The 114,331-nt window shown below is 51.4% G+C and carries 113 protein-coding genes and 5 pseudogenes (2 of these 118 running past the window's edge); 76 read left to right on the forward strand and 42 right to left on the reverse strand.

All coding sequences use genetic code 11. From position 1 onward, the window contains the following. The 8 genes and pseudogenes from ESM_RS0104005 to ESM_RS1000000129015 form a co-directional block, all read left to right on the forward strand. Positions 1-2,536: the 3' portion of a S6 family peptidase gene (locus tag ESM_RS0104005; protein WP_001009466.1), read on the forward strand. It extends 998 nt beyond the left edge of the window; only the last 2,536 of its 3,534 coding nucleotides appear in the window; the start codon falls outside the window, past its left edge; its stop codon occupies positions 2,534-2,536. Positions 2,537-2,683: 147 nt separating this feature from the next. Further along, positions 2,684-3,292, forward strand: a complete 609-nt coding sequence (locus ESM_RS0104010; protein WP_000766697.1) for a glutathione S-transferase — start codon at positions 2,684-2,686, stop codon at positions 3,290-3,292. Positions 3,293-3,389: 97 nt separating this feature from the next. After that, positions 3,390-4,781 (forward strand): L-seryl-tRNA(Sec) selenium transferase, encoded by a 1,392-nt coding sequence (gene selA, locus ESM_RS0104015; protein WP_000206266.1) that lies wholly within the window; start codon positions 3,390-3,392, stop codon positions 4,779-4,781. After that, positions 4,778-6,622, forward strand: coding sequence for a selenocysteine-specific translation elongation factor (gene selB / locus ESM_RS0104020; protein ID WP_000582473.1), 1,845 nt, complete (start codon positions 4,778-4,780; stop codon positions 6,620-6,622). The genes selA and selB overlap by 4 nt, the downstream gene beginning before the upstream one ends. A 188-nt stretch (positions 6,623-6,810) precedes the next feature. Continuing rightward, entirely contained in the window at positions 6,811-7,962 is a 1,152-nt protein-coding gene (yiaY, locus tag ESM_RS0104025) for an L-threonine dehydrogenase (RefSeq protein ID WP_000741511.1), read from the forward strand. 165 nt (positions 7,963-8,127) lie between these two features. Next, positions 8,128-9,666: an aldehyde dehydrogenase AldB gene (gene aldB / locus ESM_RS0104030; RefSeq protein ID WP_001517481.1), complete on the forward strand. Its 1,539-nt coding sequence runs from the start codon at positions 8,128-8,130 to the stop codon at positions 9,664-9,666. Between the two features lie 361 nt (positions 9,667-10,027). Beyond that, a pseudogene (locus ESM_RS01000000124015) lies at positions 10,028-10,225 on the forward strand (type II toxin-antitoxin system HicB family antitoxin); the annotation flags it as partial. Further along, positions 10,206-10,298: pseudogene (locus ESM_RS1000000129015) on the forward strand (MipA/OmpV family protein); the annotation flags it as partial. The pseudogenes ESM_RS01000000124015 and ESM_RS1000000129015, both read left to right, overlap by 20 nt. 94 nt (positions 10,299-10,392) lie before the next feature. On the opposite strand, the gene rhaM reads toward ESM_RS1000000129015, so the two are convergent. From rhaM to rhaB, 4 genes are all read right to left on the reverse strand, one after another. After that, positions 10,393-10,707, reverse strand: a complete 315-nt coding sequence (gene rhaM / locus ESM_RS0104040) for an L-rhamnose mutarotase (protein ID WP_000619483.1) — start codon at positions 10,705-10,707, stop codon at positions 10,393-10,395. A gap of 9 nt (positions 10,708-10,716) precedes the next feature. After that, positions 10,717-11,541, reverse strand: a complete 825-nt coding sequence (gene rhaD / locus ESM_RS0104045; RefSeq protein WP_001179738.1) for a rhamnulose-1-phosphate aldolase — start codon at positions 11,539-11,541, stop codon at positions 10,717-10,719. A gap of 163 nt (positions 11,542-11,704) precedes the next feature. Continuing rightward, positions 11,705-12,964 carry an L-rhamnose isomerase gene (gene rhaA, locus ESM_RS0104050; RefSeq protein WP_001517483.1) on the reverse strand — a complete coding sequence of 420 codons (1,260 nt, stop codon included), beginning with the start codon at positions 12,962-12,964 and terminating at the stop codon, positions 11,705-11,707. Continuing rightward, positions 12,961-14,430, reverse strand: a complete 1,470-nt coding sequence (rhaB, locus tag ESM_RS0104055; protein ID WP_000144119.1) for a rhamnulokinase — start codon at positions 14,428-14,430, stop codon at positions 12,961-12,963. The genes rhaA and rhaB overlap by 4 nt, the downstream gene beginning before the upstream one ends. A gap of 287 nt (positions 14,431-14,717) precedes the next feature. Between rhaB and rhaS the strand changes: the two genes are divergently transcribed. Both rhaS and rhaR read left to right on the forward strand, forming a co-directional pair. Next, positions 14,718-15,554, forward strand: a complete 837-nt coding sequence (gene rhaS, locus ESM_RS0104060; RefSeq protein WP_000217387.1) for an HTH-type transcriptional activator RhaS — start codon at positions 14,718-14,720, stop codon at positions 15,552-15,554. Positions 15,555-15,626: 72 nt separating this feature from the next. Next, positions 15,627-16,475 (forward strand): HTH-type transcriptional activator RhaR, encoded by an 849-nt coding sequence (gene rhaR / locus ESM_RS0104065; RefSeq protein ID WP_000233588.1) that lies wholly within the window; start codon positions 15,627-15,629, stop codon positions 16,473-16,475. Here rhaR and rhaT read toward each other — a convergent pair. Then, positions 16,472-17,506, reverse strand: a complete 1,035-nt coding sequence (gene rhaT / locus ESM_RS0104070; RefSeq protein WP_000063529.1) for an L-rhamnose/proton symporter RhaT — start codon at positions 17,504-17,506, stop codon at positions 16,472-16,474. The genes rhaR and rhaT overlap by 4 nt on opposite strands. Positions 17,507-17,790: 284 nt before the next feature. On the opposite strand from rhaT, the gene sodA reads away from it, so the two are divergent. Both sodA and kdgT read left to right on the forward strand, forming a co-directional pair. Beyond that, positions 17,791-18,411, forward strand: coding sequence for a superoxide dismutase [Mn] (gene sodA, locus ESM_RS0104075; RefSeq protein WP_010350891.1), 621 nt, complete (start codon positions 17,791-17,793; stop codon positions 18,409-18,411). Between the two features lie 259 nt (positions 18,412-18,670). Next, positions 18,671-19,654: a 2-keto-3-deoxygluconate transporter gene (kdgT, locus tag ESM_RS0104080; protein ID WP_010376485.1), complete on the forward strand. Its 984-nt coding sequence runs from the start codon at positions 18,671-18,673 to the stop codon at positions 19,652-19,654. 57 nt (positions 19,655-19,711) lie between these two features. Here the strand turns inward: kdgT and ESM_RS0104085 are convergent, their stop codons facing one another. Then, positions 19,712-20,602 (reverse strand): dihydrodipicolinate synthase family protein, encoded by an 891-nt coding sequence (locus ESM_RS0104085; RefSeq protein ID WP_000139749.1) that lies wholly within the window; start codon positions 20,600-20,602, stop codon positions 19,712-19,714. Positions 20,603-20,754: 152 nt separating this feature from the next. On the opposite strand from ESM_RS0104085, the gene yiiM reads away from it, so the two are divergent. Then, a complete protein-coding gene (gene yiiM, locus ESM_RS0104090) occupies positions 20,755-21,429 on the forward strand; it encodes a 6-hydroxyaminopurine reductase (protein ID WP_001270231.1) in 675 nt (224 codons plus the stop codon). Positions 21,430-21,542: 113 nt separating this feature from the next. Here yiiM and cpxA read toward each other — a convergent pair whose 3' ends face one another. Both cpxA and cpxR read right to left on the reverse strand, forming a co-directional pair. Beyond that, on the reverse strand, positions 21,543-22,916 hold the full coding sequence (gene cpxA / locus ESM_RS0104095) for an envelope stress sensor histidine kinase CpxA (protein WP_000580428.1): 1,374 nt from the start codon (positions 22,914-22,916) through the stop codon (positions 21,543-21,545). Then, entirely contained in the window at positions 22,913-23,611 is a 699-nt protein-coding gene (gene cpxR, locus ESM_RS0104100) for an envelope stress response regulator transcription factor CpxR (protein ID WP_001033718.1), read from the reverse strand. The genes cpxA and cpxR overlap by 4 nt, the downstream gene beginning before the upstream one ends. 149 nt (positions 23,612-23,760) lie before the next feature. Between cpxR and cpxP the strand changes: the two are divergent. After that, positions 23,761-24,260, forward strand: a pseudogene (cpxP, locus tag ESM_RS01000000124030) (cell-envelope stress modulator CpxP). Between the two features lie 185 nt (positions 24,261-24,445). On the opposite strand, the gene ESM_RS0104110 reads toward cpxP, so the two are convergent. After that, positions 24,446-25,426: a phage integrase gene (locus ESM_RS0104110; protein WP_000023387.1), complete on the reverse strand. Its 981-nt coding sequence runs from the start codon at positions 25,424-25,426 to the stop codon at positions 24,446-24,448. A 69-nt stretch (positions 25,427-25,495) separates the two neighbouring features. Beyond that, positions 25,496-25,789 carry a helix-turn-helix domain-containing protein gene (locus ESM_RS0104115; protein WP_001192857.1) on the reverse strand — a complete coding sequence of 98 codons (294 nt, stop codon included), beginning with the start codon at positions 25,787-25,789 and terminating at the stop codon, positions 25,496-25,498. 152 nt (positions 25,790-25,941) lie between these two features. On the opposite strand from ESM_RS0104115, the gene ESM_RS0104120 reads away from it, so the two are divergent. The 13 genes and pseudogenes from ESM_RS0104120 to ESM_RS1000000128895 all read left to right on the forward strand — a co-directional run bounded on the left by ESM_RS0104120 (position 25,942) and on the right by ESM_RS1000000128895 (position 32,861). Continuing rightward, positions 25,942-26,214 (forward strand): Cox family DNA-binding protein, encoded by a 273-nt coding sequence (locus ESM_RS0104120; RefSeq protein WP_000405022.1) that lies wholly within the window; start codon positions 25,942-25,944, stop codon positions 26,212-26,214. Continuing rightward, on the forward strand, positions 26,190-26,387 hold the full coding sequence (locus ESM_RS1000000129020) for a hypothetical protein (protein ID WP_001333116.1): 198 nt from the start codon (positions 26,190-26,192) through the stop codon (positions 26,385-26,387). The genes ESM_RS0104120 and ESM_RS1000000129020 overlap by 25 nt, the downstream gene beginning before the upstream one ends. Then, positions 26,384-26,884 carry a hypothetical protein gene (locus ESM_RS0104130; protein ID WP_000217679.1) on the forward strand — a complete coding sequence of 167 codons (501 nt, stop codon included), beginning with the start codon at positions 26,384-26,386 and terminating at the stop codon, positions 26,882-26,884. The genes ESM_RS1000000129020 and ESM_RS0104130 overlap by 4 nt, the downstream gene beginning before the upstream one ends. 63 nt (positions 26,885-26,947) lie before the next feature. Then, on the forward strand, positions 26,948-27,172 hold the full coding sequence (locus tag ESM_RS0104135) for a DUF2732 family protein (protein WP_000557703.1): 225 nt from the start codon (positions 26,948-26,950) through the stop codon (positions 27,170-27,172). Further along, positions 27,172-27,475 (forward strand): annotated as a pseudogene (locus tag ESM_RS01000000124035) (DUF5405 family protein). The gene ESM_RS0104135 and the pseudogene ESM_RS01000000124035 overlap by 1 nt, the downstream one beginning before the upstream one ends. Further along, positions 27,475-27,699: a TraR/DksA C4-type zinc finger protein gene (locus ESM_RS0104145; RefSeq protein ID WP_001283062.1), complete on the forward strand. Its 225-nt coding sequence runs from the start codon at positions 27,475-27,477 to the stop codon at positions 27,697-27,699. Before ESM_RS01000000124035 ends, ESM_RS0104145 begins: the two are co-directional and overlap by 1 nt. Next, positions 27,696-27,971 (forward strand): DUF5405 family protein, encoded by a 276-nt coding sequence (locus ESM_RS0104150; protein WP_000027664.1) that lies wholly within the window; start codon positions 27,696-27,698, stop codon positions 27,969-27,971. The genes ESM_RS0104145 and ESM_RS0104150 overlap by 4 nt, the downstream gene beginning before the upstream one ends. Then, complete coding sequence (locus tag ESM_RS0104155; protein WP_000268581.1) at positions 27,961-30,246, forward strand: replication endonuclease; 2,286 nt, start codon at positions 27,961-27,963, stop codon at positions 30,244-30,246. Before ESM_RS0104150 ends, ESM_RS0104155 begins: the two co-directional genes overlap by 11 nt. Next, entirely contained in the window at positions 30,246-30,698 is a 453-nt protein-coding gene (locus ESM_RS0104160; protein WP_004099442.1) for a DUF3850 domain-containing protein, read from the forward strand. The genes ESM_RS0104155 and ESM_RS0104160 overlap by 1 nt, the downstream gene beginning before the upstream one ends. Then, positions 30,698-30,904, forward strand: a complete 207-nt coding sequence (locus ESM_RS1000000129025) for a hypothetical protein (protein WP_010376529.1) — start codon at positions 30,698-30,700, stop codon at positions 30,902-30,904. Before ESM_RS0104160 ends, ESM_RS1000000129025 begins: the two co-directional genes overlap by 1 nt. A 223-nt stretch (positions 30,905-31,127) precedes the next feature. Further along, entirely contained in the window at positions 31,128-31,859 is a 732-nt protein-coding gene (locus ESM_RS0104165; RefSeq protein ID WP_000379685.1) for a hypothetical protein, read from the forward strand. A 65-nt stretch (positions 31,860-31,924) separates the two neighbouring features. Beyond that, positions 31,925-32,437 carry a hypothetical protein gene (locus ESM_RS1000000128890; protein WP_202799032.1) on the forward strand — a complete coding sequence of 171 codons (513 nt, stop codon included), beginning with the start codon at positions 31,925-31,927 and terminating at the stop codon, positions 32,435-32,437. Continuing rightward, positions 32,409-32,861 carry a hypothetical protein gene (locus ESM_RS1000000128895; RefSeq protein WP_000340109.1) on the forward strand — a complete coding sequence of 151 codons (453 nt, stop codon included), beginning with the start codon at positions 32,409-32,411 and terminating at the stop codon, positions 32,859-32,861. Before ESM_RS1000000128890 ends, ESM_RS1000000128895 begins: the two co-directional genes overlap by 29 nt. A gap of 394 nt (positions 32,862-33,255) precedes the next feature. On the opposite strand, the gene ESM_RS0104180 is transcribed toward ESM_RS1000000128895, so the two are convergent. Together ESM_RS0104180 and ESM_RS0104185 are read right to left on the reverse strand one after the other, a co-directional pair. Then, entirely contained in the window at positions 33,256-34,290 is a 1,035-nt protein-coding gene (locus ESM_RS0104180) for a phage portal protein (RefSeq protein WP_000038199.1), read from the reverse strand. Next, positions 34,290-36,061 (reverse strand): annotated as a pseudogene (locus tag ESM_RS0104185) (terminase ATPase subunit family protein). The gene ESM_RS0104180 and the pseudogene ESM_RS0104185 overlap by 1 nt, the downstream one beginning before the upstream one ends. Positions 36,062-36,234: 173 nt before the next feature. Here ESM_RS0104185 and ESM_RS0104195 point away from each other — a divergent pair. The 30 genes from ESM_RS0104195 (at position 36,235) to cdh (ending at position 58,728) form a co-directional block, all read left to right on the forward strand. After that, on the forward strand, positions 36,235-37,089 hold the full coding sequence (locus tag ESM_RS0104195; protein WP_001085948.1) for a GPO family capsid scaffolding protein: 855 nt from the start codon (positions 36,235-36,237) through the stop codon (positions 37,087-37,089). Positions 37,090-37,147: 58 nt separating this feature from the next. Continuing rightward, the gene (locus tag ESM_RS0104200) at positions 37,148-38,221 is read left to right on the forward strand and encodes a phage major capsid protein, P2 family (protein ID WP_001248553.1); all 1,074 of its coding nucleotides are present in this window, start codon (positions 37,148-37,150) and stop codon (positions 38,219-38,221) included. A 3-nt stretch (positions 38,222-38,224) separates the two neighbouring features. Beyond that, a complete protein-coding gene (locus ESM_RS0104205) occupies positions 38,225-38,968 on the forward strand; it encodes a phage terminase small subunit (RefSeq protein ID WP_000203452.1) in 744 nt (247 codons plus the stop codon). Positions 38,969-39,067: 99 nt separating this feature from the next. Next, on the forward strand, positions 39,068-39,577 hold the full coding sequence (locus ESM_RS0104210; RefSeq protein WP_000988633.1) for a head completion/stabilization protein: 510 nt from the start codon (positions 39,068-39,070) through the stop codon (positions 39,575-39,577). Next, positions 39,577-39,780, forward strand: a complete 204-nt coding sequence (locus ESM_RS0104215; RefSeq protein WP_000846399.1) for a tail protein X — start codon at positions 39,577-39,579, stop codon at positions 39,778-39,780. The genes ESM_RS0104210 and ESM_RS0104215 overlap by 1 nt, the downstream gene beginning before the upstream one ends. A gap of 3 nt (positions 39,781-39,783) precedes the next feature. After that, entirely contained in the window at positions 39,784-40,065 is a 282-nt protein-coding gene (locus ESM_RS0104220; RefSeq protein ID WP_000123123.1) for a phage holin family protein, read from the forward strand. Then, positions 40,065-40,562: a glycoside hydrolase family 24 protein gene (locus tag ESM_RS0104225; RefSeq protein WP_001144114.1), complete on the forward strand. Its 498-nt coding sequence runs from the start codon at positions 40,065-40,067 to the stop codon at positions 40,560-40,562. Before ESM_RS0104220 ends, ESM_RS0104225 begins: the two co-directional genes overlap by 1 nt. 14 nt (positions 40,563-40,576) lie before the next feature. Next, positions 40,577-41,002 (forward strand): DNZ54_00345 family protein, encoded by a 426-nt coding sequence (locus ESM_RS0104230; RefSeq protein ID WP_000736579.1) that lies wholly within the window; start codon positions 40,577-40,579, stop codon positions 41,000-41,002. Then, positions 40,990-41,415 (forward strand): Rz-like lysis system protein LysB, encoded by a 426-nt coding sequence (lysB, locus tag ESM_RS0104235; protein WP_000040665.1) that lies wholly within the window; start codon positions 40,990-40,992, stop codon positions 41,413-41,415. The genes ESM_RS0104230 and lysB overlap by 13 nt, the downstream gene beginning before the upstream one ends. Next, complete coding sequence (lysC, locus tag ESM_RS1000000129030) at positions 41,297-41,560, forward strand: Rz1-like lysis system protein LysC (RefSeq protein ID WP_229456580.1); 264 nt, start codon at positions 41,297-41,299, stop codon at positions 41,558-41,560. Before lysB ends, lysC begins: the two co-directional genes overlap by 119 nt. Next, positions 41,523-41,990, forward strand: a complete 468-nt coding sequence (locus tag ESM_RS0104240) for a phage tail protein (protein ID WP_000917141.1) — start codon at positions 41,523-41,525, stop codon at positions 41,988-41,990. The genes lysC and ESM_RS0104240 overlap by 38 nt, the downstream gene beginning before the upstream one ends. Beyond that, a complete protein-coding gene (locus ESM_RS0104245) occupies positions 41,983-42,435 on the forward strand; it encodes a phage virion morphogenesis protein (protein ID WP_001001786.1) in 453 nt (150 codons plus the stop codon). Before ESM_RS0104240 ends, ESM_RS0104245 begins: the two co-directional genes overlap by 8 nt. Positions 42,436-42,501: 66 nt before the next feature. Then, positions 42,502-43,137, forward strand: coding sequence for a phage baseplate assembly protein V (locus ESM_RS0104250; protein ID WP_001093695.1), 636 nt, complete (start codon positions 42,502-42,504; stop codon positions 43,135-43,137). Continuing rightward, a complete protein-coding gene (locus tag ESM_RS0104255) occupies positions 43,134-43,481 on the forward strand; it encodes a GPW/gp25 family protein (RefSeq protein ID WP_000127164.1) in 348 nt (115 codons plus the stop codon). Before ESM_RS0104250 ends, ESM_RS0104255 begins: the two co-directional genes overlap by 4 nt. 4 nt (positions 43,482-43,485) lie before the next feature. Next, entirely contained in the window at positions 43,486-44,394 is a 909-nt protein-coding gene (locus ESM_RS0104260) for a baseplate assembly protein (RefSeq protein ID WP_001121469.1), read from the forward strand. After that, a complete protein-coding gene (locus tag ESM_RS0104265; protein WP_001285310.1) occupies positions 44,387-44,917 on the forward strand; it encodes a phage tail protein I in 531 nt (176 codons plus the stop codon). Before ESM_RS0104260 ends, ESM_RS0104265 begins: the two co-directional genes overlap by 8 nt. Before the next feature lie 10 nt (positions 44,918-44,927). Then, positions 44,928-47,018, forward strand: a complete 2,091-nt coding sequence (locus ESM_RS0104270) for a tail fiber protein (protein WP_000104725.1) — start codon at positions 44,928-44,930, stop codon at positions 47,016-47,018. Between the two features lie 3 nt (positions 47,019-47,021). Continuing rightward, positions 47,022-47,549, forward strand: a complete 528-nt coding sequence (locus tag ESM_RS0104275) for a tail fiber assembly protein (RefSeq protein ID WP_001164145.1) — start codon at positions 47,022-47,024, stop codon at positions 47,547-47,549. A gap of 133 nt (positions 47,550-47,682) precedes the next feature. Then, positions 47,683-48,873: a phage tail sheath protein gene (locus ESM_RS0104280; RefSeq protein ID WP_001286709.1), complete on the forward strand. Its 1,191-nt coding sequence runs from the start codon at positions 47,683-47,685 to the stop codon at positions 48,871-48,873. A 12-nt stretch (positions 48,874-48,885) separates the two neighbouring features. Beyond that, positions 48,886-49,404, forward strand: coding sequence for a phage major tail tube protein (locus ESM_RS0104285; RefSeq protein ID WP_001251417.1), 519 nt, complete (start codon positions 48,886-48,888; stop codon positions 49,402-49,404). Between the two features lie 56 nt (positions 49,405-49,460). Continuing rightward, positions 49,461-49,736: a phage tail assembly protein gene (locus ESM_RS0104290; RefSeq protein ID WP_001031312.1), complete on the forward strand. Its 276-nt coding sequence runs from the start codon at positions 49,461-49,463 to the stop codon at positions 49,734-49,736. Beyond that, positions 49,733-49,888 carry a GpE family phage tail protein gene (locus ESM_RS0104295; RefSeq protein ID WP_000143830.1) on the forward strand — a complete coding sequence of 52 codons (156 nt, stop codon included), beginning with the start codon at positions 49,733-49,735 and terminating at the stop codon, positions 49,886-49,888. The genes ESM_RS0104290 and ESM_RS0104295 overlap by 4 nt, the downstream gene beginning before the upstream one ends. Next, positions 49,881-52,328, forward strand: coding sequence for a phage tail tape measure protein (locus tag ESM_RS0104300; protein ID WP_000069921.1), 2,448 nt, complete (start codon positions 49,881-49,883; stop codon positions 52,326-52,328). The genes ESM_RS0104295 and ESM_RS0104300 overlap by 8 nt, the downstream gene beginning before the upstream one ends. A gap of 14 nt (positions 52,329-52,342) precedes the next feature. Further along, positions 52,343-52,822: a phage tail protein gene (locus ESM_RS0104305; RefSeq protein WP_000978912.1), complete on the forward strand. Its 480-nt coding sequence runs from the start codon at positions 52,343-52,345 to the stop codon at positions 52,820-52,822. After that, positions 52,822-53,985, forward strand: coding sequence for a phage late control D family protein (locus ESM_RS0104310; protein ID WP_000882966.1), 1,164 nt, complete (start codon positions 52,822-52,824; stop codon positions 53,983-53,985). Before ESM_RS0104305 ends, ESM_RS0104310 begins: the two co-directional genes overlap by 1 nt. A gap of 81 nt (positions 53,986-54,066) precedes the next feature. Then, positions 54,067-54,285: a prophage transcriptional regulator OgrK gene (ogrK, locus tag ESM_RS1000000126255; RefSeq protein ID WP_000468308.1), complete on the forward strand. Its 219-nt coding sequence runs from the start codon at positions 54,067-54,069 to the stop codon at positions 54,283-54,285. A 235-nt stretch (positions 54,286-54,520) separates the two neighbouring features. Beyond that, positions 54,521-55,423, forward strand: a complete 903-nt coding sequence (gene fieF, locus ESM_RS0104315; RefSeq protein ID WP_001076732.1) for a CDF family cation-efflux transporter FieF — start codon at positions 54,521-54,523, stop codon at positions 55,421-55,423. Positions 55,424-55,603: 180 nt separating this feature from the next. Further along, positions 55,604-56,566 carry a 6-phosphofructokinase gene (pfkA, locus tag ESM_RS0104320; RefSeq protein ID WP_001517511.1) on the forward strand — a complete coding sequence of 321 codons (963 nt, stop codon included), beginning with the start codon at positions 55,604-55,606 and terminating at the stop codon, positions 56,564-56,566. A 318-nt stretch (positions 56,567-56,884) separates the two neighbouring features. Then, positions 56,885-57,874 carry a sulfate/thiosulfate ABC transporter substrate-binding protein Sbp gene (gene sbp, locus ESM_RS0104325; RefSeq protein WP_001045669.1) on the forward strand — a complete coding sequence of 330 codons (990 nt, stop codon included), beginning with the start codon at positions 56,885-56,887 and terminating at the stop codon, positions 57,872-57,874. A 104-nt stretch (positions 57,875-57,978) separates the two neighbouring features. Further along, positions 57,979-58,728 (forward strand): CDP-diacylglycerol diphosphatase, encoded by a 750-nt coding sequence (gene cdh / locus ESM_RS0104330; protein ID WP_010376556.1) that lies wholly within the window; start codon positions 57,979-57,981, stop codon positions 58,726-58,728. Positions 58,729-58,770: 42 nt separating this feature from the next. Here the strand turns inward: cdh and tpiA are convergent, their stop codons facing one another. Next, positions 58,771-59,538 carry a triose-phosphate isomerase gene (gene tpiA, locus ESM_RS0104335; protein WP_001216325.1) on the reverse strand — a complete coding sequence of 256 codons (768 nt, stop codon included), beginning with the start codon at positions 59,536-59,538 and terminating at the stop codon, positions 58,771-58,773. A gap of 107 nt (positions 59,539-59,645) precedes the next feature. After that, a complete protein-coding gene (locus ESM_RS0104340) occupies positions 59,646-60,245 on the reverse strand; it encodes a YiiQ family protein (protein ID WP_000834907.1) in 600 nt (199 codons plus the stop codon). Between the two features lie 100 nt (positions 60,246-60,345). Here ESM_RS0104340 and ESM_RS0104345 point away from each other — a divergent pair, with 100 nt between their 5' ends. From ESM_RS0104345 to uspD, 3 genes are all read left to right on the forward strand, one after another. Continuing rightward, positions 60,346-60,786 carry a DUF805 domain-containing protein gene (locus ESM_RS0104345; RefSeq protein ID WP_000155271.1) on the forward strand — a complete coding sequence of 147 codons (441 nt, stop codon included), beginning with the start codon at positions 60,346-60,348 and terminating at the stop codon, positions 60,784-60,786. Positions 60,787-60,997: 211 nt separating this feature from the next. Then, positions 60,998-61,297, forward strand: a complete 300-nt coding sequence (locus ESM_RS0104350) for a DUF406 domain-containing protein (protein ID WP_000655993.1) — start codon at positions 60,998-61,000, stop codon at positions 61,295-61,297. Between the two features lie 11 nt (positions 61,298-61,308). Next, positions 61,309-61,737 (forward strand): universal stress protein UspD, encoded by a 429-nt coding sequence (uspD, locus tag ESM_RS0104355; RefSeq protein WP_000323548.1) that lies wholly within the window; start codon positions 61,309-61,311, stop codon positions 61,735-61,737. Positions 61,738-61,741: 4 nt separating this feature from the next. On the opposite strand, the gene fpr is transcribed toward uspD, so the two are convergent. The 4 genes from fpr to glpF all read right to left on the reverse strand — a co-directional run bounded on the left by fpr (position 61,742) and on the right by glpF (position 66,201). Continuing rightward, complete coding sequence (gene fpr / locus ESM_RS0104360; RefSeq protein WP_000796325.1) at positions 61,742-62,488, reverse strand: ferredoxin--NADP(+) reductase; 747 nt, start codon at positions 62,486-62,488, stop codon at positions 61,742-61,744. Between the two features lie 96 nt (positions 62,489-62,584). After that, positions 62,585-63,595, reverse strand: coding sequence for a class II fructose-bisphosphatase (gene glpX / locus ESM_RS0104365; protein ID WP_001250656.1), 1,011 nt, complete (start codon positions 63,593-63,595; stop codon positions 62,585-62,587). A 229-nt stretch (positions 63,596-63,824) separates the two neighbouring features. Continuing rightward, on the reverse strand, positions 63,825-65,333 hold the full coding sequence (gene glpK / locus ESM_RS0104370; protein WP_000136800.1) for a glycerol kinase GlpK: 1,509 nt from the start codon (positions 65,331-65,333) through the stop codon (positions 63,825-63,827). A gap of 22 nt (positions 65,334-65,355) precedes the next feature. Continuing rightward, entirely contained in the window at positions 65,356-66,201 is an 846-nt protein-coding gene (gene glpF / locus ESM_RS0104375; RefSeq protein WP_000084274.1) for a glycerol uptake facilitator protein GlpF, read from the reverse strand. A gap of 425 nt (positions 66,202-66,626) precedes the next feature. Between glpF and zapB the strand changes: the two genes are divergently transcribed. After that, a complete protein-coding gene (gene zapB / locus ESM_RS0104380; protein ID WP_077627654.1) occupies positions 66,627-66,872 on the forward strand; it encodes a septal ring assembly protein ZapB in 246 nt (81 codons plus the stop codon). A 38-nt stretch (positions 66,873-66,910) separates the two neighbouring features. Here zapB and ESM_RS1000000127630 read toward each other — a convergent pair whose 3' ends face one another. The 9 genes from ESM_RS1000000127630 to priA form a co-directional block, all read right to left on the reverse strand. Continuing rightward, entirely contained in the window at positions 66,911-67,537 is a 627-nt protein-coding gene (locus tag ESM_RS1000000127630; RefSeq protein ID WP_000232687.1) for a hypothetical protein, read from the reverse strand. A gap of 122 nt (positions 67,538-67,659) precedes the next feature. Then, positions 67,660-68,334: a hypothetical protein gene (locus ESM_RS0104390; protein WP_024257663.1), complete on the reverse strand. Its 675-nt coding sequence runs from the start codon at positions 68,332-68,334 to the stop codon at positions 67,660-67,662. A 59-nt stretch (positions 68,335-68,393) separates the two neighbouring features. Next, positions 68,394-68,879, reverse strand: a complete 486-nt coding sequence (gene rraA / locus ESM_RS0104395) for a ribonuclease E activity regulator RraA (RefSeq protein WP_000872908.1) — start codon at positions 68,877-68,879, stop codon at positions 68,394-68,396. Positions 68,880-68,971: 92 nt separating this feature from the next. Then, complete coding sequence (gene menA / locus ESM_RS0104400) at positions 68,972-69,898, reverse strand: 1,4-dihydroxy-2-naphthoate polyprenyltransferase (protein WP_010376573.1); 927 nt, start codon at positions 69,896-69,898, stop codon at positions 68,972-68,974. 66 nt (positions 69,899-69,964) lie between these two features. Then, on the reverse strand, positions 69,965-71,296 hold the full coding sequence (gene hslU, locus ESM_RS0104405) for an HslU--HslV peptidase ATPase subunit (RefSeq protein WP_001293343.1): 1,332 nt from the start codon (positions 71,294-71,296) through the stop codon (positions 69,965-69,967). Positions 71,297-71,305: 9 nt separating this feature from the next. Further along, on the reverse strand, positions 71,306-71,836 hold the full coding sequence (hslV, locus tag ESM_RS0104410; RefSeq protein WP_000208242.1) for an ATP-dependent protease subunit HslV: 531 nt from the start codon (positions 71,834-71,836) through the stop codon (positions 71,306-71,308). 92 nt (positions 71,837-71,928) lie between these two features. Beyond that, positions 71,929-72,888: a cell division protein FtsN gene (ftsN, locus tag ESM_RS0104415; RefSeq protein WP_000068823.1), complete on the reverse strand. Its 960-nt coding sequence runs from the start codon at positions 72,886-72,888 to the stop codon at positions 71,929-71,931. Positions 72,889-72,979: 91 nt separating this feature from the next. Beyond that, positions 72,980-73,972 carry a DNA-binding transcriptional regulator CytR gene (cytR, locus tag ESM_RS0104420; protein ID WP_194245949.1) on the reverse strand — a complete coding sequence of 331 codons (993 nt, stop codon included), beginning with the start codon at positions 73,970-73,972 and terminating at the stop codon, positions 72,980-72,982. A 191-nt stretch (positions 73,973-74,163) separates the two neighbouring features. Continuing rightward, positions 74,164-76,362 (reverse strand): primosomal protein N', encoded by a 2,199-nt coding sequence (gene priA, locus ESM_RS0104425; RefSeq protein WP_001517517.1) that lies wholly within the window; start codon positions 76,360-76,362, stop codon positions 74,164-74,166. Between the two features lie 203 nt (positions 76,363-76,565). On the opposite strand from priA, the gene rpmE reads away from it, so the two are divergent. Continuing rightward, complete coding sequence (gene rpmE / locus ESM_RS0104430; RefSeq protein ID WP_000710770.1) at positions 76,566-76,778, forward strand: 50S ribosomal protein L31; 213 nt, start codon at positions 76,566-76,568, stop codon at positions 76,776-76,778. 70 nt (positions 76,779-76,848) lie between these two features. Here rpmE and pgtA read toward each other — a convergent pair whose 3' ends face one another. The 4 genes from pgtA to ESM_RS0104450 form a co-directional block, all read right to left on the reverse strand. Beyond that, a complete protein-coding gene (pgtA, locus tag ESM_RS0104435) occupies positions 76,849-78,129 on the reverse strand; it encodes a two-component system response regulator PgtA (RefSeq protein WP_000132598.1) in 1,281 nt (426 codons plus the stop codon). Between the two features lie 2 nt (positions 78,130-78,131). Further along, positions 78,132-80,159, reverse strand: a complete 2,028-nt coding sequence (locus tag ESM_RS0104440) for an ATP-binding protein (protein ID WP_194314693.1) — start codon at positions 80,157-80,159, stop codon at positions 78,132-78,134. Continuing rightward, on the reverse strand, positions 80,096-81,328 hold the full coding sequence (locus ESM_RS0104445; RefSeq protein ID WP_010376577.1) for an ABC transporter substrate-binding protein: 1,233 nt from the start codon (positions 81,326-81,328) through the stop codon (positions 80,096-80,098). The genes ESM_RS0104440 and ESM_RS0104445 overlap by 64 nt, the downstream gene beginning before the upstream one ends. 157 nt (positions 81,329-81,485) lie before the next feature. Then, positions 81,486-81,752, reverse strand: a complete 267-nt coding sequence (locus ESM_RS0104450; RefSeq protein ID WP_000945736.1) for a hypothetical protein — start codon at positions 81,750-81,752, stop codon at positions 81,486-81,488. A 361-nt stretch (positions 81,753-82,113) separates the two neighbouring features. Here ESM_RS0104450 and pgtP point away from each other — a divergent pair, with 361 nt between their 5' ends. Then, a complete protein-coding gene (gene pgtP / locus ESM_RS0104455; protein ID WP_000949936.1) occupies positions 82,114-83,499 on the forward strand; it encodes a phosphoglycerate transporter PgtP in 1,386 nt (461 codons plus the stop codon). A 33-nt stretch (positions 83,500-83,532) separates the two neighbouring features. Here the strand turns inward: pgtP and ESM_RS0104460 are convergent, their stop codons facing one another. Together ESM_RS0104460 and metJ are read right to left on the reverse strand one after the other, a co-directional pair. Beyond that, positions 83,533-84,141 (reverse strand): YiiX family permuted papain-like enzyme, encoded by a 609-nt coding sequence (locus ESM_RS0104460; protein WP_000702320.1) that lies wholly within the window; start codon positions 84,139-84,141, stop codon positions 83,533-83,535. A gap of 209 nt (positions 84,142-84,350) precedes the next feature. After that, positions 84,351-84,668: a met regulon transcriptional regulator MetJ gene (metJ, locus tag ESM_RS0104465; protein WP_000852812.1), complete on the reverse strand. Its 318-nt coding sequence runs from the start codon at positions 84,666-84,668 to the stop codon at positions 84,351-84,353. 276 nt (positions 84,669-84,944) lie between these two features. Here metJ and metB point away from each other — a divergent pair, with 276 nt between their 5' ends. Beyond that, positions 84,945-86,105, forward strand: a complete 1,161-nt coding sequence (metB, locus tag ESM_RS0104470) for a cystathionine gamma-synthase (RefSeq protein ID WP_010376580.1) — start codon at positions 84,945-84,947, stop codon at positions 86,103-86,105. Positions 86,106-86,107: 2 nt separating this feature from the next. Then, positions 86,108-88,540: a bifunctional aspartate kinase/homoserine dehydrogenase II gene (gene metL, locus ESM_RS0104475; protein WP_000110800.1), complete on the forward strand. Its 2,433-nt coding sequence runs from the start codon at positions 86,108-86,110 to the stop codon at positions 88,538-88,540. A gap of 104 nt (positions 88,541-88,644) precedes the next feature. Here the strand turns inward: metL and ESM_RS1000000128695 are convergent, their stop codons facing one another. After that, complete coding sequence (locus ESM_RS1000000128695; protein WP_154663965.1) at positions 88,645-88,782, reverse strand: hypothetical protein; 138 nt, start codon at positions 88,780-88,782, stop codon at positions 88,645-88,647. Positions 88,783-88,890: 108 nt separating this feature from the next. On the opposite strand from ESM_RS1000000128695, the gene metF reads away from it, so the two are divergent. The 3 genes from metF to yijE all read left to right on the forward strand — a co-directional run bounded on the left by metF (position 88,891) and on the right by yijE (position 93,301). Next, positions 88,891-89,781, forward strand: a complete 891-nt coding sequence (metF, locus tag ESM_RS0104485) for a methylenetetrahydrofolate reductase (RefSeq protein ID WP_000007531.1) — start codon at positions 88,891-88,893, stop codon at positions 89,779-89,781. A 340-nt stretch (positions 89,782-90,121) separates the two neighbouring features. Continuing rightward, complete coding sequence (katG, locus tag ESM_RS0104490; protein ID WP_000107702.1) at positions 90,122-92,302, forward strand: catalase/peroxidase HPI; 2,181 nt, start codon at positions 90,122-90,124, stop codon at positions 92,300-92,302. Positions 92,303-92,395: 93 nt separating this feature from the next. Next, on the forward strand, positions 92,396-93,301 hold the full coding sequence (gene yijE, locus ESM_RS0104495; RefSeq protein WP_001271260.1) for a cystine transporter YijE: 906 nt from the start codon (positions 92,396-92,398) through the stop codon (positions 93,299-93,301). Positions 93,302-93,327: 26 nt separating this feature from the next. On the opposite strand, the gene ESM_RS0104500 is transcribed toward yijE, so the two are convergent. The 4 genes from ESM_RS0104500 to ptsP form a co-directional block, all read right to left on the reverse strand. Next, positions 93,328-93,945: a DUF1287 domain-containing protein gene (locus ESM_RS0104500; protein WP_000647904.1), complete on the reverse strand. Its 618-nt coding sequence runs from the start codon at positions 93,943-93,945 to the stop codon at positions 93,328-93,330. A 274-nt stretch (positions 93,946-94,219) separates the two neighbouring features. Beyond that, entirely contained in the window at positions 94,220-95,323 is a 1,104-nt protein-coding gene (gene gldA / locus ESM_RS0104505) for a bifunctional L-1,2-propanediol dehydrogenase/glycerol dehydrogenase (protein WP_000373979.1), read from the reverse strand. A gap of 10 nt (positions 95,324-95,333) precedes the next feature. Beyond that, a complete protein-coding gene (gene fsa, locus ESM_RS0104510) occupies positions 95,334-95,996 on the reverse strand; it encodes a fructose-6-phosphate aldolase (protein ID WP_000424828.1) in 663 nt (220 codons plus the stop codon). Between the two features lie 11 nt (positions 95,997-96,007). Then, positions 96,008-98,509, reverse strand: a complete 2,502-nt coding sequence (gene ptsP, locus ESM_RS0104515; protein WP_001185149.1) for a phosphoenolpyruvate--protein phosphotransferase — start codon at positions 98,507-98,509, stop codon at positions 96,008-96,010. A gap of 310 nt (positions 98,510-98,819) precedes the next feature. On the opposite strand from ptsP, the gene ESM_RS0104520 reads away from it, so the two are divergent. Genes ESM_RS0104520 through ESM_RS0104540 form a run of 5 tightly spaced genes read left to right on the forward strand, consistent with a single transcriptional unit; the run spans position 98,820 to position 103,769 of the window. Continuing rightward, entirely contained in the window at positions 98,820-99,899 is a 1,080-nt protein-coding gene (locus tag ESM_RS0104520) for a PTS fructose transporter subunit EIIC (RefSeq protein WP_001004461.1), read from the forward strand. A 14-nt stretch (positions 99,900-99,913) separates the two neighbouring features. Then, positions 99,914-100,234, forward strand: coding sequence for a PTS fructose-like transporter subunit IIB (locus ESM_RS0104525; RefSeq protein WP_000161265.1), 321 nt, complete (start codon positions 99,914-99,916; stop codon positions 100,232-100,234). 50 nt (positions 100,235-100,284) lie between these two features. Continuing rightward, positions 100,285-102,582 carry a formate C-acetyltransferase gene (locus ESM_RS0104530; RefSeq protein WP_000184814.1) on the forward strand — a complete coding sequence of 766 codons (2,298 nt, stop codon included), beginning with the start codon at positions 100,285-100,287 and terminating at the stop codon, positions 102,580-102,582. Further along, entirely contained in the window at positions 102,548-103,426 is an 879-nt protein-coding gene (locus ESM_RS0104535) for a [formate-C-acetyltransferase]-activating enzyme (RefSeq protein ID WP_000175534.1), read from the forward strand. The genes ESM_RS0104530 and ESM_RS0104535 overlap by 35 nt, the downstream gene beginning before the upstream one ends. Position 103,427: 1 nt before the next feature. Then, positions 103,428-103,769 (forward strand): PTS fructose-like transporter subunit IIB, encoded by a 342-nt coding sequence (locus tag ESM_RS0104540; protein WP_000323857.1) that lies wholly within the window; start codon positions 103,428-103,430, stop codon positions 103,767-103,769. Here the strand turns inward: ESM_RS0104540 and ESM_RS0104545 are convergent. The 4 genes from ESM_RS0104545 to argE all read right to left on the reverse strand — a co-directional run bounded on the left by ESM_RS0104545 (position 103,756) and on the right by argE (position 111,013). After that, on the reverse strand, positions 103,756-104,607 hold the full coding sequence (locus tag ESM_RS0104545; protein ID WP_000274587.1) for an AraC family transcriptional regulator: 852 nt from the start codon (positions 104,605-104,607) through the stop codon (positions 103,756-103,758). The two genes, ESM_RS0104540 and ESM_RS0104545, sit on opposite strands and share 14 nt — an antisense overlap. Positions 104,608-104,821: 214 nt before the next feature. After that, complete coding sequence (locus ESM_RS0104550) at positions 104,822-106,555, reverse strand: phosphoethanolamine transferase CptA (protein ID WP_000556325.1); 1,734 nt, start codon at positions 106,553-106,555, stop codon at positions 104,822-104,824. 180 nt (positions 106,556-106,735) lie between these two features. Next, positions 106,736-109,387 (reverse strand): phosphoenolpyruvate carboxylase, encoded by a 2,652-nt coding sequence (ppc, locus tag ESM_RS0104555; RefSeq protein WP_001005558.1) that lies wholly within the window; start codon positions 109,385-109,387, stop codon positions 106,736-106,738. Between the two features lie 474 nt (positions 109,388-109,861). Further along, complete coding sequence (gene argE / locus ESM_RS0104565; protein ID WP_010376593.1) at positions 109,862-111,013, reverse strand: acetylornithine deacetylase; 1,152 nt, start codon at positions 111,011-111,013, stop codon at positions 109,862-109,864. Between the two features lie 153 nt (positions 111,014-111,166). On the opposite strand from argE, the gene argC reads away from it, so the two are divergent. The 3 genes in view from argC to argH are tightly spaced (at most 59 nt apart) and all read left to right on the forward strand, a layout consistent with a single transcriptional unit that may run on beyond the window. Further along, positions 111,167-112,171: an N-acetyl-gamma-glutamyl-phosphate reductase gene (argC, locus tag ESM_RS0104570; protein ID WP_000935354.1), complete on the forward strand. Its 1,005-nt coding sequence runs from the start codon at positions 111,167-111,169 to the stop codon at positions 112,169-112,171. Between the two features lie 7 nt (positions 112,172-112,178). Next, entirely contained in the window at positions 112,179-112,955 is a 777-nt protein-coding gene (argB, locus tag ESM_RS0104575) for an acetylglutamate kinase (protein ID WP_001362445.1), read from the forward strand. A gap of 59 nt (positions 112,956-113,014) precedes the next feature. Continuing rightward, a protein-coding gene (gene argH, locus ESM_RS0104580) for an argininosuccinate lyase (protein WP_001240113.1) crosses the window boundary here: on the forward strand, positions 113,015-114,331 show its 5' portion. Its footprint extends 57 nt past the window's final position; the window shows 1,317 of its 1,374 coding nt (coding positions 1-1,317); its start codon is at positions 113,015-113,017; its stop codon lies beyond the right edge, outside the window.

The raw sequence follows: 114,331 nt of genomic DNA on the forward strand, positions 1-114,331 counted from the left end.
GCTGACCCAAGGAGCGGATACCTGGGAGATGCATGGTCGTGACACTGGAAGTAGTGCAGTTTCATTTAATCATGGAAAGGATTTGTCCTTCGAAAACACCGGCACAGTGATGTTGAAAGATACGGTTAATCAGGGGGCTGGCACGCTCACATTTAACGGTGATTACACAGTAAAACCGGAGTCTAATCAGACTTGGATAGGGGGCGGCATTATTGTCAATGACGATCATACCGTGGACTGGCAAGTTAACGGTGTTGCGGGTGATAGTTTACATAAGTTAGGTACCGGGACGTTGAACATTTCAGGTACTGGCATTAATCAGGGCTCGCTCAGTGTGGGGGATGGCACAGTAATACTGGCCCAACGGCCTGATAGTGATGGGCAGATTCAGGCATTCCAGTCCGCCAGCATAGTCAGTGGCCGGCCTACTCTGGTATTGAGCGACAGCCATCAGATGAACCCGGATAATATCAAATGGGGGTATCGTGGCGGTAAACTCGATATTAACGGTAATGATTTAACCTTTCATGCTCTAAATGCAGCAGATGAAGGGGCGGTATTAACCAATAGCGGCTCGCTTTCCACTGTTAATCTGGATTTTAATTCGACGAATACCACGACGCCGGTAACGACGATGTTCCACGGATATTTCACTGGCAATGTAAATGTTAAAAATAACGCAACATCTAATGTGAATAATACCTTCGTGGTTGATGGCGGTATTAAGACACCGACAGGCAGCATGACGCAGCAGGGCGGACGTCTCTTTTTTCAGGGGCATCCGGTTATCCATGCTGTGAGCACTCAGACAGTCGCCAACAAATTAAAGGCGCTGGGCGATGATTCCGTGCTCACACAACCAGTTTCTTTCACACAAAGCGACTGGCAAACACGGCAATTTAATCTGAAGTCGCTGGATCTCAACAATGCTGCATTTTACCTTGCTCGCAATGCTGAATTGACCACGACAATCAATGCCAATAACTCCACTGTTACTTTGGGCAGTGAAGACCTTTATATAGATACCAATGATGGTAATGGCGTAAAAACAACACCTGTGGAAGGTCAATCAATTGCGACCACATCAGAAGATCAAAGCAGCTTTATAGGGAACGTTTATCTCAGAGGTAGATCCACGCTGAATATTGGTTATGGCACCAACATCATTGGCGATATTAATGCATGGTCTGATCTCAACATCAACTTTGGATCGGGCACAAAACAAAGTTCGGCTACTGGTATTTCTTATACTGGTAATATCTACGCACCGGAAGCGAATGTCAGTATGAATAATACGTCGTGGGCATTGAGAGGAGAATCATGGCTTGGCAAAACAACCATTTCAAACAGCCAGCTTACGGTGTCTACGGATGGTAAAACAAGTAGCAATATTACTGTTGTAGATAAATTAACTGCAGATAACAACACTCTGTACGTTACACCGACCCGGCCGCTTAGTGAAATGTCATTCAATAATATTCCACTGATTACAGCAAAACGTGGGGTCAATAATACCTCGGCGTTTAAAACGGTGACTCAACAGGTTGGCTTTCACTCAATGACGCCAAAGATTGAGGTGGTTAATGTCGATGGCACCACACAGTGGCGTCTGAAAGGATTCGATGTTCAGAGTGATAGTTCTGCTCTTAACGAGGGGCAGCGTTTAACGAACACTGGCGTTAAAAACTTTCTGACTGAGGTTAATAACCTTAACCGTCGTATGGGTGACCTGCGCGATACAAAAGGTGAAACAGGCGCATGGGCACGATTAATGAACTCTTCTGGCTCAGGTCATGGTGGCTTATCCGATAGCCATGTTCATCTGCAGGTTGGTGCCGACAGAAAGCATCATTTTGAGGGGGGAGACCTCTTTACAGGCGTCATGATGACCTTTACCGATAGTAAAGCCAGCGCGGAAAGTTATCAGGGGAAAACCCGTTCCGTAGGTGGTGGACTGTACGCATCGACATTGTTTGATTCAGGCGTGTATGTTGACGTAATCGGTAAATATGTCCATCACAGCAACGACTATTTGCTGCAAACGATGGGATTAAAGGCAGACGATACTGCTCACTCATGGTATTTAGGCGCAGAAACCGGCTGGCGCTATCAGTGGAAGCCTGATGTCTTTATTGAACCGCAGGTTGAACTGGTCTACGGCACGTTGTCAGGCAATACCTTTAACTGGCAATACAACGGTATGGATATCAGCATGAAGCGTAAAACGGCAAACCCCCTGATTGGCCGTACTGGTGTGGAATTCGGAAAAACGCTGGATGGTCACGACTGGCAGGTTACAGCGAAGGCAGGTTTAAGTTATCAGTTTGACCTGCGGAATTCTGGCACCACTACTTACCGTGATTTTGCTGGTGAGTCCACCGTGTACAACGGTAAAGATGGTCGTATGTTAGCCAACATTGGGATTGATACACGCATTAAAGACAATACCCGTATCGGCCTGACCGTTGAGAAATCAGCATTTGGTAAGTACAACGTCGATAATGCTATCAATGCGAATATCCGCTATTCATTCTGATATTTAAAAAGATCGTTTCATTTACAAGGCCCGGTATGTGTACGTATCGGGCCATCTTGTGTTTGTCATCACGCTCATATCAATAACATCTGCCCTTTTTTTTAACCCTGGGTCATACTCATATTTTGTTAACAAAAAGGAAACATAATGAAACTCATCGGTAGCTACACCAGCCCGTTTGTACGCAAACTTTCTATTCTGTTGTTAGAAAAGGGCATTACTTTCGAATTTATCAATGAACTGCCCTATAACGTAGACAACGGCGTGGCGAAATTTAACCCGTTAGGGAAAGTGCCGGTGCTGGTGACCGAAGAGGGCGAATGCTGGTTTGATTCGCCAATCATTGCCGAATATATCGAATTAATGAACGTTGCTCCGGTGATGCTGCCGCGCGATCCGCTAGAGTCGTTGCGAGTGCGTAAGATTGAGGCGTTGGCAGATGGCATTATGGATGCCGGGCTGGCTTCGGTGCGTGAGCAGGCGCGCCCGGCGGCGCAGCAGTCTGAAGATGAGCTGTTACGCCAGCGGGAGAAAATCAACCGCAGTCTGGATGTGCTGGAAGGATATCTGGTCGATGGCACGCTCAAAACCGATACGGTAAATCTGGCGACTATCGCTATTGCCTGTGCCGTCGGGTATCTCAATTTCCGCCGCGTTGCGCCGGGCTGGTGTGTGGACCGCCCACACTTAGTCAAACTGGTCGAGAATCTCTTTAGCCGCGAAAGCTTCGCTCGCACCGAACCGCCAAAGGCTTGATGCGCGATATGTCCTCCAGACACTTCTCACGTTACAATCTGCGGTTATGTTAAACGCCCTTCTCCGTGTGAGAGGGCCTTGATGAGCCTGGTTTCCTATGACAACCGAAACGCGTTCCCTCTATAGTCAGCTTCCCGCTATTGATCGCTTATTGCGTGATAGTTCCTTCCTTTCTTTACGTGATACTTATGGCCACACTCGCGTGGTGGAGTTGCTGCGTCAGATGCTTGACGAAGCGCGAGAAGTAATTCGCGACAGTCAGACGCTACCCGCGTGGTGTGAGAACTGGGCGCAAGAAGTCAATGCCCGACTGGCGAAAGAGGCGCAGAGCGCGCTGCGTCCGGTGATCAACCTGACGGGAACGGTGCTGCATACTAATCTTGGTCGGGCATTGCAGGCGGAAGCGGCGGTGGAAGCTGTTGCGCAAGTTATGCGTTCACCGGTGACGCTGGAATATGATCTGGATGACGCCGGACGTGGGCATCGCGATCGCGCGCTGGCACAGTTGTTGTGCCGCCTTACTGGCGCGGAAGATGCCTGCATCGTCAATAACAATGCGGCGGCGGTGCTGTTAATGCTGGCAGCAACTGCCAGCGGCAAAGAGGTGGTGGTTTCTCGCGGTGAACTGGTGGAGATTGGTGGCTCGTTTCGTATCCCTGACGTAATGCGTCAGGCAGGCTGTACCCTGCATGAAGTAGGAACCACCAACCGTACCCACGCTAATGATTATCGTCAGGCGGTGAATGAAAATACCGCGCTGTTGATGAAGGTGCATACCAGTAACTACAGCATTCAGGGGTTCACCAAAGCGGTAGACGAAGCGGAGTTGGTGGTGCTCGGCAGAGAGCTGGATGTTCCAGTAGTGACTGATTTAGGCAGCGGTTCGCTGGTCGATCTTAGCCAGTACGGTTTGCCGAAAGAGCCGATGCCGCAGGAGTTGATTGCCGCGGGCGTCAGCCTCGTGAGCTTCTCCGGCGACAAGCTGTTAGGCGGGCCACAGGCAGGGATTATCGTCGGTAAAAAAGAGATGATCGCCCGGCTGCAAAGTCACCCGCTGAAGCGTGCATTACGCGCAGATAAAATGACCCTCGCGGCGCTGGAAGCCACGCTGCGTCTTTATTTACACCCTGAGGCTCTGACAGAAAAATTACCGACCCTGCGTCTGCTTACCCGCAGCGCAGAGGTCATTCAAATCCAGGCGCAACGTTTACAGGCTCCCCTTGCCGCACATTACGGCGCGGAGTTTGCGGTACAAGTTATGCCATGCTTGTCGCAGATCGGCAGTGGTTCGCTGCCTGTTGATCGCCTGCCGAGCGCGGCATTAACGTTTACACCTCATGATGGACGCGGTAGCCACCTTGAGGCATTAGCCGCCCGCTGGCGTGAATTGCCGGTGCCAGTGATTGGCCGCATTTACGACGGGCGTCTGTGGCTGGATTTACGCTGCCTTGAAGATGAGCAACGGTTTTTGGAGATGTTGTTGAAATGATTATTGCGACTGCCGGACACGTTGACCACGGCAAAACGACATTATTACAGGCGATTACTGGCGTAAATGCCGACCGTCTGCCGGAAGAAAAAAAGCGTGGCATGACCATCGATCTCGGCTATGCCTACTGGCCGCAGCCGGATGGACGCGTTCCTGGATTTATTGATGTTCCCGGCCATGAAAAGTTTCTTTCCAACATGCTGGCGGGCGTTGGTGGTATCGATCATGCGCTGTTAGTGGTGGCGTGCGATGACGGCGTGATGGCACAGACCCGTGAGCATCTGGCGATTTTGCAGCTTACCGGTAACCCGATGCTGACGGTCGCGCTGACCAAAGCCGATCGCGTGGACGAAGCGCGCGTTGATGAGGTTGAACGCCAGGTAAAGGAGGTGCTGCGGGAATACGGTTTTGCTGAGGCAAAACTGTTTGTCACCGCAGCGACTGAAGGAAGGGGAATTGATGCTCTGCGCGAACATCTGCTTCAGTTGCCGGAACGTGAACACGCCAGTCAGCACAGTTTCCGTCTCGCTATCGACCGTGCTTTTACCGTAAAAGGTGCCGGGCTGGTGGTGACGGGTACGGCGTTAAGTGGGGAAGTGAATGTTGGCGATTCATTATGGTTGACGGGGGTAAATAAACCGATGCGCGTGCGTGCTCTCCATGCGCAAAATCAACCAACAGAAACCGCCCATGCCGGGCAGCGTATTGCGCTTAATATCGCCGGTGATGCGGAGAAAGAACAGATTAATCGAGGCGACTGGCTGCTGGCAGATGTGCCGCCAGATCCGTTCACGCGGGTGATTGTCGAGCTTCAAACCCATACGCCGCTGACCCAGTGGCAGCCGCTGCATATTCACCACGCCGCCAGCCACGTTACGGGGCGTGTTTCGCTGTTGGAAGATAACCTTGCCGAACTGGTGTTCGACACGCCGCTGTGGTTGGCGGATAACGATCGCTTAGTGCTACGCGATATCTCGGCCCGCAATACGCTGGCGGGTGCCCGCGTGGTGATGCTCAACCCGCCGCGCCGCGGTAAACGTAAGCCGGAATATCTGCAATGGCTGGCGTCACTGGCACGGGTGCAGAATGATGCCGAAGCGCTGGCTGTTCACCTGGAGCGCGGTGCGGTGAATCTCGCGGATTTTGCATGGGCGCGTCAGCTCAACGGCGAAGGGATGCGCGAATTGCTGCAACAGCCGGGCTATATTCAGGCCGGTTATAGCTTGCTGAATGCACCGGTTGCTGCTCGCTGGCAGCGTAAAATTCTCGACACATTAGCGGCTTATCATGAACAGCATCGCGACGAACCAGGGCCGGGACGCGAACGTCTGCGGCGCATGGCGTTGCCGATGGAAGATGAAGCCCTGGTACTGTTGCTGATTGAAAAGATGCGCGAAAGCGGCGAGATCCACAGCCATCACGGCTGGCTGCATCTGCCGGATCACAAAGCCGGATTTAGCGAAGAGCAGCAGGCTATCTGGCAAAAAGTGGAACCGCTGTTTGGCGACGAGCCGTGGTGGGTACGCGACCTGGCAAAAGAGACGGGAACCGACGAGCAGGCAATGCGCCTGACGCTGCGCCAGGCGGCACAGCAGGGGATAATTACGGCGATCGTCAAAGATCGTTATTATCGCAATGATCGAATTGTCGAGTTTGCCAATATGATCCGTGATCTCGATCAGGAGTGTGGCTCGACCTGCGCGGCGGATTTCCGCGATCGCTTAGGCGTTGGCCGAAAACTGGCGATTCAAATTCTGGAATATTTTGACCGGATTGGCTTTACGCGTCGCCGTGGAAATGATCATTTATTACGTGACGCATTATTATTTCCCGAAAAATAAGGAAATGATTAATTCATAATAAATATGAATTAATACAAAATTCTTATTAATATTAAGGAAGCACGTTGTATTATGAATATAACGTGCTTTTTATTAAAAATATTTTAATAAACGGGAATGTCGATCATATTTTCGAATGAAAATACTTTGTAATCTGCCAGCCCTTTTTACTCTTCCAGGAGTGTTTTATGGCAGCTTCAACCTTTTTTATTCCTTCAGTGAATGTCATCGGTGCTGATTCATTGAATGATGCAATGAATATGATGGCAGAATATGGATTTCGCCGTACATTAATTGTTACTGACAATATGTTAACGAAATTAGGCATGGCGGGTGATGTGCAAAAAGCACTGGAAGAACGCAATATTTTTAGCGTTATTTATGATGGCACCCAGCCGAACCCAACCACGGAAAACGTCGCGGCAGGTTTGAAATTACTAAAAGAAAATAATTGTGATAGCGTGATTTCCTTAGGTGGTGGTTCTCCGCACGACTGCGCAAAAGGTATTGCGCTGGTGGCAGCCAACGGTGGTGATATTCGCGATTACGAAGGCGTTGATCGCTCTGCAAAACCGCAGTTGCCGATGATTGCCATCAATACCACTGCGGGCACTGCGTCTGAAATGACCCGTTTCTGCATCATCACCGACGAAGCGCGTCACATCAAAATGGCGATTGTGGATAAACACGTGACTCCGCTGCTTTCTGTCAATGACTCCTCGCTGATGATCGGTATGCCGAAATCACTGACTGCCGCTACCGGGATGGACGCCTTAACGCACGCCATCGAAGCGTATGTTTCTATTGCGGCAACGCCGATCACCGACGCTTGCGCATTGAAAGCAGTGACCATGATTGCCGAAAACCTGCCAGTAGCAGTAGAAGATGGCAGCAACGTTAAAGCGCGTGAAGCAATGGCCTACGCTCAGTTCCTCGCGGGTATGGCGTTCAACAATGCCTCTCTGGGGTATGTTCATGCGATGGCGCACCAGTTAGGCGGTTTCTACAACCTGCCGCACGGCGTATGCAATGCCGTTCTGCTGCCGCATGTTCAGGTGTTCAACAGCAAAGTTGCCGGTGCGCGTCTGCGTGACTGCGCGGCGGCAATGGGCGTGAACGTGACGGGTAAAAACGACGCGGAAGGTGCAGAAGCCTGCATTAACGCTATTCGTGAACTGGCGAAGAAAGTGAATATCCCTGCGGGTCTGCGTGACCTGAACGTAAAAGAGGAAGATTTTGCGGTGCTGGCGACCAATGCCCTGAAAGACGCCTGCGGTTTTACTAACCCGATTCAGGCAACTCACGAAGAAATTATGGCGATTTATCGCGCTGCGATGTAATCACCTTCCCGTAACGGCTGGCAAATTGTCAGCCGTTTTTTATCAACTATCTCTGTAATCCTAGCCCGTAAATTTGTGATTGCCGTCGTAAAGCTATCACCGGCTGGCGAAGATTTCACCAACCATGTCTACCCTTGTTATACCTCACACAGCAAGGAGACTACCATGACCAACAATCCCCCTTCAGCACAGATTAAGCCCGGCGAATATGGTTTCCCACTCAAGTTAAAAACCCGCTATGACAACTTTATCGGCGGCGAATGGGTCGCGCCCGCCGACGGCGAGTACTACCAGAACCTGACGCCAGTGACCGGGCAGCTTCTGTGCGAAGTGGCGTCTTCGGGCAAACGCGATATTGATCTGGCGCTGGATGCAGCCCATAAAGCGAAAGATAAATGGGCGCATACCTCGGTGCAGGATCGCGCGGCGATTCTGTTTAAGATTGCCGATCGGATGGAGCAAAATCTGGAACTGTTGGCGACGGCAGAAACCTGGGATAACGGCAAGCCCATTCGTGAAACCAGTGCTGCCGATGTGCCGCTGGCAATTGACCATTTCCGCTATTTCGCTTCGTGTATTCGGGCGCAGGAAGGCGGGATCAGTGAAGTGGATAGCGAAACCGTGGCTTATCACTTCCACGAACCGTTAGGTGTGGTGGGGCAAATTATCCCGTGGAACTTCCCGCTGTTGATGGCGAGTTGGAAAATGGCTCCGGCGCTGGCGGCGGGCAACTGTGTGGTGCTGAAACCGGCGCGACTCACTCCACTTTCGGTGCTGCTGCTGATGGAAATCGTGGGTGATTTACTGCCGCCAGGCGTAGTCAACGTGGTCAACGGCGCTGGTGGCGAAATTGGCGAATATCTGGCGACCTCAAAACGCATTGCTAAAGTGGCATTTACCGGCTCAACGGAAGTCGGTCAGCAGATTATGCAGTACGCTACCCAGAACATTATTCCGGTGACGCTGGAGCTGGGCGGTAAATCGCCAAATATATTCTTTGCTGATGTCATGGATGAAGAAGATGCTTTCTTCGACAAGGCGCTGGAGGGCTTTGCGCTGTTCGCCTTCAACCAGGGCGAAGTCTGTACCTGTCCGAGTCGTGCTTTAGTGCAGGAGTCTATCTACGAACGCTTTATGGAACGCGCCATCCGTCGTGTTGAAAGCATTCGTAGCGGTAACCCGCTCGACAGCGTGACGCAAATGGGCGCGCAGGTTTCTCACGGACAACTGGAAACCATCCTCAATTACATTGATATCGGTAAAAAAGAGGGTGCGGATGTGCTTACCGGCGGGCGGCGTAAGCTACTGGAAGGGGAACTGAAAGACGGCTACTACCTCGAACCGACGATCCTGTTTGGTCAGAATAATATGCGCGTCTTCCAGGAAGAGATTTTTGGCCCGGTGCTGGCGGTGACGACATTTAAGACGATGGACGAGGCGCTGGAGATTGCCAACGATACGCCATATGGCCTGGGCGCAGGCGTCTGGAGTCGTAACGGCAATCTGGCCTATAAGATGGGGCGCGGCATTCAGGCTGGGCGGGTGTGGACCAACTGTTATCACGCTTACCCGGCACATGCGGCGTTTGGCGGCTACAAGCAGTCGGGTATTGGGCGTGAAACCCATAAGATGATGCTGGAGCATTATCAGCAAACTAAGTGTCTGCTGGTGAGTTACTCGGATAAACCGTTGGGGCTGTTCTGATGTGAAAAACGGGTTGCATCGGGTATTCATTGCCTGATGCGACGCTTGCGCGTCTTATCATGCCTACATGGCTCATGCAATATATTGAATTTGCATGATTTTGTAGGCCGGATAAGGCGTTCACGCCGCATCCGGCATAAGCAACGCGCACGTTATCACTATCTGCGACGCTTGCGCGTCTTATCGGTTCAAATGTTTACGTCTTGAATAGCTGAATATTTATTGAACTAAATTGCGAGTATCCTCGCATCTTTTCAACAAGTTACTGCACACCATTATTCTTCTTCCGAGCGACATTCCTGAGTCAACTTTATCCACCTGACGGCCTATATAAATCGCGCTATCGTGATTGCTACCAAAACATCTGGCTCAGCGGGTGCAGGACTTTATTGGCGGGCAATGGCTGCTGGTAGATATCAATATGAATCAGTTCGAAGGTCGGGCTGAACGAATCAATATTACAATGCCGAAAGGGTTACTGAACAAGATTGATACCTACGTGCGCAATCATCCTGATTACGCCAGCAGAAGTGCGTTTCTGGCAGAAGCTGCCGGACGAGATTACCGACAGCCCAATGATCGATCGTTATGAGAGTTTTATGTTTGTCACTGGTGTGAGCTGGCGTTTTTAATTGACCAGGGAGATGTTGGATAAATTGCGTTAGCAAAATCTATATTAATCAGTTGTAATTACGGTGTCGGAGGGGTATCCGGCACCGCAATGGATTACGGCAGATAAAACACTTCTTGTAGCTCGCTACTGATCGGGCTGTTATTCGGATTAGCTGGCATAACGTCGGTCATATATTTCCACCAACGTTGGCAAACGTCAGTGCTGGCAACCGCATTCCAGCGTTCTTCAGATTCAATTTCCACGCTGGCAAACAGCAAATTTCGCGCTTTATCGAGATAGATAGCGTAGTTATGCGCGCCGTGAGATTTCAATACCGCTTCCAGTTCCGGCCAGATCGGGTTATGCCGACGTTGATACTCGTCGTGGGCGTCGGGGTTTACCTGCATAACAAAGGCTTTGCGGATCATGTTTACTCCTTACAGCGCCAGCGCGCTAGCCAGTGGCGTAACGCCGAAACGTTTGCCGAGGGCTATCAACTCCTCACGACCGATGGTCTGTTTCATGCCGCCCATCGAATACACTTTTACCAACACTTCCGCCGATTTTTCTGCGGTATCGATCAGGCCAAACGCTTCGTCCAGCGTCGGACCGCTGCCGAAGACGCCGTGGAATGGCCAGAGTACCAGTGAATGTTTTTGCATTTCTTGCGCGGTGGCCTGGCCGATTTCGTCCGTGCCTGGCACCATCCACGGCAGAATGCCGACACCATCCGGGAATACCACCAGGCACTCGGTGCTGCCTTCCCACAGTTGGCGGGTGAAAACCGCCGTGTCGTTTTCCAGCACATAGGTGAGGGCGATGAGGTTGGTGGCATGGCAGTGCATGATCACCCGATCTTTACCGTTGGTGGTTTTAATGCGTTCGCAGTGGGAGAGGAAATGAGCCGGAAGTTCGGAGGTCGGAACGGCTTCGTTGGTTAGTCCCCAGAGAATGTGGTATCCCGCACCGTCGCTGTCGACTTTTACGACGCCTAAATTGGCAGCGGGATCGAGCTGGACGTTACGGAAGAATTTGCCGGAACCGGTGACGATAAACGGTGTATTTGCCAGTAAAGGCATTGGCTGACTGAGCGGGATATAGCGCGGTTGTGGATGGAAATTGTCGTGATAAGGCGCGATATCGGCGTCATCCAGGCGCAGCGTCAGGTTGCCGCCGTTGCGCTCGTCCCAACCTTTCAGCCAGGCATCGGTGGTGGCTTTGATCATTCCCTGGACAAACCAGGACTGGGTAATGTTTTGCATGTTCTGTGTTCCTGTAAATTCGGTGTTGTCGGATGCACGACCTGTAGGCCGGATAAGGCACCTGTGCCGCATCCGGCACTCAATGCCTGATACGTCTTATCAGGCATATAACTGTTGCTGACCTGTAGATCGGATAAGTCACTTGTGCCGCATTCAGCGGTATTTACCCGCGTTGACGCAAAATCGTGTTTTCATAAGCCCGCACGCTTTCCAGCCACTCGCTACCCACTGGCGTATCATGACGCTGGCAATACATTTCCCATACCGCCTGCCACGGCAACGATTTCTGCTCTTCCAGCAACGCCAGTCGCGCGGTGTAATCGCCTGCCGCTTCCAGCTTGCGCAGTTCGGCTGTCGGTTCTAACAACGCACGCAGCAGAGCTTTTTTCATATTGCGTGTACCAATGACCCACGCGGCAATGCGGTTGATGGAGGCATCAAAGAAGTCGAGGCCGATATGTACCCGGTCAAACAGGTCATGACGGACGATCTCGCTGGCGATCGCCTGGGTTTCATCATCCAGCAGCACGACGTGATCGCTGTCCCAGCGTACCGGGCGGCTGACGTGCAGCAGCAACTGCGGCACATACAACATGGCGGCGGAAATCTTGTCGGAAATGACTTCAGTCGGGTGGAAGTGTCCGGCATCCAGGCACAGCGCAGTCTGGCGGCTGGTGGCATAACCCATATAAAACTCATTAGAGCCAACCGTATAGCTCTCCGCGCCAATGCCAAACAATTTGCTCTCTACGGCGTCGATATGGTGCGCCGGATCCAGCTTTTCGCTGATTACTTCATCCAGTGCTGCCAGCAAACGCTGGCGCGGGGCAAGGCGGTCAATGGTGATATCTTTCATGCCATCCGGGATCCAGATGTTCATCACTGATGGCGTGCCGAGTTGTTCGCCAAAATAGGCCGAAACGCGGCGGCTGGCCTTACAATGATCAATCCAGAACTGGCGAATGCGGTCGTCGGCATGTGAGAGCGTAAAGCCATCGGCGCTTAGCGGATGCGAGAAACAGGAAGGGTTAAAATCCAGACCGAGTTGATTAGCTTTCGCCCATTCAACCCAGTTTTTGAAGTGTTCAGGTTTGATTTGGTCACGCGAGACTGGCGTGTCTGACTCCAGATAGATCGCATGTAAATTAAGCCGTTTCGGCCCCGGAATCAGCCGCATAGCCTGTTCCAAATCGGCACGCAGCTCTTCGGCATTGCGCGCTTTTCCCGGGTAGTTGCCGGTGGCCTGAATCCCTCCAGTCAGCGAACCTTCCGGGTTTTCAAAACCAGAAACATCATCGCCCTGCCAGCAGTGCATTGAAACGGGTAAGCGATCAAGTTGGCGCAGTGCCTCCTCGACATCAATCCCTACCGCCGCGAAACGCTGTTTCGCCAGTTCCCAGGCCTGTTCCAGTTGAGTGGTCATGCGCAAAGCTCCTTAGTCTGTCGTGTAGAGCGAAACTGCGCCACATAGTGGGCAATTTCACTGTCAGGATTAGGGGTAAAGGTGGTCAGATTCGCAGTGGCGCTTACCACCTGACGGAAATCATCCACATTGTTGAGTTCATCCAGCGCCATTAACTGGATGCCGATATTGCCGAGCGTTGAAGCTTCTACAGGCCCGGCGATCACCCGAGTACCGCAGGCATCGGCGCACAACTGGTTGAGTAGTGCGTTCTGGCTGCCGCCGCCGACAATATGCAGTTGCGAGAAATCTTCACCGCGTAGCTGTGCCAGTTCATGCAGCACATCGGCATACAGCACTGCCAGACTGTCGAAAATACAGCGCGCCAGTTCAGCATCACTTTCTGGGATCGGTTGCGCCGTTTCCCGACACGCAGCCTGAATTTCGCTGCACATCGCGTCAGGATTAATAAAGCGATCGTCATTGGGATTGATGATGAAGCGGCAGGCCGGAAGCGCCTGTGTCGTAGCGATAAGTGCCGGGAGATCGTTGATTTGCCGCTCCTGAAGCACCCGCTGAAGCAGCCATAAGCCCATAATATTTTTCAGCACCCGATAGCGGCCTTCCGCACCGCCTTCATTGGTGATGTTGGCTGCCAGCGCCGCATCATTGGTGAATGGCGTCTGGCTTTCGAAGCCCATCAATGACCAGGTTCCGGAGGAGAGGTAAGCGGCGCGTGATCCGTTTAACGGCGAAGCGATAACCGCGCTGGCGGTATCATGGCTGGCAACGGCGACCACAGGAATTTCATTACCCTGCGGACAAATCCAGTGACCAATGACATTGCCCGGATGCGTCGGGCGGCCAAACCAGGCTTTGTTGGCACCGCTCCACGCCAGCAGGGAGTCATCCCAGTCATCGCTATTGATATTGACCAGTTGCGTGGTGGTGGCGTTTGTGTACTCCCAGTTCATCTTGCCGGTCAGGCGATAACTAAAGTAATCCGGCATTAGCAGAGCGTGAGCAATGTGTGGAATAAGTTCGGGTTGTTGCTCTGTCAGCGCACGTAGCTGATAGATCGTATTGAAGGGCAAAAACTGAATGCCGCTACGCTGATAAATATCGCGCTTTCCATATTGCTGTTGTGCCAGCGCCATCAGACCACTGGTGCGGCTATCTCGATAAGCAACAGGTAGACCCACGCGCTGACCGTGTTGGTCGAGTAGTACATAGTCCACGCCCCAGGTATCAATACCGATGCTATCGATACGAATCCCTTCCTCACAAACCTTGTTTAGCCCAAGGCGAATGGCGCTCTCCAGGCTATCCACATCCCAGGTGACATAGCCGTTCCGGTTATGCAGTCCATTGTTAAATCGGTGGATTTCACGAAGCGTCAGGCTGCGACATTCACGGGAGTAACGCGCCAGCATCACGCGCCCACTGGATGCGCCGAGATCGACGGCGACACAATTGCGAAAGGTCATAATGTGATCCTGCTGAATTTCATTACGACCAGTCTAAAAAGCGCCCGAGTTCGCTACCTTCTTGTTACTGACAGGAAAATACACCACTGGCAACCAGGGAAAGATGAACGTGATAGCGTTCACAATTTTCTGAATTGTGGTGGTGTGATGTTTGCCGCATTTCCTGAAAATTCACGCTGTATCTTGAAAAATAGACATTTTTTACGAGTTTTGCCGTCAAAAATTTAAGGTAAGAACCAAACCGCTTGATTACTATTCCGCCATGTTGATGACATCAGGAGGCCAGTATGACCGTATTACAAAGTGTGGATTTTTTTCCGTCTGGTCACGCGTCCGTGGCGATAGAACCCCGGCTTCCGCAAGCTGATTTCCCTGAGCATCACCATGATTTTCATGAGATTGTGATTGTTGAATATGGCACGGGTATCCACATTTTCAATGGGCAGCCTTATACCATCTCCGGTGGCACAATCTGCTTCGTACGCGATCATGATCGGCATTTATACGAACATACGGACAATCTGTGTTTGACCAATGTGCTGTATCGCTCACCGGATCGATTTCAGTTTCTCGCCGGGCTGCATCAGCTTCTTCCGCAAGAGCTGGACGGGCAATATCCGTCTCACTGGCGCGTGAGCCAAAGCGTATTGCAGCAGGTGCGGCAACTGGTTTCGCAACTGGAACAGCATGAAAGGGCGAGTGATTTACCCTCGAAAGCCAGTCGCGAGATTTTGTTTATGCAATTACTGCTCTTGCTGCGTAAAAACAGTTTGCAGGAGAGTATGGAAAGTCGTGAATCACGTCTGAACTTGCTCCTGGCCTGGCTGGAGGAGCATTTTGCCGACGAGGTGAATTGGGAAACGGTGGCGGATAAGTTTTCTCTGTCACTACGCACTTTGCATCGTCAGCTAAAACAGCAAACCGGTTTGACTCCCCAGCGTTACCTTAACCGTTTACGGTTGGTGAAGGCGCGTCATCTGTTACGTCATAGCGAGGCCAGCGTGACCGAAATCGCATATCGCTGCGGGTTCAGCGACAGTAACCACTTTTCGACGCTGTTTCGCCGTGAGTTTAACTGGTCACCGCGTGATATTCGCCAGGGGCGGGATAGTTTTCTGCAATAACGCGAATCTTCTCAACGTATTTCCACGCCAGATTATGAATAATCAAATGCGTTTTCTGGCTGAGGTGGCACGGTGGTTCATCAGTTAATCCTTCGCAAAAAAGATTTTTTTGCCAGCGAACAGCAGGCGGTCGCTGTTGCTGACCGTTATCCGCAGGATGTCTTTGCCGAACATACACATGATTTTTGTGAACTGGTGATCGTCTGGCGCGGTAATGGTCTGCATGTGCTCAACGATCGCCCTTATCGCATTACCCGTGGCGATCTCTTTTATATTCACGCTGATGATAAACACTCCTACGCTTCCGTTAACGATCTGGTGTTGCAGAACATTATTTATTGTCCGGAGCGACTGACGCTTAGTCTTGACTGGCAGGGGGCGATTCCGGGATTTAACGCCAGCGCAGGACAATCACACTGGCGTTTATGTAGCGTAGGCATGGCACAGGCGCGGCAGGTTATCGGTCAGCTTGAGCACGAAAGCAGTCAGCATGCACCGTTCGCCAACGAGATGGCGGAGTTACTGTTTGGGCAGTTGGTGATGCTTTTGAAGCGTCATCGTTACACCAGTGATTCGTTGCCGCCAACATCCAGCGAAACGTTGCTGGATAAGCTGATTACCCGGCTGGCGGCCAGCCTGAAAAGTCCCTTTGCGCTGGATAAATTTTGTGATGAGGCATCGTGCAGTGAACGCGTCCTGCGTCAGCAATTTCGCCAGCAGACCGGCATGACCATCAATCAATATCTGCGGCAGGTCAGAGTGTGCCATGCGCAATATCTTCTCCAGCATAGCCGCCTGTTAATCAGTGATATCTCGACAGAATGTGGCTTTGAAGACAGCAACTACTTTTCGGTGGTGTTTACCCGGGAAACCGGGATGACGCCCAGCCAGTGGCGTCATCTCTGTTCCCAGAAAGATTAATTCGCCATGCCCATACCAACGATGTTGGCGGCGACAATAATCACCACACAGCCGAGGCTCAACACCGTTACCGGACGGCGACCCGCATTGTTCCACTCTTTCAGAACCAGACCGACGATACCGCCGCACAGAACGTAGAAACTCATATGCAGCATCCAACTGATGTAGTCATATTGCGCCGGAATGCGGGCGTGACCCCAGGCATAGAAAAAGAATTGCAGATACCACATCAAACCGCCCAGCGCCGAGAGCAATATGTTGTGAATGATCAGCGGTTTTGCCAGCGAGAAGTCGGCTTTTAGCGACAAATCTTTCACTTTTGCCAGACGAATAAAACAGAAACCGAGGTTAATAATCGCGCCGCCGCCCATGATGACAACATAGCTTGGCAGAGCGACATACAATGGATCAACACCCAACGCGGCAGCCGCTTCATGCATTGGTTTTGCGGCGTTCATCGCAAAGGACATCCCTGCAGAGAAAATGCCGCACATCACCGCCAGTACCAGCCCTTTTTTCAGGTTGAACTCTTCGGCTTTAATGCCCATTTTGCGCTCTTTCAATTGCCCTGCGCGGGTCACAATTCCCACGCCAATCAGCGCTACCAGCACGCCGAGCAACGTCATTCGCCCACCGTCGGTATTAATTAACACATCGAAATTGCCGTTGATAATTGGCGTCATCAGTGTACCGACGATCAACGTAATGCCAATGGCGATACCTATCCCCATCGACATGCCGAGATAACGCATGGTCAGGCCGTAGTTGATATTACCAATCCCCCACATTGCGCCAAACAAAAATACCGGCAGCAAGGTAGAGAGGCTGAACGAGCTATAATATGCCCAGAAATCAGGTGGTAGCATGGCGCTGATAGCCCACGGCAGAATAATCCACGAGACAATTCCACCGACTGACCACATGGTTTCCCATGACCATTTTTTTACTTTTTTGAACGGAGCGTAAAAACAGGCTGCACTGGCCGCGCCGATCAAATGCCAAAAAATCCCCATCGTAATCGCGTTACTCATTTTCTTATCCTCATCATTTTTCGTCGCGTCACATCTCCGACGAGATGAGTGTAAAAATCGTGCTGTCGATTAACCTTTCGCCTGTTGCCGCCGTTGCCGATTTACTGGCAATCACGGCATTAAGTGGGTGATTTGGCTCACATCTCTGGCATTTTCCTGCAAAACCATATCCTTACGAAAAGTACGGCATTGATAATCATTTTCAATATCATTTAATTAACTATAATGAACCAACTGCTTACGCGGCATTAACAATCGGCCGCCCGACAATACTGGAGATGAATATGAGCTACACCCTGCCATCCCTGCCGTATGCTTACGATGCCCTGGAACCGCACTTCGATAAGCAGACCATGGAAATCCACCACACCAAACACCATCAGGCCTACGTCAACAACGCTAACGCGGCGCTGGAAAGCCTGCCAGAATTTGCCAACCTGCCGGTTGAAGAGCTGATCACTAAGCTGGATCAACTGCCAGCAGACAAGAAAACCGTTTTGCGCAACAACGCAGGCGGCCATGCTAACCACAGCCTGTTCTGGAAAGGCCTGAAAAAAGGCACCACCCTGCAGGGCGATCTGAAAGCGGCTATCGAACGTGATTTCGGTTCCGTTGATAACTTCAAAGCAGAATTTGAGAAAGCGGCAGCTTCCCGCTTTGGTTCCGGCTGGGCATGGCTGGTGCTGAAAGGCGATAAACTGGCGGTGGTTTCTACTGCTAACCAGGACTCCCCGCTGATGGGCGAAGCTATCTCTGGCGCTTCCGGCTTCCCTGTTCTGGGTCTGGATGTGTGGGAACACGCTTACTACCTGAAATTCCAGAACCGCCGTCCGGACTACATTAAAGAGTTCTGGAACGTGGTGAACTGGGACGAAGCAGCGGCACGTTTCGCCGCGAAAAAATAATCGCATATTGCCTGCTGCAATGAGGCGTTAACGCCATTTGCCAGCATAAAAAACAAACCATCGCAGATAGCGGTGGTTTTTTTGTGATCAATTTCAAAATAAAAACAATGATCCTATAAAAATAAAACAACGTTTCAATTGGTGTGGTTTTGATCACTTTTATTGCTCTGTTGAATGTCTATCTTCGTTTCCATCAACACTGATGCACCGTGAAGGACGTATGCATCAGCCTATAAAAATATGCCGATAGGTGATGAAAATGCAGATAAAACGCACGATAGAGAAAATCCCAGGGGGGATGATGCTCATCCCGTTGTTCCTTGGCGCACTGTGTCACACCTTCTCGCCAGGGGCGGGAAAATACTTTGGCTCATTCACTAACGGGATGATTACCGGCACGGTGCCGATTCTGGCGGTGTGGTTTTTCTGCATGGGGGCGTCGATCAAATTAAGCGCGACGGGAACGGTGTTGCGTAAATCCGGCACGTTGGTGGTAACCAAAATTGCTGTTGCATGGGTGGTTGCGGCAATTGCCTCGCGCATTATTCCCGAACATGGCGTTGAAGTCGGATTCTTTGCCGGACTTTCAACGCTGGCGCTGGTGGCGGCAATGGATATGACCAACGGCGGGCTTTACGCTTCGATCATGCAACAGTATGGCACCAAAGAAGAGGCCGGAGCGTTTGTGTTGATGTCGCTGGAGTCCGGGCCGCTCATGACGATGATTATTCTGGGAACCGCCGGAATTGCCTCGTTCGAACCGCATGTTTTTGTCGGTGCGGTATTACCGTTCCTCGTAGGCTTTGCGTTAGGGAATCTTGACCCTGAGTTGCGAGAATTTTTCAGCAAAGCAGTCCAGACGCTGATCCCGTTCTTTGCCTTTGCATTGGGCAATACCATTGATTTAACCGTGATTGCTCAGACTGGTTTGCTGGGGATCTTGCTGGGTGTGGCGGTGATTGTCGTGACCGGTATTCCATTGATTATTGCTGATAAGTTGATTGGTGGTGGCGATGGTACTGCCGGAATTGCGGCTTCCAGTTCTGCCGGTGCTGCGGTGGCTACGCCGGTACTGATTGCAGAAATGATCCCGGCCTTTAAACCTATGGCTCCAGCAGCAACCTCACTGGTGGCAACGTCGGTGATTGTGACTTCGATTCTGGTGCCGATTTTGACTTCTGTCTGGTCGCGTAAAGTTAAAGCCAGAGTGGCGAAGATCGAAATATTAGGTGCGGTGAAATAATCCCCCATCCATTTAAATCAAGGGGCCGGATGGTTTGTCGTCATCCGGCTTCTTGCGTTATCTGACAAAGACCTCGTCAATTGTTCGACATTCACTTTCGCTTAACTCGCCACCCGCATTGCGTGATACTCCAGTGCAATAACCAAACTTACGCGATACCACCGTCTTGATAGTAGTGACAAAATCCTCACCAATGGCGTAGATGGACATATAAGTGCCAATCTGTTGCTGAATCTCTTGTAAAGCCGCCAGGTCGCCGCGTTTGAAGGCTTCACGGGCTTCGACAAACAGTTCCGGCATAACGTTGTTCAGGCCGGATATTATCCCCGCGCCACCGGCTAGCAGATTAGGAATGTAATACTCGTCATAGCCCGAAAGTACAGCAAAATCAGAACGAACAGACTGTGTTGCCTGAATCATGCTGCGGGTGTGTGACTGGCAATCGACAGTGTCTTTAATCCCGGCAAAGTGAGGAAATTCACTCGCCAGCGTGGCGACCAGGTCTGGGGTTAAATCACAACCGGTCCGCGCCGGGAAGTTATATGCGAACCATTTTCCCCGTAACTCGCGACCCAGATGGCGGAAATAGCTTAATAATTGCTTCGCCGTCTGGCCGTAGTAGTAAGGCGGCAGGATCATCACTGCATCATAGCCTGTGCGATACGCTTCTTGTGCCATCACCAGTACATCGTGAGTGCAGGTGGAAGAAACGTTAGCGACCATTTTTAATGTGCTCATGGTACGCGCCTCGCGGATAAGCATGAGTCTCTCTTCGAGGGTGAAAGAGGCAAATTCACCAATGCTGCCCATCAGCAATATCACATCAATGTTGGCTTCCGTTAATCGCTGCAGATGTCGCTTCAGCCCGTTAAGATCCACATTACCGTCTTTATCCATTGGCGTAATGGAAGGACACCAGACGCCAGAAAACTGTGTTTGCTCGGTCACGTTGAACACTCCTTATAATGAAATGGCGTTTCAAATTCATCTCATTGATAACATTTCTAAGGCGTCATCATGTGAACCGTGCTCTCATTTTGCGCGCCTGACGTAAAATAAATATGGTCTAATGGGGAAATTTCTCGGTGGAGAGGGAACAGATGCGATATCCAGTTGATGTATACGCAGGCAAGGTTCGGGAATATCCGGAAAGCCGTCCAAGTGCGATTGCGAAAATCCAGGTCGATGGCGAGTTGATGTTGACAGAGCTGGGGCTGGAAGGTGACGAGCAGGCAGAGAAGAAAATTCATGGCGGACCAGACAGAGCGCTGTGTCACTATCCTCGTGAACATTATCTTTATTGGGCGCGGGAATTTCCGGAACAGGCGGATTTGTTTGTTGCGCCTGCGTTTGGTGAAAACCTCTCAACCGACGGTCTGACGGAAAGCAATGTTTATATTGGCGATATTTTCCGCTGGGGCGAGGCTTTGATTCAGGTTACCCAACCGCGGTCACCGTGCTTTAAACTCAATTATCATTTTGACATCAGCGATATGGCGCAGTTGATGCAAAATGCCGGAAAAACTGGCTGGTTATATAGCGTGATTGCGCCGGGGTTGATATCTGCAGATGCGCCGCTGGAGTTGGTTTCCCGCGTCAGTGATGTCACCGTGCAGGAGGCAATAGCCATTGCTTGGCATATGCCGTTTGATGATGAGCAGTATCACCGTTTACTCTCCGCTGCCGGGCTGTCGAAAAGCTGGACGCGGACGATGCAGAAGCGCCGACTTAGCGGCAAGATTGAAGATTTTTCGCGGCGTTTGTGGGGAAAATAAAAAGCGGAGAGTAGGCCTGATAAGACGCAACCAGCGTCGCATCAGGCATCCGCTCAAATGCCGGATGCGGCGTAAACGCCTTATCCGGCTTATAAAAGCTGCCTGCGCGGTGTTTAGCTCCGCTTATACAGCGGCAGCCAAATTACCAGCCGTAAACCGCCCAGCGGACTGTCTTCAGCTTTCACCCAACCACGGTGCTGCTGGATGGCGGTTTCGACAATCGCCAGCCCCAGACCCGTACCGCCAGATTCACGATCGCGCGCTTCATCGGTGCGATAAAACGGACGGAAAATCTGTTCGCGATCTTCCGGGCTAACGCCAGGACCATCGTCATCCACCGTAATGGTGATACCGTCTTTATCTACCGCGAAGCCCACTTCAATCTTCGTATGGGAATAACGCAGGGCATTACGGACAATGTTTTCCAGCGCACTTTCCAGGGCATTTGGGTTGCCGTACAGCGGCCACGGCCCTGGCGGGAAGTTAACGGTAAACGACTTGCCCATCTGCTCCGCTTCGAACGCTGCGTTATCCAGCACTTCGCTCCACAACTGGTTGGCTTTGATGGTCTCGCTTACCAGCACGTTTTTCTGCTGATTACGTGACATCACCAACAGGTCGTTGATCATGCTGTCCAGACGTTGTGCTTCGGTTTCAATGCGCTCCAGTTCCTTACTTTCGCCACTACGACGGCGTAGTAACGCCGTACCCAGTTGCAGACGCGTCAGCGGCGTGCGCAGCTCGTGAGAGATATCAGAAAGCAGGCGCTGCTGGGAGGTCATCATGCGTTCCAGCGCAGTCACCATCTGGTTAAAACTGGCACCTGCGGCAAGAAATTCTTGTGGCCCCGCTTCCAGTTCCGGGTGCTGACGTAAGTTCCCCTGAGCGACTTCATCGGCAGCGTTTTTCAGCTTGCGCGCCGGTTTTGCCAGACTCCAGGCCAACCACAACAGCAACGGCGTACTGACCAACATGGTGACAATTAACAGTAATAGCGGGCGGTCAAACAGTAAGTTGATGAAATCGGATTGAGAACTGCTGGCCGGGCGAATCAGATAGAGCTGGTAATTATCTTCACCGTCGCGCACAGAGAACGGCCCGACCAGTTCCACGCGACCATACTTTTTCTTCTGCGGGTGATCGGCGTTATCCGCCTGACCAATAAAGTTGCGAATGATCTGCATTTCGCTGCGTTCAGCACCGATCACGCGGCCTTCGGTGGTTACCAGTAATAAACGCTGACCAGGTGGTGCCCATTTATCAATGGCACGGAACAGGCGACGCCACCACATTAAATCGTTGGGGGGATCGTTCGCCAGTTCCGCTTCGACATGCTGCTCAATCATCAGCCCCTGACGCTGTTCGCTATCCAGAAGCTCGGTCATCTGGCGTGAATCGAGCTTGGGTAACATCAAAACCAGCATCAACACCAGCGCCAGCGTCAGCCAGAAGATGGCGAAGATGCGCGCGGTTAAACTGCCTATCATGAAGCAGAAACCATCAGATAGCCGCGACCACGCAACGTTTTAAACCACGGATGCCCGTCTTTGCGATCCGGCAGCTTACGGCGCAGGTTGGAGATGTGCATATCGATAGCACGGTCGAAAGGCGTCAGGCGTTTGCCCAGCACTTCCTGGCTTAAATGCTCACGAGAAACTACCTGGCCCAGATGCTGCGCCAGCAAATAGAGCAGGGTAAATTCAGTACCGGTTAACTCCAGCGTTTGTCCGTCGAAGCTGGCTTCCTGACGACCTGGATTCAGCACTAACGCATCTACTTCCAGCGTCGGTGAACCGTTGTCGCTATTTTGCTGTTGCTCGCTCCAGTGCGAACGGCGCAGGATCGCGCGAATACGTGCAACCAGCTCACGATCATTAAACGGTTTCGGGAGATAGTCATCCGCGCCCAGCTCAAGGCCAAGAACGCGATCAAGTTCACTGCCGCGCGCTGTTAACATAATGACAGGCGTCTGGTGTGTCTGGCGAAGTGCCTTCAATGTATCGATACCATTTTTCTTCGGCATCATCACATCAAGCAAAAGTAAATCAATGCTGTCGTCCAGAAGATCAAGCGCCTGTTCTCCATCATGGGCAACAATCACGTCGAAACCTTCCATCTCGAGCAGTTCCTTTAACAGGGACGTTAGCTCTCGGTCATCATCAACTAACAAGATTTTATTCATTCTTTAATTACCTCCGAGGCAGAAATTACGTCATCAGACGTCGCTAATCCATGACTTTACGTTGTTTTACACCCCCTGACGCATGTTTGCAGCCTGAATCGTAAACTCTCTATCGTTGAATCGCGACAGAAAGATTTTGGGAGCAAATGATGCGCATAGTTACCGTTGCCGTCATGGCCTCAACGCTGGCAGTCAGTTCACTAAGCCACGCTGCTGAAGTCGGTTCAGGCGATAACTGGCATCCGGGCGAAGAACTTGCGCAGCGCAGTACGCAGAGCCATATGTTCGACGGCATAAGTTTAACCGAACATCAGCGTCAGCAGATGCGAGATCTTATGCAACAGGCCCGGCACGAACAGCCTCCTGTTAATGTTAGCGAAGGGAGACAATGCATCGCCTTGTCACCGCAGAAAATTTTGATGAAAACGCTGTGCGCTCTCAGGCAGAAAAAATGGCGAAAGAGCAGATCGCTCGCCAGGTTGAGATGGCTAAAGTCCGCAACCAAATGTATCACCTGTTAACGCCGGAGCAGCAAGCGGTTTTAAACGAGAAACATCAACAGCGAATGGAGCAGTTGCGCGACGTGACGCAATGGCAAAAAAGTTCATCGTTGAAGCTATTGAGTAGTAGCAACTCACGTTCCCAGTAGTAAACCCTGTTTTCCTTGCCATAGACACCATCCCTGTCTTCCCCCACATGATGTGGGGGTTTTTTTTATCAATCACTTACATCGGTTTCCGTAAGAAAACAGCAACTTAAGAAAACCTATAAGGGACTGGAAGGGCTACAAAGTTCTGAGAGTGTGGACACTATGTGGACACTCAGAAGGGAAATTTATAACGTCACTCCGCCTTTTAGAGGATTCAGCGCGACGGCATTTTGCAGGTAGTCAGGCGCAAGGTGCGCATAGGCCATCGTCTGCTGAATGCTCGCATGTCCCAGAATCTGTTGCAGTGCAATTATATTGCCCCCATTCATCATGAAATGGCTTGCGAATGTATGCCGCAGGATGTGGGTTGCCTGATTGGGTGGTATATCAGGTTTCACTCTGCGTAAAATCCCGCAAAACTTCTCATAATCAACTTTGAATAATTTGGCGCTGGCCTCCTCTTTAACTTTTTTCTCCAGTTCCTCAGAAATCGGCACGGTTCGCTTTTTACCGTTTTTGGTTTTCAGGAAGGTAACCCTGCAATTTGTAATCTGTGCTGGTTTTAGCGTGGCAACTTCCGTCCATCTTCCTCCGGTGCTCAGACATAAAAGCGCGACAAGTAAGTCATCGCCAGCCAAAACATTTAACAGTTTTTCGATTTCTGCTTTTTCCAGGAACGTCATTTCAGGGTTGGCCTCCGCCAGTGGCGGCAGTCCGTGAATTGGGTGTTGCCCCGAAAATTCATCCAATTGAATTAATTTTGTGAACATGCCGGATAATCGGTACATGTCACGGTTTATCGTTGCGGCACTGATACCATCACGTAGTCGCATGGAACGATAATCCATCAAAGCCCTTTTGCTCATCCGACTCACTGGTATATCACCTATGCCGCTGATGGTTTTGAGCAGATGATTAAACTCTTTTGTTCCATGCTCGTGGTTTTGCCCGTGATATTTCCACCAGATGTCCAGCAACTCACTCAAAGTTCGGCGATCTGTTCGCTGACCTGCCCATTCTTTCTGGCTGGCGTAGGCGATTGTGTATCGCTCAAATGCTACAGCCTCAGCTTTTCTTTCAAATTTCCTGCGGATGCGTTTTCCGTCGCGACCGCGAGGTCTAATGTCCACTTCATAGCGTCCATCATCGAGCTTCTTAATTGACATAAGAAAGCCCTCTGACGCTGTATTCACCATCTTGGTAACAAATGGTGAAAATGTAATGTTTATAGAGTGTTAACCAGTCTGTTTCTCGGAGTGGTCTGATTCTGTTGGTTTTTGCCCAATGTGTGCGAGAGCCGGTGCGATCTGACCAGCTTGTGGTGACGTATCACCAGTCATTAACCAGAGCGTATATTTTTTAAATAAAGGTGTATTTGTGACTCGCATAACGATGCTGAGACCTGGGTCTTTATGCCCACTTTCGTAATTTTTGACTGTTCCTAGAGCTATCCCGCTAATTTCGCTGAATTTCGCCTGTGTTAAGCCTTCTGCTTTCCTAATCGCTTTCAGTTTTTCGAATGTCTGCATTTGACAGTAACCTATTGGTGACTTATATTCCCGTCAAAAGGTTGTGTATTGGTGACCTTTTGAGTGTGTCAGCCAGTCCCTAGAAAGGACAGGGGCGACCTAGAAGGGACTGGATCTAATAAGGGTAACACGAAAGCAAAAAGGGCTAATCAATGGAAATCAATGACTATGTGATTCAGTACCCGCTTGATGCGGTACATACGGTTAAATTTGCAGAGTTACTTGGTAAGCCAGAAACGGCTGTAGTCAAGATGGTAAAAGAGAATAAATTGCCAGTTATTGAGCTTCGTGATCCAAGTAAGCCGAACGCTCGTGTCGGTGAGAAGTGGGTTTTCATTCCAGAGTTTAATCGCGCTGTACGAGAGGCGTTTTATAACCGACCGGTTGAACAGCGTGATGCATGGCTTTTGTGGATGGGGTTGTGATTATGAGTGAACCGCGTTGTATTGCTCAGTTATTGCGTAACGAAAGCCCCAGGGCGATTGATTTCACCATCACCCACGGGAAGGGTCGCAAAGGAATCATTATCCGCACTAAAAAACAGAGTCCGTTAAAGAAGGCTCTGACCTTTCTGAAAAGCCGGAGGGTCTGGAAATGACAGTGATGACACTTAATCTCGTCGAAAAACAGCCAGCAGCTATGCGCCGGATAATTGGCAAGCATCTGGCCGTCCCTCGCTGGCAGGAGACATGTGATTATTATAATCAGATGATGGAACGCGAACGGCTAACGGTTTGCTTTCATGCGCAGTTAAAACAGCGTCACGCAACGATGCGTTTTGAAGAAATGAACGACGTCGAACGTGAACGACTGGTATGTGCAATTGATGAATTGCGTGGGGCATTCTCAAAACGCCGTCAGGTTGGCGCAAGTGAGTATGCATATATTAGTTTTTTAACAGTCAGTCAGCGTCGCACTTTATTTATGCACGCACGACTGACAGAAAAAGAATTTAACCAGCCATACTGGCGAATTAATGAAGAATCATGTTACTGGCGTGATGCTTTATTCCGTGCATTACGTGAATTATTCAGTCTGTTTGAGTATGCACCGACAATTCTGACGTCGGTAAAACCAGAGCAATATCTGCATTAAGTAATTAACCAGAGTTTTTAACGCACTTAATTGTGCGGGGCTTCTTTTTGCCTGGAGAAAGTCATGCATACAGTTTCTGAAAATCAGTGCGGTAAATACGCATTACTGCTGCAACAGGCCAGAACCGAAGCACAGGCCGACGCAGCGACGCGCTTTTCTTCTCATCTTGACGCCATGATTCGCCACATCACAAAGGCGGAGTTATCCCGCGTGGAGATAGTCGAGCTGCTCAGTCAGGAGTCGGAAAAATTTCACAACATCGGATTGTCTCGCGGGGAGGTGCTTTGATGTCCTGTTCTCGTTCAGTTGTATTACTGAATAACGCCTTAAAAATCGCCGTTATGGAGAATGGCGATTTGTCTCTTATTCAACTTAGGTTTGATAAAGAAAAACGCGAAATAACTGAATCTGTTTTCGCGATTTATCAGAACGAATTAAACCTCCTGTCTGATGTGGTCAATTTACTTGTTAAACGTGCTGTATTTCACAAGCAAATTTCCTCCGTGGATGAACTGACAAAATTAACGACAGAAATCGCCCAGCTATTGCGCTGATGAATTTAAGAAACTGAACGATAAAAGGAGCTGGTAATGTCGGACAACGTAGATTTTATTCAGGAACAACAGGCTGAATTACTGGAGCGCCAGATTAACGTGGCAAGGGTAAAACATTGCGGTGCTTCTGCGCTGGTTTGCGAAGAGTGTGACGCGCCAATACCTGCTGCCCGTCGTGCGGCTTATCCGTCAGCCACGCGTTGTGTTTCCTGTCAGTCAGTCTTTGAAGCAAAAAACAAACATTACCGGAGAACGGCATGAGTATTCGTATTGAAATTGGCGAACGTTATGTCGTTACCAGTGACAGCTTTCAGTTTATTCTCCACGAGAAAAAGAGAGCTGAAAGCGGTAAAAACGCCGGTCAGGAATGGCTGGCGGTGGTTGGTTATTACCCGAAATTAAGCCAGCTCGTTTCCGGCCTGATGCATCACGATATTCTGACCGGAAGCGCAAAGTCTTTTGCTGATTTAAACGCGCAGGTTGAGCAACTCAGCAAGCGTTGTTCAGAGGCTTTTGGCTCATATGGCCGTTAAAGCCTCCGGGCGTTTTGTCCCTCCGTCAGCATTTGCCGCAGGCACCGGTAAGGCGTTTACCGGTGCTTATGCATGGAACGCGCCACGCGAGGCCGTCGGGCGCGAAAGACCCCTTACACGTGACGAGATGCGTCAGGTGCAAGGTGTTTTATCCACGATTAACCGCCTGCCTTACTTTTTGCGCTCGCTGTTTACTTCACGCTATGACTACATCCGGCGCAATAAAAGCCCGGTGCACGGGTTTTATTTCCTCACATCCACTTTTCAGCGTCGTTTATGGCCGCGCATTGAGCGTGTGAATCAGCGCCATGAAATGAACACCGACGCGTCGTTGCTGTTTCTGGCAGAGCGTGACCACTATGCGCGCCTGCCGGGAATGAATGACAAGGAGCTGAAAAAGTTTGCCGCCCGTATCTCATCACAGCTTTTCATGATGTATGAGGAACTCTGCGATGCCTGGGTGGATGCGCATGGCGAAAAAGAATCGCTGTTTACGGATGAGGCGCAGGCACATCTGTATGGTCATGTTGCTGGCGCTGCACGTGCTTTCAATATTTCCCCTCTCTACTGGAAAAAATACCGTAAAGGGCAGATGACCACGAGGCAGGCATATTCTGCCATTGCCCGTCTGTTTAACGATGAGTGGTGGATTAGTCAGCTTAAAGGCCAGCGTATGCGCTGGCATGAGGCGTTACTGATTGCTGTCGGGGAGGTCAATAAAGACCGTTCTCCTTATGCCAGTAAACATGCCATTCGTGATGTGCGTGCGCGCCGCCAGGCAAATCTGGAGTTTCTTAAATCGTGTGACCTTGAAAACAGGGAAACCGGCGAGCGCATCGACCTTATCAGTAAGGTGATGGGCAGTATTTCTAATCCTGAAATTCGCCGGATGGAGCTGATGAACACCATTGCCGGTATTGAGCGTTACGCCGCTGCAGAGGGTGATGTGGGGATGTTTATCACGCTGACCGCGCCGTCAAAGTATCACCCGACACGTCAGGTCGGAAAAGGCGAAAGTAAAACCGTGCAGCTTAATCACGGCTGGAACGATGAGGCATTTAATCCAAAGGATGCGCAGCGTTATCTCTGCCGTATCTGGAGCCTGATGCGCACGGCATTCAAGGATAATGATTTACAGGTCTACGGTTTGCGTGTCGTCGAGCCACACCACGACGGAACGCCGCACTGGCATATGATGCTTTTTTGTAATCCACGCCAGCGTAACCAGATTATCGAAATCATGCGTCGCTATGCGCTCAAAGAGGATGGCGACGAAAGAGGAGCCGCGCGAAACCGTTTTCAGGCAAAACATCTTAACCGGGGCGGTGCTGCGGGGTATATCGCGAAATACATCTCAAAAAATATCGACGGCTATGCACTGGATGGGCTGCTCGATAACGATACCGGCAGGCCGCTGAAAGATACTGCCGCGGCTGTTACCGCATGGGCGTCAACGTGGCGTATTCCGCAATTTAAAACGGTTGGCCTGCCGACAATGGGGGCTTACCGTGAACTACGCAAATTGCCTCGCGGCGTCAGCATTGCTGATGAGTTTGACGAGCGCGTCGAGGCTGCACGCGCCGCCGCAGACAGTGGTGATTTTGCGCTGTATATCAGCGCGCAGGGCGGGGCAAATGTCCCGCGCGATTGTCAGACTGTCAGGGTCGCCCGTAGTCCGTCGGATGACGTTAACGAGTACGAGGAAGAAGTCGAGAGAGTGGTCGGCATTTACGCGCCGCATCTCGGCGCGCGTCATATTCATATCACCAGAACCACGGACTGGCGCATTGTGCCGAAAGTGCCGGTCGTTGAGCCTTTGACTTTAAAAAGCGGCATCGCCGCGCCTCGGAGTCCTGTCAATAACTGTGGAAAGCTCACCGGTGGTGATACTTCGTTACCGGCTCCCACACCTTCTGAACACGCCGCAGCAGTGCTTAATCTGGTTGATGATGGTGTTATCGAATGGAATGACCCGGAGGTCGTGAGGGCGCTCAGGGGCGCATTAAAACACGACCTGAGAACACCAAACCGTCAGCAAAGAAACGGAAGCCCGTTAAAACCACATGAAATTGCACCATCGGCCAGACTGACCCGGTCGGAAAGAATGCAAATTACCCGTATCCGCGTTGACCTTGCTCAGAACGGTATCAGGCCGCAGCGATGGGAGCTTGAGGCGCTGGCGCGTGGCGCGACCGTAAATTATGACGGGAAAAAATTCACGTATCCGGTCGCTGATGAGTGGCCGGGATTCTCAACAGTAATGGAGTGGAGATGATGGCAAAAATTCACGAGGTAAAGCTGCACGCAAAATATTTCGACCTTGTGCTGGAAGGAAAGAAACGCGCAGAGTTTCGGAAAAATGACCGTAATTATGAGCACGGGGACACGTTGATTTTGCATGAATGGGTGCAGGGTGTGTATACGGGGCGAAAGGTTGAAGCCCGGATAACAGATGTTACTGACCTGTCAGACTGGCTGGAAGATTATGTCTTGCTAAGTATTGAGCTGCTTAATACAGGCGCATATGAGATTGTGAACTGGAAAGAACTTAGTGAGCGTGGTCTGGTATTCAGAATTAATCATGAAATTATGCATCAGCTCGGCCTTGCTGTTATGTATGAACCAGAGACGGGGATGTCTGGCGGGGCAATGGTTGCCACGGATGGAGCATGGAACTATTCAGATGAACAGATGGAGCGTGCACAGCAAAACGGGTGGCTTGGATAATGCACAGAATACCAGGCGAGATACCGCACCATAAAACTAAAAATATCAAGCTGATGGCTATTGTTCAGCGTTTACAGCGGATTATGGTCAACGAAAATATGACGCCCGATGAGCTGGTCGGGTGTGCCGAAATAGTCCGGGATAATTACGGGCGGTTTAATCATATCGGTCAATCAAGAGTTACGCCACCACCACGCAGACGATAGAGAACGCCGCCAGTCGTGAAACTTGTTTTCAGGGCTGGCGGGGTTGAACAACGAGCGAAGCGAGGCGTTAGTTGACAGACATATTTTTACTGCGTTGGTGCCGGTTTTTGACGGTTGAAAGGAGTTAGGTTGGAGAGCCAACAACTTACAAATATTCAAAAGTAAGCATCCTGTTGCTAACATGAGGTCGATTTTTTATGTGGATGATGCAAAAAGGATAGCTATGGATACTATAATCGCTTTTCTATCACTCGCTTTTTTCGTTGCTTTCTTCATCGGGTTAATCAAGCCATCACTGGTGCGAATGCCAAACCGCAAACGTGCAAGTGCGGTTTATCTCGGAGGAGGTTTTGTATTGAGCATAATTGGTTCAATACTCTATCCAACAGAAAAAAGCCAGCCAGTTGCTAAAACTGAAACATCAACCGTTGCAGAACACAAAGTCCAAAAAACATTCGAATATGGTGAAAAAACACTCAAGGAATATCGGAACGAGTCAAAGAAAACACGACACGATATTGTGAATAGTTACATTGATTTTAAGGAAGTTCCAGCCACCGCGTCAGATGCGTTTTATGCCTGCATGAGTGAGTATACATTTACCAAAGATGATGAGTTGAAACTCGGTGATGTTCTTGGGTGGTGCTTTAATGATTATGAAAATGACCCGAATTCACTAAACAATAAAATCAATCTTGATACATTTCAGAGTAATTTTAGTGGTTGGGATGGTTCTTATCGTCCATTGGAAAAACTAATTAAAGATAATATGAACGATGATTCATCTTATAAACATGTGTCAACGGTATATCATTTGGTTTTGAATAAAGACCCGTACGCTATTGTGAAAACTACGTTTCGCGGTACTAATGCTTATGGTGGAGTGGTTAAGCAGACTATAGCTGCGCGCGTCGACATACGAACGGGAGAGGTTGTATCAATATTAGATAATTGATTATAAGCAATGAGTGCTGAATGGTTTTCTGCACTCATATAAATATGAATTTTTTAGGTGATGTAATGGAATATCAACTGGATTTACAAGAGAATGCTATTGATAGTTTTAATGAAGCTTTAGCAAAGTATGAGTTAGGGCAGAGAGGAGAATTGCGGCAATATAAATTTGCTATCTTGCATTTGTCACATTTTCTTGAGCTGGTGTTGAAGTTATATATTGTTACAGTAGATGAAAATTTACTGTATTCCGATTGCTATAAACAAATAGCTACAAGAGCAAAGCAAGAATCAATCAGTCTTTTAGACGCATATAATAAAATTATCGAGGATGGCGTTGATTTAGGAAGGTTCATTGAAGGGAAATCTAAGCCATATACGATAACCTTAGATCAGGCACTAAACTTTGCTAAGTGTGAGAAATGCGGCATAACTGGGGTTGATTTTGTAGATATTGATTTTTGTAATGATATAGCTTGGATAAAGAATTTAAGAAATGATATTGAGCATTATCAATTCAGACTTACTCCTAAAGATGCGCGCTTGTGTATTGGACGCCTCGTCCGGGGGGGTAGCTGAGTTTATTGATATCTTCGATCTTTTTAATCTTGAAGATGAAGTCGGTGCAGATAACTTACAGATATTTCAAACTTTAGCTGATGAATACTCTCATCGGCTCTCTGAAGCCAAGAAAGAAGTTGAAGAAAGAGAGGCTGAAGCTTTTTATGGGGTTAGGCATAAATTTTATGAATTGGTCGATTGGAAAGTTTATGAATGTCCTGAGTGTTCTAACGACACAATGATTCCCTCTGATGAGTCTTCTACGGGTTACAAATGCACTTTTTGTCAGAATGAAGATAGTGATGATATTGATGTTGCTTGCGATTGTTGTGGTGCGCAGGCTCCCAGCAGCGAAATGAGCATTTGGCCAATGGATGATGGTGATGTTGAGTATCGTTGTTACTACTGTTCAGGGCAGTATCAGGCAGATAAAGACTTTTAATTTGCTGTTAACTGCTAGGGATGAAGTTAAAAATCATAGGACTCATCGTTAATTTATACTCAAATTTGTTTGATTTCTGCATTGCATACAAAAGATGCATTTTTTTGCATGCGTCAGACGTGCCTGCTCTGACAGTATATTGTCAGAGCTGGCGCGAATCTGGATTGTTCGTGCAACTGCATTAAAACCGCCCTATGAAGCGGGCGGGCGAGGCGGGGAAAGCACTGCGCGCTGGCGGTGGTGCTGATTTTATTTTTTCAGCGTCTGAGCGCGTCGTGATGGCGTTTAGATTGTGCGCCGGGGCGTTGGTGTGTCTGTGGGGTGTTTTGTGCGGTGGTGAGCGTGTGAGGGCGTGATGACGGGGTGTAAAAAAGCCGCCCGCAGGCGGCGATGTTCAGCCGTTGTCAGTGTCCAGTGAGTAGTTTTTAAAGCGGATGACCTCCTGACCGAGCCAGCCGTTTATCTCGCGGATCCTGTCCTGTAACGGGATAAGCTCATTGCGGACAAAGACCTTTGCCACTTTCTCAATATCACCCAGCGACCCGACGTTCTCCGGCTTGCCCCCCATCAACTGAAAGGGGATGCGGTGCGCGTCCAGCAGGTCAGCGGCGCTGGCTTTTTTGATATTAAAAAAATCGTCCTTTGTTGCCACTTCACTGAGGGGGATAATTTTAATGCCGTCGGCTTTCCCCTGTGGGGCATAGAGAAACAGATTTTTAAAGTTGTTGCGGCCTTTTGACTTAACCATGTTTTCGCGAAGCATTTCGATATCGTTGCGATCCTGCACGGCATCAGTGACGTACATGATATATCCGGCATGAGCACCGTTTTCGTAATACTTGCGGCGAAACAGCGTGGCCGACTCATTCAGCCAGGCAGAGTTAAGGGCGCTGAGATATTCCGGCAGGCCGTACAGCTCCTGATTAATATCCGGCTCCAGCAGGTGAAACACGGAGCCGGGCGCGAAGGCTGTCGGCTCGTTGAAGGACGGCACCCACCAGTAAACATCCTCTTCCACACCACGGCGGGTATATTTTGCCGGTGAGGTTTCCAGTCTGATGACCTTGCCGGTGGTGCTGTAACGCTTTTCCAGAAACGCATTACCGAACACCAGAAAATCCAGCACAAAGCGGCTGAAATCCTGCTGGGAAAGCCACGGATGCGGGATAAATGTCGAGGCCAGAATATTACGTTTGACGTAAATCGGGGAGCTGTGATGCACGGCAGCACGCAGGCTTTTTGCCAGACCGGTAAAGCTGACCGGTGGCTCATACCATCTGCCGTTACTGATGCACTCGACGTAATCCAGAATGTCACGGCGATCGAGTACCGGCACCGGCTCACCAAAGGTGAATGCCTCCATTTTCGGGGCGCTGGCGGTCATTGTTTTTGCCGCTGGTCGCGGTGTTTTCCCTTTTTTCTTGCTCATCAGTAAAACTCCAGAATGGTGGATGTCAGCGGAGTGCTGATACCGGCGGTGAGTGGCTCATTTAACAGGGCGTGCATGGTCGCCCAGGCGAGGTCGGCGTGGCTGGCTTCCTCGCTGCGGCTGGCCTCATAGGTGGCGCTGCGTCCGCTGCTGGTCATGGTCTTGCGGATAGCCATAAACGAGCTGGTGATGTCGGTGGCGCTGACGTCATATTCCAGACAGCCACGGCGGATGACGTCTTTTGCCTTGAGCACCATTGCGGTTTTCATTTCCGGCGTGTAGCGGATGTCGCGCGCGGCGGGATAGAACGAGCGCACGAGCTGGAACACGCCGACACCGAGGCCGGTGGCATCAATACCGATGTATTCGACGTTGTATTTTTCGGTGAGTTTGCGGATGGATTCAGCCTGAGTGGCAAAGTCCATGCCTTTCCACTGGTGACGCTCAAGTATTCTGAATTTGCCACCGGCCACCACCGGCGGTGCCAGCACCACGCATCCGGCGCTGTCGCCACGGTGTGACGGGTCGTAACCAATCCATACCGGGCGGGAGCCGAACGGATTCGCGGCAAACGGCGCATAGTCTTCCCATTCTTCCAGCGTGTCGACCATGCAGCGTTGCAGCTCCTCGAACGGGAACACCGATGCCTTGTCGTCAACAAATTCACACATGAACAGGTTTTTAAAATCGTCGGCGCTGTTTTCGCGTTTGAGCTGCTCAATGTCGAACAACGTGCAGCCACCTTTCAGGGCGTCCTCAATGGTGACAATCTGCCGCCACTGGCCGTCCGCACAGAGAAGACCACCGGCAAGGGCGTTATGACTGACGTCGATTTCCACGCGTTCGGCGGCGCTGGCGCGTCCCCGGTTAAACAGTTCACCCGACCAGAACGAGTAGGCGTCGTGCGCCAGCGTGGACGGGGTGGAGAAATAGGTCGAGCGCAGGTGACTCTGTGAGGCCATACCTGATGCCACCTTACGCAGTACCTGAAAATTCGGGATCCAGAAAATCTCGTCGACGTACAGGTCGCCGTTATGGCTCTGCGCGGTGTTGGAGTTGGTGCCGAGAAAAATCAGTTTTGCGCCGTTATTGCCCAGGACAATCGGGTCACCGGTCAGGTCAACGTCAACCAGACGGGCAAAGGCGATGATGTATTCACGGAACACATACGCCTGCGTTTTACTGGCCGACAGAAAAATCTGGTTATGACCGGTTTTCAGGGCACGCAGCAGCGCCTCGCGGGAAAAATAAAACGTTGCGCCAATCTGGCGGGATTTCAGGATATCGCGGATGCGGTGCTCAAGCCCGGCGCGATACCAGTGCAACTGATATTCGAAAGACTGCTCAAAGAAAATCTGCTCCAGCTTTTCGATGGCCTCGTCACTGAAAAATTCTTTTTCGGTTTGCGCCGCCCGCCTTTGTTGCGGTTAGCGACGTTCGGATTAAGGTCTGCCTCGTTGCCGGTCTGGCTGTAGCGATTTACCCGTGCCAGTCGTTCAATCTGGCGTCCCAGCAGGTCAATTTCCTTGAAGTCACCGCCGGTTTTCTGCGGTTTGATGATGAGCTGGGTCAGCCGCGCTTCCAGGCTCATTTCGACACGGCTGATGGGGGCAACGCTGTCCCAGCCGTCGCGCTGTTTCCAGCTCTGCACCGTCGGGCGTTTCATCTGCAACATGGCGGCAATCTGCGGCACGGAAAATCCCTGCCAGTACAGCAGCGCCGCCTGACGACGCGGGTCGTGTAAAAGAGTGGTGTCTGTGGTGATGGTCATGAATACCTCGCCGTGATGAATACACGGCAAGGCTACTGAGTCGCGCCCCGCGATTCGCTAAGGTGCTGTTGTGTCAGTGATAAGCCATCCGGGACTGATGGCGGAGGATGCGCATCGTCGGGAAACTGATGCCGACATGTGACTCCTCTAATCACTATTCAGGACTCCTGACAATGGCAAAAAAAGTCTCAAAATTCTTTCGTATCGGCGTTGAGGGTGACACCTGTGACGGGCGTGTCATCAGTGCGCAGGATATTCAGGAAATGGCCGAAACCTTTGACCCGCGTGTCTATGGTTGCCGCATTAACCTGGAACATCTGCGCGGCATCCTGCCTGACGGTATTTTTAAACGTTATGGCGATGTGGCCGAACTGAAGGCCGAAAAGATTGACGATGATTCGGCGCTGAAAGGCAAATGGGCGCTGTTTGCGAAAATCACCCCGACCGATGACCTTATCGCGATGAACAAGGCCGCGCAGAAGGTCTATACCTCAATGGAAATTCAGCCGAACTTTGCCAATACAGGCAAATGTTATCTGGTGGGTCTGGCCGTCACCGATGACCCGGCAAGCCTCGGCACGGAATACCTGGAATTCTGCCGCACGGCAAAACACAACCCTCTGAACCGCTTCAAATTAAGCCCTGAAAACCTGATTTCAGTGGCAACGCCTGTTGAGCTGGAATTTGAAGACCTGCCTGAAACCGTGTTCACCGCCCTGACCGAAAAGGTGAAATCCATTTTTGGCCGCAAACAGGCCAGCGATGACGCCCGTCTGAATGACGTGCATGAAGCGGTGACCGCTGTCGCTGAGCATGTGCAGGAAAAACTGAGCGCCACTGAGCAGCGCCTTGCTGAGATGGAAACCGCCTTTTCCGCACTTAAGCAGGATGTGACTGACAGGGCGGATGAAACCAGTCAGGCATTCACCCGCCTGAAAAACAGTCTCGACCACACCGAAAGTCTGACCCAGCAGCGCCGCAGCAAAGCCACCGGCGGTGGCGGTGACGCTCTGATGACGAACTGCTGACCGGCGTCAGTCAGTCCGGGAAAACCTTCACGATTAACCCTTAATTTCAGGAAAAACTATGCGCCAGGAAACCCGCTTTAAATTTAATGCCTACCTGTCCCGTGTTGCCGAACTGAACGGCATCGACGCCGGTGATGTGTCGAAAAAATTCACCGTTGAACCGTCGGTCACCCAGACCCTGATGAACACCATGCAGGAGTCCTCTGATTTTCTGACCCGCATCAACATTGTGCCGGTCAGCGAAATGAAAGGGGAAAAAATTGGTATTGGTGTCACCGGCTCCATCGCCAGCACCACCGACACCGCCGGTGGCACCGAGCGTCAGCCGAAGGACTTCTCGAAGCTGGCGTCAAACAAGTACGAATGCGACCAGATTAACTTCGATTTTTATATTCGCTACAAAACGCTGGATCTGTGGGCGCGTTATCAGGATTTCCAGCTCCGTATCCGTAACGCCATTATCAAACGCCAGTCCCTTGATTTCATCATGGCCGGTTTTAACGGCGTGAAGCGTGCCGAAACCTCTGACCGCAGCAGTAATCCGATGCTGCAGGATGTGGCGGTCGGCTGGCTGCAGAAATACCGCAATGAAGCACCGGCGCGCGTGATGAGCAAGGTCACTGACGAGGAAGGGCACACCACCTCTGAGGTTATCCGCGTGGGTAAGGGCGGTGATTATGCCAGCCTTGACGCACTGGTGATGGATGCGACCAACAACCTGATTGAACCGTGGTATCAGGAAGACCCTGACCTTGTGGTGATTGTGGGGCGTCAGCTACTGGCGGACAAATATTTCCCCATCGTCAACAAGGAGCAGGACAACAGCGAAATGCTGGCCGCTGACGTCATCATCAGCCAGAAACGCATCGGTAATCTGCCCGCGGTACGTGTTCCGTACTTCCCGGCGGATGCGATGCTCATCACGAAGCTGGAAAACCTGTCCATCTACTACATGGATGACAGCCATCGCCGCGTGATTGAGGAAAACCCGAAACTCGACCGCGTGGAGAACTACGAGTCAATGAACATTGATTACGTGGTGGAAGACTACGCCGCCGGTTGTCTGGTGGAAAAAATTAAGGTCGGTGATTTCTCCACACCGGCTAAGGCGACCGCAGAGCCGGGAGCGTAACCGATGACGAGTCCCGCACAGCGCCACATGATGCGGGTCTCGGCAGCGATGACCGCGCAGCGGGAAGCCGCCCCGCTGCGACATGCAACTGTCTATGAGCAGATGCTGGTTAAGCTCGCCGCAGACCAGCGCACACTGAAAGCGATTTATTCAAAAGAGCTGAAGGCCGCGAAAAAACGCGAATTGCTGCCGTTCTGGTTGCCGTGGGTGAACGGCGTTCTGGAGCAGGGTAAAGGTGCACAGGATGACATTCTGATGACTGTCATGCTGTGGCGTCTGGATACCGGCGATATTGCCGGTGCGCTGGAGATTGCCCGTTATGCCCTGAAGTACGGTCTGACCATGCCGGGTAAACACCGCCGCACCCCGCCGTACATGTTCACCGAGGAAGTGGCACTCGCGGCCATGCGCGCTCACGCTGCCGGTGAGTCTGTGGATACCCGCCTGCTGACGGAGACCCTTGCACTGACCGCCACGGCTGACATGCCTGATGAAGTGCGCGCAAAGCTGCACAAAATCACCGGTCTGTTTCTGCGTGACGGTGGTGATGCCGCAGGGGCGCTGGCGCATCTGCAACGTGCGACACAGCTCGACTGTCAGGCAGGCGTCAAAAAAGAGATTGAACGACTGGAGCGGGAGCTGAAACCGAAGCCGGAGCCGCAGCCAAAAGCGGCCACCCGTACCCCGCGTAAGACCCGGAGCGTGACACCGGCAAAACGTGGACGCCCGAAAAAGAAAGCCAGTTAACAACCGAATGCGCCCCGCGCCAGGGCGGCACGCCGGTCAGTGACGGTGAATCACCTGACACTGCACCGGCGTCCACCGCCCGACTTTTCAGAGGTAGTCATGATGACGCTGATTATTCCGCGAAAGGAGGCTCCCGTGTCCGGTGAGGGTACGGTGGTCATCCCGCAACCGGCAGGCGACGAGCCGGTGATTAAAAACACGTTCTTTTTCCCCGATATCGACCCGAAGCGCGTCCGGGAACGTATGCGCCTTGAGCAGACCGTCGCCCCCGCTCGTCTGCGTGAGGCCATCAAGTCAGGAATGGCTGAAACGAATGCGGAGCTGTACGAGTACCGCGAACAGAAAATTGCCGCCGGTTTTACGCGTCTGGCGGACGTCCCGGCGGACGATATCGACGGTGAAAGCATCAAAGTTTTTTACTACGAGCGCGCCGTGTGTGCGATGGCGACCGCGTCGCTTTATGAGCGTTATCGCGGCGTGGATGCCAGTGCGAAAGGCGACAAGAAGGCTGACAGCATTGACAGCACCATTGATGAGCTGTGGCGGGATATGCGCTGGGCGGTGGCGCGTATCCAGGACAAGCCGCGCTGCATCGTGAGTCAAATCTGATGAAGACCTTTGCGCTACAGGGCGACACGCTCGACGCCATTTGTGTCCGGTATTACGGGCGCACTGAGGGCGTGGTCGAAGCCGTGCTCGCCGCAAATCCGGGACTGGCTGAACTGGGTGCGGTGCTGCCACACGGCACCGCCGTCGAACTGCCCGACGTTCAGACCGCGCCCGTGGCTGAAACTGTCAATCTGTGGGAGTAACGCATGACAGCAGAAGAAAAAAGCGTCCTGTCGCTTTTCATGATTGGGGTGCTGATTGTTGTCGGCAAGGTGCTTGCCGGTGGTGAACCCATCACCCCGCGTCTGTTTATCGGACGCATGTTGCTCGGTGGTTTTGTCTCGATGGTTGCCGGTGTTGTTCTGGTGCAGTTTCCTGACCTGTCACTGCCTGCGGTGTGCGGCATCGGCTCCATGCTGGGTATCGCCGGTTATCAGGTGATTGAGATTGCCATTCAGCGTCGTTTTAAGGGCAGGGGGAAACCGTAATGCCGGTAATTAACACGCACCAGAATATCGCTGCCTTTCTCGACATGCTGGCGGTGTCCGAAGGGACGGCGAATCATCCGCTGACGAAAAACCGTGGCTATGACGTGATAGTCACCGGACTGGACGGGACGCCGGAAATCTTCACCGACTACAGTGACCACCCGTTCGCACATGGCCGACCGGCGAAGGTGTTTAACCGTCGCGGTGAAAAATCCACGGCCTCCGGGCGCTATCAGCAGCTTTACCTGTTCTGGCCGCATTACCGCAAACAGCTTGCCCTGCCGGATTTCAGTCCGTTGTCACAGGACAGACTCGCCATTCAGTTGATCCGCGAACGCGGTGCACTGGATGACATCCGGGCGGGACGCATTGAGCGCGCCATTTCACGCTGTCGCAATATCTGGGCGTCCCTGCCGGGTGCCGGTTACGGTCAGCGTGAGCATTCACTGGAAAAACTGGTCACCGTCTGGCGTACCGCTGGCGGCGTACCGGCTTAAACGGAGTAAACACCATGAAGAAATTATCCCTTTCACTGATGCTGAACGTGTCGCTGGCGCTGATGCTGGCACTGTCCCTGATTTACCCGCAGAGCGTGGCCGTCAATTTTGTCGCCACCTGGGCGATTCTGGCGACGGTTATCTGTGTGGTTGCCGGTGGTGTCGGCGTGTATGCCACTGAGTATGTGCTGGAACGCTACGGGCGGGAGCTGCCGCCGGAATCGCTGGCCGTGAAGATTGTCACGTCGCTGTTTTTGCAGCCGGTGCCGTGGCGCAGGCGGGCAGCGGCTCTGGTGGTGATGGTGGCGACGTTTATCTTGCTGGTCGCTGCCGGGTGGATTTTTACCGCGCTGATTTATCTTGTGGCGTCGCTGTTTTTCCGGCTGATACGTAAAGCCTGTCGTCAGCGTCTTGAGGGACGGGAACCATGTCAAAGCTGATGATTGTGCTGGTCGTGTTGTTATCGCTGGCGGTGGCCGGTCTGTTTCTGGTGAAACACAAAAATGCCAGCCTGCGCGCCTCGCTGGACAGGGCGAACAACGTCGCCAGTGGGCAGCAGACGACCATCACCATGCTGAAAAATCAGCTTCATGTTGCGCTCACCAGGGCAGAAAAAAACGAGCTGGCGCAGGTGGCACTGCGTCAGGAACTGGAGAACGCCGCGAAGCGTGAAGCACAGCGCGAGAAAACCATCACGAGGTTACTTAATGAAAACGAGGATTTTCGCCGCTGGTATGGCGCTGACCTGCCTGATGCTGTGCGCCGGTTGCACCAGCGTCCGGCCTGCACCGACGCCAGTGATTGTCGCCAACGCCTGCCCGAAAGTGAGTCTTTGCCCGATGCCGGGCAGTGACCCGGAGACGAACGGCGATTTAAGTGCCGATATCCGGCAGCTTGAGAACGCGCTGGCACGTTGTGCCAGCCAGGTAAAAATGATTAAACACTGTCAGGACGAAAACGATGCTCAAACCCGACAGCCTGCGCAGGGCGCTGACTGATGCCGTCACGGTGCTGAAAACTAACCCCGATATGCTGCGGATATTCGTGGATAACGGGAGTATTGCCTCCACACTGGCGGCGTCGTTGTCATTCGAAAAGCGTTACACGCTCAATGTCATTGTGACCGACTTTACCGGTGATTTTGACCTGCTCATCGTGCCGGTGCTGGCGTGGCTGCGGGAAAATCAGCCCGACATCATGACCACCGACGCAGGCCAGAAAAAGGGCTTCACGTTTTATGCAGACATCAACAATGACAGCAGCTTTGATATCAGCATCAGCCTGATGCTGACCGAGCGCACGCTGGTCAGTGAGGTGGACGGCGCACTGCATGTGAAGAATATTCCGGAACCCCCGCCGCCGGAGCCGGTCACCCGCCCGATGGAGCTGTATATCAATGGCGAACTGGTGAGCAAGTGGGATGAATGAGTTTAAGCGTTTTGAAGACCGGCTGACCGGACTTATTGAGTCGCTGTCACCGTCAGGGCGTCGGCGGCTGAGTGCAGAGCTGGCGAAGCGTCTGCGGCAGAGTCAGCAGCGTCGGGTGATGGCACAGAAAGCCCCGGACGGCACACCCTACGCGCCACGCCAGCAGCAGAGCGCCAGAAAAAAGACCGGTCGCGTTAAGCGAAAAATGTTTGCGAAACTTATCACCAGTCGTTTTTTGCATATCCGCGCCAGCCCGGAACAGGCATCAATGGAATTTTACGGCGGGAAGTCGCCGAAAATCGCCAGTGTGCATCAGTTCGGTCTGTCGGAAGAAACCCGGAAAGACGGTAAGAAAATTGATTATCCGGCGCGTCCTCTGCTCGGCTTTACCGGTGAGGATGTGCAGATGATTGAAGAGATTATCCTGGCTCATCTCGACCGTTAGTTGTGCCATTCCCGACACCTCATCGTCACATTGCCGCCGGTATGACCCGGCGGCATCCTTCCCGTTATGAACACTCTCGCAAATATTCAGGAACTCGCGCGCGCACTGCGCAACATGATCCGCTCCGGCATTATCGTCGAAACCGACCTTAATGCCGGTCGCTGCCGTGTGCAGACCGGCGGCATGTGCACCGACTGGCTTCAGTGGCTGACCCATCGCGCCGGACGTTCGCGCACATGGTGGGCACCTTCCGTGGGGGAACAGGTGCTGATTCTGGCCGTGGGCGGTGAACTCGACACGGCGTTCGTTCTGCCGGGGATTTATTCCGGCGATAACCCCGCACCGTCTGCGTCGGCGGATGCCCTGCATATCCGTTTCCCTGACGGGGCGGTGATTGAGTATGAACCTGAAACCAGTGTACTCACGGTAAGCGGAATTAAAACGGCCAGCGTGACGGCTTCTGATTCTGTTACTGCCACGGTGCCGGTGGTCACGGTGAAAGCATCAACCCGCGTCACCCTGGACACACCGGAAGTGGTCTGCACTAACAAGCTGACTACCGGCACGCTGGAAGTGCAGAAGGGCGGGACGATGCGCGGCAACATTGAACACACCGGCGGTGAACTCTCATCAAACGGTAAGGTACTGCATACCCATAAACACCCCGGCGACAGCGGCGGCACAACCGGGAGTCCTCTATGACAGCGCGTTATCTCGGAATGAATCGCAGTGATGGCCTGACTGTCACTGACCTTGAACATATCAGCCAGAGTATCGGCGATATCCTGCGCACACCGGTCGGCTCACGGGTGATGCGTCGTGATTACGGCTCGTTGCTGGCGTCAATGATTGACCAGCCGCAGACTCCGGCGCTTGAGTTGCAGATTAAGGTCGCCTGTTACATGGCAGTGCTGAAATGGGAACCCCGCGTCACCCTGTCATCCGTCACCACTGAGCGCAGTTTTGACGGGCGAATGACGGTCACGTTAACCGGCCAGCACAACGACACCGGCCAGCCACTTTCGTTAACCATCCCTGTGAGTTGAAACCATGCCGATTATCGACCTGAACCAGCTACCCGCACCGGATGTGGTCGAGGAGCTGGACTTTGAAACCATTCTTGCCGAACGCAAGGCGACACTGATTTCCCTTTACCCGGAAGACCAGCAGGAGGCGGTCGCCCGTACCCTGACACTGGAATCCGAGCCTCTCGTCAAACTGCTGGAGGAAAATGCTTATCGCGAGCTTATCTGGCGTCAGCGTGTGAATGAGGCCGCACGGGCGGTGATGCTGGCCTGTGCCGCCGGTAATGACCTTGATGTGATTGGTGCCAATTACAACACCACGCGCCTGATTATCACCCCGGCAGATGATTCGACCATCCCGCCGACACCGGCAGTGATGGAGTCTGACACCGATTATCGTCTGCGTATTCAGCAGGCGTTTGAGGGCTTAAGCGTCGCCGGGTCGGTGGGAGCCTATCAGTATCATGGTCGCAGTGCCGACGGGCGTATCGCGGATATCTCTGTCACCAGTCCGTCTCCGGCCTGCGTCACCATCTCCGTGCTGTCACGTGAAAATAACGGTGTCGCATCCGAAGACCTGCTGGCCGTGGTGCGTAACGCCCTGAATGGCGAGGACGTCAGACCGGTGGCCGACCGCGTGACCGTGCAGTCTGCCGCCATCGTTGAATACCAGATAAACGCCACGCTTTACCTTTACCCTGGCCCCGAAAGCGAACCCATTCGCGCTGCCGCCGTGAAAAAACTGGAAGCGTATATCACGGCACAGCACCGGCTGGGGCGCGACATCCGTCTGTCTGCCATTTATGCCGCTTTGCATGTGGAAGGCGTGCAGCGTGTCGAACTGACTGCACCGCTGGCCGACATCGTGCTCAACAGTACGCAGGCGTCTTTCTGTACCGAATACCGCGTCGTGACCGGAGGCTCGGATGAGTGATTCGCGCCTGCTGCCGACCGGCTCATCACCGCTTGAAATTGCTGCCGCAAAAGCCTGTGCGGAAATTGAAAAAACGCCGGTCAGTATTCGTGAGCTGTGGAACCCGGACACCTGTCCGGCAAATCTGCTGCCGTGGCTGGCGTGGGCGTTTTCGGTCGACAGGTGGGATGAAAAGTGGCCGGAAGCGACAAAACGCGCCGTTATTCGCGATGCCTATTTCATTCATTGTCATAAAGGCACTGTCGGCGCAATCCGACGCGTGGTGGAGCCGCTCGGCTATCTCATCAACGTGACGGAGTGGTGGGAAAACAATGACCCGCCCGGCACTTTCCGGCTCGATATTGGTGTACTGGAAAGCGGCATCACAGAGGAAATGTATCTGGAAATGGAACGGCTGATTGCCGATGCCAAACCCGCAAGTCGCCACCTTATCGGCCTGAACATTATCCAGGACATTCCCGGCTATCTGTTCGCCGGTGGTGTGGCTTATGACGGCGATGTAATTACGGTTTACCCCGGATAAGTGAGGAATAATGAGCACAAAATTCAGAACCGTTATCACCACTGCCGGTGCAGCAAAGCTGGCAGCGGCAACCGCACCGGGAGGGCGGAAGGTCAACATTACCACGATGGCCGTCGGGGATGGCGGTGGTAAATTGCCTGTCCCGGATGCCGGACAGACCGGGCTTATTCATGAAGTCTGGCGACATGCGCTGAACAAAATCAGCCAGGACAAACGAAACAGTAATTATATTATTGCAGAGCTGGTTATTCCGCCGGAGGTGGGCGGTTTCTGGATGCGTGAGCTTGGCCTGTACGATGATGCGGGAACGTTAATTGCTGTGGCGAACATGGCCGAAAGTTATAAGCCCGCTCTTGCCGAAGGCTCAGGGCGTTCGCAGACCTGCCGCATGGTCATCATCGTCAGCAGTGTGGCCTCAGTGGATCTGACCATCGACACCACAACGGTGATGGCGACGCAGGATTACGTTGATGACAAAATTGCAGAGCACGAACAGTCACGACGCCACCCGGACGCCTCACTGACTGCAAAAGGTTTTACTCAGTTAAGCAGCGCGACCAATAGTGAATCTGAAACGCTGGCTGCAACGCCGAAAGCGGTTAAGGCAGCGTATGACCTTGCTAACGGAAAATATACCGCTCAGGACGCCAGCACGGGGCGAAAAGGTCTTGTTCAGCTAAGTAGTGCCATCAACAGCGAATCAGAGACGCTCGCAGCAACGCCAAAGGCAGTTAAGACAGCATATGACCTTGCTAATGGCAAATACACCGCACAGGACGCCACCACAGCGCGAAAAGGTCTTGTCCAGCTCAGTAGCGCCACCAACAGCGATTCTGAAACGCTTGCGGCAACGCCAAAGGCGGTTAAGACAGCGTATGACCTTGCTAACGGGAAATACACTGCACAGGATGCCACCACGGCGCGGAAAGGTCTTGTTCAGCTCAGTAGTGCCATCAACAGCGATTCTGAAACGCTGGCTGCAACGCCAAAAGCGGTGAAGTCTGCCTATGATAATGCTGAAAAACGTCTTCAGAAAGATAAGAACGGTGCGGATATTCCGGGAAAGGATACTTTCACGAAAAATATTGGTGCCTGTCGTGCTTATAGCGGCGCTTTGAGCACCGAAGGTGGAGACTGGACTACAGCCCAGTTTATTGAGTGGCTTGATTCGGTAGGTGCTTTTAATCACCCATACTGGATGTGTAAAGGCTCCTGGTCATATGCCAATAATAAACTTATTACCGATACTGGCTGTGGCAATATTCATCTTGCTGGCGCTGTTATTGAGGTAATGGGCATAAAGTCTGCAATGACTATTCGTATTACCACACCAACAACATCAAGCGGTGGGGGCGCTACAAGCGCGCAATTTACTTATATTAACCACGGGGACAACTATGCTCCTGGCTGGCGGCGTGACTGGAACCGTTACGGCGATTCTATGTCTGGAACTATTAATCAGGATAGTGGAAGCCAGAATGCCTATATGTCTACGGCCTTATGTTCCGGCACCAGAGGCGGCAAAAAATATCTCAGAAAGTTTCGTGGTGGAGAAGGAGACACTATCTGGCATGAAACAGTACAGGGCGGGGTAATTCGCTGGGCGACAGGTAATACTGATGCTCAGGAAGAATTATCACTCAGCTCTGCTTATGGTCTTCGTTCAAGAGGTGAAATTACATCGCTCAGTGCTAATGGTCTGCGCATTGCTTATGGCAATTATGGATTCTTTATCAGGAATGATGGCGGCAGCACATATTTAATGCTGACGGCCTCTGGCGATAAATTTGGAACATGGAACGGTTTAAGACCGCTGACTATCAATAACGCCAATGGCGGAGTGTCAATGGGGCATGGCCTGAGTGTTACTGGACGTGTTAACCCATCAGATTACGGAAATTTTGATTCCCGCTATGTGAAAGATGTTCGCCTGGGTACGCGTGTTGTTCAGACCATGCAAAAAGGCGTGATGTATGAGAAATCAGGCCATGTAATTACAGGGCTTGGCATTGTCGGCGAAGTTGATGGCGATGATCCGGCAGTATTCAGACCAATACAAAAATACATTAATGGCACATGGTATAACGTCGCACAGGTGTAATTTATGCAGCATTTAAAAAATATTACTGCGGGTAATCCCAAAACTGTTGCCCAATATCAACTGACAAAAAATTTTGATGTTATCTGGTTATGGTCTGAAGACGGAAAAAACTGGTATGAGGAAGTAAGTAATTTTCAGGAAGACACGATAAAGATTGTTTACGACGAGAATAATATAATTGTCGGTATCACCAGAGATGCTTCAACGCTTAACCCTGAAGGTTTTAGCGTTGCCGAGGTTCCTGATATTACCGCCAACCGACGTGCTGATGACTCAGGTAAATGGATGTTTAAGGATGGTGCCGTGATTAAGCGGATTTATACGGCAGACGAACAGCAGCAACTGGCAGAATCACAAAAGGCAACTTTACTTTCCGAAGCTGAATCCGTGATTTTGCCGCTGGAGCGCGCTGTCAGGCTGAATATGGCAACAGATGAGGAGCGCCGCCGACTGGAAGCATGGGAACGCTACAGCGTTCTGGTCAGTCGTGTGGATCCTGCAAATCCTGAATGGCCGGAAATGCCGCAATAAACACAAGGCGGGCTTATTGTCCGCTTTTTCTTTATCGGTGGTTGTGCTGTCGATTAGCCAACCGGGACAAATAGCCTGATATCTCCGGCACAACTGAAAATACCACTCACCCATTAACCACGGAGTTAAACGGATGAGTGACTATCATCACGGCGTGCAGGTGCTGGAGATTAACGACGGCACCCGCGTCATTTCCACCGTATCCACGGCCATTGTCGGCATGGTCTGCACAGCCAGCGATGCGGATGCGGAAACCTTCCCCCTCAATAAACCGGTGCTGATTACCAATGTGCAGAGCGCAATTGCAAAGGCCGGTAAAAAAGGCACGCTGGCGGCATCGTTGCAGGCCATCGCCGACCAGTCAAAACCGGTCACCGTTGTCGTGCGTGTGGAAGACGGCACCGGCGACGACGAGGAAACGAAACTCGCGCAGACCGTTTCCAATATCATCGGCACCACCGACGAAAACGGTCAGTACACCGGACTGAAAGCCCTGCTGGCGGCGGAGTCGGTAACCGGTGTTAAACCGCGTATTCTCGGCGTGCCGGGACTGGACACCAAAGAGGTGGCTGTTGCACTGGCATCAGTCTGTCAGAAGTTGCGCGCTTTCGGGTATATCAGCGCATGGGGCTGTAAAACCATTTCCGAGGTGAAAGCCTACCGCCAGAATTTCAGCCAGCGTGAGCTAATGGTCATCTGGCCGGATTTCCTCGCATGGGATACGGTCAGCAGCACCACCGCCACCGCGTATGCCACCGCCCGTGCGCTGGGTCTGCGCGCTAAAATCGACCAGGAGCAGGGCTGGCATAAAACGCTGTCCAACGTCGGGGTAAACGGTGTTACCGGCATCAGTGCGTCCGTATTCTGGGATTTGCAGGAGTCCGGCACCGATGCTGACCTGTTGAACGAGTCAGGCGTCACAACGCTGATTCGCCGTGACGGTTTCCGCTTCTGGGGTAACCGTACCTGCTCTGATGACCCGCTGTTCCTCTTTGAAAACTACACCCGCACCGCGCAGGTGCTGGCCGACACGATGGCTGAGGCGCACATGTGGGCGGTGGACAAGCCCATCACCGCAACGCTGATTCGCGACATCGTTGACGGCATCAATGCCAAATTCCGTGAGCTGAAAACAAACGGCTATATCGTGGATGCGACCTGCTGGTTCAGCGAAGAATCCAACGATGCGGAAACCCTCAAGGCCGGAAAACTGTATATCGACTACGACTATACCCCGGTGCCTCCTCTCGAAAACCTGACCCTGCGCCAGCGTATCACCGATAAATACCTGGCAAATCTGGTCACCTCGGTTAACAGCAATTAAGGAGCCTGACCGATGGCAATGCCGCGCAAACTCAAATACATGAATGTCTTTCTGAACGGCTACAGCTATCAGGGCGTTGCAAATTCCGTCACGCTGCCAAAACTGACCCGTAAGCTCGAAAATTATCGCGGTGCGGGAATGAACGGCAGCGCACCGGTAGACCTCGGCCTTGATGATGATGCGCTGTCAATGGAGTGGTCGCTCGGTGGATTCCCGGATTCGGTTATCTGGGAGCTTTACGCTGCAACCAGTGCTGATGCCGTACCGATTCGTTTTGCTGGTTCTTACCAGCGCGACGATACCGGCGAAACGGTGGCCGTCGAAGTGGTCATGCGTGGGCGTCAGAAAGAAGTCGACACCGGAGAGGGTAAACAGGGAGAGGATACCGAATCGAAACTCCCGGTGATTTGTACTTATTTCAAGTTGACGATGGACGGTAAGGAGCTGGTCGAAATCGACACCATCAACATGATTGAGAAGGTGAACGGCGTCGACCGGCTGGAGCAACACCGCCGTAATATCGGCCTGTGATTTTCATACGGTCAGCCAGGCTGACCGGTTAACCCTGATTCAGAAGTGAGAAAACCATGAACAAAGAAAATGTCATTACCCTGGAAAATCCGGTCAAACGTGGTGAGCAGGTTATCGAACAGGTCACGCTGATGAAACCCAATGCCGGGACGCTGCGCGGTGTCAGTCTGGCTGCGGTTGCAAACTCCGAAGTCGATGCACTGATTAAGGTGCTGCCGCGCATGACGGCACCGATGCTGACCGAGCAGGAAGTCGCCGCGCTGGAACTGCCTGACCTTGTGGCGCTGGCCGGTAAGGTGGTCGGTTTTTTGTCGCCGAACTCGGTGCAGTGACGTTTCCGAAAAATCTCTCGGTCGATGACCTGATGGCGGATGTGGCAGTGATATTTCACTGGCCGCCATCAGAACTGTATCCCATGAGCCTGACCGAACTCATCACATGGCGCGAAAAGGCGCTCCGGCGAAGCGGAAACACGAATGAGTAACAATGTAAAATTACAGGTATTGCTCAGGGCTGTTGACCAGGCATCCCGCCCGTTTAAATCCATCCGTACAGCGAGTAAGTCGCTGTCGGGGGATATCCGGGACACACAAAAATCACTGCGCGAGCTGAACGGTCAGGCATCCCGTATTGAGGGATTTCGCAAGACCAGTGCACAGCTCGCCGTGACTGGTCAGGAACTGAAAAAAGCCAGACAGGAAGCCGCAGATCTGGCTGTCCAGTTTAAAAATACTGAACGACCGACAAATGCACAGGCAAAGGCAATGGAAGCCGCGCGTAAAAATGCGTCTGAGTTACAGGCGAAATATAACAGCCTGAGATTGTCGGTACAGCGCCAGCGTCAGGAATTGAGTCAGGCGGGTATTAATACCCGTAATCTGGCGCATGATGAACGAGGGCTGAAAAACCGTATCAGTGAAACCACCGCACAGCTTAACCGGCAGCGTGACGCGCTGGCGCGTGTCAGTGCACAACAGGCAAAACTTAATGCAGTAAAACAGCGTTATCAGGCCGGAAAGGAACTGGCCGGAAATATGGCCTCGGTGGGCGCTGCTGGTGTGGGGATTGCGGCGGCGGGAACGATGGCCGGAGTTAAGCTGCTGATGCCCGGTTATGAGTTTGCGCAGAAAAACTCAGAATTGCAGGCCGTGCTCGGTGTGGCAAAAGATTCCGCCGAAATGGCCGCGCTACGTAAACAGGCGCGCCAGCTCGGCGACAACACAGCCGCCTCGGCGGATGATGCGGCCGGTGCGCAGATTATCATTGCGAAAGCGGGTGGAGATGCTGCGGCTATTCAGGCGGCAACGCCGGTCACGCTGAATATGGCACTGGCGAATCAGCGGTCGATGGAAGAAAACGCGCAACTGTTGCTGGGGACTAAGGCATCCTTTCAACTGTCAAATGATGATGTCAGCCATGTGGGCGACGTGTTGTCGGCAACGATGAATAAGTCGGCGGCTGATTTTCAGGGACTCAGTGATGCACTGACTTACCTCGGGCCGGTTGCGAGGACGGCAGGTGTAAGTCTTGAGCAGGCAGCAGCCATGACAGGTGTGCTGCATGACAATAACATCAGGGGGTCAATGGCGGGGACGGGTAGCAGTGCCGTTGTCACCCGATTACAGGCACCGACTGGAAAAGCATGGGATGCACTCAAAGAGCTTGGCGTTAAAACCTCGGACAAAAAGGGAAATATGCGTCCGTTGTTCACCATTCTGAAAGAGATTCAGGCCAGCTTTGATAAACACAAGCTGGGAACGTCTCAGAAGGGGGAATACCTTAAAACCATTTTTGGTGAGGAAGCCCTGAAATCAGCGAACGTTTTACTGGCAGCGGCAGCAAGCGGAAAACTGGATACGCTGACCGCCACGCTGAAAGCCTCGGACGGTAAAACGGAAGAGCTGGTTAAAATCATGCAGGATAACCTCGGCGGTGACTTTAAGGAGTTTCAGTCCGCTTATGAGGCGGTGGGGACTGACCTGTTTGACCAGCAGGAAGGCGCACTGCGTAAGCTCACTCAGACGGCCACAAAGTATGTGTTAAAACTCGACGGCTGGATCCAGAAAAACAAATCACTGGCGTCAACCATCGGCCTCATTGTCGGTGGCGCGCTGGCGCTTATTGGCATCATCGGTGCCATTGGTCTTGTAGCCTGGCCGGTTATCACCGGCATCAATGCCATCATCGCGGCAGCAGGCGCAATGGGGGCAATCTTCACGACGGTTGGTAGTGCCGTTATGACGGCCATCGGGGCGATTAGCTGGCCGGTTGTGGCCGTGGTGGCCGCCATTGTCGCCGGGGCGTTGCTTATCCGTAAATACTGGGAGCCTGTCAGCGCATTCTTTGGCGGTGTGGTTGAAGGGCTGAAAGCGGCATTTGCGCCGGTGGGGGAACTGTTCACGCCACTTAAGCCGGTGTTTGACTGGCTGGGCGAAAAGTTACAGGCCGCGTGGCAGTGGTTTAAAAACCTGATTGCCCCGGTCAAAGTCACCCAGGACACCCTGAACCGTTGCCGTGACACGGGCGTCATGTTCGGGCAGGCACTGGCTGACGCGCTGATGCTGCCGCTTAATGCGTTCAACAAACTGCGCAGTGGTATTGACTGGGTACTGGAAAAACTCGGTGTCATCAACAAAGAGTCAGACACACTTGACCAGACCGCCGCCAGAACTCAAGCCGCCACGTATGGCACCGGTGGTTATATTCCGGCGACCAGCTCTTATGCAGGCTATCAGGCTTATCAGCCGGTCACGGCACCGGCTGGCCGCTCTTATGTAGACCAGAGTAAAAACGAATATCACATCAGCCTGACGGGGGGTACTGCGCCGGGGACACAGCTTGACCGCCAGTTACAGGATGCGCTCGAAAAATACGAGCGGGATAAACGTGCGCGCGCCCGTGCCAGCATGATGCATGACGGTTAAGGAGGTGACGAAAAATGATGCTCGCGTTAGGTATGTTTGTTTTTATGCGCCAGACGCTGCCACACCAGACCATGCAGCGTGAATCAGATTATCGCTGGCCGTCAAATTCCCGTATCGGTAAACGGGATGCCTACCAGTTTCTCGGTGTTGGCGAGGAAAACATGACGCTTGCCGGTGTGCTTTATCCCGAACTGACCGGCGGCAAGCTGACGATGACCACGCTCAGGCTGATGGCAGAGGAAGGCCGGGCGTGGCCGTTGCTGGATGGCACCGGCATGATTTACGGCATGTATGTCATCAGCAAGGTGAGTGAAACAGGGAGTATTTTCTTTGCAGACGGCACACCCAGGAAAATTGATTTTACGCTGTCGCTCACCCGCGTTGATGAATCACTGGCCGCGCTTTATGGCGATATCGGTAAACAGGCGGAGTCGCTCATAGGTAAGGCCGGCAGTATGGCGACCAGATTCACAGGTATGGCGGGGGCGGGATAATGCTGGATGCGCTGACATTTGATGCAGGCAGTACGCTGACGCCGGATTACATGCTGATGCTCGACAGCAGGGATATTACCGGCAATATCAGCGACCGTCTGATGAGCATGACTCTGACGGATAACCGGGGCTTTGAGGCTGACCAGCTTGATATTGAACTGAACGATGCCGACGGGCAGGTCGGGCTGCCGGTTCGTGGCGCTGTCCTGACGGTGTATATCGGCTGGAAAGGTTTTGCCCTGGTATGCAAAGGGAAATTCACCGTTGATGAGGTTGAACACCGGGGCGCGCCGGATGTGGTCACTATCCGCGCCCGGAGTGCAGATTTTCGCGGGACGCTCAATTCCCGCCGGGAAGGCTCCTGGCATGACACCACGCTCGGTGCGATTGTTGAGGCGATTGCCTCCCGTAACAGGCTGGAAGCCAGTGTCGCTCCGTCACTGGCCGGAATTAAAATCCCGCACATCGACCAGTCGCAGGAGTCCGATGCGAAATTCCTGACCCGTCTTGCTGAACGCAACGGCGGCGAGGTGTCGGTAAAAATGGGAAAACTGCTGTTTCTCAAAGCGGGGCAGGGGGTGACGGCCAGCGGTAAAAAAATCCCGCAGATTACCATCACCCGCAGCGACGGCGACCGTCATCATTTTGCGATTGCTGACCGTGGAGCTTACACCGGCGTAACGGCAAAGTGGTTACACACCAAAGACCCGAAGCCGCAAAAGCAGAAGGTAAAACTGAAACGCAAAAAGAAAGAAAAACACCTGCGCGCACTGGAGCACCCGAAAGCGAAACCGGTCAGGCAGAAGAAAGCGCCAAAAGTACCGGAAGCGCGCGAAGGTGAATACATGGCCGGTGAAGCTGACAACGTTTTTGCCCTGACTACGGTATATGCCACAAAAGCGCAGGCCATGCGCGCCGCTCAGGCGAAGTGGGACAAACTGCAACGGGGCGTCGCGGAGTTCTCCATCAGCCTGGCTACCGGTCGGGCAGATATTTACACGGAAACACCGGTTAAAGTGTCAGGCTTTAAGCGCGTCATAGACGAGCAGGACTGGACAATCACTAAGGTGACACATTTTCTGAATAATAGCGGCTTCACGACGTCCTTAGAGCTTGAGGTCAGGCTTTCTGATGTGGAGTACGAAACAGAAGATGATGAGTGATGTATTTTATTTATCTGTTTGTTTTGTAAGGATAAATTAACTAAAATGGCACCATCAACAAAACCGGAAGAGGTGCTCGCGATGTTTCATTGTCCTTTATGCCAGCATGCTGCACATGCGCGTACAAGTCGCTATATCACTGACACGACAAAAGAGCGTTATCACCAGTGCCAGAACGTGAATTGCAGCGCCACGTTCATCACTTATGAGTCGGTACAGCGATACATCGTGAAGCCGGGAGAAGTCCACGCCGTAAGGCCGCACCCGTTGCCGTCAGGGCAGCAAATTATGTGGATGTGATCACAAAAATAGCCCCTCAGTTGAGGGGCTTATTTATGGTCGATGTGGACGCTATGTGGACAGTGGTTGACATAAATCCATTTATATCATCAGGTTAGGTGCTTTTTTGTGACACCATCCCTGTCTTCCCCCACATGATGTGGGGGTTTTTTTTATCCTCAATTTGCCTGTTGCTTAATGCATTGCAGATGATTTGCTTCCGTTATACTACCGTCAGTTGATAGCGGGAGTATTTATGAATCAATCTTATGGACGGCTGGTCAGCCGGGCGGCGATTGCTGCGACGGCGATGGCTTCGCTGCTATTGCTGATTAAAATTTTTGCATGGTGGTATACCGGTTCGGTGAGTATTCTCGCCGCGCTTGTCGACTCGTTGGTGGATATTGGTGCGTCACTGACCAATTTATTGGTGGTGCGTTATTCGTTGCAACCGGCGGATGACGAACATACTTTTGGTCATGGTAAAGCGGAATCCCTGGCTGCGTTGGCGCAAAGTATGTTTATCTCTGGTTCGGCGTTGTTTTTGTTTTTAACCGGGATCCAACATCTGATTTCACCGACGCCAATGAATGATCCTGGTGTCGGTATTATCGTCACAATTGTCGCGTTAGTTTGCACCATCGTTCTTGTCTCGTTTCAGCGTTGGGTGGTTCGCCGTACACAAAGTCAGGCGGTGCGTGCAGATATGCTCCATTATCAGTCTGATGTTATGATGAACGGCGCGATTTTGCTGGCACTTGCATTATCCTGGTACGGCTGGCATAGCGCAGATGCCCTGTTTGCTTTGGGTATTGGCATCTATATTTTATATAGTGCGTTACGCATGGGGTATGAGGCGGTACAGTCATTGCTGGATCGCGCGTTACCCGATGAGGAGCGGCAGGAAATTATTGATATCGTGACTTCCTGGCCGGGAGTAAGCGGCGCTCACGATCTTCGCACGCGGCAGTCAGGGCCGACTCGCTTTATTCAGATTCATTTGGAAATGGAAGACTCTCTGCCTCTGGTTCAGGCGCATATGGTGGCTGATCAGGTAGAGCAGGCTATTTTACGGCGTTTTCCAGGCTCGGATGTCATTATTCATCAGGACCCTTGTTCCGTCGTGCCCAGGGAAGGTAAACGGTTTGAGCTATCATAATGCTTGCGAAAAGAGAGCCAGACCCGCATTTTGTGTATAAATTACCGCCATTTGGCCTGACCTGAATCAATTCAGCAGGCAGTGGTTGTTATACTATCTGCATATTCGTTTGGTGTTCGATATGCAGAATCGACTTCCGGCAACAGATTTCATTTTGCATTCCAAAGTTCAGAGGTAGTCATGATTAAGAAAATCGGTGTGTTGACAAGTGGCGGTGATGCGCCTGGCATGAACGCAGCAATCCGTGGTGTCGTACGTGCGGCGCTGTCGGAAGGTCTGGAAGTCATGGGGATTTATGACGGCTATCTTGGCCTGTATGAAGACCGTATGGTTCAGCTTGACCGTTACAGTGTGTCTGACATGATCAACCGTGGTGGTACATTCCTCGGTTCTGCGCGCTTCCCTGAATTCCGCGACGAAAACATCCGCGCGGTGGCTATCGAAAACCTGAAAAAACGTGGCATCGATGCGCTGGTTGTTATCGGCGGTGACGGTTCCTACATGGGGGCAATGCGTCTGACCGAAATGGGTTTCCCATGCATTGGTCTGCCGGGCACCATCGACAACGATATCAAAGGTACTGACTACACCATCGGTTTCTTCACTGCACTGAGCACTGTTGTAGAAGCGATCGACCGTCTGCGTGATACATCTTCTTCTCACCAGCGTATTTCAGTGGTGGAAGTAATGGGTCGTTACTGTGGCGACCTGACTCTGGCTGCAGCAATCGCCGGTGGTTGTGAATTTGTTGTTGTACCGGAAGTCGAATTCAGCCGTGAAGATCTGGTAAACGAAATCAAAGCGGGTATTGCGAAAGGTAAGAAACACGCGATTGTGGCGATCACTGAACACATGTGCGATGTCGATGAACTGGCGCATTTCATCGAGAAAGAAACCGGTCGTGAAACTCGTGCAACCGTGCTGGGCCACATCCAGCGTGGTGGTTCTCCGGTGCCTTATGACCGTATTCTGGCTTCCCGTATGGGCGCATATGCGATTGATCTGCTGCTGGCAGGCTACGGTGGTCGTTGCGTAGGTATTCAGAACGAACAACTGGTTCACCATGACATCATCGACGCTATCGAAAACATGAAGCGTCCGTTCAAAGGTGATTGGCTGGACTGCGCGAAAAAACTGTATTAATGATATCGGGAAAAGGCAGCTTTCTTTTGCCTGAAACCGATGACAAAAGCAAAAATGCCTGATGCGCTTCGTTTATCAGGCCTATATGAATTCTGCAATTTATTGAATTTGCAAATTTTTGTAGGCCGGATAAGGCGGTCACGCCGCATCCGGCATGAACAAGCGTACATTGTCAGCAATTTGAGGCGGATTCATTCCGCCTTTTTTACTCCCCCATATATACCCTCAGGTTATATCCAATCTTTTTTTATTCTTTAATGTTTGATTCACGTTCTGGCACGCTTTGCTTATCACAACACAACATAAGAGAACCGGGCGATGAACAAGTGGGGCGTAGGGTTTACATTTTTGCTGGCGGCGACCAGCGTTATGGCAAAGGATATTCAGCTTCTTAACGTTTCGTATGATCCTACGCGCGAGTTGTACGAACAATACAACAAAGCGTTCAGTGCCCACTGGAAGCAGCAAACGGGCGATAGCGTAGTGATTCGTCAGTCGCACGGCGGCTCAGGTAAACAGGCAACGTCGGTGATTAACGGCATAGATGCTGATGTAGTGACGCTGGCGCTGGCTTACGACGTGGATGCGATTGCTGAACGTGGTCGAATTGATAAAAACTGGATCAAACGTCTGCCGGATAACTCCGCGCCGTACACCTCCACCATTGTCTTCCTGGTGCGCAAGGGTAATCCGAAGCAAATCCATGACTGGAACGACCTGGTTAAGCCCGGTATTTCAGTGATCACGCCTAACCCGAAAAGCTCTGGTGGCGCACGCTGGAACTACCTGGCAGCGTGGGGATACGCGCTGCATCACAATAATAACGATCAAGCGAAAGCACAGGATTTCGTGCGGTCGTTGTATAAAAACGTTGAAGTTCTGGATTCCGGCGCGCGTGGCTCTACTAATACTTTCGTCGAACGTGGTATTGGTGATGTGCTGATAGCCTGGGAAAACGAAGCACTGCTGGCAACGAATGAATTGGGGAAAGATAAATTCGAAATCGTCACGCCGAGCGAGTCTATTCTCGCGGAACCGACGGTGTCGGTTGTCGATAAAGTGGCGGAGAAAAAAGGCACCAAAGAGATCGCAGAAGCCTACCTGAAATATCTCTATACCCCAGAAGGTCAGGAGATTGCAGCCAAAAACTATTACCGTCCGCGCGATCCGGAGATAGCGAAAAAATATGAAAACGCTTTTCCGAAGCTGAAATTGTTTACCATCGATGAAGAGTTTGGCGGCTGGACGAAGGCGCAAAAAGAGCATTTTTCTAACGGTGGTACGTTCGACCAAATCAGCAAACGTTAATTTTGTTGAAGGTAACCAGGCCCGGAGGCATCTTGCGACCGGGTTTTTTATTTGTCACGATTTTGCGTTACCCTTGCATCTCTTTGAGGTACAGGGAAAAAACGATGAAAAAAACGGTTATTTTCATTTTGGTGATGATAGTTATCGCCGTTGCTGCGGGTTTCGGCTACTGGAAATTTACCGGTGATTCGGAGGTATTACGTAAGATTGTCCTTGAGCAATGTTTGCCCAATCAGCAGCAAAACCAAAACCCTTCGCCATGTGTGGAGGTAAAACCTAATGCCGGGTATGTGGTTTTAAAAGACATTAACGGCCCACTGCAATATCTGTTGATGCCAACGTATCGTATTAACGGTACTGAAAGCCCTTTGTTGACCGATCCTTCAACGCCTAACTTCTTTTGGTTGGCCTGGCAGGCGCGTGATTTTATGAGCCAAAAATACGGTCAGCAGATTCCCGATCGTGCGGTATCTCTGGCGATTAACTCCCGCACCGGGCGCACGCAAAATCATTTTCATATTCATATTTCTTGTATTCGTCCAGATGTACGCGAACAACTGGATAACAATCTGGCGAACATCAGTAGTCGTTGGTTGCCGCTGCCGGGCGGATTACAGGGGCATGAATACCTGGCGCGTCGGGTAACTGAAAGCGAATTAGTACAACGTAGTCCGTTTATGATGTTAGCGGAAGAAGTGCCTGGGGCACGGGAACATATGGGAAGTTACGGGCTGGCGATGGTACGACAGAGTGATAACTCGTTTGTATTGCTGGCGACGCAACGAAATCTCCTGACGCTGAATCGTGCTTCAGCCGAGGAAATTCAGGATCATCAGTGTGAGATTTTGCGTTAAGGCGAGTTAAGTGCCGGATGTGATATCCGGCACCTGTCAGACTTAAGCCTGTTTAGCGGCTTCTGCAGCTTTAACGATCACTGCGAAGGCGTCGGCTTTCAGAGAAGCACCGCCAACCAGTGCGCCGTCGATGTCCGGCTGAGCGAACAGTTCGGCGGCGTTAGAGGCGTTTACAGAACCGCCGTACTGGATGATCACTTGTTCAGCGATGTTAGCGTCAACTTTAGCGATGTGATCACGGATGAATTTGTGAACAGCCTGAGCCTGCGCTGGAGTTGCAGATTTGCCAGTACCGATTGCCCATACGGGTTCGTAAGCGATTACTGCACCTTCGAATGCAGCAGCACCCTGAGTTTTCAGCACCGCGTCGATCTGACGTGCGCACACTTCTTCAGTTTTGCCCGCTTCGTTTTCAGCTTCGGTTTCACCGATGCACAGAACCGGAGTCAGACCCTGCTCTTTCAGCACAGCGAATTTTTTCGCGATCAGTTCGTCAGACTCTTTGTGGTAAGTACGACGTTCAGAGTGACCGATGATGATGTACTGTGCGCCGATGTCTTTCAGCATAGCGGCAGAGGTTTCACCGGTGAATGCGCCGGACAGGTTCAGATCCACGTTCTGCGCGCCCAGCATGATGTGGCTGCCTTCAGCTTCACGCTTCGCCATATCGATGTACATTTCCGGTGGTGCGATTGCAACCGCACAGCCAGCAACACCTGCCAGCTCTTTACGCAGGTTAGAAACCAGCTCGTGAACCATGTGGCGGCTGCCGTTCAGTTTCCAGTTACCCATCACTAAAGGATGTCGCATTTTAATTCTCCACGCTTATAAGCGAATAAAGGAAGATGGCCGCCCCGCAGGGCAGCAGGTCTGTGAAATAGTATAGAGATTCATCGGCACAAAGGCTTTGCTTTTTGTCATTTATTCAACCCTTCAAGCGATTCAGATAGCGCCAGCTTAATCGGTTCAACAGCGAAGGTTAGCCCTTTTTCGCCGTTGTCCGCGACAACATAGCGCAATGCGCCTTCTGTCTCGGTGTAATAACGTTTGTTTTTCCCCGCAGTAAGGAGTGATTGCAGCTTTTTTTGGCTCTGTGTTTTGGTCATCAGCGGGGTAAGCGTGCGGATCATTGCCGCCATGTATTCCTGGGCTTTTGCTTTAGCGGCTTTTTGCTCTGGTCCCTGGATTGGTAGCCAGGTAATTTGAATACTTTTGATTTTTAAAGTGCCGCGCTCCAGCGCCGTAGAGGCATACAAGTTCTCGTTAATTTTACTGGCGGCGCGAGTCAGGTTGGCTTTGTCGGGGCTGCTGTCGATGGCGCGAAATTCGTTCAGTGGCAGATTGGGATTCTGGCTGTTAAAGTCTTCTCGAAACTGGCTGATGGAGAGATCGAAAGTGGGGGCACCAGCCAGCAGGTAGGGCGCTGTCGTTGCCGTGCCAGGCGATTGTGCGTGCACCGTTGCACTAACGGATAACACAACAGATAAGAGAAAAAACAGTGAACACCCTGACTTCATCGGCAGTACCTTTTGTTATGACTGGGTTCGATTAAAACGATATCTGTCGCCCTTGTCAAAAGGGTAGAATCCTGGAAAAGACAACCATCAAGGAACTTACATGACCATACAGCAATGGTTATTCTCGTTTAAAGGGCGTATTGGACGCCGTGATTTCTGGATTTGGATTGGCCTCTGGATCGTTGGGATGCTGGTGCTTTTCTCACTGGCAGGTAAAAAATTACTCGATATCCAGACCGCCGCGTTTTGCCTTGTGTGCCTGTTATGGCCGACAGCGGCAGTGACGGTGAAACGGCTGCACGATCGCGGCCGTTCTGGCGCATGGGCATTTTTGATGATTGTAGCGTGGATGCTTCTGGCGGGTAACTGGGCGATTTTACCGGGCGTCTGGCAATGGGCGGTAGGGCGTTTTATTCCGACGTTGATTCTGGTGATGATGCTTATTGATCTTGGCGCATTTGTCGGCACGCAAAGCGCAAATAAATACGGAAAAGACACCCAGGACGTAAAGTATAAGTCCGAGAATAAATCAAGCCATTAGTCCTTAATATATCTCTTATTGCTATTTTTATCCGGGATCGTTATTTCCACGTTGCAAATGACGATGCCCGGAAAATCTTCTTCATTTCCTCATCTTAAGCAATATCAAAAAAAATGGTAATCCATAAGATCATTACTTGTTTGTTCTTCTCTTAACGGCGCATTATTCTTAAGTGGCAATCGACAGAGAGGCGAATATACAGAGGTGCCCTATGAAAGATGTCGTAGATAAATGCAGTACTAAAGGATGTGCGATTGATATCGGTACGGTTATTGATAACGATAACTGTACCAGCAAACTTTCGCGCTTTTTTGCCACCCGCGAAGAAGCAGAGTCCTTTATGACTAAACTGAAAGAGCTTGCTGCTGCCGCATCCTCTGCGGATGAAGGGGCCAGCGTGGCTTATAAGATTAAAGATCTGGAGGGGCAGGTTGAGCTTGATGCGGCCTTCACCTTCTCATGCCAGGCCGAGATGATTATTTTTGAGTTATCACTGCGTTCACTTGGTTAATGGAGTTAAACATGGCTTATAAACACATTGGCGTGGCAATTTCCGGGAATGAAGAAGATGCCTTACTGGTGAACAAAGCCCTGGATCTCGCCAGACATAACGATGCCCACCTGACGTTAATTCATATCGATGATGGCTTAAGCGAGTTGTATCCGGGTATCTACTTTCCGGCAACAGAAGATATTCTTCAACTGTTGAAAGATAAGTCGGATAACAAACTGTATAAACTGACGAAAAATATTCAGTGGCCGAAGACGAAACTGCGCATTGAGCGCGGAGAAATGCCAGAAACACTGCTGGAAATTATGCAAAAAGAGCAGTGCGACCTCCTTGTCTGTGGTCATCACCACTCGTTTATCAACCGTTTGATGCCAGCATATCGCGGAATGATCAATAAGTTGAATGCGGATCTACTCATCGTGCCGTTTATCGATAAGTAACCGCTTACCAGTAATGCTCCGCTGTCATGTGGCCCGGTCGACGACGTAAATGTTTCGTCATCTGCCGGGTCTCTTTCAGCAGTTGCTGCGTATCACGCACCATCTGCGGATTGCCACACAGCATCACATGGCTGGTCTCTTTGTTCATTGGCAGGCCAACCGCATTTTCCAGTTCACCACTTTCAATCAACGCCGGTATCCGGCCGGTAAGTGAACCCGCTACCGTTTCCCGGCTGACCACCGTCTGAATGCGCAGTTTTCCCTCGTAGCGTTTTTCCAGTTCCTGCATAAGAGGCAAATAGCTTAAGTCGGCGGCATAACGTGCGGCGTGAACCAGTACCAGATTTTTGAAGCGATCTAAATCTTTGCCCAATTGTAGAATCGATAAATAGGGGCCAATCGCCGTACCGGTCGCCAGCATCCAAAGTGTTTCGCAATCCGGCACTTCATCCAGCACAAAGAACCCTGCCGCCTCGCTAACGACCTGCACTTCGTCACCCGGTTTTAGCGCCGCCAGTCGCGGGCTTAATTTGCCATCGGGGACGGTGACCAGATAAAACTCCAGATCGGGATTGTCGGGCGAGTTCACATAGGAGTAGGCACGCTGAACGCGTTCGCCATCAATTTCAAGGCCAAGTTTGGTGAATTGCCCGGCGGTAAACGGAAGCACGGGAGCGTGAACGGTGAGACTAAACAGGGCGTCGGTCCAGTTCTGCACTTTAGTGACTTTGCCTGTTACCCAATCAGCCATGTTTCTCTCCTGTTTTGATTGACTTGCCTTATCTTCGTTCTCCGAACAAAAAAATTCCAGTCCCGAAGGACTGGAAGGCTCAATCGATCAAATCGATCAGAGAATATGCACCTGCATTTCCGGGTCTTTACGATCCAGATAATGAATCGACTGAATGCGACGAATGGTACGTGACTTACCACGGATCAGCAGCGTTTCAGTGGTGGCAATATTGCCTTTGCGGCTAATCCCTTCCAGCAGATCGCCTTTGGTGATGCCGGTGGCAGAGAAGATGACGTTATCGCTACGCGCCATATCGCCCAGACGCAGCACTTTACCGGCTTCAATACCCATTGCTTTGCAGCGTGCCAGTTCCTGTTCGCCAATGCGGCGATTTTCCAGGTTATCACCTTTGACATCATGGCGTGCCAGCAGACGGCCGTTCATATCGCCATCTAATGCACGGATCACCGCCGCAGAAACCACACCTTCTGGCGCACCGCCAATGCCGTACAGCACATCAACTTCGCTATCCGGCATACAGGTAAGAATGGAGGCGGCGACGTCGCCATCCGGAATAGCAAACACGCGCACGCCGAGTTGTTGCATTTCTGCGATAACCGCGTCGTGGCGTGGTTTCGCCAGAATCGTTACCGTCAGTTCGCTTAACGGTTTGCCGAGTGCCGTTGCAACATTGCGCAGGTTATCCGCCAGCGGCAGATTCAGGTCGATGACGCCTTTGGCACCAGGTCCGACGATCAACTTCTCCATATACATATCCGGTGCATTGAGGAAGCAGCCTTTATCGCCTACAGCCAGCACTGCCAGCGCATTAGCCTGGCCCATCGCTGTCATTCGCGTACCTTCAATCGGATCAACAGCAATATCCACCGCATCGCCGCGACCAGTACCGACTTTTTCACCAATGTAGAGCATCGGCGCTTCGTCGATTTCACCTTCACCAATGACGATGGTGCCGTCAATGTTGACCTGGTTGAGCATGATACGCATGGCATTTACTGCCGCACCGTCAGCGGTATTTTTATCGCCGCGTCCTAACCATTTGTAGCCAGCCAGCGCCGCAGATTCAGTGACGCGGGAAAATTCGATGGCAAGTTCTCGTCTCATAGCAAACTCTAAGCAGTAAGGAATGGCGCGAAGTGTAGCACAGGGGAGGGGGCGGATTATTGATGTGTGCGGGGATTGCCCCCGCACGGAGCCATAGTCTGCGACATGCCGGATGCGGCGTGAACGCCTTATCCGGCCTACACAAAATGGCATCGGTTCGTAGGCCTGATAAGACGCGTCAGCGTCGCATCAGGCAATCAGCATCAGGCAATCGGTCAGATGCCTGACATTACTCCTCGTGTTCTTCCCACGCCATCGCACGTTTAACCGCTTTTTTCCAGCCTGCGTAACGGTAATTACGCTCGGTAGTTTCGATGCCTGGACGGAACTCGCGTTCAATCACCGCTTTCTCTTGCAGTTCGTCGAGGTTCTGCCAGAAGCCAACCGCTAGGCCTGCGAGATAGGCCGCACCCAATGCGGTGACTTCGCGAACTTCCGGGCGCTCAACGCGGGTGCCGAGAATATCGGACTGGAACTGCATCAGGAAATTGTTTGCTACTGCGCCACCATCCACGCGCAGGGCGTGCAGACGGATACCAGAGTCGGCCTGCATCGCTTCCAGCACGTCACGCGTCTGATAAGCAATAGACTCCAGCGTCGCGCGTATAATGTGGTTAGCGTTCACCCCACGAGTCAGACCGAAAATCGCCCCGCGCGCATACGGATCCCAGTACGGCGCACCCAGCCCGGTAAACGCCGGAACCACATATACGCCGTTGGTGTTTTGCACTTTGGTGGCAAAGTATTCGGAATCGTACGCGTCGTTAATCAACTTCATTTCATCACGCAGCCACTGAATGGATGCCCCCGCCATAAACACCGCACCTTCCAGCGCATAGTTCACTTCCCCGCCTGGGCCACAGGCGATGGTAGTCAGCAGGCCGTTTTCTGATTTCACCGCTTTATCGCCGGTGTTCATCAGCATAAAGCAGCCGGTGCCGTAGGTATTCTTCGCCATCCCTTCTTTCACGCACAACTGACCGAATAGCGCCGCCTGCTGATCACCCGCGATCCCAGCGATCGGAATACGAGTGCCGCCTTTGCCGCCAATGTTGGTCTGGCCGTACACTTCAGAAGAGCGACGCACTTCTGGCAGCATCTCGCGCGGGATATCCAGCGCGTCGAGCATTTTGTCGTCCCAGTCCAGAGTATGGATGTTGAATAACATGGTACGGGATGCGTTGGTGTAATCGGTCACGTGAACGCGGCCCTGAGTCATTTTCCAGATAAGCCAGGTATCAACCGTACCGAACAGCAACTCGCCACGACGTGCACGCTCGCGAGAGCCTTCCACATGGTCAAGGATCCACTTCACTTTGGTGCCGGAGAAGTATGGGTCAATGACCAGACCGGTGTTATTACGAATGTACTCTTCCATGCCATCGCGCTTGAGATGCTCGCAGATCTCGGCGGTACGACGGCACTGCCAGACGATGGCGTTATAGATCGGTTTGCCGGTTTCTTTTTCCCAGACGATAGTGGTTTCACGCTGGTTAGTAATACCAATAGCTGCAATTTGATCGGAACTGATATCGGCTTTCGCCAGCACTTCCACCAGCGTGGAGCTTTGGGTGGCCCAGATTTCCATTGGGTCGTGTTCTACCCAGCCTGGTTTTGGGTAGATTTGCTCAAATTCGCGCTGTGAGACGCTAATGATATTGGCATCGTGATCCATCACGACTGCGCGGGAGCTGGTTGTGCCCTGGTCGAGTGCAACGATATATTTTTTTTCAGTCATGTTTAATTGTCCCGTAGTCACATTACAGTGAAGCTTTTTGTTCTGAAGGAGTTGTGATCTCCTTTTCTTCCACAACACAGATATCGCAAGGCAAATGGCGGCCAATCAGTTTGCGGTAGGCAAATGCACCTACAATCGCACCGACGATAGGGCCAAAAAGCGGCACCAGGAAGTAAGGAATGTCTCTGCCGCCGGTAAAGGCGACATTGCCCCAGCCCGCCAGCCAGGCAAAGGCTTTCGGACCGATGTCACGCGCTGGGTTCATGGCAAAGCCCGTCAATGGACCCATAGATGCGCCAATAACCGCAATCAGTAGACCAATCAACAACGGTGCCAACGGCCCACGTGGTACACCGTTGCCATCGTCCGTTAACGCCAGGATCAGCCCCATCAGAATAGCGGTAATCACCATCTCAACTGCGAAGGCCTGCACAAAATTGATATGAGGATTAGGATAAGTAGAGAAAGTACCCGCCAGATCAACACTTTCGATGCTGCCGCGAACAATGTGATGGGTCTGCTCGAAGTCGAGGAATAAGTTGTAGTAAAGCCCGTAAACTAATGCCGCAGCGCAGAAAGCACCGGCAACTTGTGAAACGATAAAAGGAATAACTTTGCGCTTGTCGAAACAGGCAAACAGCCACAACGCAATGGTGACAGCGGGATTAAGATGCGCGCCGGAAACCCCTGCGGTCAGGTAGATAGCCATCGCCACCCCCAGTCCCCAAATGACACTGATTTCCCACTGACCAAAAGACGCACCAGCGACTTTAAGTGCTGCAACGCAACCCACACCGAAAAAAATCAGCAACCCGGTTCCGAGGAATTCAGCAATGCACTGGCCTTTCAAGGTTGATGTTTGACTCATAATCGGATCCTGAAGAGTTAATGTTTGTTGTATGCGTGAAAGTCACGAACCTCCACGATGCTTGTAGGCATGCTGTAAACTTATCGTTAACGAGCAAAAACGAGAAATATCGAACTTAAAATGTGTGTGCTTCGTCATAAAATGAGCGTTATCGCGCCATTTATTCCATCATGTTTACACATGATGCATGTTTGTTAGATCATTAGTGCAACAAATTTATTAACATTTTCGATTGGTGTGGATTATGTCACCAGGAGAAGGATGAAAAGTGTGGCAAACCGTAATCTGCAAGGCGTGCCGCTGGACAGCGATGGCGCGGCTTCATACAATCGGAGCTAACTAAAGTGCGCTCGTATTTATTAAGGCGTCACCGATAATCGGGACGAGGATTTTTATCCATCAACGCCTTGCAATTCAGGAGAGGTATGACAATGTCATTAGAAGTGTTTGAGAAACTGGAAGCAAAAGTACAGCAGGCGATTGATACCATCACTCTGTTGCAGATGGAAATCGAAGAGCTGAAAGAAAAAAATAACTCACTGTCGCAGGAAGTTCAGAATGCCCAGCATCAGCGCGAAGAACTGGAGCGTGAGAACAACCATCTGAAAGAACAGCAGCACGGCTGGCAGGAACGTCTGCAGGCACTGCTGGGTCGTATGGAAGAAGTTTAATCTCTTCCACGCAGAGGCGCCGCAAGGCGCCTTATTTTTTACTTCACTGTATTTTTAGCAGACAACATAATCTCCATCGCCTGTTGGCGATATTTATCTGCCGTATCTGGCTCCATTAATGCAATGATCCCCACAGCCCTGGGGGTGTCTTCAAGATAAACACTGATGGTTCTTTTCTGCTGACCATCAAAATTTATCAACACATCCTGATACTTACAGGTGAAATGTTTGGCATTACAATCATGAAACTGGAAGGTTTCTTCATTGTATTGATCCTTGAGATTGTCTCGCTGCATCTTCTTTAACTCTTCCAGCGAGTCATCGGCGCTACGTCCTGCGGGCAGGCGGAAAGCAGAAATAAAGACGCTATTATCTTCACTTCTTATATCAATGGTTTTATCAGTACTAATAGAAACCGTATTCCAGTGTCGGTTTGGGACAGTCACGGAAATAGCTGCCTTCTCAAACGTATAGTGCCACGGGGTGAACAGACGAAACGTATTGCCGACGTTGGATAAAAGCAGGACTCCCAATACCCAACAGCACCCGCGAGTAAAACTGGCGAAGTTACGCGTTTTTTTAGTGAATGTGCACAGAATACCTGACACAAGCACGGGAAGTAATAACGGCCCAAGAAGTACTGAACCGATATACTCGCCAACCATCCCAGGATCTCCAGTAAGCAAGTTACTGTGCTGAAGATGACTAAGAAAAACAGTTATTATCCATAGTATTAATAAGATAACGTATCTCATATCAATCCATTATTATTAACATGCACATCAGATCATTGACGAGCAGAAAGCATCATTTTCATTACTTCTTCTTGATATTCGTCCAAATAATCTGGGTCGATAGCTGCGACCAGTTGTATCAAATTAGTGTTATCCAGTAGAGTCATGAAAATAGCATGTCTTACTTTGCCATCACTCATTGTTTGCACTCCTTCCTGATAAGCGCAGGCAAATCCCTGAACATCACAAACATGCATTTCTGCAGTTCCGTTTTGAGTCGCGGTAAGTTCCTCGATTGAATGCACACCGAGTTCATTTTGTGAGAAGGCAACAATAGCTAAAATAGCATGGGCATCCCGGGTCACCAGGGTTGGTCCTTGTTTTACTATATTGGCAACCCACTGTTTGCTCGGAACCGTGACGGTGATACCTGGCTCCGGGAAAGTATAATCCCATATGCTGTGTCGTTCCCACACCGTATAGCTGCTATAGATAAGAAATAATCCCATTAACCAACAAGTGCCGCGAATAAAGCTGCGGCTGTTTCTTTTTTTTATCGTTATACAGATGATTGTGGCGATAATAAATGATAAGGCAAGTGGGTTAAAAAATACGTTAGCAAAATATAAAATCATTTCACCCGCGTTGCCAGATAAAAGAAATTTGTAGCGGAAATGGTTAACGGCTATAAGTAATAAATATATAAATAAAAGAATAATATTCCGCATGAATGCGTCCATGTATAAAAAAGGGGAATTTAATTCCCCTTTTAACGCATGGCAGATACTTATTCAATATCCAGCGGATCTTCAGAAAGAATAATCCCGGTATTGTCGGCATAGAGATGGTCACCGGAGAAGAAGGTGACGCCGCCAAAATTGACGCGGACATCGCTTTCACCAATGCCTTCGCCAGCGGCACCGACCGGAATTGCGGCCATCGCCTGGATGCCGATATCCAGCTCTTCCAGATCATCTACCTGGCGCACTGCACCATAAATGACCAGGCCTTCCCATTCATTTTGTACCGCCAGACGCGCCAGTTCAGCATCGACCAGTGCGCGACGAACAGAACCACCGCCATCGACGACAAGAACACGACCACGGCCATTCTGTTCGAGCAGATCGTACAGCAACCCGTTGTCCTCGAAACATTTTACCGTGATGATTTGTCCGCCAAACGACGCCCGTCCACCAAAGTTGGAGAACAGCGGTTCCACGACGTTGACATCTTCTTGATAGATGTCACAAAGCTCGGAAGTATCGTATTTCATAGGCTTAACATTCAGTTGCTGCGAGAATTTTCAGTATATCGCGCTATGTGGGTTGTTGGCAAAATCATCAATTGTTAATTGATATTTGTCAGTTATGCTGCCCACTGGCTTAGGAATATCCCCAAAACAAACAGCAGGTTAGTCAGTAATGCCCCTTTAACAGTGCGTTCCAGCATCGGACGCATCGCCACCGGGTCCATTTCACGCATCACATAACGGGTTTGTTTCACTAACAACGGTGCCGCCAGCAGGAACAGCCAACCCCACAGGCTGTGCAGCGAAAAGAGATTAAACAGTGCCAGGCACACCAGTGACCCCATCAGCAGACAGGCATGGTAACGGCGTGCGTTCACTTCACCTAAGCGTACAGCCAGCGTGTTCTTGCCATTCTCGCGGTCGCTATTGATATCACGCAGATTATTAATGTTCAGTACCGCAGTAGCCAGCAGGCCACATGCTGTAGCCGGAAGGATCAACGCCGGAATCAGGGTATGCGCCTGCAAATACCAGCTCCCCATCACGCTTAACCAACCAAAGAACACCAGTACGGAAATATCGCCAAGGCCAATATAACCATAAGGACGATTGCCCACGGTGTAGGTGATAGCGGCAATGATCGACAACCCGCCAAGAATCAGGAAACCGACAAAATCGGCCAGCGTATGGCACGCCACTGCAACCAGTGCCAGCCCGGAGAGACAGATGAGCACGACGGTAATAATGAGCGCCCGTTTCATCTCTTGCTGGGTAATGACCCCTTTTTGCATCCCGCGTAGTGGTCCGATACGGTCAGGTTTGTCGCTGCCTTTAACGGCATCACCGTAATCATTGGCGAGGTTAGAGAGGATCTGTAACAGCCCGGCGGTAATCAGTGCCAGCAGAGCGACCAGCGGATCGAAGTGACCTTGCCACCATGCCAGCGCCGTCCCGACGATAATTGCAGCAAAGGCGAGGGGGAGGGTTTTAGGTCGTAAACTTTCCAGCCACGCCTGAGTTCGGCTAATTTGTTGTTCAGTCATAATACGCGCCAATAAAAATGGGGCCTTTCAGCCCCATCAAACAATGATGAAAATGATTGAACGCGATTATAGGATAAAACGGCTCAGATCTTCATCTGCCACCAACGCATCCAGATGTTTGCTCACATAATCTGCGTCAATGATGATAGTTTGACCGCTTAAATCGCTGGCGTCGTAGGAGATCTCCTCCATCAAACGCTCCAGAACGGTATGTAAACGACGTGCACCGATGTTTTCGGTAGATTCGTTCACCTGCCATGCGGCTTCCGCGATGCGCTTAATACCGGAGTCGGTGAACTCAATGTTTACGCCTTCAGTCGCCATCAGTGCTTTGTACTGCACGGTGATAGAGGCATTCGGTTCGGTCAGAATACGCTCGAAGTCGCTGGTGGTCAGTGCCTGCAGCTCAACGCGGATCGGCAGACGACCTTGCAGTTCCGGGATCAGGTCAGACGGTTTAGCAATCTGGAACGCACCAGAAGCGATAAACAGAATGTGGTCAGTTTTGACCATCCCGTGTTTAGTGGAAACGGTGCAACCTTCTACCAGTGGTAGCAGGTCGCGCTGAACGCCTTCACGAGAAACATCCGGACCGGAAGATTCTCCGCGCTTACAGATTTTGTCGATTTCGTCGATAAACACGATCCCGTGTTGTTCAACGGCATCGATAGCGTCTTGCTTCAGCTCTTCCGGGTTCACCAGTTTCGCCGCTTCTTCTTCAATCAGCAGCTTCATGGCGTCTTTGATTTTCAGCTTACGCGCTTTTTGCTTCTGACCACCCAGGTTCTGGAACATAGACTGCAACTGGCTGGTCATCTCTTCCATTCCCGGAGGTGCCATAATTTCAACGCCCATCGGTGCTGCGGCAAGATCGATCTCGATTTCTTTGTCATCGAGCTGGCCTTCACGCAGTTTTTTGCGGAATGCCTGACGTGCTGCAGACGGTTCCTGCTGCTGTTCGGTCTGTCCCCAGTTGTTTTTGGCCGGAGGGATTAGCACGTCGAGAATGCGCTCTTCTGCCAGTTCTTCAGCGCGATAACGGTTTTTCTCGATAGCCTGGACGCGTACCATTTTCACGGCGGCATCGGTCAGATCGCGAATAATAGAATCCACTTCCTTACCGACATAGCCCACTTCGGTGAATTTGGTGGCTTCAACTTTGATGAACGGCGCATTCGCCAGCTTCGCCAGACGACGGGCGATTTCAGTTTTACCGACGCCGGTCGGGCCGATCATCAGGATGTTTTTTGGGGTCACTTCATGGCGCAGCTCTTCGTTGAGCTGCATGCGACGCCAGCGGTTACGCAGTGCAATCGCCACAGAACGCTTAGCGTTATCCTGGCCGATGATGTGCTTATCCAGTTCGCTGACGATTTCGCGTGGGGTCATTTCAGACATGGGAGATCCTTACGCTTTGTAGCTTAATTCTTCGATGGTGTGGAAATGGTTGGTATAGATGCAAATGTCGCCTGCAATATCCAACGCCTTTTCAGCAATTTCACGGGCGCTAAGTTCAGTGTTTTCTAACAGCGCGCGCGCCGCCGCCTGGGCGTAAGGGCCGCCGGAACCGATAGCAATAAGATCGTTTTCTGGCTGCACAACGTCACCGTTACCGGTGATGATAAGCGATGCAGTTTCGTCCGCGACCGCCAGCAGTGCTTCAAGTTTGCGCAACATGCGATCGGTACGCCAGTCTTTTGCCAGTTCAACGGCAGCTTTAACCAGATGGCCCTGATGCATTTCCAGCTTACGTTCAAACAGTTCGAACAGCGTAAAAGCATCCGCAGTACCGCCCGCAAAGCCCGCGATGACTTTGTCGTTGTACAGACGGCGGACCTTTTTCACGTTGCCTTTCATTACGGTATTGCCCAACGTGGCCTGGCCATCACCAGCGATGACCACATGGCCGTTACGGCGTACGCTTACTATAGTTGTCACGAGCTGACCCCTTGGTTACGAATACAGAGTACAAACCCCGTACAAAAGTACGGGGCATAATGCAATTATAGATGGGGGAGATTTTGAGGGTTTCAACCCCCGGTGGCGAGCCGAATACAGTTTGTGTGACCCGCCATCTTCAAACGATTGAGGGTGTTGTCTGCGTTTTCTTTGCCTTTCACCGGGCCAATGACCACACGATTCCAGCCATTGTTGGTGGTAATTTTCGAGTCAAAACCTTCGAACGCCAGTTGAGCACGCACCGTCTCTGCCTGTTCCGCGCCTCTGAACGAACCGCACTGTACCATCCAGCGGCGCTCATCTTTTTTCTCTGCCGTCGGTTTTGGCGCGTCTGCGGCACGAGCAACGGGCGCAGCCTGCTGTGGTTTCGGCTGTGCAGCAGTATGCGCAGGCGTTTGCAGCAGATCCTGGTACGGTTGCTGAGTGGACGCAGGTTTAGACTGCCGCGGCTGAGACTGTACTGGCGCGGCTTGCGCAGTACGTGTCTGTTGCTGCCAGCTTTGTTCTGTCGCACGTGGCTGCTGGGCCAGACGTTGCTGTTCTGCTAACTGCTGCGCCTGACGCTGGCGTTGTAGCGTTTGCTGGCGCTGTTCCGGCGTCTGCTCATTCCACGGAACTTCAATTAGCTGCGTTGGCTGCTGGCGCATATCGGCCTGCATTTGCTCAAGAAGCTGGCGCTGTTCCGGTGTCAGTTGTTCCGGCGTTTTCACTTCACCACCGGCAGAAGGTTCTGTTGGCGCACGCACACCAGGCTGGCGACTTTCCAGCTCTTTTATGTAACGCCAGCGTTCTTCCGGTTTCGGAGGTAGTCCATTTCCGGTCACTTTCTGGCTTTGCAGCGTCTCGGACTCTTCTTTCTTGTGATGCGTAATGAAGTACAGACCACCGATAAAGGTCACAAGAACGGCGGCAGCAATAGCGACCATTGCGGGAGAAACCGCAGGCAGATTTCGTTGCTTTTTCCGTGAGGTGCTCTTTTTTCGCCGCGAAGGTGCCGGTTGGCTGCGGCGTACATAATCTCGTTGTGCCACTATCGTTTCGCTGTATTTATTCGTTCGTCAGCCCGCCATGTTACTTAAGCGGCGGGCCTTTGACCAGTCACGGAAGTCTTAAAGGTTTACTTTAAGTCAATGTGCGCGTCGATCCCCGGATAATAAGCTCGCAGTCCATTAAACGTGAGCCACTGCCGACCGTTTGCCCTTGCATTTGATCAAGCAATAACAGCATAGCTTCCCGACCGATTTCGTAACGCGGCTGCGCAATGGTTGTCAGCGGCGGATCACAGAATTGCGTCAGGTCGATGTTATCAAAACCGATGATGGAAAGGTCGTCAGGGATTTTCAGCCCCTGACGTTTGGCCTGTGAAAGTGCGCCGAGCGCCATCACATCGCTATGACAGAAGACGGCAGTAGGCGGCTGCGGAAGGTCGAGCAACTGTTGCATGGCCTTACTTCCGGCTTCGAAGGTGAAATCGCCTCGGGCGATATATTGCGGATCAACCATAATTCCGCAGCGACGCAGCGCCTGAACGTAGCCTTGCAGGCGATAGTGACACAGCGGCATCTCTTCTGGACCAGCAATACAGCCAATCCGTTTATGTCCCTGTTCATACAGGTAATTTACCGCATCGAATGCCGCGGTCAGGTTGTCGATATGAACCGTCGGCAGCTCCAGCTCCGGCGCAAATTCGTTCGCCATCACCATAGGCGGCAGATTACGTTGCTCCTCTATGCTGGCATCAAACGGCAGCCTTGAACCCAGCAGCAACATGCCATCAATTTGCTTGGTGATGATTAAATCGATAAAGGTTTTTTCCTGCTGATTTTGATGTGCGCAGTCACCAATCAGCACCAGATATCCGTGACTTGCCGCCGTAATTTCGATACCGCGAATAATTTCGCTAAAGAAGGGATCACAGATATCCGGGACAATTACCAGAACTGTACGGGACTCATTACGCTTAACGTTACGTCCCATTGGCTGTGGTAAATAACCCACTTCCCGAGCGGCTTTTTCAACCCGATTACGAGTGGCCAGGGAGACTTTATCGGGATTCATCAATGCTCGGGAAACGGTCGCTGTAGAGACTTTTGCTTTCAGGGCAACGTCTTTCATGGTTGCGGCAGTTTCCTGCTTCTTCTTCGCTTTCACACTCACTCCTCGCCTGGCACGTCAGGCGTACTACATCCATGTTTACTTCATATCGGCAACATTTTTAGCAGATAGTGCGTGAAAACGGTTACAGAATTTTCATGAAAAGTGTGATGAATATTTAATTTTTCGATCCGCCTCGCATCGTGAGCGGTTTAGCCTTCAATGGGATCGACATCCAGCACCCATTTCACTTTTCGTGAATCCGGTATTGTGTTGATAAGCGCCAGAGTGCCATTAATGATGTGCTGCAAGCGCACGCGGGAAGGGTGTTGCAACAAGATCTGCCAGCGCCAGCGACCGCCTCGTTTGGGTGCCAGTGCCGGAACCGGGCCGAGAACCCACAGTTTGTCATCCGCCAGCGGACTGGAGAGGATCAGATTGCGCAACTGCTGCAGGAACAGCGGTGCGTGCTGATTATTATGATCTTCTGCGCGCACAATCACATGGCTGGTCCACGGTGGCAGTTGCATCATTCGCCGTTCGGCCAGCGCCTGTTCGGCAAAGGCGTCGTAGCCTTTATAGAGCAACGTTTGCAACAGAGGATGTTCCGGATGGTGTGTTTGCAGCACCACCTCACCCTGTTTACCTGCACGCCCCGCACGACCAGCGACCTGAGTGTAAAGCTGGGCAAAACGTTCTGCTGAGCGAAAATCGGCAGAAAATAGCGCGCCATCGACGTCCAGTAACGCCACAAGCGTGACATCCGGAAAGTGGTGACCTTTCGCCAGCATTTGCGTACCAATCAAAATCCTCGCGCCACCGCGATGCACTTCCGCCAGTTGCTGCTCCAGCGCGCCTTTACGGCTGGTGGTGTCGCGGTCGATACGTGAAATGGCTACACCAGGGAACATCGGCGCAAGCGTCTGTTCAAGTTGCTCAGTGCCCAGCCCCACCGGCATCAGGTGCGTAGAGCCGCAGGACGGACACTGGCGCGGCACCGGGCGCTGGCTATCGCAATGGTGGCAGCGCAGATGTTGCTGTGCCTGATGCAGCGTGTAGTAGTGATCGCAACGTGGGCATTCGGCAATCCAGCCGCAGTCGTGGCACAGCAGCGCAGGCGCAAAACCACGGCGATTAAGAAAGAGAATAACCTGGTTGTCGGCCTGTAAATGCTGGCGCATACGACTGATTAACGCTGGAGCCAGCCCCGCCTGCACCTTCTGACCTTTTAAATCCAGCACGTGTTGAATTGCCGGACGCGCATTACCCGCCCGACGTGTCAGGCGCAGCAGGCGATATTTTTTCTGTTGCACGTTGCATAGCGTTTCCAATGCAGGCGTTGCCGAACCGAGAATGATCGGGATTTGCTCGCTGTGCGCGCGATATACCGCCAGGTCGCGGGCATGATAGCGCCAGCCTTCCTGCTGCTTGTAGGAACTGTCATGCTCTTCGTCGATGACAATCACGCCGAGATTTTTAAATGGCGTAAACAGTGCGGAACGCGTACCAATCACAATCGCTGCTTCGCCATTTTTCGCTTTCAGCCACGCCGAAAGGCGTTCGCTGTCGTTCAGACCAGAATGCAGAACTTCCACGGGGGCGTTAAATCGTTCACGAAAACGGGCGATAGTTTGCGGTGTCAGGCCGATTTCCGGCACCATTACCAGCGCCTGCTTGCCCTGGCTGAGAACGTTTTCCAGCACGCTTAAATAGACTTCCGTTTTACCGGAACCGGTGACGCCCGCCAGCAGCCAGGCAGAAAAAGAATCGGCCGCGCTATGAATTGCGCCAACGGCGGTGGCTTGTTCAGTATTCAGCCGCAGACGTTCGCCAGAAACGGCATAGCCCGTTCGCCAGTCGCTAAATTCTGGCGTTTCGCTTGCCAGTTCACACAAACCTTTTTTGCGCAGCGCCTGTAGTGCGGCATCATTAAATTCGAGAGTGGCGACCTGGTCGCGCCAGATTTTCCCTTGCCGCAATGCTGCCAGCGCTTGCTGCTGTTTTGGCGAACGTTTCAGGCTGTTGATATCCACCGCCTGGCCCTGCTCGGTGGCAAACCAGTACCACATTGGCGTGTTCGCCGCAGGTCGCCCCTGGCGCAGTAAAATCGGCAAGGCATGAAATAACACATCGCCAATCGGATGATGATAGTAATCCGCCGCCCATAGCAGTAATCGCCAGACGGAGTGAGTAAACACCGGCTCACTGTCCAGCACTTCTCCCACCGCTTTCAGTTCGTTGAGTGGCAACTCGCTAACGTCGCTAACCGACACCACAATCCCGATGCGTTCTTGCTGTTTGCCAAACGGCACGCGCACGCGACACCCGGCTTTAACCGTCATGCCTTCAGGCAGCAGATAGTCAAAGGTACGAGGAAGCGGAACGGGCAAGGCAACGTGGGCAACGGGCATAGCATCATCCTGACTTGAAATTCGGTGGAACAGTATACACATTGCCGTAGAGGAGTGCGGATCAGTTTGCATACGCTGGTTAATTTCTGTATGATTCGGCGCCTTTGATACGAAATGATCGTATTGAAACTATACTTTAAACATCGCGTGGTGTCTGGCGTTAGGGCTGGAAGAGCGACGCGGCCTTAAACCGAGGTTTTCCCATGAAAAAAGATATTCACCCGAAATACGAAGAAATTACTGCTAGCTGCTCTTGCGGTAACGTAATGAAAATCCGCTCCACCGTTGGTCATGACCTGAACCTCGACGTGTGCAGCAAGTGCCACCCGTTCTTCACTGGCAAACAGCGTGATGTTGCTACCGGTGGCCGTGTTGATCGCTTCAACAAGCGTTTCAGCATCCCGGGCAGCAAATAAGACCGGATTTCCGAAAAAAGCGCCGCACGGCGCTTTTTTTGTGTCTGAAAACTTTCATCAGCAACATAACTCATTGAGTTTGTGTTTTTTTATCTTTCCTTTCATCGCGAAAATCCATTTTATCGATACCGTATTTTTTCATGCGCAAATACAGCTTTTTTCTGGGTATCTGAAAGTAATCTGCAACGTCGTTTATACGACCCTGGTGGAAGTTGAGAGCATCAATAATTATTTGTCTTTCATAACTTTCTACTCGTTCATCCAGCGGTGCTGGATCAGTCTCCATCATCTGCAAATTGACCGAATCGTCCAGCATTAAAACACCTACTGCAACCAGTTCTGCTGCATTCACCAATTCAATGATATTACCCGGCCAGGCACGCGCCATCAGCCGTTTATAAAACGTTTTTCCCAGCAACGGCTGTTGGCGATTTAATCGTTTACAGGTGAGTGTCAGATAATGGTGAAAAATAGGTTCAATATCCCCCGGTCGTTGGCTTAGTGGTGGGCATTCAATGTGGGTGAGTGAAAAAAGAAAATACAATGCGGGAATGATTTTCTGTGCGGCGGCCAGTTCAGCCAGAGGGCTTTGATTAACAACCATCAGACGAAACGATCGATCCTGTGGGCGTTCCTGGAGTTGAATCAAGAGACGCTGATTTTCTTGTGTTAAATGTTCAAGTTCTTTTAATAACAGCGTGCCACCTTCTGCCTCTTTCACCCATTCTTCCAACGGTTGCTGACTATTAGCGCTGAGTGTGCGTTCAATTAAAGGTCTTTCTTTGCGAGAACTAAATTGATGAAGATAATGAGCAGCTAATGTTCTCCCTGTACCCGGTTCGCCGTAAAAACAGACGGGAAGATCGGTTTCTGCCAGTGTTTCAAGTTGTTGGCGTGTCTGGCGGATCCAGCCGCTGTTACCGATTAAGTGTCGATTAAACTGAGTGTGTCGCCATTTTTTTTGTTCCAGATAAGCTTCACGCTCTGCCAGTGCTTTTTCGATAAGTGATAGAAATTGTTCCGGATTGACCGGTTTTTGCAGGAAATCCCACGCTCCCTTTTTTACCGCTTCAACGGCCATAGGAACATCGCCATGACCGGTGATCATCAGAATAGGAAGATTAGGGTCGATCAGCGTTATTTTTTCCAGCAGCGTAATGCCTGAAATATCTGGCATGCAAACGTCGCACACAACGATGCCTTCCCAGGTATTTTGCAGCAATTGTAGGGCCTCTGAAGGGTTGCTACAGGTACATACTACATAACCCTCTTGCTGTAAGAGAGCGCTGTAGGCTTGCAGAACATCATTATCGTCATCAATTAACAGTATTGTTGGGTGAGTGTCTGTCATGCTTAAAGCTTCCTGAAACGTAGAATAACCAGCGCATGGTGGTCGAGAGTAGACGCGATATGTAACTCTCCCTGGCACTGACGCATAATAGAATGACTAATCGAAAGGCCAATACCCAAACCTACAGCTTTGTCAGTGGTAAAAGGTGTTAATAGTCGATCAGCCAGAAGCACAGGCCAGCCTTTTCCATTGTCAGCAATATATAGCGTTACAGTGGTGGCTTCTTCTTCAAAGTTAATGGTTATTGTGGGCGGTTCTTCCAGACAGGCTTCCAGGGCATTGGTAAATAAATTAACTAAAACTTGTTGAATTAAAACATCATCGCCATACACAGCAGGGAAATGATCCGGGTAGTGAAGAGAGGCTTTCAGTGGTCGATGTTTCAATGCCAGAAGTTCCCAGGATGAATAAATTACCTGCTGTAAATTGATTGCGCCGCCAGCTAATTCACTATCACGACGGCGGGCGAAGTTGCGCAGTCGTTTAACGATGTTATCCATGCGTTCGACCAGCGATCGCATAGTGACGATATAATTTTTTACCAAACCAACGTCTTGTTGTTCTAAAGCGCGGTTGGCACTGAACAGATACATAGATAATGCATTAAGTGGTTGATTAATTTCATGTGCCAGTGTTGTCATTGTCTGCCCGACTACGGCCAGTTTTGCGGTTTGGATCAATTCACTTTGTGCAGTACGAAGGTTTTTTTCAGTCGCTATTCGATCGCATATTTCCTGCTCCAGTTGACGTTGTTGTTGATTAATTTGTTCAATGGTCTGGCGGAGCAGGTTGGCAATTCTCCCAAGTTCATCGTTGCCGGAGACAGGGATATCAGCATCGAGTTCACCATTGCTTAACTTGACGACGGCATCATTCAGTAACTGAAATCGGCGGATCATTCTGGGACGAATGTAGAGGTAATTTACCAGAATGACGAACAGCAAGGCGGTAACCATAGCCGACAAAATCAGTAGCCCGCTGATTTGCATTATTTTTTCCAATCGTAGATTGAATGTTTGTAGTTGTTGATGGCTATTTCCTAATTGAGTTTCTAATTGGTTGCGTATTTGCGTAAATACACGCTCTTTATCCCCGATAGTACTCATGAGGGTCTGTTGAGCTTGCTGCCAGGCAGCGAGGGTTCCGGGCAGATAATTTTGTTGAGTACCAAGCTCCCACAAGGAATAAACCGTCTGATGTAATGTGATGGTACTGGAATAAGACGATAACGATCTCACATTTTCGTCAATGCTGTGCTTCAAAAAATTCAGGTATTGAATATGTTGTTTTAACGAATCTATATCTCCACTATGTGTGTTAAGCATCTCCTTCAGTGTGCTGACGATCTGGGTTTCTATATGTGAAAGTTCGAAAACAAGTTGTAATTCTTTTTGAATAGTTTGTTGAGCATTTTGCAAATCCTGATTTTCGTGCAGATCTTTTCGTTGGCTGAGTTGATTGAGCAATGACGATTGTTGCCAACTTAAATCCTGAGTCAGAGAGTTAAGCTCATTATTGAAATCATCATGTAACCAGTTAACTCTTGAGGATATAACGTCGAGTTTTCCTTTTTCTTGATTGTTGTTATTCACCGCGCTATCGAGCTTGCTAAGCAATCTGTGACTACTGGCAACCTGTTGGTTAAGCGCATTTTGATGTACTGAATCAAGATGGGGATTAATGGCCTTAATTTTTTGCAGCCGTTGTTCAATTTGTTCTCTCACCTGAAGACGATTAACGGTATTGGTTGTCTGTTGTAGCTCATTGAATTCATTTACCAATGCGGTAAGGTTTTCTTCAAAAAGAAATGAAGCCTGAATCCGCGGGAAATAATCATCAAGCGCGTAGCGAACCTGAGAATTTTGTTCATACCACGAATAGAGGCTAACTACGCTAACGAATAGCGTAAGAACGGCACTAAAAACAAAGGCGAGGCGTAAGCTCGTCCCTATAGTATGTAGTTGTTTCACTTTAATGACTCGAGTTGCATGTTCACTAATTGCTGTTGATGCAGGAAAAACTGCTGCCATGCCATGATCTGAGCTTCACGAAAGCCTGATTGCAGTTCGAATTGCTGCAGATACATGGAATTAATAGCCTGTTGTGGGGTAACAGGAACGGCTGTTAATAATGCGCGCACATCTGGCAATTTACGCTTAAGCCGATGTTCTGCGGCATATAATGATTTCCAGGTGTTTTGAAGTTCGGTAAGGCGAAAAGTAATCGCATTATCAAATAACAATTGCACGAGCTTTTGGCGTTGCATAATCAACGGATAATCAAGGGAAGGAGAGGAAAATAATCGTAGTTGTTGCTCCGCGAGAGGAGTGCCGGAGGGCAGTGGGTATACCGGATATTTTCCTGAGTCAGAATCGCTCAATGCTTGTTGTCCTTCCGGGCTCAATAAGAAATTAATAAAACGACCCGCCTCCTGTGAATGTTCACTGCCGTTTGTGATAGCAATAAACATAGGTGCTGCGCGAGAGTTTGGGAAATAACTGAAACGTAAGGTTGAATTATTAAGCAGTACGTTAGCGTAATTGTCGATTATCGGACCAGCGTCTCCCAACCCTGTGCTGATCTTATTTGCTACACCGAAACTACGTGATGAAATGGTCGCGAGATTGCCGCCTATTTTCAGTAGTGTGCTCCAGCCGTTATTCCATCCTTGTTGTTGCAGGAGATCTTCAATCATCAGATGAGTGGTATCTGAACGCGAAGGGCTACTCATTAATAAGGTTCCTTGATAACGTGACCTGCTTAATTCCTTCCATGAAGTAGGTACTGGCTCATTTTTATCTTCCAGATGCGCTACATTGATCAGGATGCCATAGCCCGATACTGCAACTGCAACGGTGGTTGACCGAATAGAGTCGGGGACTAACTTTCTGCTTGTTTCTATCTGATTATTAAATGGCTGGAGCAGGTTTTTACTTTGTAACCGCTGTAGCAACATGGGGGATGAACTCAATACCAGATCAATATTTTCACCCAATGGATTTTCAAGCAGGCGCTCAATGGATGCACTGGTTCGGTTGAGCGTTCGGATTTGGGTTGCCAGGGGTTGCTTTTGCCATTGACTGATAATGTGCTCTGTCGCTTCCGAAGAAAGCGTTGTAGCAATCACCAGCTCTTGTGCTGAGGTGACGTTGACGCATAAAAGCCAACAGATTAGTGTTCGTTGTATAATACGAATCATGTCAAAAATCCTATTAACGAGAGAAAAACTCTTACGCTGTAATTCATATCATTATCCGTTCGCTAATATACTCAATGAACAGCAAGACACTTGTGTCAGTATCGGAAATTATCATTAATTTGGATGTAGTCAGCGTCACTATATCCGGAAGCGTTTGTTAAAAAAAGATCAATATTGCACCTCTGAACACGTGTATCTTGCGGAAATAGCGGTTGTTATGGGTATGCTCGGTAATTAATTTCCACACTTGCGCTATCGGATTCAGGTTATGACCGGATTCTATTGTTTCTTTGCGCCAGCCTTCATGCGCCGGAAGAATGGCTTTAATTCGAGCGCAAATGTGCTTGTCATGAAGGATATCATGAAAATGTTTAAGTCCTCCTTGTTGTTGAGCGGTGATGAAAACTTTCATGTTGCGCAGCATGATCCTCCGATAGGGTAAAATCAAGTATCTTCAATGATCACGTGTATAGATACAAAATATGTGACTGACATCAAAAACTGAAAAAATTAATAAAAGGAATTATTTTTATATTGGGGCTGTTGTAACCCGTTAAGACTTAAATAAGAGCCGAATTCTATTTTGGGATGTGAAAATGGGAAAGAAATGGAACATGATATTTGTATTTTTGAGTCAATTTTGACTCATTTGCCTTGTATTGTAACTTAAACTCTCTTGCTTCACTATCTTCAAAACCAATGAAGCAAGGGCTTTTGAAATACTCATCAGAGAGTAGCAACTAGCATTGCTGTTTAAAATAACTCTATGAACTGGAAGGTGATGTATGCTTTCTCTATTGAAACCTCAAGTGGCAACACATAAGGTTCCTGAAAGTGAAATAAAGAATACCTATAATCGTTATCGTATGCAGGCGCTATTTAGCGTGTTTATCGGTTATCTTTCGTATTATATTGTCAGGAATAACTTTGTTCTCTCCACACCTTATTTAAAACAAGATCTTAATCTGTCTGCGACTCAAATAGGGCTACTTAGCAGTTGTATGCTAATCGCCTATGGTATTAGTAAAGGGGTAATGAGTAGCCTGGCAGACAAAGCTAATCCTAAAGTCTATATGGCTGTGGGTTTAGTTCTTTGCGCCCTCGTTAACGTGGCGCTTGGTTTTAGTTTTGCTTTTTGGATGTTTGCGGGACTTGTCATTCTGAATGGCCTCTTTCAAGGGATGGGCGTTGGCCCTTCGTTTATTACAATAGCCAACTGGTTCCCTCGTAAAGAACGGGGCATCGTCGGTGCGGTCTGGAATATTTCGCACAATGTGGGGGGCGGTATTGTTGCTCCGATTGTTGGTGGTGCATTTGCCGTATTGGGTACTGAACACTGGAAAATAGCAACGTATGTTGTTCCAGCGATTGTATCAGTTGTCATTGCTATAGTCGTGCTGATGACAGGTAAAGGTTCTCCCGTAAGTGAAGGTTTACCACCATTAAGCGAAATTGTTCCGGACGACGTCAGCATTAAAGCAAAAGATGATCGTGCGCCAGAAGATATGACTGCCTGGCAAATTTTTTGTACCTATGTGCTAAAAAACAAGAATGCATGGTTCGTCTCTTTCGTTGATGTTTTTGTCTATATGGTGCGTTTCGGAATTATCAGTTGGTTGCCCATTTACCTGTTAAGCGTGAAACATTTTACGAAGACTGAAATGAGCACGGCATTTTTAATTTTTGAATGGGCGGCTATTCCAACGACGTTATTTGCTGGCTGGTTGAGTGATAAATTATTTCATGGTCGCCGTATGCCACCCGCGATTATCAGTATGGTATTGATTTTCTTCTGCCTGCTGGGCTACTGGAAAAGCGACTCACTGCTCTCTATTACCATTTTTGCTGCTTGCGTAGGCTGCCTTATCTATGTTCCGCAGTTCCTGGCTTCTGTGCAGACAATGGAAATTGTCCCCAGTTTTGCCGTGGGTTCCGCAGTCGGTTTGCGTGGTTTTATGAGTTATATTCTTGGCGCAACGCTTGGTACAAGTTTATTTGGTGTTATGGTCGATCAGGTAGGTTGGGATGGCGGTTTTTATCTTCTGCTTGCTGGTGTTATCTGTTGCATTATTTTCTGTACGCTAACGCACTTTGGCGCGGTCGCTATGGAACGACAGCGTCAAAATGACGTGGCTGCGTTTTCGCAAGAGCTTCAGACCAATAAAAATTAGATTTTGGGGGCCAGTCACGAGGTGATTGGCCCATTACCAGGAAAACAGCGGCCATTCTTTAGCGACGGTAGTGAGTTGTGGCGCATCGAAAACGGCCTGTGGTGAAACCACCGTTTCTTCAAGCGGGATATTTTTGCCGTAGCGTTCTTTGAGCTTCGCCTGGACCAGCGGGTTGCTAAGATCGAACTCTTTCAGTTTTTGCTGCTCGCCCACGCTCATTCCCAGCGCGTTCTGATACACCTTCCACACCACTTCTGAACAATACTGGCGATCGTCGCTCCACGAGAAGCTGAAGTCATATGGTTGACCAAGATAACGTTTTGTCGCTTGCGCCAGTTTTTGCTGTTGTTCGGTATTCAGCCCGCCTTCAACACGGCGCACAATGTATTTGCCCTTTTCACCGTGGGCGATCCACTGCTTCAGCGGGGTGTATTTCACCAGGCCGACGGCTTCAAAGACGTAGGGCTTTTTATTGCGTATCACCAGCATACCGGTATGGCTGTAATCGGAATGGGTCGCCAGTTGGATCGCTTTACTTTGCGATGAGCGAGAGATCTGAAAGATGATGTCGCCGGTTTGTGGCTGCCAGGCAAAGGCTGGCGCAGAAACCAGCAGGCTGGGGATGAGTAGCCTGATTTTCATCGTTAAACGTCCATGTATAAAAAGGCGGTGGGTTAGATCTGAGCCGCTGACAACGTGCTCGTTGTTTATGCCGGATGCGGCGTGAACGCCTTATCCGGCCTACAAGTTCGTGCAAATTCAATAGATTGCAATATGACGTAGGCCTGATAAGCGTAGCGCATCAGGCGATTTTGCCTTTGGCAGCACTCCCCACGCCGCTCTTTTCCGCTTTAGTATTCCCACGTCTCCGGGTTAATTCCCATCTCACGCATGATCTCTTTTGCCGCTTCCGGGATTTCGTCGCTGCGCTCTTTACGCAGATCGGCATCATCCGGCAGCGGTTGCCCGGTAAAGGCATGCAGAAACGCTTCACACAGCAGTTCGCTGTTGGTAGCGTGACGCAGGTTATTCACCTGACGACGCGTGCGCTCATCGGTGAGGATTTTTAACACCTTAAGAGGAATGGAAACCGTAATCTTTTTGACTTGTTCACTCTTCTTGCCGTGCTCAGCGTATGGGCTGATATATTCGCCGCTCCATTCAGCCATGAGATACTTAATCCTCTTCGTCAATAAATTGAGACCAGACCGTACAATTAATAAGGTTACTGGTCATAAACCCGCATAGTTTACCGTACAGGCGCTACCGTGACATCGTGTAATGCGCCTGTCAGCGTGATAATGCATGTAATTTTAACGGCAATTTCTGATTTGCTCAATCTATACGCAAAGAAGTTTAGATGTCCAGATGTATTGACGTCCATTAACACAATGTTTACTCTGGTGCCTGTCTTTTCACCGACTCAGCCCAGGGAACTTCATCACATGACGCGTAAACAGGCCACCATCGCAGTGCGTAGCGGGTTAAATGACGACGAACAGTATGGTTGCGTTGTCCCACCGATCCATCTTTCCAGCACCTATAATTTTACCGGATTTAATGAACCGCGTGCGCATGATTACTCGCGTCGCGGCAACCCGACGCGCGATGTCGTGCAGCGTGCGCTGGCAGAACTGGAAGGTGGCGCTGGCGCGGTGCTTACTAATACCGGCATGTCAGCCATCCATCTGGTGACTACCGTCTTTTTGAAGCCGGGCGATCTGTTGGTTGCGCCGCACGATTGTTACGGCGGCAGCTATCGTCTGTTCGACAGTCTGGCGAAGCGTGGTTGTTATCGCGTGCTGTTTGTTGATCAAAGTGATGAGCAGGCATTACAAGCGGCACTGGCAGAAAAGCCCAAACTGGTGTTGGTAGAAAGCCCCAGTAATCCATTGTTACGCGTCGTGGATATTGCGAAAATCTGCCATCTGGCAAGGGAAGTTGGGGCGGTGAGCGTGGTGGATAACACCTTCTTAAGCCCGGCATTACAAAATCCGCTGGCATTGGGTGCCGATCTGGTGTTGCATTCATGTACGAAATATCTGAATGGCCACTCTGACGTAGTGGCTGGCGTGGTGATTGCTAAAGATCCGGATGTGGTCACCGAACTGGCCTGGTGGGCAAACAATATTGGCGTGACGGGTGGTGCGTTTGACAGTTATTTGTTGCTGCGTGGTCTGCGAACTCTGGTTCCGCGTATGGACCTGGCTCAGCGCAACGCGCAGGCGATTGTGAAATATCTGCAAACCCAACCGCTGGTGAAAAAACTTTATCATCCGTCGCTGCCGGAAAATCAGGGGCATGAAATTGCCGTGCGTCAGCAAAAAGGCTTTGGCGCAATGTTGAGTTTTGAACTGGATGGTGATGAGCAGACGCTGCGTCGCTTCCTGGGCGGGCTGTCGTTATTTACGCTGGCGGAATCATTAGGGGGAGTGGAAAGTTTAATCTCTCACGCCGCAACCATGACACACGCAGGCATGGCACCAGAAGCGCGTGCTGCCGCCGGGATCTCCGAGACGCTGTTGCGTATCTCCACCGGTATTGAAGATGGCGAAGATTTAATTGCCGACCTGGAAAATGGCTTCCGGGCTGCAAACAAGGGGTAAAAATGAGTGTGATTGCGCAGGCAGGGGCGAAAGGTCGTCAACTGCATAAATTTGGTGGCAGTAGTCTGGCTGATGTGAAGTGTTATTTGCGTGTTGCGGGCATTATGGCGGAGTACTCTCAGCCCGACGATATGATGGTGGTTTCCGCCGCGGGTAGCACCACTAACCAGTTGATTAACTGGTTGAAACTAAGCCAGACCGATCGTCTCTCTGCGCATCAGGTTCAACAAACGCTACGTCGTTATCAGTGCGATCTGATTAGCGGCCTGTTACCCGCCGAAGAAGCCGATAGCCTCATCAGCGCCTTTGTCAGCGATCTGGAACGTCTGGCGGCGCAGCTCGACAGCGGTATCACCGACGCAGTATATGCGGAAGTGGTAGGCCACGGTGAAGTATGGTCGGCGCGTTTGATGTCCGCGGTGCTTAACCAACAAGGACTGCCTGCGGCCTGGCTCGATGCCCGTGAATTTTTACGCGCTGAACGCGCCGCACAACCGCAGGTTGATGAAGGCCTGTCTTATCCGTTGCTGCAACAATTGCTGGTGCAGCATCCGGGCAAACGTCTGGTTGTGACCGGGTTTATCAGCCGTAACAACGCCGGTGAAACGGTACTGCTGGGGCGTAACGGTTCCGACTATTCCGCCACCCAAATCGGTGCGCTGGCGGGTGTTTCCCGCGTAACTATCTGGAGCGATGTCGCCGGGGTATACAGCGCCGACCCGCGCAAAGTGAAAGATGCCTGTCTGCTGCCATTGCTGCGTCTTGATGAAGCCAGCGAACTGGCGCGTCTGGCAGCCCCTGTTCTCCACGCCCGTACCTTACAGCCCGTTTCTGGTAGCGAAATCGACCTGCAACTGCGCTGTAGCTATACGCCGGATCAAGGTTCTACGCGTATTGAACGTGTACTGGCTTCCGGCACTGGTGCGCGAATTGTCACCAGCCACGACGATGTCTGTTTGATTGAGTTTCAGGTGCCAACCCGCCAGGATTTCAAACTGGCACATAAAGAAATCGACCAGATTTTGAAACGTGCTCAGGTGCGTCCGCTGGCAGTTGGCGTGCATAACGATCGCCAGTTGCTGCAATTTTGCTATACCTCCGAAGTGGCTGATAGCGCCCTGAAAATTCTCGATGAAGCAGGATTGCCAGGCGAACTGCGTCTGCGTCAGGGGCTGGCGTTGGTAGCGATGGTAGGCGCAGGTGTCACCCGTAACCCACTGCATTGCCACCGTTTCTGGCAGCAACTGAAAGGTCAGCCGGTCGAATTTACCTGGCAGTCGGATGACGGTATCAGTCTGGTGGCAGTACTACGCACCGGCCCGACCGAAAGCCTTATTCAGGGACTGCATCAGTCCGTCTTCCGCGCGGAAAAACGCATCGGCCTGGTCCTGTTCGGTAAGGGCAATATCGGTTCGCGTTGGCTGGAACTGTTCTCTCGTGAGCAAAGTACGCTCTCGGCGCGTACCGGATTTGAGTTTGTGCTGGCAGGCGTGGTGGACAGCCGCCGCAGCCTGTTGAGCTATGATGGCCTGGACGCCAGCCGCGCGTTAGCCTTCTTCAATGATGAAGCCGTCGAGCAGGATGAAGAGTCGCTGTTTCTGTGGATGCGCGCCCATCCGTATGATGATTTAGTGGTGCTGGACGTTACCGCCAGTCAGCAGCTTGCTGACCAGTATCTCGATTTCGCCAGTCACGGTTTCCACGTTATCAGCGCCAACAAACTGGCGGGAGCCAGCGACAGCAACAAATATCGCCAGATCCACGACGCTTTCGAAAAGACCGGACGTCACTGGTTGTATAACGCCACCGTCGGCGCGGGCTTGCCGATCAACCACACTGTGCGCGATCTGATCGACAGCGGCGACACTATTTTGTCGATCAGCGGGATCTTCTCCGGCACGCTCTCCTGGCTGTTCCTGCAATTCGACGGCAGCGTGCCGTTTACCGAACTGGTGGATCAGGCGTGGCAACAGGGCTTAACCGAGCCTGACCCGCGTGATGACCTTTCCGGTAAAGACGTGATGCGCAAACTGGTGATTCTGGCGCGTGAAGCGGGTTACAACATTGAACCGGACCAGGTGCGCGTGGAGTCGCTGGTGCCAGCACATTGTGAAGGCGGCAGCATCGACCACTTCTTTGAAAACGGCGATGAACTGAATGAGCAGATGGTGCAACGACTGGAAGCCGCCCGCGAAATGGGGCTGGTGCTGCGCTACGTGGCGCGTTTCGATGCCAATGGCAAAGCGCGTGTTGGTGTAGAAGCGGTGCGTGAAGACCATCCGCTGGCATCACTGCTGCCGTGCGATAACGTCTTTGCCATCGAAAGCCGCTGGTATCGCGATAACCCGCTGGTGATCCGTGGGCCAGGCGCAGGGCGCGACGTCACCGCCGGGGCGATTCAGTCAGATATTAACCGCCTGGCGCAGTTGTTGTAATTTCAGGAATCTAATAATGCCTGGTACACATGTTTTCGTGTCTATGGTTTCTAACTAAATATATTGATTTATCATTTGGTTATAGGCCGGATGAAGCGTTTGCGCTACATCCGGCAAGAAGCAATAAGTACGTTGTCAGCCTGCATCTGTAATCCGGTCTGCCTTGCATTCCGGATTTTCTTTTCCTTACCATCTTGAATTTTTCTCATCTTTCCTGATTTTTCCTCACCATCATTGGTCATTTTTCGGTTGACGCTCCTCCGCTTTTCCTTCATCTTTACATCTGGACGTCTAAACGGATAGATGTTCACAACACAACATATAACTACAAGCGATTGATGAGGTAAGGTATGAGCTTTTTTCACGCCAGCCAGCGGGATGCCCTGAATCAGAGTCTGGCAGAAGTCCAGGGGCAGATTAACGTTTCGTTCGAGTTTTTCCCGCCGCGTACCAGTGAAATGGAGCAGACCCTGTGGAACTCCATCGATCGTCTTAGCAGCCTGAAACCAAAATTTGTTTCGGTGACCTATGGTGCGAACTCCGGCGAGCGCGACCGCACGCACAGTATTATTAAAGGTATTAAAGAGCGTACTGGTCTGGAAGCTGCACCGCATCTTACCTGCATTGATGCGACTCCCGACGAGCTGCGCACCATCGCCCGTGACTACTGGAATAACGGTATTCGCCATATCGTGGCGCTGCGTGGTGACCTGCCGTCGGGAAGCGGTAAGCCGGAAATGTATGCTTCTGACCTGGTGGAGCTGTTAAAAGAAGTCGCGGATTTCGATATTTCAGTAGCGGCGTATCCGGAAGTTCACCCGGAAGCGAAAAGCGCCCAGGCGGATTTACTCAACCTGAGACGCAAAGTGGATGCTGGAGCCAACCGCGCTATCACTCAATTCTTCTTTGATGTCGAAAGCTACCTGCGCTTTCGCGACCGTTGTGTCTCTGCGGGGATTGATGTGGAAATTATTCCGGGCATTTTGCCGGTCTCTAACTTTAAACAGGCGAAGAAATTTGCCGACATGACTAACGTGCGCATTCCGGCGTGGATGGCACAAATGTTTGACGGCCTGGATGACGACGCCGAAACCCGTAAACTGGTGGGTGCAAATATCGCGATGGATATGGTGAAAATTTTAAGCCGTGAAGGGGTAAAAGATTTCCACTTCTATACTCTGAACCGTGCTGAAATGAGTTACGCGATTTGCCATACGCTGGGTGTTAGACCGGGTTTATAAGTGTTTTTGTTTCGGTGAAAATCACACAGTGATCACAAAATTAAAACAAAGCACAAAATGCCTCCTCGAAGCGAGGGGGCAGACCAGCAAAACTATTGACTCGCTTTTTCTCCTTTATTCCTTAAAGGAACAGGGAGAAAACAGCGATAAAGCCTCTTTGTATAAAGTATTTATCCGTAATCGGACATAATCAAAAAGGCTTATTTAAGATCATTTTGATCTACATCTCTTTAACTAATGATATGTAAGATCCCAACTATCGCATCCGTGGATTAATTCAATTATAACTTCTCTCTAACGCTGTGTATCTTAAGGGTAACACTGTAGAGGGAGCATATTGATGAGCACGTCTGACGATATCCATAACACAACAGCTAGCGGAAAATGTCCGTTCCATCATGGCGGTCATGACCAGAGCGCCGGTGCGGGAACAACCACTCATGACTGGTGGCCAAAACAACTCCGTGTTGACCTGTTAAACCAACATTCTAACCGTTCTAACCCACTGGGTGAGGACTTCGACTACCGCAAAGAATTTAGCAAGCTAGATTACTACGGCCTGAAAAAAGATCTGAAAGAGCTGCTGACAGAGTCCCAACCGTGGTGGCCAGCAGACTGGGGCAGCTACGCGGGTCTGTTTATTCGTATGGCCTGGCACGGCGCGGGGACTTACCGTTCAATCGATGGTCGCGGTGGCGCGGGGCGTGGTCAGCAACGTTTTGCACCGCTCAACTCCTGGCCGGATAACGTCAGCCTGGATAAAGCGCGTCGTCTGTTGTGGCCAATCAAACAAAAATATGGTCAGAAAATCTCCTGGGCCGACCTGTTTATCCTTGCGGGTAACGTGGCGCTGGAAAATTCTGGCTTCCGTACTTTCGGTTTTGGTGCCGGTCGTGAAGACGTCTGGGAACCGGATCTCGACGTAAACTGGGGTGATGAAAAAACCTGGCTTGCCCACCGTAATCCGGAAGAGCTGGCAAAACGGCCATTAGCAGCAACCGAAATGGGGCTGATTTACGTTAACCCGGAAGGACCAAATGCCAGCGGTGAACCGCTTTCCGCGGCTGCAGCTATTCGCGCGACATTTGGCAATATGGGAATGAACGACGAAGAAACCGTTGCGCTGATCGCAGGTGGTCATACGTTAGGTAAAACTCACGGTGCAGGCCCGGCAACGCACGTAGGTCCTGATCCGGAAGCCGCACCGATCGAAAACCAGGGCTTAGGCTGGAAAAGTGATTTTGGTTCCGGTGTCGGTGCCGATGCCATTACTTCAGGCCTGGAAGTGGTCTGGACGCAAACGCCGACTCAGTGGAGCAACTATTTCTTCGAAAACCTGTTCAAATATGAGTGGGTACAGACTCGTAGTCCGGCAGGTGCCATCCAGTTTGAAGCAGTCGATGCTCCGGAAATTATCCCGGATCCGTTCGATCCGTCGAAGAAACGTAAGCCGACGATGTTGGTCACTGACCTGACTCTGCGTTTTGATCCAGAGTTTGAGAAGATTTCACGTCGCTTCCTCGATGATCCACAAGCGTTCAACGAAGCCTTTGCCCGTGCATGGTTCAAACTGACGCACAGAGATATGGGGCCGAAATCTCGCTACATCGGACCGGAAGTGCCGAAAGAAGATCTGATCTGGCAAGATCCGCTGCCACATGCGTTCTTCAACCCGAGCGAGGAAGATATCCTTAATCTTAAGGCGGCGATTGCTGAATCTGGCCTCTCCGTGAGCGAGCTGGTTTCTGTTGCCTGGGCTTCCGCCTCCACCTTCCGCGGTGGGGATAAACGTGGCGGCGCGAATGGTGCGCGTCTGGCATTGGCTCCACAGCGCGACTGGGAAGTTAATGCCGCAGCAGCACGTGCATTGCCGGTGCTGGAAGGGATCTACAAATCCTCCCATACAGCGTCGCTTGCCGACATTATTGTTCTTGCCGGTGTCGTTGGTGTTGAAAAAGCGGCGAGTGCGGCGGGTATCAGCGTTAATGTTCCGTTTACACCGGGCCGTGTAGACGCGCGCCAGGATCAGACTGACATTGAGATGTTTGAGCTGCTCAAACCTGTTGCCGACGGTTTCCGTAACTATCGTGCTGCGGCGGGTGAGGCTACAACTGAATCTCTGTTGATCGATAAAGCACAGCAATTGACCCTGACTGCACCGGAAATGACGGTGTTGGTCGGCGGGATGCGCGTACTGGGTGCCAACTTCGATGGCAGCAAAAACGGCGTCTTTACTGACCGCGTGGGCGTATTGAGCAATGATTTCTTTGTGAACTTGCTGGATATGCGTTACGAGTGGAAAGCGACCGACGAATCGAAAGAGCTGTTCGAAGGCCGTGACCGTGAAACGGGTGAAGTGAAATACACTGCCAGCCGTGCGGACCTGGTATTTGGTTCTAACTCCGTCCTGCGTGCGCTGGCAGAAGTTTACGCCAGCAGCGACGCCCACGAGAAGTTTGTTAAAGACTTCGTGGCGGCATGGGTGAAAGTGATGAACCTCGACCGTTTCGACCTGCTGTAATCTGAACTCCTTCAGCGACTGCCTTTCAGGCGGTCGCTGAAGTTTCTTTACCAGCGTATAGTGTCCACAGGAAAACTACACACTGGATCTCTCATGTCTGCCGCAGGAAAGAGCAACCCACTGGCAATCAGTGGCCTGGTTGTGCTCACACTTATCTGGAGTTATAGCTGGATTTTCATGAAGCAAGTCACCAGCTACATCGGTGCCTTCGACTTTACTGCTTTACGCTGCATTTTTGGCGCTCTCGTTTTATTCATCGTCCTTTTATTACGTGGCCGCGGTATGCGTCCGACGCCGTTTAAATACACTTTAGCTATTGCCCTGTTACAAACCTGCGGGATGGTGGGACTGGCGCAATGGGCGTTGGTGAGCGGCGGAGCAGGGAAGGTGGCAATCCTGAGCTATACCATGCCGTTCTGGGTGGTGATTCTCGCGGCGCTGTTTCTTGGTGAACGCCTGCGACGCGGGCAATATTTCGCTATTCTGATTGCCGCCGTTGGATTATTGCTGGTGTTACAGCCGTGGCAACTCGATTTCTCCTCGATGAAAAGCGCCATCCTGGCAATCCTCTCCGGCATCAGTTGGGGGGCGAGTGCGATTGTTGCTAAACGCCTTTATGCCCGCTATCCGCGCGTGGATTTATTGTCGTTAACATCCTGGCAGATGCTTTATGCGGCGCTGGTGATGAGTGTGGTCGCCTGGCTGGTGCCGCAACGTGAAATTGACTGGCAGCCCACGGTGTTCTGGGCGCTGGCCTACAGTGCGATTCTGGCGACGGCACTGGCCTGGAGTTTGTGGCTATTTGTACTGAAAAACTTACCTGCCAGTATTGCCAGCTTAAGCACGCTGGCGGTTCCTGTTTGCGGCGTACTCTTTTCCTGGTGGCTGCTTGGTGAAAACCCCGGCGCGGTTGAAGGCAGCGGTATTGTGCTGATTGTGCTGGCACTGGCGCTGGTAAGCCGTAAGAAAAAAGAAGCCGTCAGCGTAAAAAAAATCTGAAGAGCGTCTTCCCTGGGCGCTATCGCTTATTTAGCAAAATAGCGGTAGTGCCCGACAATCTGCCAGCTAAACAACACATCTTCTTCCTGCGCGCCTGCGCCAATGTTATGTATCACCAGTGGCGTACCGTTGCGGGCGAAGCCATCTGAAACCACCCCAATATGTGCCAGCCCGTTATCTAATCGCCAGGAGACAATATCGCCCGCTTGATAGTCACTGGGGTTCTTGCTGGTGGGGCGTGTTTTATCGTGGCGGATAAACCAGGTTTCCAGATTAGGCACCCGACGGTGGTCGATGTTGCTGTCCGGGCGCTTTAACTTCCATTTTTGCGGGTACTCGGCAAAATTCTTCGCCATATCTTCATGAACCAGCTTCTGCAAATCTACCTGCTGGCTGCGTAATGCGCGGATCACTACATCAGAACATACGCCGCGTTCCTGCGGGACATCACCGCCAGGATAGGTAAGCTGCACATACGCCGGATCGTAAAATAGCGTGCTGCTAATTTGCTGTCTGGCACCGTCTGCGATGGCAAGGTTGGTGTTGGCCTGGATTTGTACCACGGTTGGTGGAACGGCGGGAGATTTTAAGGAGTGGCTGGTAAATGCCGTTAGAAGGCTGACCAACGCCAGTGAAGCTTTCATCTGTTTCGTCCGTGAAAATAAGAGTCACAGATTCGACCTTCCGGGCTAACGATTGTTCTGTGGAGAAAATGTCCAGAAGCGGATAAAAAACTCCCGAACAACGTGGGAGTTTTAGTTTACTGGCACAGAGTGCCGGATGCGGCGTGAACGCCTTATTCGGCCTACAAAATCACGCAAATTCAATATATTGCAGAGATTACGTAGACCTGATAAGCGTAGCGTATCAGGCTATTTTGCGTTCAAACTCCCGGACAAGCCGGGAGTTTGGCGTAGGTTATTCCCACTCTTGCAGGAAACGCTGACCATACTGGTCGGCTACCAGCAATGCAGCGTAAACCTGATCTGGCGTGGCGCCGCCAGGCATGTTGTGAATAGTTTCACCTTCTGCACAAGATGCTTCTGCGACAATCCGCATTTTCGCCGGGATATCTTCTTTAATATCCAGTTGTGCCAGGGTAATTGGCAGGCCGACAGCATGGCACAGCGCAGCTACGGTTTCGATTTCCTCAACTGGTGCGTTTTCCAGAACCAGTTGCGTCAGCGTACCGAATGCCACTTTTTCACCGTGATAATAGTGATGCGCATCCGGAATGGCCGTCAGGCCATTGTGCACCGCGTGCGCCGCCGCCAGGCCGCCGCTTTCAAAGCCCACGCCGCTCAAATAGGTGTTAGCTTCAATCACACGTTCCAGCGCCGGAGTCACCACATGCTGTTCAGCGGCAAGCATCGCTTTTTCGCCTTCTTCCAGCAGGGTGTTGTAGCACAGTTCAGCCAGAGCCAGTGCTGCCTGAGTACATTTACCGCCCGCCATCGTGGTTGCGCCGCTGCGGGAACAGGCACGTGCTTCAAACCAGGTTGCCAACGCATCGCCAATACCCGCCGCTAACAGACGTGCAGGTGCGCCAGCAACAATTTTGGTATCCACAATGACGCGTTCCGGGTTGTTCGGCAGCAGCAGATAGCGGTCAAACTCACCATCATCGGTGTAGATAACAGACAGCGCACTGCACGGTGCGTCGGTAGAGGCGATAGTCGGAGCGATTGCTACCGGAACACCCATGAAATGTGCCAGTGCTTTGGCGGTATCAAGGGTTTTACCGCCGCCAATACCGAGAATTGCACCACACTGTGCGGTTTCTGCGATGCCACGTAGACGATCGATTTCATTTTGCGAACATTCACCGCCAAAGGGTGCGATTTCAACAACCAGCCCGGCATCTTTAAAGCTTTGCTCGACGGTTGCCTGAGCAAAACCTAATACAAATTTATCGCCAACAACTAACCAACGTTCTGCCAGCGGTTTCAGGTATTCGCCCAGGCGATTAATTACATCAGCGCCCTGGATGTATTTACCTGGTGATTGAATAATGCGGTCCATAATTGCTCCTTTAGAGATGAGTATTGCCAAATGCGGCATTCCAGTCGTGCTCGAACTTCTCTATAGCTGACTCTACCGCAGGGGTGTTAAGCATTTGTTGCGCTACATCTAAGGGCAGTGTGATGGATTCACATCCTGCCAGCAAACAATCCAGCGCCTGACGCGGTGTTTTAAAGCTGGCTGCCAGCACCATGCTTTCTGGCGCGTGCATTTCCAGTAACGCTTGCAGCTCCTGTACGGTACGAATGCCGTCTCCGCCCTGAGCGTCCACGCGGTTTACATAGGGGGCCACGTATTTTGCGCCAGCCAGTGCGGCTAATAGCCCTTGTGCGGCGCTGTAGACTGCGGTTCCCAGCGTAGTAATGCCTTCTTTTTTCAGCAATTTAATTGCTGCCAGACCTTCGGATGTTACCGGAATTTTCACCACAATTCCCGGAATAACGTCGCGCAGACGTTTCGCTTCTTCTACCATGCCCTGTGCGTCGCGGCTCATAGTCTGAGCAAACAGAATGCCCTCATCACCAATCGCTTTTTGCAGACGCGGCAGTACATCCCAGATGGACTCCTTGCTGGCAGCAATAATGCTCGGGTTAGTCGTCACTCCGGCAATCGGGAATATGCGTGCCAGACGTTCGACTTCTGCGACGTTAGCGGTGTCCAGATACAGTTCCATGATGTTTCCTTTTACAGTTCCAGTTCATGTTGCAGCAGGCTGGCGATAGCGTCGGCGGAAGCGGCGTTAACCAGCGCGTTACGGAATTCTTCGTGCATGATGCGGCGAGCGAGGCGCGAGAAAATGCGCATATGCTGATCGCCCGCAGCGTGTTTGTTCAGGGTTAACATAATGATGAATTGTGCTTCATCATCGCCCCAGCGCACAGGTGCTTGCAGACGAGCCACACTGATGGTCGACTGCTCAATATGTTCTGATTTGCTGTGTGGAATGGCGAAACTAAAGCCCAGTCCGGTAGAGAAGACGGCCTCACGCGCCCACAGATCGGCTTCCAGTTTCCGCGGATAGCGACAGCGTCCTGCCAGCAGCAGGTTATCGGTCATGCCTTTGAGCACTTCTTCTTTGCTGCGCCAGTCGCTTTCCAGCGTGATGCACTCGGCGGTAACCAGCGGCGCATCCTGTTGCGTCATACGGAACTGCGCCAGCAGATGCTCCACTTCCAGTGAAGTACGGCAGGCCATCGCCTGGTTAAGCAACTGACGACATTCGCGGCTGTCGAGTTGCGCCATGCGTGCTTTTGCCGCCGGAATTGACGGTGCGCTCATGCTAAGTTCATCCAGCCCTAAACCGATCAGCAGCGGCAGTACGGAACCTTTTGCCCCCAGTTCTCCGCACAGGCCGATCCATTTACCCTGGCGATGCACTGCCTGAACGGCGTAATCAAGCGCCCGCAGGAATGCCGGATTCAGACTGTTGTAGTGACGGGTGACTTTAGCGTTATCACGATCCACCGCCAGCAGATACTGCGTCAGGTCGTTACTGCCGATACTAAAGAAATCAATCTCTTCGCAGCACTGGTCGATAATGAACATGACCGACGGTACTTCCAGCATGATGCCGAGTGGGATCTTTTCATCAAACGGAATGTGTTCGTTACGCAGTTGCTGTTTGGCTTCCGCCAGCTTTTCTTTCACCCATAAGATCTCTTCCATTGAGGAGATCATCGGGATCATGATTTTCAGGCTGCCGTGAGCAGAGGCGCGCAGGATCGACCGTAATTGCGTGGTAAACAGTGACGCGTATTCTTCATAAATACGCACCGCGCGATAACCAAGGAATGGGTTGGCTTCTGCGGGAATATTCAGATAATCAACGGGTTTATCGCCGCCAATATCCATAGTACGCACAATAATGCTGCGCCCGTTGGCGGATTCCAGCGCCTGACAAAAAATGTTGTACAACTCGCTTTCGCCCGGTGCACTGGTGCGATCCATATAGAGCATTTCAGTGCGGAACAGACCAACGCCTTCTGCGCCATTGCCAAACGCAGCCTGTGCTTCTACCGAGTGAGCGATGTTAGCAGCAACTTCGATACGGATACCATCAGCGGTGCGGGCTTGCTGGGTCAGCCAGACACGTTGTTGCTCACGCAGAGCGTCCTGTACGCGCGCTTCCTGTTGATAATAACGCGCCACCGCTTCTGTCGGTTCGACCACAATCGCCCCGGCGTTGCCGTCGATATAAATCGTTTGTTGCAGCCACGGGCTAAGGGTCTCGATATCCACGCCGACCAGCGTCGGAATATTAAATGAACGGGCAAGGATCACCGTGTGTGAGGTGGTGCCGCCGCTTTTCAGTAGCAGACCTTTGAGGTGATTTTTATCCAGCTCGAGGAACTGACTGGGGGTTAGTTCATCCGCCATACAAATGGCTGGCTGCGTCAATTTACCCGGTGCCGGGAAGCGTTGTTCGCCATAAATTTGCTGGAGTAACTGGAAGCAGACGTCGCGCACATCCAGCGCACGCTCTTGCAGGTAGCTACTACTGGAACGGGCGAACTCTTCGCAAAAGTGATTCGCACTGGCAACAATCGCTTCGGCACAGCTTAATCCCTCGCTGACACCCGCCAGTAAGTGTTGACGTAAAGAGGTATCGCCCGCTAACGAACGGTGGGCTTCCAGTATTGCGCTGGTGGCACCGTCGCTATCCAGCAGACGAAACTCAATGTTTTTCAGTACCAGTGTCAGGCCGTTTTCCAGTGCAGATTGTTCGGCGTCAGCATCTTTAGCGGCAGGAAGATTACCCAGTGCATTGAGATCTAAAGAGGAAATCGGCGTCAGGATGCCGCCTGCGCTACCGTTACACACGGTGCGGGCGCGGATAATGCGCGGATTCAGATTAGTCAGTGAAACCGGCAGCGGCTCCAGTTCGTCAGATTTTACTTCTTCCAGCGGCGCGTCACAGTGGGGAAATTCATCGCGCAGCCATTGGCTTAAACGCTGGTGTGCTTCTTGTTCGTCGGCTCCAGAAATCAGTAACTGGCAGTTATCGCCCACCAGTGTATCGGTGCCAATCAGCGCCAGCGCGCTTTTGGCGTTGCCCTTGCGATCGGTACGCAGGTTATGCCACTCAATTTGCGATGAAAAAGTATTACACAGCGTTTCAACGTGGCTTGCCGGACGTGCATGTACGCCATTAGGTAGCTCACAAATAAATTCCACAATCAGGGCCATTGCCTCTCTCCCGGTAAGGTTTTCTGTTTACAGGATAAGAGTGCACGGTAACGGCCTGCCATGTGACAAATCTGTCAAAAGCTGGACAAATGTAATGTAACCGTCAATTTGCGACGCGTCTCACAAGACGCGCCACTCCGGCATGATTCCGAGATAACGCAAGTTATGAGGCGGATCGCATTTTTGTACTGACATTACAAAAGTCCAGTAAATGGCCTTTTTATCCACTGTTTGCTCCGCTTGCGATTGCCTATTGTTTCTCCCATCAAAAAAATATGGACATGGGCTTTTGCAAGCCCAGGAGCAGCTTATGAATGAGTTGGTGCAGATACTGAAAAACACTCGTCAGCATTTAATGACGGGCGTTTCACACATGATTCCCTTCGTAGTATCGGGCGGTATTTTGCTGGCGGTTTCCGTCATGCTGTACGGCAAAGGTGCGGTGCCAGATGCCGTAGCCGATCCGAATCTGAAAAAACTGTTTGATATCGGCGTCGCGGGCTTAACGCTGATGGTGCCTTTCCTTGCTGCTTACATCGGTTATTCCATTGCGGAACGTTCCGCGCTGGCTCCGTGCGCTATTGGTGCCTGGGTCGGTAACAGTTTTGGTGCAGGCTTCTTTGGCGCGCTGATCGCCGGGATTATCGGCGGCATCGTGGTGCATTACCTGAAGAAAATCCCGGTGCATAAAGTTCTGCGTTCTGTCATGCCAATCTTCATTATTCCGATCGTCGGCACCTTAATTACCGCTGGCGTCATGATGTGGGGGCTGGGCGAGCCTGTGGGCGCATTGACTAACAGTCTGACCCAGTGGCTTCAGGGAATGCAGCAGGGCAGCATTATCATGCTGGCGGTCATTATGGGGCTGATGCTGGCGTTCGATATGGGCGGTCCGGTTAACAAAGTGGCGTATGCATTCATGCTGATTTGTGTCGCCCAGGGTGTTTATACCGTGGTGGCGATCGCGGCAGTAGGGATCTGTGTTCCGCCGCTGGGGATGGGGCTGGCGACGCTGATTGGTCGCAAAAACTTCTCCGCAGAAGAACGTGAAACCGGTAAAGCGGCGTTGGTGATGGGCTGTGTTGGTGTCACTGAAGGGGCGATTCCTTTCGCCGCCGCCGATCCGTTGCGTGTGATCCCTTCCATCATGGTGGGCACTGTTTGTGGCACGGTCACCGCGGCATTGGTTGGTGCGCAGTGCTATGCAGGCTGGGGTGGTCTGATTGTGCTGCCGGTAGTTGAAGGCAAGTTGGGTTACATCGCGGCAGTGGCTGTTGGGGCTGTAGCAACGGCTATCTGCGTTAACGTGCTGAAAAGTCTGGCGCGTAAAAATGGGTCTTCAACTGATGAGAAGGAAGACGACCTGGATCTGGATTTTGAAATTAATTAATTGAGGAACGAGCCATGACGAAAATTATTGCAGTAACCGCATGTCCTTCAGGTGTTGCCCATACCTATATGGCGGCAGAGGCGCTGGAAAGTGCCGCGAAAGCAAAAGGCTGGGAAGTGAAAGTAGAAACCCAGGGGTCGATTGGTCTGGAAAACGAACTGACTGCGGAAGACGTGGCGAGCGCCGATATGGTGATTCTGACCAAAGATATCGGCATCAAGTTTGAAGAGCGTTTTGCTGGCAAGACCATCGTGCGTGTCAACATCAGCGACGCAGTAAAACGCGCTGACGCCATTATGAGCAAAATTGAAGCTCACCTGGCGCAAACCGCTTAAGTTCTTATCCCGCCCGCAAGGGCGGGTTCGCTTTCCCACAGGAGTTCCTCATGACGAATCGTATCTCTCGCCTTAAAACTGCACTGTTTGCCAATACCCGTGAAATCTCGTTGGAGCGGGCGCTGCTTTATACCGCCAGCCATCGGCAAACCGAAGGCGAACCGGTGATATTGCGCCGGGCGAAAGCGACAGCGTATATCCTTGAACACGTTGAAATTTCGATTCGTGATGAAGAGCTGATTGCCGGTAACCGCACCGTAAAACCGCGCGCCGGGATTATGTCGCCGGAAATGGATCCTTACTGGTTGCTGAAAGAGCTGGATCAATTCCCGACGCGCCCGCAGGACCGCTTCGCCATTAGTGAAGAAGATAAACGTATCTATCGCGAAGAGTTGTTCCCGTACTGGGAAAAACGCTCGATGAAAGATTTCATCAATGGGCAGATGACGGACGAAGTTAAAGCGGCGACCAGTACGCAGATTTTCAGCATCAACCAGACGGATAAAGGCCAGGGGCACATCATTATTGATTACCCACGCCTGCTGAATCACGGGCTGGGTGAGCTGGTGGCGCAGATGCAACAACATTGCCAGCAACAGCCGGATAATCACTTTTATCAGGCTGCGCTGTTATTGCTGGAAGCCTCGCAGAAACATATTTTGCGTTACGCCGAACTGGCAGAAACGATGGCAGCAAGCTGCGTTAATGCCCAACGTCGGGAAGAATTGCTGACTATTGCGGAGATCTCCCGTCATAACGCCGAACATAAGCCGCAGACGTTCTGGCAGGCGTGCCAGTTGTTCTGGTACATGAACATCATTCTGCAATATGAATCTAACGCCAGTTCGCTGTCGTTAGGGCGCTTCGATCAGTATATGTTGCCGTTCTATCAGGCCTCGCTGACCCAGGGTGAAGATCCGGCGTTCCTGAAAGAACTGCTCGAGTCCCTGTGGGTGAAATGTAATGACATTGTGCTGTTACGTTCCACCAGCAGCGCGCGCTATTTCGCAGGTTTCCCGACCGGTTATACCGCACTGCTCGGTGGTTTAACGGAAAACGGACGTAGCGCGGTGAATGTGCTTTCGTTTCTCTGTCTCGACGCCTATCAAAGCGTACAGTTGCCGCAGCCAAATCTCGGTGTGCGCACTAACGCCTTGATTGACACGCCGTTCCTGATGAAAACCGCAGAAACCATTCGTCTTGGTACTGGTATTCCGCAAATCTTCAACGATGAAGTGGTGGTGCCCGCGTTCCTCAACCGTGGTGTTTCGCTGGAAGATGCGCGCGACTATTCAGTGGTCGGTTGCGTGGAATTATCCATTCCGGGCAGAACCTACGGTCTGCACGATATCGCGATGTTTAACCTGCTGAAAGTGATGGAAATCTGCCTGCATGAGAATGAAGGTAATTCCGCATTGAGTTATGACGGTTTGCTGGAACAAATTCGCGCGAAGATCAGCCACTACATCACTCTGATGGTTGAAGGCAGCAATATTTGCGATATCGGCCATCGTGACTGGGCACCAGTGCCGCTGCTCTCTTCGTTTATCAGCGATTGTCTGGAAAAAGGCCGCGATATTACCGACGGCGGCGCGCGTTATAACTTTTCCGGCGTGCAGGGGATTGGTATCGCTAACCTGAGTGATTCACTCCATGCGTTGAAAGGGATGGTTTTTGATCAACAACGTTTAAGTTTTGACGAATTGTTGTCGGTATTAAAAGCAAACTTCGAAACGCCAGAAGGCGAAAAAATCCGTGCTCGTTTAATTAACCGCTTTGAGAAGTACGGCAACGATATCGACGAGGTGGATAACATTAGCGCCGAATTGCTGCGCCATTACTGCAAAGAAGTGGAAAAATACCAGAACCCGCGCGGCGGCTACTTCACGCCGGGATCGTATACCGTTTCTGCTCACGTCCCGTTGGGGTCGGTGGTTGGCGCGACGCCAGACGGCCGCTTCGCCGGAGAACAACTGGCTGATGGTGGTTTGTCACCAATGTTGGGTCAGGACGGACAAGGGCCAACGGCGGTGCTGAAGTCAGTAAGTAAACTTGATAACACGTTGCTTTCTAACGGTACGTTGCTGAATGTGAAATTCACTCCGGCTACCCTGGAAGGTGAAGCGGGATTACGCAAACTGGCTGACTTCTTACGTGCATTTACTCAGCTTAAGTTGCAGCACGTTCAATTTAACGTAGTGAATGCCGACACGTTACGTGAAGCCCAATTGCGCCCGCAGGACTATGCGGGGCTGGTGGTACGCGTTGCCGGATACAGCGCCTTCTTTGTCGAACTCTCGAAGGAAATTCAGGATGACATTATCCGCCGTACAGCGCATCAGTTGTAACGTTGTGGAAACGCGCCGCGAGGATGTGGCGCGTATTTTTAACATTCAGCGTTATTCGCTGAATGACGGTGAGGGTATTCGTACGGTGGTCTTTTTTAAAGGCTGCCCACATCTGTGCCCGTGGTGTGCTAATCCGGAGTCGATCTCCGGCAAAATCCAGACGGTGCGTAGAGAGGCGAAATGTCTGCATTGCGCGAAATGTTTACGTGATGCAGATGAATGTCCTTCCGGCGCATTTGAGCGGATTGGTCGTGATATCAGCCTCGACGCTCTGGAACGGGAAGTGATGAAGGATGACATTTTCTTTCGCACGTCTGGCGGTGGTGTCACGCTTTCTGGCGGTGAAGTGTTGGTGCAAGCGGAGTTTGCTACCCGTTTTTTGCAACGACTGCGGCTGTGGGGCGTGTCATGTGCCATCGAAACTGCCGGAGACGCGCCAGCAAGCAGGTTGCTACCGCTGGCGAAATTGTGCGATGAAGTGTTGTTCGATTTAAAAATTATGGACCCGACAAGAGCGCGGGACGTGGTGAAAATGAATCTGCCGCGCGTGCTGGAGAATCTGCGTTTGCTGGTGAGTGAAGGTATCAATGTGATCCCTCGTTTGCCGCTGATCCCCGGCTATACGCTCAGCAGAGAGAATATGCAGCAGGCGCTGGATGTGTTGATTCCTTTGAATATCAGGCAGATCCACCTGTTGCCGTTTCATCAGTACGGTGAACCGAAATACCGTCTGTTGGGGCGCGAATGGTCGATGAAAGATATACCGGCACCGTCGTCAGCCGATGTGGCATTGATGCGTGAAATGGCTGAACAGGCTGGTTTTCAGGTTACGGTTGGGGGGTAGGATGGCATATCTGGTTGCAGTTACCGCCTGCGTTAGCGGTGTGGCACATACCTATATGGCGGCAGAACGGCTGGAAAAGTTGTGTCAGCAGGAAAAGTGGAGCGTCAGCATTGAAACTCAGGGGGCGCTGGGAACGGAGAACCGCTTATCGGACGAGAATATCCGTCGCGCGGATGTTGTGTTGTTGATTACAGATATCGAGCTTTCTGGTGCCGAGCGTTTTGAACATTGTCGCTATGTACAATGCGGTATCTACGCTTTTCTACGCGAACCTCATCGGGTGATGAGTGCTGTTCGTAAGGTGCTTTCTGCGCCGCAGCAAACGCACCTTATTCTGGAGTAGTTGGTTTTTCTGTCAGTTGGCTGTGGTACTGCCGACGATATTCCGACGGCGAGCGTTCGGTATTTTTACGAAACAGACGGCAGAAGTAGTTGCTGTCGACAAAACCGCAGGCGTGAGCCACTTCTTTTACCTTCAGATCATAGCCTTTCAGTAGCGTCTTAGCATGTTCCAGTCGCGTGTGATTCAGGTATTCGTTAAAGCCAATAGCCCCCGTTTTTTGAAACAGGTGCGATAGGTAGTTTGGTGAAATGTAGAACGCCTGCGCGACAGATTCGCGGGTCAGCGCGGTGGCATAACGTTCGTCGATGTAATCGCGAATGGCTTCGAAAAGTGCCTGGCTGCGAGAGGCTGTCTGAATTTGGCTGCCGAGCAAATCGCGGCAGTGGCTAAGCAAACTGGTAACAATAAGCCTGGCTGTTTGTTGCTCCTGCGGCTGCATTTGCATTTCATTGAGCGTTTGTAGCAGGAACGAGCCAATACGTGGGCCACGTCGGGCGACGTGTTGCTTTGCCAGATTTTGATATTGTTTGCCATCCCACTGTACGACGCTGAAGCCGAGTTGCTGTTTGCCAAACAGAACGCTAAATGTCGTGGCGGGTGTTTCCCATTGTGGGAAATTCCACCCGCCAGCGGGAACGTACAGTACATCGCCGGAAACTAACGTTGCACCTGTACCGGTATCAACAAACTCGCCTTCCAGCACAATTTCCAGCCGTGGAAAATCGACCTTATACGCGAGATCGGGGGCCGGGCCGTTGCTGCTCGCGAAGTAAACCTGGCGGAGTAACAGCGGGCCGTTGATCAGGCGGGAGAGCAGATAGTTGACGTCGTGATACATGTTATTCCCTCAGGTATGTAGACGGGAAAACAGTAACTGGCATTATGAAAAAAGGCCACCTGAAAAGTGTGGCCTGATGGGAGTGAGATGTAAACATTGCGGCAGTTGTATTGCCGGATGCGGCGTAAACGTCTTATCCGGCCTACCGCCGCGATCTGTAGGCCGGATAAGACGCGTCAAGCGTCGCATCCGGCAAATAGCACCTGGTAGATAATTACTGATTACCCACCTGATCGCCATACGGCAGAGTGTCGTAATCGATCAGCGCATTTTTCTTATACGGGTTACCAATCCAGCGGGTGGTTTCTTTGAATTGCGGGTTCACCACCGAACGGGTTGGATCGTAACCGTCGTAAGATAAGCCCGCCAAATCCGACCAGGTGTGGATCAGTTCAGCCAGGCTGTATTTACGATCGACATCCTGCGAGAAATCACGCGGATGAGTCGCCTGCCATTTTTCCGACGTCCACAGCAGGAACGGAATGGTGTACATGTGGCGCGTCGGGTTGTCTTCATTACGCCCCTGAGTTTTATGCGGTGGTGTGTCATAAACCTCTTCACCGTGGTCAGAGAAGTAAACCAGGAAACCATTCGGATCAGCAGCTTTAAAGTCTTTAATCAGGCTGGCAACTACGTGATCGTTGTACAAGTTGGCGTTGTCGTAATCGTTATACGATTCCAACTCTTCTGCGCTTAATCCCGGCGGCACGTGATCGGTATTGCCATCAAACTTGCCCTGATCTTCCGGGTAACGATATTTGTATTTGATGTGCGTACCCAGCAGATGAACGATGATCAGTTTCTTCGGCGCGGGGTCCTTCAGCACTTCCTGGAACGGCTTCAGCACGTTGGTGTCGTATTCACGCGCACTCTGTGTGCGTTGCTGGTTCATGTAGTACTGTTTATCGGTCTGGCGCGAAAATACCGTCAGCATGGTGTTGCGGGCGGTCATCGTTTGCTGGTTGGTGATCCAGAACGTTTTATAACCCGCCTGTTTCATCATGTTCATCAGCGACGGCTGCGTCAGGTACAGATCCGGATTCTTTTCGTTGGCGAAAGTCAGCGCCTGTTGCAGGATTTCAATGGTGTACGGACGCGATGTGACCACATTATTGAACACGGTCAGGTTTGGGTCGGTTTTATGCAGCGCATCCAGTTCAGGCGTGGTTTCACGCGGATAACCGTACAGGCTCATGCGTCCACGCTGGGTTGATTCGCCAATCACCAGTACTAAGGTGCGCGGTTCGTTGCCCGATTCGTCTTTGAAATTAGCCAGCGGCGGTAATGCGTTATTTTCATTCAGTAGTTTCGTCAGTGAGTTAAGTTGCTGGCGATACTGATAATAACCTGTCAGGAATTGCCACGGCGCGGCGGGTTCCATGCGCGATGCCAGATTATCCAACGTTTTCTCAAACGGTTTGTTTTTGATAAACGTGTTCATGGCGATCGGGTGCAGAATCAAACCATAAAGCAGGGCAAAAGAGACAACATAACGCCACGGCTTCGGAATATAGACCGGGCGCAGGCGTGTCCATAGCAGAACTGCCACTGCTGTATAGGCCAGCGCGATAAGCACAATCTTCAGGCTGAAATACTGGCTTAAATACTCGCTGGCTTCGTTGGTGTTGGTTTCAAACATCACAAACAGAACGCTCTGCGAGAACTCCTGACCGTATATGACGTAGTAACACAGCGCCGCCAGAGAGGCCGCCCACAGCATCACGCCGATTATCGCGGCGATAATTTTAATCCGCTTCGGAAAGAGGAATACCGGGATCAACCACAGCGAACTAAACAACAGCGAGTCGCGCATGCCGTTAGTACCGCTGTAGCCGCTGACGTAAATAATGACCTGTAGTAGGGTAGAGAAAAACCAAAAGTAGAGCAGTGCCCAACCCAGGGCTTTCCAGCTAAAAAGGGGTTTAGCCTGGACTTCTGTGGAATGCATAGTAAGAACCTGTCTCGAAAAAATAGCGCCGAATGTAAGGGTAAAACCTTAAGGATATCTGAAGAGATATCCAGGATTTGAATAAAATGCAGACAGAAATATATTGAAAACGAGGGAGTTAGAACAGAAGTATTTCAGAAAACCCTCGCACTATTGCACGAGGGTTGATAGAGGGAGAGATTAGCCGGTATTACGCATACCTGCCGCAATCCCGGCAATAGTGACCATTAACGCTTGTTCTACGCGGGGATCCGGTTCATGACCTTCTTTTTCCGCCTGGCGGGAGCGGTGCAGTAGCTCTGCCTGCAACACGTTCAGCGGGTCGGTGTATATATTCCGTAGCTGAATAGACTCGGCAATCCACGGCAGATCCGCCATCAGATGGGAATCGTTGGCAATCGCCAGCACCACTTTGATGTCTTCTTCTTGCAGATTGCGTAACTCTTTACCTAACGGCCACAGTTCTTTGTCGACCAGGCGTTGGTCATAGTATTCCGCCAGCCACAGATCCGCTTTTGCGAACACCATCTCCAGCATTCCCAGACGTGTTGAGAAGAACGGCCAGTCGCGGCACATGGTTTCCAGTTCGTTCTGTTTGCCATCTTCGACCACTTTTTGCAGCGCTGTACCCGCACCCAGCCAGGCGGGAAGCATCAGGCGGTTTTGCGTCCAGGCGAAGATCCACGGAATGGCGCGCAGTGATTCGACGCCGCCGGTTGGGCGACGTTTCGCCGGACGTGAACCCAACGGCAGTTTGCCCAGTTCCTGTTCTGGCGTAGCGGAACGGAAGTAAGGAACAAAATCTTTGTTTTCACGCACGTAGCCACGATAGACATCGCAAGAGATGACCGACAGTTCATCCATAATCCGACGCCAGCTCTCTTTCGGCTCTGGCGGTGGCAGCAGGTTGGCTTCCAGAATCGCCCCGGTGTACAGCGACAGGCTGCTAACGGTGATTTCCGGTAGACCGTATTTAAAGCGGATCATCTCGCCCTGTTCGGTCACACGCAGGCCGCCTTTCAGGCTTCCCGGCGGTTGCGAAAGCAGTGCTGCATGTGCTGGTGCGCCACCGCGGCCAATGGAACCGCCGCGACCGTGGAACAGCGTCAGTTCAATACCCGCCTTTTCGCAGGTTTTGATTAACGCATCCTGTGCCTGATACTGCGCCCAGGATGCCGCCATCACGCCCGCATCTTTTGCTGAGTCGGAATAGCCAATCATTACCATCTGTTTGCCCTGAATCAGACCGCGATACCAGTCGATATTCAGCAGTTGGGTCATAACATCGTTGGCGTTGTTCAGGTCATCGAGGGTTTCAAACAGCGGTGCGACCGGCATCGCGAATCCAATTCCCGCTTCTTTCAGTAGCAGGTGGACAGCCAGTACGTCAGACGGTGTTTTCGCCATCGAGATCACGTAGGCGGCAATGGAGCCTTGTGGCGCTTCGGCAATCACCTGACACGTATCGAGCACTTCGCGCGTTTCGGCGCTTGGTTGCCAGTTGCGAGGCAGCAACGGACGTTTAGAGTTCAGTTCGCGGATCAGGAACGCCTGTTTGTCGGCCTCTGACCAGCTTTCGTAGTCTCCGATGCCGAGGTAGCGGGTCAGTTCACCCAATGCTTCGGTATGACGAGTACTCTCCTGGCGGATATCAATACGCACCAGCGGTACACCGAAACATTTCACGCGGCGCAGAGTATCAAGCAGATCGCCGTTGGCGATAATCCCCATGCCACACGCCTGAAGTGACTGGTAGCAAGCGTAGAGCGGCTCCCATAATTCTTCGTTCTGTGTCAGCAGGCCTTCCGGTTTTGGCAGTTCTTCACCTTTCAGGCGCGCTTCCAGCCACGCCTGGGTCGCCATCAGGCGAGAACGCAGGTTTTTCATCAGATAGCGATACGGCTCTGCAGCACCTTCTTCACCGACCAGCGCCAGCAGTTCAGGTGTTGCTTCAACCATCGACAACTCGGAGACCAGAACCTGAATATCTTTCAGGAACAGGTCAGTTGCTTTCCAGCGACTGAGCAGAAGTACGTGACGGGTGATGTCGGCGGTGACGTTTGGGTTGCCATCGCGGTCGCCGCCCATCCACGAGGTAAAACGAACCGGAACAAATTCTACCGGCAGTTTGTAGCCCAGGTTTTCTTCCAGTTGCTCATTCAGTTCGCGCAGGTAATTCGGCACGCCCTGCCACAGGCTGTTTTCTACTACTGCAAAACCCCATTTGGCTTCATCAATTGGGCTTGGGCGTAGTTTGCGGATTTCATCGGTATGCCACGACTGAGCGATCAACTGGCGCAGACGGCGCATTAATTGGTGATGTTCGTAGTCAGCGAGATCTTTGTTGTCGAGCTGTTTTAAGCAGGCGTTCACTTCCACCATTTTGTGGATCAGTGTGCGGCGGGTGATTTCGGTTGGGTGTGCGGTAAGAACCAGTTCCAGCGACAACGATTCAACCGCTTTTTTGATAGTTTCTTCGCTAAGGTCTGGCTGGTTTTTTAGTTTACGCAGGGTACGGGCGATCACTTCCGGATTGCTGGCAGCCTCACCTTTTGGCGAAATGCTGTGGTATTGCTCGGCGGTGTTGGCCAGGTTCAGGAACTGGCTAAACGCACGCGCAACGGGTAGCAGCTCGTCGTTCGACAAATTTTGTAAGGTGGTGAGCAACTCCTGGCGGTTAGCATCATTGCCAGCGCGTGAAGATTTGGACAACTTACGGATAGTTTCTACGCGTTCAAGAATGTGTTCTCCCAACGCATCCTTGATGGTTTCTCCCAGCACTTTGCCGAGCATACTGACATTACTGCGCAACGCGGAATATTGTTCGTTCATATGACCCCAGACACCCCATCTTATCGTTTGATAGCCCTGTATCCTTCACGTCGCATTGGCGCGAATATGCTCGGGCTTTGCTTTTCGTCGTCTTTTATAAAGCCACGTAAACGCGGTGACGTCAAATGCTGCGAAATCGCTTCAGCAAACGAATAAATAGCAGGGATTTACGCCATTAAATTCACGACGTTTTAAATAAGCGTAACTTATGGGAATGTTAAAAATTCGCCTCGCGTAACACCAAATACGTAGGTCGGATAAGATGCGCAAGCATCGCATCCGACATTATTGCGGCGCTGGAGTTTGGCAGCAGTGCCGGATGCGGCGCGAGCGCCTTATCCGGCCTACGGTTGGGCATCATTTGAGTCACTGTAGGTCGGATAAGATGCGCAAGCATCGCATCCGACATTATTGCGGCGCTGGAGTTTGGCAGCAGTGCCGGATGCGGCGCGAGCGCTTTGTCCGGCCTACGTTTTAATGCCAGCAAAAATGGTGAATCACCTGGGTGATCAACTCGCGGGTGGGTTTAATAAACCGTGTCTCCAGATATTCATCAGGCTGATGGGCTTGATTGATTGAACCTGGTCCTAACACCAGCGTCGGGCATAGCGTCTGAATAAACGGTGCTTCGGTACAGTAGTTCACCACTTCGGTCTGTGCGCCGAGCAATTTCTCAACCACTTCAACCAGTTGATGATTCGGCGGGCACTCATAACCAGGGATCGGCGGATGCAGCTCTTCGACCGTCAGACGACCCGGCCAGCGTTCGCTTACCGATGCCAGCGCGTCGTTGAGCAAGCCGTTAAGTTCATTGAGCGTCATGCCTGGCAGCGGACGAATATCCATATGCAACTCACAGCAGGCGCAAATTCGGTTAGATGCGTCACCGCCGTGAATATGCCCGAGGTTGAGCGTGGGATACGGTACGGTAAACGCTTCATAGTGATAGCGTTCTTTAAGGTCGTCACGTAATTGTAAAATATGGCCGATGGCGTCATGCATCAGCTCGATGGCATTCACCCCGCGTGCCGGATCGCTGGAGTGCCCCGACTGACCCATAATGCGAATGGCGTTAGAAATATGGCCTTTATGTGCGCGTACCGGTTGCAGTGACGTCGGTTCGCCAATGATGGCGCAATCCGGGCGCAGGGCGGTGGTTTCGGCAAAATAACGCGCTCCGGCCATACTGGTTTCCTCATCGGCAGTCGCCAGAATGTAGAGCGGCTTTGCAAGCTTCGTGACGTCGACATCGCGTAGTGCATCAAGGATAAACGCAAAGAAGCCTTTCATGTCGGCGGTGCCCAGACCATAGAGCTTGCCGTCATGCTCAGTCAGCGTAAACGGATCGCGCGTCCAGCGCCCGTCATCAAACGGCACGGTATCGGTATGCCCCGCCAGCAACAAGCCGCCAGCGCCGTGTCCGCAACTTGCCAGCATATTAAATTTGTTGCGTGTTCCCGGCACGGGCTGCACTTCCACATTGAAGCCCAAATCTTTGAACCAACCCGCCAGCAGAGTGATTAAATCTGCATTGCTTTGATCGAGCGCTTCTTCCGTGGCGCTTATTGAAGGTGTGGCAATCAGAGCACGGTAGATCTCGATAAATGGCGGTAATTTGTTTTTCATTGTTGACACACCTCTGGTCATGATAGTATCAATATTCATGCATTAATTGTGAATAAAAATACACTAACGTTGAGCATAATAAAACCCACCAGCCGTAAGGTGAATGTTTTACGTTTAGCCAGGCAAACAGACATAAGAAGGTGAATAGCCCCGATGTTGAATACGCTGATTGTGGGTGCCAGTGGTTACGCTGGCGCAGAGCTAGTGACCTATGTAAATCGCCATCCGCATATGAACATAACCGCTTTGACTGTTTCAGCGCAAAGCAATGATGCGGGAAAGTTAATCTCCGATTTGCATCCGCAGCTCAAAGGCATCGTTGATCTGCCGCTGCAGCCGATGTCGGATATCAGCGAGTTTAGCCCAGGGGTGGATGTGGTGTTTCTCGCCACTGCCCATGAAGTTAGCCACGATTTAGCACCGCAGTTTCTTGATGCAGGCTGTGTGGTATTCGACCTTTCCGGCGCATTCCGCGTTAACGACGCCGCCTTCTATGAAAAATATTACGGCTTTACCCATCAATACCCGGAACTGCTGGAGCAAGCCGCTTATGGTCTGGCGGAGTGGTGCGGCAATAAATTAAAAGAAGCGAATTTGATTGCGGTGCCGGGGTGTTACCCGACGGCAGCGCAGTTGGCGCTTAAACCGTTGATTGATGCCGATCTTCTAGATCTCAATCAGTGGCCGGTCATCAACGCCACCAGCGGTGTAAGCGGTGCAGGACGTAAGGCAGCGATTTCTAACAGCTTTTGTGAAGTCAGCCTGCAACCATACGGTGTCTTTACCCATCGCCATCAACCGGAGATCGCTACACACCTTGGTGCTGACGTGATCTTCACCCCGCATCTGGGCAATTTCCCGCGCGGCATTCTGGAAACGATTACCTGCCGTCTGAAACCGGGCGTGACCCAGGCGCAAGTAGCACAAGTGTTGCAACAGGCATATGCGCATAAACCGCTGGTACGGTTGTATGACAAAGGCGTTCCGGCGCTGAAAAACGTTGTCGGGCTACCGTTCTGCGATATCGGTTTTGCCGTTCAGGGCGAGCATCTGATTGTGGTGGCGACCGAAGACAACTTATTGAAAGGTGCGGCGGCACAGGCAATCCAGTGTGCCAATATTCGTTTCGGCTATGCGGAAACGCAGTCTCTTATTTAAGGGTGCAATGATGAATCCATTAATTATCAAACTGGGCGGCGTATTGCTGGATAGTGAAGAGGCGCTGGAACGGCTGTTTAGCGCACTGGTGAATTATCGCGAGTCTCATCAGCGTCCGTTGGTGATTGTTCACGGCGGCGGCTGCGTGGTGGATGAGTTGATGAAAGGGTTGAATCTGCCGGTGAAAAAGAAAAACGGCCTGCGCGTGACGCCTGCGGATCAGATAGACATTATCACTGGCGCACTGGCGGGAACGGCAAATAAAACCCTGCTGGCGTGGGCGAAGAAACATCAGATTGCTGCTGTGGGGCTGTTTCTCGGTGATGGCGACAGCGTCAAAGTGACCCAGCTCGATGAAGAGTTGGGCCATGTTGGACTGGCGCAGCCAGGTTCGCCTAAGCTTATCAACACGTTGCTGGAAAACGGTTATTTGCCGGTGGTCAGCTCTATTGGTGTGACGGACGAAGGGCAACTGATGAACGTCAATGCTGACCAGGCCGCGACGGCACTGGCGGCAACGCTGGGTGCGGATCTGATTTTGCTTTCTGATGTCAGTGGCATCCTCGACGGTAAAGGGCAACGAATTGCTGAGATGACCGCGGCGAAAGCAGAACAACTGATTGAGCAGGGCATTATTACTGACGGCATGATTGTGAAAGTGAATGCGGCGCTGGACGCTGCACGCACGCTGGGCCGCCCGGTGGACATCGCCTCCTGGCGTCATGCGGAACAGCTTCCGGCACTGTTTAACGGTATGCCGATGGGGACGCGGATTTTAGCTTAATTTTTGTTGGCCGGAGGCACAGCTTCCGGCATTGAATTTCAAAATAAGGAAACAGAGTTATGGCACTTTGGGGCGGGCGTTTTACTCAGGCAGCAGATCAACGGTTCAAACAATTTAATGACTCATTGCGCTTTGATTACCGTCTGGCGGAGCAGGATATTGTCGGCTCTGTAGCCTGGTCCAAAGCCCTGGTAACGGTAGGTGTGTTGACCGCAGAAGAGCAGGTGCAACTGGAAGAGGCGCTGAACGTGCTGCTGGAAGACGTTCGCGCCAGGCCACAACAAATCCTCGAAAGCGACGCCGAAGATATCCATAGCTGGGTGGAAGGTAAACTGATCGACAAAGTGGGTCAGTTAGGCAAAAAACTGCATACCGGGCGTAGCCGTAATGACCAGGTAGCGACTGACCTGAAATTGTGGTGCAAAGAGATGGTCAGCGAGTTGCTGGCGGCTAACCGCCAGTTGCAATCGGCGTTGGTGGAAACGGCGCAAAATAATCAGGACGCAGTGATGCCGGGTTATACCCACCTGCAACGCGCTCAACCGGTGACGTTCGCTCACTGGTGCCTGGCCTATGTTGAGATGCTGGCGCGTGATGAAAGCCGTTTGCAGGACGCGCTTAAGCGTCTGGATGTCAGCCCGTTAGGTTGTGGTGCGCTGGCGGGAACGGCCTATGACATTGACCGTGAACAACTGGCTGGCTGGCTGGGTTTTGCCTCGGCAACGCGTAACAGCCTGGACAGCGTTTCTGACCGTGATCACGTACTGGAACTGCTTTCTGCCGCCGCCATCGGCATGGTGCATCTGTCGCGTTTTGCCGAAGATCTCATTTTCTTTAACACCGGCGAAGCGGGTTTTGTCGAACTGTCTGATCGCGTGACTTCCGGTTCATCCTTAATGCCGCAGAAGAAAAACCCGGATGCGCTGGAGCTGATTCGTGGGAAATGTGGTCGTGTCCAGGGCGCATTAACCGGCATGATGATGACTCTGAAAGGGTTACCGCTGGCCTATAACAAAGACATGCAGGAAGACAAAGAGGGCTTGTTCGACGCACTCGACACCTGGCTGGATTGCCTGCATATGGCGGCGCTGGTGCTGGATGGGATTCAGGTGAAACGCCCGCGTTGTCAGGAAGCGGCGCAACAGGGTTACGCTAACGCCACTGAACTGGCGGATTATCTGGTGGCAAAAGGCGTACCGTTCCGCGAGGCGCACCATATTGTGGGTGAAGCGGTGGTGGAAGCCATTCGTCAGGGCAAACCACTGGAAGAACTGCCGCTGGCTGAGTTGCAGAAATTCAGCAAGGTGATTGGAGAAGATGTGTATCCGATTTTGTCGTTGCAATCGTGCCTCGACAAACGTGCGGCAAAAGGCGGC

It is taken from the genome of Escherichia sp. TW09308 (genome assembly GCF_000208565.1).
Classification (GTDB): domain Bacteria; phylum Pseudomonadota; class Gammaproteobacteria; order Enterobacterales; family Enterobacteriaceae; genus Escherichia; species Escherichia marmotae.

What these genes read in the sequence shown, in the direction of transcription:
- rhaS (WP_000217387.1), top strand. Translation starts at nt 14,718, where the DNA reads ATGACCGTATTACAAAGTGTGGATTTTTTTCCGTCTGGTCACGCGTCC.
- cytR (WP_194245949.1), bottom strand. Translation starts at nt 73,972, where the DNA reads ATGAAAGACGTTGCCCTGAAAGCAAAAGTCTCTACAGCGACCGTTTCC.
- ESM_RS1000000127630 (WP_000232687.1), bottom strand. Translation starts at nt 67,537, where the DNA reads ATGGTTGGCGAGTATATCGGTTCAGTACTTCTTGGGCCGTTATTACTT.
- zapB (WP_077627654.1), top strand. Translation starts at nt 66,627, where the DNA reads ATGACAATGTCATTAGAAGTGTTTGAGAAACTGGAAGCAAAAGTACAG.
- ESM_RS0104215 (WP_000846399.1), top strand. Translation starts at nt 39,577, where the DNA reads ATGAAGACCTTTGCGCTACAGGGCGACACGCTCGACGCCATTTGTGTC.
- ESM_RS0104280 (WP_001286709.1), top strand. Translation starts at nt 47,683, where the DNA reads ATGAGTGACTATCATCACGGCGTGCAGGTGCTGGAGATTAACGACGGC.
- ESM_RS1000000128890 (WP_202799032.1), top strand. Translation starts at nt 31,925, where the DNA reads ATGGAATATCAACTGGATTTACAAGAGAATGCTATTGATAGTTTTAAT.
- tpiA (WP_001216325.1), bottom strand. Translation starts at nt 59,538, where the DNA reads ATGCGACATCCTTTAGTGATGGGTAACTGGAAACTGAACGGCAGCCGC.
- selA (WP_000206266.1), top strand. Translation starts at nt 3,390, where the DNA reads ATGACAACCGAAACGCGTTCCCTCTATAGTCAGCTTCCCGCTATTGAT.
- ESM_RS0104500 (WP_000647904.1), bottom strand. Translation starts at nt 93,945, where the DNA reads ATGAAAGCTTCACTGGCGTTGGTCAGCCTTCTAACGGCATTTACCAGC.
- ESM_RS0104545 (WP_000274587.1), bottom strand. Translation starts at nt 104,607, where the DNA reads ATGTATCACGACGTCAACTATCTGCTCTCCCGCCTGATCAACGGCCCG.
- fsa (WP_000424828.1), bottom strand. Translation starts at nt 95,996, where the DNA reads ATGGAACTGTATCTGGACACCGCTAACGTCGCAGAAGTCGAACGTCTG.
- ESM_RS0104165 (WP_000379685.1), top strand. Translation starts at nt 31,128, where the DNA reads ATGGATACTATAATCGCTTTTCTATCACTCGCTTTTTTCGTTGCTTTC.
- ESM_RS0104450 (WP_000945736.1), bottom strand. Translation starts at nt 81,752, where the DNA reads ATGCTGCGCAACATGAAAGTTTTCATCACCGCTCAACAACAAGGAGGA.
- menA (WP_010376573.1), bottom strand. Translation starts at nt 69,898, where the DNA reads ATGACTGAACAACAAATTAGCCGAACTCAGGCGTGGCTGGAAAGTTTA.
- ESM_RS0104275 (WP_001164145.1), top strand. Translation starts at nt 47,022, where the DNA reads ATGCAGCATTTAAAAAATATTACTGCGGGTAATCCCAAAACTGTTGCC.
- ESM_RS0104305 (WP_000978912.1), top strand. Translation starts at nt 52,343, where the DNA reads ATGATGCTCGCGTTAGGTATGTTTGTTTTTATGCGCCAGACGCTGCCA.
- ESM_RS0104225 (WP_001144114.1), top strand. Translation starts at nt 40,065, where the DNA reads ATGCCGGTAATTAACACGCACCAGAATATCGCTGCCTTTCTCGACATG.
- sodA (WP_010350891.1), top strand. Translation starts at nt 17,791, where the DNA reads ATGAGCTACACCCTGCCATCCCTGCCGTATGCTTACGATGCCCTGGAA.
- ESM_RS0104155 (WP_000268581.1), top strand. Translation starts at nt 27,961, where the DNA reads ATGGCCGTTAAAGCCTCCGGGCGTTTTGTCCCTCCGTCAGCATTTGCC.
- ESM_RS0104535 (WP_000175534.1), top strand. Translation starts at nt 102,548, where the DNA reads ATGACATTATCCGCCGTACAGCGCATCAGTTGTAACGTTGTGGAAACG.
- ESM_RS0104445 (WP_010376577.1), bottom strand. Translation starts at nt 81,328, where the DNA reads ATGATTCGTATTATACAACGAACACTAATCTGTTGGCTTTTATGCGTC.
- ESM_RS0104245 (WP_001001786.1), top strand. Translation starts at nt 41,983, where the DNA reads ATGAATGAGTTTAAGCGTTTTGAAGACCGGCTGACCGGACTTATTGAG.
- ESM_RS0104240 (WP_000917141.1), top strand. Translation starts at nt 41,523, where the DNA reads ATGCTCAAACCCGACAGCCTGCGCAGGGCGCTGACTGATGCCGTCACG.
- ESM_RS1000000129025 (WP_010376529.1), top strand. Translation starts at nt 30,698, where the DNA reads ATGCACAGAATACCAGGCGAGATACCGCACCATAAAACTAAAAATATC.
- ESM_RS0104540 (WP_000323857.1), top strand. Translation starts at nt 103,428, where the DNA reads ATGGCATATCTGGTTGCAGTTACCGCCTGCGTTAGCGGTGTGGCACAT.
- glpX (WP_001250656.1), bottom strand. Translation starts at nt 63,595, where the DNA reads ATGAGACGAGAACTTGCCATCGAATTTTCCCGCGTCACTGAATCTGCG.
- ESM_RS0104260 (WP_001121469.1), top strand. Translation starts at nt 43,486, where the DNA reads ATGCCGATTATCGACCTGAACCAGCTACCCGCACCGGATGTGGTCGAG.
- sbp (WP_001045669.1), top strand. Translation starts at nt 56,885, where the DNA reads ATGAACAAGTGGGGCGTAGGGTTTACATTTTTGCTGGCGGCGACCAGC.
- glpK (WP_000136800.1), bottom strand. Translation starts at nt 65,333, where the DNA reads ATGACTGAAAAAAAATATATCGTTGCACTCGACCAGGGCACAACCAGC.
- ESM_RS1000000129020 (WP_001333116.1), top strand. Translation starts at nt 26,190, where the DNA reads ATGGCTTTTGTGGATGGGGTTGTGATTATGAGTGAACCGCGTTGTATT.
- ESM_RS0104145 (WP_001283062.1), top strand. Translation starts at nt 27,475, where the DNA reads ATGTCGGACAACGTAGATTTTATTCAGGAACAACAGGCTGAATTACTG.
- rhaD (WP_001179738.1), bottom strand. Translation starts at nt 11,541, where the DNA reads ATGCAAAACATTACCCAGTCCTGGTTTGTCCAGGGAATGATCAAAGCC.
- metB (WP_010376580.1), top strand. Translation starts at nt 84,945, where the DNA reads ATGACGCGTAAACAGGCCACCATCGCAGTGCGTAGCGGGTTAAATGAC.
- ESM_RS0104200 (WP_001248553.1), top strand. Translation starts at nt 37,148, where the DNA reads ATGCGCCAGGAAACCCGCTTTAAATTTAATGCCTACCTGTCCCGTGTT.
- ESM_RS0104550 (WP_000556325.1), bottom strand. Translation starts at nt 106,555, where the DNA reads ATGCATTCCACAGAAGTCCAGGCTAAACCCCTTTTTAGCTGGAAAGCC.
- ESM_RS0104250 (WP_001093695.1), top strand. Translation starts at nt 42,502, where the DNA reads ATGAACACTCTCGCAAATATTCAGGAACTCGCGCGCGCACTGCGCAAC.
- ESM_RS1000000128695 (WP_154663965.1), bottom strand. Translation starts at nt 88,782, where the DNA reads ATGACCAATGATGGTGAGGAAAAATCAGGAAAGATGAGAAAAATTCAA.
- ESM_RS0104130 (WP_000217679.1), top strand. Translation starts at nt 26,384, where the DNA reads ATGACAGTGATGACACTTAATCTCGTCGAAAAACAGCCAGCAGCTATG.
- ESM_RS0104460 (WP_000702320.1), bottom strand. Translation starts at nt 84,141, where the DNA reads ATGAAAATCAGGCTACTCATCCCCAGCCTGCTGGTTTCTGCGCCAGCC.
- ESM_RS0104300 (WP_000069921.1), top strand. Translation starts at nt 49,881, where the DNA reads ATGAGTAACAATGTAAAATTACAGGTATTGCTCAGGGCTGTTGACCAG.
- hslU (WP_001293343.1), bottom strand. Translation starts at nt 71,296, where the DNA reads ATGTCTGAAATGACCCCACGCGAAATCGTCAGCGAACTGGATAAGCAC.
- ESM_RS0104180 (WP_000038199.1), bottom strand. Translation starts at nt 34,290, where the DNA reads ATGAGCAAGAAAAAAGGGAAAACACCGCGACCAGCGGCAAAAACAATG.
- ESM_RS0104195 (WP_001085948.1), top strand. Translation starts at nt 36,235, where the DNA reads ATGGCAAAAAAAGTCTCAAAATTCTTTCGTATCGGCGTTGAGGGTGAC.
- ESM_RS0104350 (WP_000655993.1), top strand. Translation starts at nt 60,998, where the DNA reads ATGAAAGATGTCGTAGATAAATGCAGTACTAAAGGATGTGCGATTGAT.
- ESM_RS0104290 (WP_001031312.1), top strand. Translation starts at nt 49,461, where the DNA reads ATGAACAAAGAAAATGTCATTACCCTGGAAAATCCGGTCAAACGTGGT.
- argE (WP_010376593.1), bottom strand. Translation starts at nt 111,013, where the DNA reads ATGAAAAACAAATTACCGCCATTTATCGAGATCTACCGTGCTCTGATT.
- ESM_RS0104220 (WP_000123123.1), top strand. Translation starts at nt 39,784, where the DNA reads ATGACAGCAGAAGAAAAAAGCGTCCTGTCGCTTTTCATGATTGGGGTG.
- argC (WP_000935354.1), top strand. Translation starts at nt 111,167, where the DNA reads ATGTTGAATACGCTGATTGTGGGTGCCAGTGGTTACGCTGGCGCAGAG.
- rhaB (WP_000144119.1), bottom strand. Translation starts at nt 14,430, where the DNA reads ATGACCTTTCGCAATTGTGTCGCCGTCGATCTCGGCGCATCCAGTGGG.
- ESM_RS0104310 (WP_000882966.1), top strand. Translation starts at nt 52,822, where the DNA reads ATGCTGGATGCGCTGACATTTGATGCAGGCAGTACGCTGACGCCGGAT.
- ptsP (WP_001185149.1), bottom strand. Translation starts at nt 98,509, where the DNA reads ATGGCCCTGATTGTGGAATTTATTTGTGAGCTACCTAATGGCGTACAT.
- glpF (WP_000084274.1), bottom strand. Translation starts at nt 66,201, where the DNA reads ATGAGTCAAACATCAACCTTGAAAGGCCAGTGCATTGCTGAATTCCTC.
- rhaT (WP_000063529.1), bottom strand. Translation starts at nt 17,506, where the DNA reads ATGAGTAACGCGATTACGATGGGGATTTTTTGGCATTTGATCGGCGCG.
- yiiM (WP_001270231.1), top strand. Translation starts at nt 20,755, where the DNA reads ATGCGATATCCAGTTGATGTATACGCAGGCAAGGTTCGGGAATATCCG.
- selB (WP_000582473.1), top strand. Translation starts at nt 4,778, where the DNA reads ATGATTATTGCGACTGCCGGACACGTTGACCACGGCAAAACGACATTA.
- kdgT (WP_010376485.1), top strand. Translation starts at nt 18,671, where the DNA reads ATGCAGATAAAACGCACGATAGAGAAAATCCCAGGGGGGATGATGCTC.
- aldB (WP_001517481.1), top strand. Translation starts at nt 8,128, where the DNA reads ATGACCAACAATCCCCCTTCAGCACAGATTAAGCCCGGCGAATATGGT.
- ESM_RS0104265 (WP_001285310.1), top strand. Translation starts at nt 44,387, where the DNA reads ATGAGTGATTCGCGCCTGCTGCCGACCGGCTCATCACCGCTTGAAATT.
- ESM_RS0104270 (WP_000104725.1), top strand. Translation starts at nt 44,928, where the DNA reads ATGAGCACAAAATTCAGAACCGTTATCACCACTGCCGGTGCAGCAAAG.
- ogrK (WP_000468308.1), top strand. Translation starts at nt 54,067, where the DNA reads ATGTTTCATTGTCCTTTATGCCAGCATGCTGCACATGCGCGTACAAGT.
- cdh (WP_010376556.1), top strand. Translation starts at nt 57,979, where the DNA reads ATGAAAAAAACGGTTATTTTCATTTTGGTGATGATAGTTATCGCCGTT.
- ESM_RS0104110 (WP_000023387.1), bottom strand. Translation starts at nt 25,426, where the DNA reads ATGTCAATTAAGAAGCTCGATGATGGACGCTATGAAGTGGACATTAGA.
- katG (WP_000107702.1), top strand. Translation starts at nt 90,122, where the DNA reads ATGAGCACGTCTGACGATATCCATAACACAACAGCTAGCGGAAAATGT.
- metJ (WP_000852812.1), bottom strand. Translation starts at nt 84,668, where the DNA reads ATGGCTGAATGGAGCGGCGAATATATCAGCCCATACGCTGAGCACGGC.
- ppc (WP_001005558.1), bottom strand. Translation starts at nt 109,387, where the DNA reads ATGAACGAACAATATTCCGCGTTGCGCAGTAATGTCAGTATGCTCGGC.
- priA (WP_001517517.1), bottom strand. Translation starts at nt 76,362, where the DNA reads ATGCCCGTTGCCCACGTTGCCTTGCCCGTTCCGCTTCCTCGTACCTTT.
- rhaA (WP_001517483.1), bottom strand. Translation starts at nt 12,964, where the DNA reads ATGACCACTCAACTGGAACAGGCCTGGGAACTGGCGAAACAGCGTTTC.
- ESM_RS0104160 (WP_004099442.1), top strand. Translation starts at nt 30,246, where the DNA reads ATGGCAAAAATTCACGAGGTAAAGCTGCACGCAAAATATTTCGACCTT.
- ESM_RS0104530 (WP_000184814.1), top strand. Translation starts at nt 100,285, where the DNA reads ATGACGAATCGTATCTCTCGCCTTAAAACTGCACTGTTTGCCAATACC.
- rpmE (WP_000710770.1), top strand. Translation starts at nt 76,566, where the DNA reads ATGAAAAAAGATATTCACCCGAAATACGAAGAAATTACTGCTAGCTGC.
- ESM_RS0104210 (WP_000988633.1), top strand. Translation starts at nt 39,068, where the DNA reads ATGATGACGCTGATTATTCCGCGAAAGGAGGCTCCCGTGTCCGGTGAG.
- pgtA (WP_000132598.1), bottom strand. Translation starts at nt 78,129, where the DNA reads ATGACAGACACTCACCCAACAATACTGTTAATTGATGACGATAATGAT.
- rraA (WP_000872908.1), bottom strand. Translation starts at nt 68,879, where the DNA reads ATGAAATACGATACTTCCGAGCTTTGTGACATCTATCAAGAAGATGTC.
- cpxA (WP_000580428.1), bottom strand. Translation starts at nt 22,916, where the DNA reads ATGATAGGCAGTTTAACCGCGCGCATCTTCGCCATCTTCTGGCTGACG.
- uspD (WP_000323548.1), top strand. Translation starts at nt 61,309, where the DNA reads ATGGCTTATAAACACATTGGCGTGGCAATTTCCGGGAATGAAGAAGAT.
- ESM_RS0104230 (WP_000736579.1), top strand. Translation starts at nt 40,577, where the DNA reads ATGAAGAAATTATCCCTTTCACTGATGCTGAACGTGTCGCTGGCGCTG.
- argB (WP_001362445.1), top strand. Translation starts at nt 112,179, where the DNA reads ATGATGAATCCATTAATTATCAAACTGGGCGGCGTATTGCTGGATAGT.
- ESM_RS0104520 (WP_001004461.1), top strand. Translation starts at nt 98,820, where the DNA reads ATGAATGAGTTGGTGCAGATACTGAAAAACACTCGTCAGCATTTAATG.
- ESM_RS0104010 (WP_000766697.1), top strand. Translation starts at nt 2,684, where the DNA reads ATGAAACTCATCGGTAGCTACACCAGCCCGTTTGTACGCAAACTTTCT.
- ESM_RS0104440 (WP_194314693.1), bottom strand. Translation starts at nt 80,159, where the DNA reads ATGGCAGCAGTTTTTCCTGCATCAACAGCAATTAGTGAACATGCAACT.
- metL (WP_000110800.1), top strand. Translation starts at nt 86,108, where the DNA reads ATGAGTGTGATTGCGCAGGCAGGGGCGAAAGGTCGTCAACTGCATAAA.
- ESM_RS0104115 (WP_001192857.1), bottom strand. Translation starts at nt 25,789, where the DNA reads ATGCAGACATTCGAAAAACTGAAAGCGATTAGGAAAGCAGAAGGCTTA.
- gldA (WP_000373979.1), bottom strand. Translation starts at nt 95,323, where the DNA reads ATGGACCGCATTATTCAATCACCAGGTAAATACATCCAGGGCGCTGAT.
- ESM_RS0104340 (WP_000834907.1), bottom strand. Translation starts at nt 60,245, where the DNA reads ATGAAGTCAGGGTGTTCACTGTTTTTTCTCTTATCTGTTGTGTTATCC.
- ESM_RS0104285 (WP_001251417.1), top strand. Translation starts at nt 48,886, where the DNA reads ATGGCAATGCCGCGCAAACTCAAATACATGAATGTCTTTCTGAACGGC.
- rhaM (WP_000619483.1), bottom strand. Translation starts at nt 10,707, where the DNA reads ATGATCCGCAAAGCCTTTGTTATGCAGGTAAACCCCGACGCCCACGAC.
- ESM_RS0104135 (WP_000557703.1), top strand. Translation starts at nt 26,948, where the DNA reads ATGCATACAGTTTCTGAAAATCAGTGCGGTAAATACGCATTACTGCTG.
- pfkA (WP_001517511.1), top strand. Translation starts at nt 55,604, where the DNA reads ATGATTAAGAAAATCGGTGTGTTGACAAGTGGCGGTGATGCGCCTGGC.
- ESM_RS0104345 (WP_000155271.1), top strand. Translation starts at nt 60,346, where the DNA reads ATGACCATACAGCAATGGTTATTCTCGTTTAAAGGGCGTATTGGACGC.
- ESM_RS0104205 (WP_000203452.1), top strand. Translation starts at nt 38,225, where the DNA reads ATGACGAGTCCCGCACAGCGCCACATGATGCGGGTCTCGGCAGCGATG.
- yiaY (WP_000741511.1), top strand. Translation starts at nt 6,811, where the DNA reads ATGGCAGCTTCAACCTTTTTTATTCCTTCAGTGAATGTCATCGGTGCT.
- metF (WP_000007531.1), top strand. Translation starts at nt 88,891, where the DNA reads ATGAGCTTTTTTCACGCCAGCCAGCGGGATGCCCTGAATCAGAGTCTG.
- ESM_RS0104150 (WP_000027664.1), top strand. Translation starts at nt 27,696, where the DNA reads ATGAGTATTCGTATTGAAATTGGCGAACGTTATGTCGTTACCAGTGAC.
- ESM_RS0104390 (WP_024257663.1), bottom strand. Translation starts at nt 68,334, where the DNA reads ATGCGGAATATTATTCTTTTATTTATATATTTATTACTTATAGCCGTT.
- lysB (WP_000040665.1), top strand. Translation starts at nt 40,990, where the DNA reads ATGTCAAAGCTGATGATTGTGCTGGTCGTGTTGTTATCGCTGGCGGTG.
- fieF (WP_001076732.1), top strand. Translation starts at nt 54,521, where the DNA reads ATGAATCAATCTTATGGACGGCTGGTCAGCCGGGCGGCGATTGCTGCG.
- cpxR (WP_001033718.1), bottom strand. Translation starts at nt 23,611, where the DNA reads ATGAATAAAATCTTGTTAGTTGATGATGACCGAGAGCTAACGTCCCTG.
- fpr (WP_000796325.1), bottom strand. Translation starts at nt 62,488, where the DNA reads ATGGCTGATTGGGTAACAGGCAAAGTCACTAAAGTGCAGAACTGGACC.
- lysC (WP_229456580.1), top strand. Translation starts at nt 41,297, where the DNA reads ATGGCGCTGACCTGCCTGATGCTGTGCGCCGGTTGCACCAGCGTCCGG.
- ESM_RS0104120 (WP_000405022.1), top strand. Translation starts at nt 25,942, where the DNA reads ATGGAAATCAATGACTATGTGATTCAGTACCCGCTTGATGCGGTACAT.
- yijE (WP_001271260.1), top strand. Translation starts at nt 92,396, where the DNA reads ATGTCTGCCGCAGGAAAGAGCAACCCACTGGCAATCAGTGGCCTGGTT.
- ESM_RS0104255 (WP_000127164.1), top strand. Translation starts at nt 43,134, where the DNA reads ATGACAGCGCGTTATCTCGGAATGAATCGCAGTGATGGCCTGACTGTC.
- ESM_RS0104525 (WP_000161265.1), top strand. Translation starts at nt 99,914, where the DNA reads ATGACGAAAATTATTGCAGTAACCGCATGTCCTTCAGGTGTTGCCCAT.
- pgtP (WP_000949936.1), top strand. Translation starts at nt 82,114, where the DNA reads ATGCTTTCTCTATTGAAACCTCAAGTGGCAACACATAAGGTTCCTGAA.